The sequence below is a fragment of the Saccharicrinis fermentans DSM 9555 = JCM 21142 genome, from assembly GCF_000517085.1.
Lineage (GTDB): Bacteria > Bacteroidota > Bacteroidia > Bacteroidales > Marinilabiliaceae > Saccharicrinis > Saccharicrinis fermentans.
The window spans coordinates 700,482-815,824 of record NZ_KI912107.1 but is presented as its reverse complement, the minus strand read 5'-3'; the positions used below and the strand labels follow the sequence as shown (position 1 = coordinate 815,824).

Sequence of the window (115,343 nt, the reverse complement as noted above, 5' to 3'; positions counted from 1 at the left end):
CAATGTAAATAGATTCAATTCGCCTTGACCACTCTGCTCCTTCTCCGATAAATGAGGCTATTTTTTCAATATTCCGGGTCACTTCTTTTAGCGAAGCCAACACTGGTGTAGTTTCTCCACTTAAAATTTCAACATTGGCAAATAAGTTTCCTTTGATTTCTGAAGCATGCGACAACATTTCGCGTTCCTCTTCCAAGCCCTCCTGTTCTCCCTCCACTAACTTCATTTGATGAAGTTCGTCAAACTGAAACTTCATATAATCAAACTCTTCAGCCAACTTAGCATTCTGCGACTCCAATTCTTTCTTTCTCTTGATCAGAATATTATATCCTCTATAATCCTCTAAATACTTTTCTTTTAAAGCATCATTTTTTGCCACAGTATCCACAACATTCAGCTGAAAATCTTTTTCACCCAAGAGCAAGTTCTGATGCTGCGAATGAATATCAATCAAACGCAACGAAACACTTTTTAAAAACCCGAGGTTTACGGGAGTATCATTTACAAAAGCCCTGGACTTACCCGAAGTTAATATCTCCCTACGTATGGTGGTATCTGCATCATAATCAACATCTTCTTGTCGAAACAATTCCTCCAAACCATATCCTGACACATTAAAGACTGCTTCGATCACACTTTTTTTTCCTTTATCCTTTAAAACGGAAACATCACTACGCTGTCCTAAAACCAAGGATAATGCTCCCAAAATAATGGACTTTCCGGCTCCAGTTTCTCCGGTTATAACCGAAAAACCTTCACAAAAGTCTATCTCTACCTGATCTATTAATGCGTAATTAGAAACAAATAACGATTTTAACATAATCGATTCAATAATTATTGATTATCCAATAACGAGTTACTATATTTTGTGGCGTTGGCTGGATCTACCTCCGATAAAATTTCGATCGCTCTCCCCTTTTCCATAGAAAAAGATTCCGAAAAAATATTTATCAATTCTTCTGACTTCGCATCAAAAAATACCTGCACAGCGAAAGATCCCGGCTTACTTCTATGAACTTTTTGAAGTCTTTCAATGGCAGAAAGCACCTCCTTACGCCCAGCTTCTGGCTTATCACTCATCTTATCTAAACCCAAACGGTGATATTGATACATACATTCACGCAATGGACGATGGTATTCATTCAGATAATTTTCCACCAACCAATAACGGTTTCTGGTACTCTCATAAGAACGCCATCCCTTTTCCGATGAATTTTGCGCTTGATTAACAATGTCCTCCGCTTTCTCCATGTACTTGGTACCTCCCATTTTTGAAAAGGAATCATAATCAAAAGCCAATATTACATTGGCATAAAATGCCAAAACTCCCACTAAGTTCGAATCAAAAGAATTAGGATTGTAAATCAAAGGTTGAAACTCCACATAACTAAAATCAAAATCTTGGTCCAGATAATTAAATATAACAGAACTATACGCTGAGTTATATACTGGACGTCGAACTTGTACCTGAATGGTACCCGAGAAATCATCCACCGAACTTATCTCCTTGATATTAATCATGATACTGCATTGTATTCTTTCTTCAGGACTAAAGACATTATCGGTCCATTTTTGACCATTCATAAACTCCAGTATGGCGCTCTGCATGGTTTCAAGCACTTGCTTATTGGTTCCTTGAACGCTCGGTGAAACCACAGAAACAGAGCATTGAAGCTCTTGTGCAGAAGATACCTTTAGCAGGAAAAACATCAAGCATAATACAAAACAGTATTTCACGGGCTTATTCATTTAATTACAATAACATTATTTTATCTACAATATCCATTGCCACTTCACGCTTATTTTTTAACGTAAACTCTTCCATATTATTTCCCCCATCAATAATGGTAATTTTATTGGTATCCCCACCAAATCCGGCTCCTTCATTCTCCAATGAATTTAACACGATAAAATCAAGATTTTTAGCGGCCAACTTTTTAGCGGCATTCTCTTTGGCATTTTCAGTTTCCAAGGCAAACCCCACCAAAAATTGACCATCTTTCTTCATGCTTCCCAACTGCTTTGCAATATCTGTGGTAGCTTTTAGAGAGAGTACCATCTCCTCGGCACTGCTTTTAATCTTCTGTGCTGCTTGTGTTTCAGGGGTATAATCGGCCACTGCTGCCGACAAGATAGCACCTTCACATTCGGGATAATACTTCACACAGGCATCACTCATTTCTTGTGCTGAGGTAACCGACACCACATTCACCCTTGGGTGTTCGGCACGTAGCGATACAGGACCAGACACCAAGGTAACACAGGCACCTCGCTCGGCCAAAACCTCCGCAATATGATACCCCATTTTACCACTTGAAAAATTTCCAATATATCTTACCGGATCAATTTTTTCATAGGTAGGACCCGCATTAACCAATATCTTACGTCCCCAAAGTGGTCCTTTCTGGTCTGTTGCCCTTCTCTGAAAATAAACATCTAACTTTTCTACAATGCTTTCCGGTTCAGCCATTCTGCCTTTACCGCTCAAACCACTAGCCAGTTCACCCGTTTCAGCTTCAATGATATGAACACCATCTTGTTGCAAGATAGTCATATTCCTCTGATTTGCAGGATGCAGATACATATCCAAGTCCATAGTAGGCGCCACAAAAACCGGGCACCTGGCAGACAAATATGTAGTAACCAACAAATTATCAGCAATAGCATGTGCCATTTTACCCATAGTGTTGGCAGTAGCCGGTGCAATAACCATGGCATCTGCCCACAACCCCAAATCTACATGGCTATTCCAATCGCCATTTTCAGGATTATAAAAATCAACCATGATGGGATTTTTAGATAAGGTGGCCAAGGTAAGTGGAGTAATAAATTCCTTTGCCTTGGCGGTCATCACTACCTTTACTTCAGCCCCCTGTTTTACCAGAAGCCTGGTCAACAAAGCGGCTTTATAAGCTGCGATACCGGCCGACACACCCAATATGATTTTTTTGTCCTTTAATATCATAATACCCGTAAATAAAAAAAGATAAAAGAAATATGCAAAACCTCCTTTATCTTTTTATTCTTTATAAAAGTATCAACTACTAATAATCACCATTAATGGTCATGCTTAATTTCACAAAAACTAAACATCTTTATCAGCGTTGCGGTAATACACTTTTTTTTCTACAAATTCCTGTGTAGCAATGGAAGATGGTTTAGGTAACCTTTCGTAGAATCTTGAAATTTCAATCTGCTCACGATTTTCAAATACCTCTTCCAAATTATCAGTATAGGAGGCAAATTCCTGAAGCTTTTTGTTCAACTCCTCTTTCATCTCCACGCTAATTTGGTTCGCTCTTTTGGCAATTACATTTACCGACTCGTACACATTTCCTGTATCCTCAGAAAGTTTCTGAGTGTTCCATGTGATTGTGGTGCCCGGAGCATTTGTTTTTTTATAATCCATGATGAATTTATAATTTTCTATTTCTAATTTGTTTCTTCAAAATTTATACTCTTAGAGGCTGCGTTATAAATCTTAACCGCCTTTTTCATATAATCGCTCTCTGGAAATTCATTAATAAACGAAAAATATTCGTCAATAGCATCCCTCATTCGCTCTTCCTTCTTTGCCTCTACACTATTTTCTGCTTGAATATATTTCGCTTCCAATATAAGAAATGACAACTCTTCTCTATATTTAGTATCCGGGAAATCCTTTAAACTATTTTGGGCAGCTATCACGGCCGATAGATAATTATTGCCCATATAATTTCCTAAATCAAAATACAATTTAGCACTCAAATAAGACTTATACACCAACTTATCTCTTAGTTCATCCATAAGTCTATTGGCCTCCTCCACACGAGAACTAGATGGATACAGATTAACAAACAACTGAAACTCATTGATCGCATTATAGGTATCCGTTTGATCTAATCTGGGCTTGGGCGAGAGCATATAATAACAATACGCACTCATAAACTGACATTCCTCATTACGTTCACTGGAGGGGAAGGTTTTTACAAACTGGCGATAATAATGTCCGGCCATAATAAAATCACTCAAACCATATAAACAACTTGCATAGGTATAATTTATGGTTTCTGATTTATCGGTCCCTCTATAAACACTTTGTAATTCATTCAACAAGGTAGCCGAGCGCATAAAATCCTCCTGCTCATAGTACTCCATAGCCTTAGAATATTTAAGCTCGTAATCGGTACTTTTCAGCACCTTTTGGTACTGGCTACAACTAAATAAAAGTGGGATAATGAATACTACAACAAGAATTTGTCTCATTAATGCATTGATGTTTTATATGAATAAAATTTTATAACCAACTGAAAATAAACGAAGTAAGAAACTTTTACGTAAAAAAACTCCATATCTCTTAATATATAACAACGTGCAAAGATAATCTTTTAATACCAAATAAAAAACAATTGGTAGCTGAACAACATATTTATATTTCCATATTTTCATATTAATTAGGTATCTCGATTATCAAAAAATATTACCTTTGCCCCTTTAAATTCATAAAAGATATACAACGTGGATATTTTTGATAAGATAAAAAAGACCATGGGGCCTTTGGGTCAGTATGGTAAAGCTGCGCATGGTTATTATATTTTCCCGAAACTGGAAGGTGAAGTCGGAGCGAAAATGAAATTCCGTGGTAAGGAAGTACTTACCTGGAGTCTCAATAACTATTTAGGTTTAGCTAACCACCCCGAAGTTCGAAAAGCAGATGCTGATGCTGCTGTTGAATACGGTTTGGCATATCCCATGGGGGCACGTGCAATGTCGGGTCACACCAGCATACACGAAGAACTAGAGTCTAATCTTGCTGAGTTTGTAGGGAAAGAAGATTCTTACCTGCTGAATTTTGGCTACCAGGGAATGGTGTCCATCATTGACACTTTATGTACACGAAATGATGTGATTGTTTACGATTCTGAATCACATGCCTGTATCATGGATGGCGTTTTCTTACATAAAGCAAAAGGAGGAAAAAGTTTTGTCTTTCCTCACAATGATATTGCGCGTTGCGAAAAGATGTTGGCCACAGCAACCAAGAGAGCAAACGAATCAGGCGGTGGTATTCTGGTAATTACCGAAGGAGTTTTTGGTATGGCCGGAGACTTGGGGGCTTTGGACAAAATAGTTGCCTTAAAAGAAAAGTTCGACTTCCGTTTACTCGTTGATGACGCACACGGATTTGGTACAATGGGTAAAACCGGTGCTGGTACGCCAGAGCATTTTGGTGTAATTGATGGGGTGGATGTATATTTCAGTACTTTTGCTAAATCAATGGCTGGCATTGGAGCTTTTGTGGCTGGAGAAGAAGAAATTGTAAATTATCTTCGCTATAATATGCGTTCACAAATATTTGCAAAATCTCTTCCTATGCCAATGGTAATAGGTGCTTTAAAAAGACTGGAACTATTAAAAAACAGACCCGAGCTTAAAGATAACCTTTGGAAAATTGTGAATGCCTTACAAAAAGGGTTAAGAGCGGATGGATTTGATTTAGGCAATACTGAATCTCCGGTAACTCCCGTATTCTTAAATGGTACCGTTCCTGAAGCTACTCAATTGACCATGGATTTGAGAGAGAACTATAATATATTCTGTTCTATTGTGGTTTACCCTGTAATACCAAAAGATCAGTTGATGTTAAGAATTATACCAACTGCTGTGCATACGCTTGAAGATGTTGAATACACCATAAAAGCTTTTGCTGAAGTGAAAGAAAAATTGGTTGCCGGTAAATACCAAAGCGATAAAATTGCGAATATCTTATAATAACTATATAATAAAAAAAGAGGCTGTCTCATATGAGGCAGCCTCTTTTTTTTGATCCCGCATCAAATTTAGACCTAAGTTAATGCCTGGTTCTATATCTAGCATCAGCTAGTGAGACATAAATATCTATTTAGACCAAGCCATTCATAAAAAATATGCTGCACCTCAACTGTTCCCTGGGCTCTTTCATTGTAACATTATACGACTCTGTAAGCCCAAGAAAACTACTATTCATCATATATATACTAATATTGTTTTTCTAACATATACTCTGGCAAATAGTGCTGAAAGATATCACTCATAGACTTACCTTGCTGGGCCATGGCAAAAGCTCCAACGTTACAAATACCTTGGCCAACCCCCATACCAGCACCATTTAATTCAAGAGTTGGCTCCTCTTCTTCTAGGTTTACTTCAACCACAAATGACCTACTTGGCAAATCCAATAACACCATCAAATAATCCAAATCATCTTGCTTCAAAACAACCTCACAAGCATCTCCCCCTACCAAAACCGCTTTGACAATTCCTGAGGCTCCCCGCTCTACTATTTCCATGGTTTGGAAATTACCTATATTGATATCAAACTTATTTCGGAGCAAAGCATTAAAATAAACAATTTCCACATTGCGTTTCCACCTGTATGCTTCTGATAAATCAATTTTGCTTCCCCAGGTAAGATCTTCCATTGCAGACACAGCATCCACATTACAATAACTATGGGAGGCACTATAGATCCATTGCTCCATATGATCGTTAATGGACAAGTCTATATTATTAAATAGTTCGGCATCAAAAACGCTCGCCAAGCCAGCGTCGGCGTTCTCAGTTATCCCTCCACAGCAAAGTGTTTGTGGAATATAACTCACTGAATCATGATATACCAAAGCCATACCTTTGGTCCCCTTAACGGCATCATGCGCCTGATGATTACATACCTTAGAAACCCCGCTATAGTTCTCTATCAGCTTTTGTGGTCTAAAATCAAATATACTACAGTAATCAGACTCTTTAAAAACAGAAGTGGTCACTCTCTTATGATCAGACATAGCCAAGGCAATAGAAGAGCTTCTAAGTGTAACAGCCTGAACCTTCAAATATTCTATCTGCGTACTTTTCGGGAAGCGATTACAAAGTATGCTTGTTACAAAACTTTCAATATCCACCTCATTAACAATTACTATCTCTTCCTTCTTGCGCTGAAGTAGTATATTTCCTTTGAACATCTGCTCACTAAATCTACTTCCTCGATGGTCTGATCCCAACAAGAAACCCGTGTGTTCAACAGATACAGGAGTTAAACAAACATCTTCTGAAGACATGATAATTTCAATATCATCTTCCAGCAAAATTTTGTTATCATAAATAGATGCACACCATGCACCAGACAATCTTCTTTGCGACTCTCCTACAAAATAGTCACCCTTCATTTTTAGCGCTATCTTGGATCCGCAAAATATTTCTACATCAATATTCTTCTTAGTAAACATTGTTATTTAAAAACCAAGCACATAAAACCCATCACCACAAAACAACCTTGTGTCGGACCAAAATAAAAATTGATTCATCTCTTATAAACCTATCGGGTTCGAAGGCTCAGGAATCTCATCTTTTCTCTCCTCTCGATGATAATTTATAACAAGACCAATACAACTCCTTTGTTCATGAAATTTTTCGGGGTTCTCGGCTGTTATCTCTAGAATAACCCGTTTAGTAGAACCAAAACTAATATTAATTTCATCCGTAAAATTATCATCTCCATTGTCCCAAAAAACATTTCCGTTTTCATAATCCAATACTTTCAAACGAAAATCTCCCAAACTATCATACTTACAAATATTAATATGATATGCCGTGCTACCATAAAACACGTGAATTATTTTAAGCTTTTGTGTGGGGTTCATCTTATACGTTCGAGCCATGGCCTTTTTATTATAAAGCTCATCTACAGGCGGACAAAGCTTAAGAACATCAGCGCATGACTGAGCTTGGGTATTCCTTGCAATGGCAGATAACAGTAAAACTGCAAGTAAAACCCTTGAAGTAAAGTTTATCATATTATTAATGTGTTTAAAATTCATTCTTTATTATCTCATGGAACTTACCCAAAATCACAACGATTCTCTGATCTAAAAAAATCACCCAACAAGTTCCACATATATCAGGTTACAACAACCCTTATCCGGCAAGAAAAAACCTTACCATTAAAGTTACTAAACTTACGCATACCGACGCATAAAGTTTCTTTTTTATTAAACCAAACCCAAAGGACAAAAATAAACAGGCCCAGCACACTAGCAATCAAGGCACTATAATCTTAAAACATAACAAACCCGCACATCAAATAATAGAATACTTTCTTACATTCCCATTCATTTTTTGTTTAACGCACCTCCATATTCATCATATCTCAAAACTTATTTCTTTTCAAATGAATATAAACAGCCACATAAAACACCAAAGCAAAAATGGCCAATATAAACAAATTGTATACCCATGTCTTAACCAATATATTCCCTATTCTTTTTTGGGGCGCATAATAATGAGACCGACCAATAGCACTATCCGAAACATAATACCCAGGCTGAAATTTTCTGATCATATCTCCATCCTCGTATACATATTTTACATAGTCGTTGGCCTTTAGCATAAAATCAGATAGTTTTTGGTTAAAATAATCCTTTTTAACAATATGTCCCTGTCTGGCACTTCGCTGTTCTTCAACTTTATCGTACAAATGACTCATATTAAGTCGCAGCCACTTTTTCACTTTAGATATAAGCTGTTGTAATTCAACAACATTTCCTTGTTCTACATGTATCTTTAAAATCTGCTTCTCAACCTCTGGAAACTGAAACATAAGTTCTCGCAACATCATTTCAAGCTCACCTTTCACTTCCTTATCCCTATGAAAATCAGCCAATAAAGTTTCAATCTTCGGAATAAAAAAGTTGGCATGGTAACTCATTTTGCTTTGTTTAACCAACAAGTCGGTCAGCCCCTCGTCGTACTTATTTTCGGTAAACTGTAAAACAACAAGCGACTCATATGCCCATCTGGAAATATTCATATTGGCATAAACAGGCACATATTTTTTCGAGGCCAAGGAATGATGAATCTTATCAAAATCTAATATGGCACCAGCCAATAAAATCTGAGGAATTAACAAAAAGGGTATGGTAATATAAATAGATAAAATAGACTTAAATTTAGCGGATATATAAAGGCCTAACATACTAGAAGAAAAAGCTGTTAACCACAGCACCAGCATATATTGCCAATATAAACCTTTGATTTCCAATATAGAATTACCGACTAAAACATATAAAGAAATTTGCACAGCATTTACCACAGCCACATAAACTACTTTTGAATTCAAATAGGACGAAGGACTTAGACTAAGAAAAGCCTCACGTTTGATCACCTTCAAATCTCTAAATATCTCGCCAGAGCTTAAGATTAAGCCCAAAAAAAGAGAAACCACTACACTTATAAACAAGTATACCGGCAGGTTGTCATTATCCATAAAACGATATTCATGTGTTTCTAGGTTCGTCGACTTTAAGAAGAATGCCATCATAAGAGCCAACAAGGGCGAACCCAGAAATATCATAGCCAGATATTGAGTATCGGATTTTCTGATTTGAATATTACGTTTTAAATATATTCCAAATTGTTTTATTCTATTGGGAATAGTAGTTAGCGAGGCGGCCAGCTCATTAAATTCCATACCAATATCTTCTTGAACTTCTTTGGTAAATAAACGATGCCATTGGGTACTGTCATACACTCGATCTCCGGTTGGTGTCCCCTCCGCCGTAAGCTTTTTATACTCGAGGAGGTTAATTACCTGTTCTGGGTTGCACTGGCCAAATTTCAAACTATCATCATTAATAGAATCCACAAACCCCAGTTGCTTTTTAAAATATGATGATGCAGAAAATGGGTTGCCATAAAAGGCAGCATATCCGTTCTCATCAAGTATCAATAGCTTATCAAACAGCATAAACAAATCGGAAGGTGGTTGGTGTATATTGATAATCACAATATTCCCCATACCAGCAATTTGTTTAAGTAATTTAATCACCAGCAAGGCATCCGACGAAGACAGACCAGATGTAGGTTCATCCACAAAAAGCACATCAGGCCGCCGTATCAGCTCCAGCGCTATATTCAACCTCTTTCTTTGTCCCCCACTTATGACCTTATCCAAGGGACTTCCAACCCGCAAATCCTTGATATTTAACAATCCAAAATCCAGCAATGTTTTTAGTACCAACTCCTCAATATCCTTTTCTGACAGGTCATCCCGGCATAATTGAGCGCCAAACTTAAGATTCTGAAAAACGGTCAATTCTTCGATCAATAAATCTTCCTGTGGCACATACCCCAGGTGACGCTTTAACTTATCGAGATTTTCATGCAAATTATGACCATTCAAATACACATGCCCACTATTAGGCTTTGCAATACCACTTAATACATTAAATAAAGTTGTTTTTCCAGTACCACTCCGGCCCATAACAGCCATTAATTGTCGTGATTTCACTTTAAACGACAATTTTTTGACGCCCAGGTTTGTACCCTTAAAAGTCTTCTCTACATCCTGAGCGACCAGTTCTAAACGGTCTATATCTTCCTTGCAAAAATCGGTATACAAATCTGCAAAATAAATGGGTGTCATTTCATTTGCTTCAATTACTCCACCCAATGCAAACTGGTATACTCTTTCAGGAAATAGTATTTGCTTGTTAAGATGTAATTCTTGCGAGCCACTATACCGAATCAGAAAAGAAGAAATAGACGGAACATACAAGGCTACGATCTTCCCTTTTATATCCTTCTTATCATACATTCGAAAGGATTTTAATTTGACCCGACTAAAATTTCCGATGACAAATAAAGATTTAGAATTTTTCTCCAAAGCCAAGTCATCACTCATAAAATGAGCAACACTCTCTATCCGGCTTTCATCCAGATTAAATGTATCGGACACTATTTTTAAGCGCTCTTTTAACTGGGTAACATATTCTTTACTCTCCGAAACCTTCTCTGTATCAATCACATAGTTCAAAAGAACAATATAAAACTCTACTTTTTGATTTTTTGAAAGGTCATCATTTAAAAAGTTCAGATGCTTTTTTAGAGCTATGCCATGCACATGCGCATCTGTTTGCTCCTCTAGTTGAGTGGCATATTCTTTATAATAATCAAGCATTTCCATTCTTACCCTTTGGGCAAAACGCGAACCCATGTATTGATCCAGATATGAATAGTTCAGCATTTCGTGTGCCTGGTTCTTATAGCTTATAAAAAGTCCAAACAGTTCCACAACATTTTTTAATGTGTCGTATTTAAAATATTGCTCCATATCTAATAATTACCTTTGTATTTCCTTACTATCCAACAACCTAAATTCTGTTCTAACATTGACAGCTTTACTTTCTCTATTATACGTACCATCCGCATTTTTATTAGGTTGAATGGGGTAAAGTCCACCATACCCCACAGCCTTCAATCTATTAGCATCCACTCCTTTACTTACCAAATATTTAACAACGGCCTTGGCCCTTTGTCCAGATAGTCTTTGGTTATATTTTGCATTTCCTTTCCCCTCGGTATGGGAACCCACTTCCACCAATATATCTTTGTATTCGTTCATTAATTTCAATAGACCTCCATCCAAACGCGCTTTATCACGATTGCTCAGCTTCGTACTATTACCATCTTTAAAAACACCTTCCAGTAAAACAGGTATGGTATCCATTGTTGGTAATACCATATCATTTAAATCCTTCACTACACTAGAAGAAGACAGTCCCAAGGTATTAAATGATATCGCTTTATCCATCGCTCGTCTATCATCAATCTCCATTACATAACGCATATCAACAGGTGTCAGAAATTCAAACTCACCATACGCATTTGTCTGTACGCTATTGATATAGATCAAATTCGTACTATCCTTTTGTATATATATATTAATTTTAGCATCATTGAGTTTACCTGGAACCTTTGAAACAAGTTCCAGCAATCCCTTCTGATCATCTATTTCATTTAACTTCATCTCATTTCCCCAAAGCACCCCTGTCACCTTCACTTTTTCTGACATAGCTGATTTCCATGCATACACATCATCACAACATGTTTCGTGGGTTAAATATTCACCTCCTGGTCTGTTTGATGTAATAAAACCCTTATCTCCCATTTGGTTTTCTGAATAATACAAATCATCATAATTTGAATTTACAGGATACCCTAAATTAACAGGCTCATCCCAGTTTACCAGGTCACCCTGCGCATAAAACACATCCATTCCACCAAAGACCGGCAAACCATCCGAACTAAAATACATTCGATGCTTAAGTCGATCATAAAAAGGAGTGGCCTCACTACCTGATGTATTTAAATAAATCCCTCCATTTACTGGTTTCTGGTATGTTTGTTGAACCAAGTCGTAGATCGTATACCAGATATCAGTTTCTCCATAACCTCCAGGCCGATCCGAAACAAAATAAACAACCTCTAAATTAGGATCATAACAGGTTCCTACAGCAGGCTCCGTACTTGAATAGTTATCCACATTAATTTCATCCGGTAGTTTCTGCGGCTCTGTCCATTGACGATTCACTCTATGGGTAACATATAAATGACAAACCATTTTATTCTTCCAGTTGGGATTACATTGGGTAAAATAAAAACGATTTCCATCTATAGAAAACACGCCATCCCCCGTATCATATAGATCCGAATTATAGAATGGCAATTCAGGTTCTGCCCCTCCCCTCCAACCCGTGCTGTCTTTATGGGCATAATAAAATCTTCTTTTAGGCAAAGAGCTTTCTTCATCAACATATCTTAAGGTATCCATATTGCTAGATGAATAAACAAAAATGGTATCGGAAATATAAAAAGGATTAAACTCTATACCTCCATGATTAATCTCTTCTCCCGGGTTCATCATCTTTTTTCGTTGTATAGAATCCTTTAAATCCACAGCCAATTGACACCCTACCTGATGGTTATCCAATAAAATTTCAAAATCAGCTGGCATCCACTTCTTCTGTCCTTTCACCTTTATTTTCTTCAACAGCTGATAAGCTTCATCATGAAAACCAAGTGATTTGGCATTAAGCGCTTTATAGTATTGTGCCAATACCGATTTTTTACCAGACCTCACACTTAGACTATCAAAAGCTTCATAAGCTTTTGCGTAATCCCTTGAATATTGATATTGATAAGCAAGTTGCCAATAATACTTTACTTTTTTCGGATACTTTTTCACCAGGTATTCGTAAAAATAAATAGCTGAATTATAGTCACCTTGATCTGCGGCACTTTTGGCAAAGCCTTTCACTTGCCATTGTTTTAAATCCTGAATCCGGTATGGTTGAGAAAGCGCATGGCTCCCAAATAAAAGTCCTGCAATAATAGCTATTAAAATCTTACGCATGGTATAGTTCTTTTCTTTAAGACAGCCCAAGGGCGTTGATAGATCAATGAAAGTTCGAGCGCATTTGAAAATACATGCTGCGTTTTTAAGCCTGACACATCTATGTCTATACTCGTCATGGCTGTCCAGTTACGATAACTAAGTCCCACCATTAATATGGCAGACTCCAACTTAGTCCCGAATCCATCTCGAATATACAGCCCCAGACTCATACTTTTAAAATCTTCATTTTTGGTATCCAGTTGCATTCCTACACTCGAACCCAATACCCATTCTGATGTTTTATTTTGCAAAGTAAAGTAAGACTGGGGTAATATATAAAACTGTTCATTCAATTGATATCGCAATGATCCATGCCAGTTGGTACGTATTTTCAATTGCGAATCTTCATCCAAAAAATAATCCTTAGGAGTATTTAAATGATAAGCTGCAAGTCCTGAAGACAGCACAAATTTTTCACCTTTAAAATTCCATAGTACGCCCATATTTACATCGAGGTAATTGGATGATTTCTCCGGAAAATTCTCAGACATGGGCAAGGATGGGTTAAAGCCACCTTTATCCCGATCGTATTGTTCAGGAAACGTTAGTTGGCTGTATGTTAAGCTACGAGAGACCCACCCAACTTGTAAACCTCCTCCTAAATATGAATTCTCAGATATACGAACCATACTGGCACCTGAAATATAAAACTTACTGGCCGGAAAAGTGCTTCCTGCACTATTATCGTAACTATACAATGCACCTATACCCATGGTACTCTTATAAAAATGAATAGATTTGTCATAAGAAACACTAATAGTACGCATGGGGTTACCAAAATATTGACCCTGCGAACGTGAATTATTCACAAAACGCCAATCGGAATCAATAACACCGGTAAGTGCAGGGTTAAGATGCAATGGCGAAGAGAAAAATTGCGAATAATGTAATGTTTGGCCAATTAAACTGCATGTAATTATATTTAAAAAGATAAAAGTTATACTATTGTAGAAAAATCTCACTGTTCCTTTTTTTTATGATAAAGTTAATTTAACTTACATGATATCAAACTAATATTTGAAAAAAACGCACATGATTCAATTATCATCTCCCTTCGTCTGGTTTCGTAACAAAGCATTACACTTTGGTTTGTTTCTTATTGCTATCATTTTCACGTTTACCAACGTGCATTCCCAGATAACTGTAAACTTTACGGCAGAAAACGAAAATGGTTGTGTTCCTACTATCATTCAGTTTCAAAACCAAAGTAACGATAACGGCAACTATACCTACTTATGGGATTTTGGCAATGGCAACACTTCCACCTCAAAAAACCCTGTATCAACCTATTCCACCCCTGGAAGCTATAGTATCAAACTCACCGTTTTTGACGGAGAACAGAGTAAAACATTAACCAAAGAAAATTACATAAATATTTACAATCCTCCTAGTGTCCAATTCACTCCAGATATTCCAAGCGACCAATGTACTCCTTACCAAGTACCCTTTAACAGCGAGGTCACACCTACCAATGACGATTATCGGTATACCTGGGATTTTGGTGATGGCGTATTTAGCGATGCTCAAAACCCCATTCACACCTATGAGCAACCTGGCATTTACAATGTAACATTAATTGTTGAAGATTTCAATGGCTGTACGGGCAAAATGACCCGAGAAAATTTGATTACTGCCAAAAGACCCACTGCAACCTTTGGCGCAGAGACAACACGATCATGTAACGGAGAGCTCTCTCCCCAATTTAAAAATGAATCATACGGTATTGGAGACCTTAAGTATAAATGGGATTTTGGCGACGAACAATATTCTACAGAACAAGCTCCTAGTCACACATACACAGGAGCAGGAAATTATGATGTAAAATTAACAGTTACAGACGATATTGGATGTTCTGATTCTATCGAGATTGATAACTTCATTTCCATCACCAATACAATAGCCTCCTTTACAACCAAGAACGATACTGTATGTCCCAATGTTTCTGTTGAATTCACCAACAATTCCACGAATAACAGAACAAACACTTGGGATTTTGGAGATGGAACAACATCGACAGAAGTAAACCCCGTACACAAATTTACCAAACCTGGCGACTATATCATTCAGTTAAGTGTAGGTAATTACGAATGCTCCGATGTTACAACAACCAAAATCCATGTTGAAGATGTGAATATAGATTTTGACATTTCTGATCCATTCAGCTGTGAAGTCCCCGTAAATATCACTTACACCCCCAAAGGTAGCAAGATGGTGTCTTACAGTTGGGACTTTGGAAATGGCATTCTATCTGAACAGGTTAATCCCACCATTACTTATAACTCCAATCAGGCATTACAAACTAACTATACCGAAAACTACTCCACTTCACTCACAGTAATCAGTGAACACGGCTGCGTTAAAAAAATCCAAAAAAACGATGTACTTACCATCACCATTCCCCAAATAAGTATCATAACAGACAATCCTACATCCGGATGTAAACCACTCGATATTCAATACTCTCACAACATCAATTATCCAACAGAATTTGACCAAATTAAGTCAACACAATGGAAAATTGATGACCAGGATATCACCACTGATGCCTCTTTTAAAAGAACATTCAATGATATCGGAAAATATAAAGTCTACCTGAATGTGGAAACTGATTTAGGATGTGCTGCTCAAGCCAGCAAAACAATATCCGTAGGAGATGTTATTGAGTTGGATTTTAAGGTACTTGACAAAAATGAATTTTGTGCCAGTGAACTTGTCATCTTTGAAGAAACAACGGTGAATCCTAAATCATATGATAATATTACTTGGGATTTTGGTGACGGAGAACAAAGCTTATTAGGCATTCCATTTCATCAATATGTAGACACCGGATACATGGACGTTGGATTAAATGTTTCCTTTAATGGCTGCGCCAGCACAGTTACAAAAAACAACATGGTTTACATAAAAGGCCCGGTACTTGATCTAACAAGAATAACAGATTGTGACTCCCCCTATGATGCAGAATTTGCCATTCAATTGAAGAATGCGGAATCTTATACCTGTGTTTTTGGTGATGGCGACTCAATTGTAAGCTCTAGTGAAACCATTCACCATGTTTATAACGAAAAAGGGTTATTTCCTGTAAGGGCATATGCCAACAACACAGAAAACGGATGTTCTTACTCCAAACAATATAATATCATTATAGCAGCACCAGAGGCGGCCTTTGATACAACAGCCTATGGACCTTGCAGTAACACAGATATATACTTTGACCCTTCAAAAAGCATTGATGCAAATGACTTTGAACACAACCAAAAAATGAATAAATATTTATGGGATTTTGGTGACGGCACATCCGAATTCACCAGCTCACAAATTAGTCATCAATACAAAAACAGTGGCAAATACAATGTTCAATTAGTCATTAGTGATATAAACCAATGTCGTGATACCATCACAAAAGAGGTAGAAATATATAAACCCACCTCAAATTTCTCATCTGATTATCTGGAAGGATGTATTCCTGTCAAGTTTAAATTTACAGACTTAACGACACACGAACTCCCCATCAACAAATGGGAATGGAACTTCGGAGATGCCCAAAGCTCAGAACTCCAAAACCCCATACATGAATACCAAAACTTTGGTGACTATAAGGTAAGCTTATCGGTCACCAACGAACGTGGATGTAGGTCCACCATCTCATTAAATAATGCCATATCGGTAGCGAATCCGGATGCCAACTTCGAAGTTTCGGATGCGGCCTCCTGCATCAATGACACATTAAAATTTTATGACACATCCCTCAGCAACGTAAATGAATTTACATGGGATTTTGGAGATGGAAACACCAGTTCCTTACGCAACCCAGAACACAGCTATCAGGCTCCTGGCAATTATGACGTTACGCTAACGATCATTGATGACCATGGCTGTACACAAGAAGAATCCAAACTAGCTTTCGTGAATATAGAAGAACCGCCCACTGCCGCTTTTACCAGTGATCAGCAAGAATCAAATTGTTACCCTTTCCCTGTATTATTTACCGATGAGAGTGTTTATTCTGATTCCGGTTTCCAAAAATGGATCTTTGGTGATAATCAAACAGGCTCATCACTGAAAACACCCCAGCACATATATTCAAAACCCGGCAATTACGATGTTTCATTGATCGCCTATTCGAACAACGGTTGCAGCGATACAATTAAAAAAGCTGACTTTATTAAAGTTGGTGGTCCATACGCCGAAATTGAACTGGCCGACACAGCATGTATACACAACAACATTTCTTTTTCGTTAAAAAATGCCCAAAATATCTCCACCATCGTCTGGGATTTCGGAGACGGTAATTCTTCAACAGACTTTACTGCTACCCATAAATACAAGCAAAAAGGGAAAATATACCCCAACCTCATATTAAAAACCAATTCAAATTTCTCATGCAACAAAATTGTATCCGACTCCATATATATCAACATGTTAGCTGCTAGATTTAACTTTGTTGACGACATCAAAAAAGGTTGTATTCCGCTCAATATTGCCATGAACAACACCTCCGAATATGCTTCTGGATATGTTTGGCAAACGGAAAACGGCATGTCCTCAACAGACAACAATGCTTCATTCACTTTTGCTTCTGATGGTGATTTTAAAGTAAAATTAATTGCGAGTGACAACTTTGGCTGTAAAGATACTGCCACCAGCACAATAACTGCATTTCCCTTACCAACCATTACTACCAGTGGTGATACCTATATTTGCAGGGGTGATAATACAGCCTTATTAGCAACAGGAGGAATGATGTATCAATGGAACAATCAGTGGAACAACGACAGCACCCTCGTTGATTCCGATACTGACAATCCCATTGCAGCTCCCTCTCAAGACACGCACTATACCGTTACCGTAACTGACACGAACAACTGCATCAATAATGCCTCACTAAAACTCACAGTGCAGCAAGTACCTACCGTTGACTTAGTAGACACAACCATTATTATCGGAGAAACGGTAAAATTAAACATAGCCAAAGACGATATTGAAACTTATTCCTGGCTAGATAATGGAACTATTTCGTGCACATCGTGTCCCGATCCAACCTTATTTCCATTAGAAACAACAAATTATTTAATCAGCATAACCGACACAAGCAACTGCTTTAACCCTGAATACCAGACAACAATAAACGTTATAAAAAAATATTCTGTAGATGTACCTACAGCATTTACCCCCAATGGGGATAACCTAAACGATATTATTCACGTAAGAGGATGGGGTATTAAAGAATTAATATATTTTAGGGTATTTAACCGCTTAGGACAGATGATTTTTGAATCAACAGATATAAACAAAGGTTGGAACGGCGATTTCAAAGGTAAACCTCAAGATTCTGACACCTATAATTACGTGGTAAAAGTAGCCACATATGAAGACAAAACATTAGAAAAGAAAGGCAGCCTAAAATTAATAAGGTAAGCACGCAAAATGGACAAAAAAGGTAAAATATTAGTTGTCGACGACAATCCGAAAAACATACAGGTCTTAGGTAATATTCTTAACGACAATAATTATGACGTTGAGGTTGCACTAGGTGGAAAAGAAGCGATCGACTGGTTAAAAGAAGATTTTTTTGACCTGATGTTACTGGACATTATGATGCCGGAAGTGAATGGCTTTGAGGTATGCCAGACCATCCGCAAAGAAAGCAAGCATAACATCATGCCCATTATTTACCTTTCGGCAAAAAACGATAAAGAAAGTACCGTTTATGGCTTCAAGGTTGGAGGACAAGATTTTATTAATAAGCCCTTTGACACTGCAGAACTATTGGCCAGGGTGAGCACACACATTGAACTTAAAAAAAGCAAGGAACAAATATTAGAAGCCAATAATCAGTTAGAGGCAAAAGTATATCAAAGAACCCTAGAACTAGAAGCTTCCAACAAAAAATTATTATCCATAACACAAACTAAGGATAAATTTTTATCTTTTATAGGCAAAGAAATCACGGCCCCCATCAACTCATTAAACAAAGCAGTAAACCTAATCAAGCATTCTGCTGAATCATCACGATTATCAGAAATGGTTAGATTATTAGAAGATTCTGTTCGAGGTCTTGATTTCATCACCAAACTGGCCAGTCAAATAACCCAGATAAACAACAAAGAAGAATTTAATTATCAGGAGTTCTATCTCAATGGAATTTTAGAACATCTATTGATTCACAGTGACGAATTAATAGAAAATAAAAACCTTGAGCTCAATTGTGACGTAGACGATTCTATAAAGATAAGCGGAAGTAAAGAACTCATTAAAAACTCGATTTCAGGAATTTTGGACACTGTACTTAAACATACCCTCGAGAATACTGTTATAAATATAAACTTGAATACCCATAACCAACAAAAAGAGTTAAGCATTTCATTTAACCCGCCCAATTGGGATTCCAATAATATTAACTCCATGCCTGAAGAAACAGTTCTATTTTTTTCGTATGCAGATATAGTAATGGATTTTCACGAAGGTTCCTTTGTCATCAAACAAGACACAAATGATACAATAACCTTTACGTGGTCGTTCCAATAAATTTAATAACAAACAAAACAAGAAATAAATTACATTCCGATGATAAAACATTTTTTTATACCAACAATTGCAGCATTTATAATCATATTTAGTAGTTGTACCGGTTGTAGTAACAACACAAAAAAAGATACTACTAAAGAAGATCCGACATTGGACTTTGAGTCTATCAGTGTAATAGATTCTATTGATGCAGTTTTTTATGCACTCCCTTCGCCCGAAGAAATTATCTCTTACGTCAAAGATAATCACGTAACTTTTGATGCAAAACTCATGCATAATTACAATGAGGCCAAATTATATACCGGTTACGAAAAGAAAGCACTTGCCTGTGGAGTTTACTTTGCTGACTTGGCATACATCTCAGCTTTCAACAAGTCGGATTTTTCTGCTGAATATATTTCTACCATCGACTATTTATTAAAAGAATTGAACATCAATCCTCAATTCACTAAAAAGCAGCAAGAAAGAATCATTAATGCATCCATGGAACCGGATTCTTTATACGCTATTTCCAGAGAGCTTTACGACACTGTCATTAGCTATCTACAAGAGTACGACGAAGGAAAAACACTGTCTCTGCTATCGGTTGGCACCTTTGTAGAAAGTCTATATTTGACAACTCGCCTTCACAATGATTTTGAAAAGCAAAAAGATGCCATCAACAGAATTGCAGAACAAAAATTATTATTCGAAGACATTGTAACCATGGCTACTACCTATGAAAAAAACCAAATCATATCTGAAATGATCGGTGACTTAAAGGTACTGGAGCAGTCTTTTAACAATCTAAACGTACATATTGGAGAAAGCGAAGCCAAAACGCAAGCAGATGGATCATTGCGCATTGAAGGCAAAAGCAAAATTACCATCACAGAAGAAAACTATTTTATATTTTCAGACAATGTACAGGACTTTAGAACCAAAATCATAAAACAATAATAAAATTACCGCAGCCAAACACCATTATTTAAACAATTCTTTAAAGTACGAATTCATTAGCACCATTACTTGCTGTTAAATTGCGTATTTTCAGGTCTTATCTAACAATATGGCATATGCTGTGAAACGGAGGTAAGTTATGAAACGAATTTTATTATTACTGGCGATCATTAGCATCATAAGCATAGGCACAAATTCGTCGCTTGCTAATGATTGTTCAAACACCTATAAAAAATGCGAATCACCAGATAAAACGTTTAAAATAAGCTCATCGTCCAGGTCTATCAAGTTACGAAAAGGGAAAAAAGCTCGTATCATCTTAAACGCATTTGCAGGTAAGGAATATTATTTTGCCACCTATGCAAAACTTAAAGTAGGTGCATTGCAATTTAAAATAGTAAGTCCCACCAATAACAAAGTATTGTATGATAACTCGGCAGAAGGACTCCGGGATTACAAAGTTTTCAAGGTTGAGAACACCCAAAAACTTTTCATTGAAGTATCGGCTCCTAACTGGAAAAGCAACAACACCTATGAATGCGCTGGATTTTTAATAGCCTATAGATAAGAAAACGTATATACATTGGATATCATGTACAGAAAGACATCGCAAGATCTGTACAAAACAGAAGAAAAAGAATACAATTACATGAATGTTTACATATGCCAGAAACTCCCCCCTCAAACAACAATGAAAATTCAGAACTTAGCTTTGAAATTTTTAATTCTTCAGAAATAGGCTATGTTGCGTTTGACACTAACGGAATTATACGTGCAGTCAACAAGCAATTATGTATATTATCTGATTTAAACAAAAGTAATCTTGTCAATAAAAATATAAACGACGTATTAAACTTTTACGATACTTCCAGCGGAGAAGGAGTTAATTTTATTACGCTCGCACAAACAGACAGTGACATTCACAAAAATGTTGTACACCCTTTTATCTTCATTTCAGAAAAAGGAGTAGAATATAAGGTGTCGGCACAAATTAATCAAACCCAAGACCCGAGCTCTGGTTTTACAGGCTACCTCCTAAGTATCGAAAATCAAAGCAATCATTATTCCGCAAATTCTGAAAATGCAGACAGGGATTATATGCTATCTTTAGCCACTAAAAACGGTAAGATAGCCATTTGGAAATATGACTTAGGTACCCAGCAATTTAAAATTGACCCTTTCTTCAAAACGATTATTGAGCACTCTGACATCGACATTCAACATTTCAACATTTCTTGGCTCATTAACTACATACATCAAGACGACAAAGAGACAGCAGAAAATGAATTTATTGATTTCACACTAGGAAAAAGTCCCAAATATGAATCTACTTTCAGAATTGTGGTAGATGGCCAAAAATATAAATGGGTACTATGTACCGGCATTTTCTCAGAATGGGATTTAGAAGGTAATCCTGTTACTATTGTTGGTTACTTTCAGGATATTACAGAAAGAAAAAACAGAGAAATAAACACACTAAAACAAGGATCCCTACTCAAGGCAACCATTGAATCTACCTTCTCCGGAATTATAGTAATTGACAACCGTAACGACATTGTACTGCATAACCAAAAGCTCTATGAGATATGGAAAATCCCTACTGACATTAAATTAACGACCAAAGCAGATTTTGAGTATTTTGTTAGAAATAAGTCAGAGGGTAATAGTGATTGTCAGAAGTTGTTATTTGGGAATGCACATTCAAATGTACAACAAGTTGTTTCTGAAATTTCATTGAACGATGGCAGATATATAGAATGCTTCTCTGGTCCGCAAATCATGGACAACAGAATTATTGGACGCATTTGGAACTTTAGAGATGTAACAGAGAGAAAACTATCTGAGATAGAATTGCAAAAAGCCAAAGAACTGGCCGAGACAGCTAATAAAACCAAAAGTTCTTTTCTGGCCAATATGAGTCATGAAATACGTACTCCATTAAATGCCATCCTAGGTTTTTCCGAAATTCTAGAAAAGAAGGTCTCCGACAAAAGTCTGCTTAACTATATCTCTTCCATTACACAAAGCGGCAAAACACTGCTTTCATTACTCAATGAGGTCCTTGACCTATCTAAAATTGAAGCAGGAAAACTTAAGTTGCAGCTGACAGAGGTAAACCTGAAACATTTAATCAACGAGATCAATAAAATATTTCAGGTTCAAGCACAAGAAAAAGGCTTGGTATTTGAAACGATTGAAAAAAGCGATATTCCAGAAACCATTTTACTGGATAGTGTTCGTCTTAAGCAAGTATTAATTAACATCATTGGCAACGCCATAAAATTTACCACTTCAGGATTTGTACAAGTAAGCTATCAAGTTAAAGCACAAGAAGACAAACTTTATAATCTTTCAATTGCAGTCTCTGATTCAGGCATAGGTATTGAGCAGGATCAAATTGAAAATATATTTAGTGATTTTAAACAGAGAGACGACCAGGATAACCGCATGTTCGAAGGAACCGGTCTGGGCTTATCCATTAGCAAAAGGCTGGTAAAACTAATGGATGGAAGTATCAATGTAAAAAGTAAGATAAACCAAGGAAGCACCTTTTCTGTTGAGATACCTAACCTTACAGTCATTAATGACACCAATGGTATCAGCGAAATAGATTTTGATGCAAGTCGTATTGACTTTCATCCTGCCAAAATCCTTTTGGTTGACGACAGAGAAATTGACCGAAAAGTTTTGAAGGAACTATTAACGGGCCATAAACTTGAAATCTTTGAAGCTGAAAATGGCAAACAAGCCATAGAAATGGTACCGGAAATTTCACCCAATTTAATACTGATGGATATCAAAATGCCTTTAATGGGAGGATTAGAAGCACTAAATATACTACGCGCCAACAATTGTTATAACCACATTCCTATTGTGGCCTTAACAGCCTCTTCAGATGCCAACGACCTCATGACCGATAAGAATAACGGCTTCAGCTATTGCATCCCCAAACCCATACAATTAAATGAGTTAATCACAGTATTATCGTGGTATCTCAAACACAACAAGAAAAAAGCCATCAAAGAATTACACTCTGACCATACACTTCCATTACCCAATGCCGAAGATATGGCAACTGTTTATGACAAGCTAAATCAATCCATCGTACCTCTCATCAAGGAGATTAACGAGTTACACTCCTCGGTTAAAATCAAACTTCTTATTAACAACTTAGAATCGTTATCACAACAAATAAAATTTGAATATTTCTCGACCATGGCCAGCGAGATATCGCTCAACTCCAACAATTTTGATATTGAAGGCATTGACAAAAACCTGGAAACATTAACAGAATACCATCAAATGATAGAAAATACTTTATCAAAAAATAATTCAACAAAGATATAATATGCAATTAAAGCTATATAAATCAACTCAATATTTGTATCTAACATATATTTAATATGAATTTATTGAGCATAAAAAAGGCGGATAGCCGTTTTTTTTATACTTTTACTTCACATTTTCTATGACATGAGTGAATATTTAATAAAACTGTTGATCCCATTTGCAGGCCTGTTGTCTTTTTTGTTGGTATTTTTATCTATTCCAACCATATTAAGAGTAGCAGAATCAAAGAATCTTTATGATGAACCTAACAAAAGAACAGCTCACAAAATAAGAGTACCTACGCTAGGTGGCTTAGCTATCTTTTTAAGTTTTTTATTTACCTATTCCTTATTTTCGGAATGGTTTAGCTTTACGCAAATACCTTTTTTGATTCCTGCCCTTTTAATTATATTTTCCATTGGGATTAAAGATGACATTATGGTAACAGCACCTATGGTAAAACTATTTGGTCAGATATTAGCTGCATTTATTGTGATTGGCTTTGGGGATCTTAGAATCACTTCTTTCCATGGAATATTCGGACTTGAACCCAATTATTTGGCCAGTTTCACCATTACACTACTTCTCTTTGTTTTTATTTTAAATGGTTTTAACCTTATTGATGGCGTGGATGGTCTGGCCTCCATAACAGGTATCATATCCATTTCTGCATTCTCTGTTTGGTTTTACATAAATGGCAACTACCATATACCCGTCTTTTCTGCAGCCTTAATAGGAGCGCTGCTGGCGTTTTCCTATTACAATGTTATATCAAAACGACAGAAGATATTTATGGGTGATACCGGATCCCTGCTACTAGGTTTTTTACTGGCAGTGGTAGCTATTAAGTTTGCAGAATTTAATGTACCTGACAATGCCATAAACTTAAAATACACCATGAGTTCGGCTCCTGCAGTGGTTTTGGGAATTCTCATTGTTCCGGTTATTGATACCTTACGCGTTTTTATCTTTAGGATTTCAAAGGGAAATTCCCCCTTTGCAGCAGACAAAAACCATATTCATCATAGAATGTTAACCCTGGGATTTACACACCTACAAACATCACTCATCATTGGTAGTGTAAATATTGTTTTTGTATTCCTGGCCATCACATTGCGTAACTTAGGTACCATATCGTTAAGCATATTACTCTTAGGTTTGGGTATTATATGTGCATATCTACCTGCATTTTTCATTCACCGAAAAAAGAAAAAAATTCTTAAACTAAAGCACAAACGAGCTTCGTAAATGGGTAATATATTTGGAGAGCTGGCTTCATTAGCAACTGCTCTATGTTGGACAGTAACCTCCCTGGCCTTTGAATCCGCCGGAAAAAAAGTCGGATCCTTATCCGTAAACTTGATTCGACTGGTTTTAGCCTTTTTTTTAATCGGTATTTTCTCTTATTTACGAAATGGTCTTTTTGTGGCCACTGACGCTTCGCTGTATGCGTGGGGGTGGCTAGCCATCAGTGGAGTCATTGGCTTTGTGATAGGCGACCTACTTCTATTCCAAGCCTTTGTGGTTATCGGCGCCCGCGTATCGATGCTCATTATGGCGCTTACACCTCCAATTGCGGCATTCTTTGGCTGGGTCATTCTTAATGAACAGATGCCCATTAGTGGACTAATAGGAATGGCCGTAACAATTATTGGTATTATTATCGTCATAATGGCCAAAGAGACCCATTCCAAAACCGTTAAAATAAAATACCCGATAAGAGGCGTATTACTGGCATTTGGCGGTGCTGTAGGACAAGGCTTAGGATTGGTATTCTCAAAACTAGGAATGAAGGATTACGATCCCTTCTTATCCACACAAATAAGAATTTTAGCCGGAATTGTAGGATTCTCTATTCTGTTCTTCGTACTAGGAAAATGGAAACATGTATTTATGGCTCTCTGCAACAAAAAAGCGATGGTGGGAATATCTATTGGATCTATTTTTGGTCCATTTTTAGGAGTATCTCTATCCTTGTTAGCCATTCAGCATACCACAACAGGTATTGCTTCAACCATCATGGCCATAGTACCGGTACTTATCATTGCCCCTGCTGTAATAATTTTCAAAGAAAAAATTACTCTCAAAGAGATATTAGGAGCTATCATCGCATTTGCCGGTGTTGTCATGTTCTTTATATTTTAAGTTTGTGCTATCTCACAGCTCCTAATATTAAGATACTGGTCACCATCACATCTTTATTTAAAAGTATACCTAGCTGTAATACCGGTCATGCGACTTCCTGCAACTGGTGTCCAAGTAAAATTACTTTCCTTTTTCCTTCTATGAAAATGGGGAACCAACACTCCAATGGTGGCGCCGATGGCAGTACCTACAAGCACATCAGAAGGAAAATGTTTCATGGCTCTCACCCTATAATACCCCACAAGGGCAGGAGGAACCAAAGCAGCACCATATAACCAGTACTTCTTATTTCCCAGTTCCGGATGGTAATCGCTATATACGGTAGCTGCAAAAAAAGCAGCCGCTGCAGAAGTGGAAGCATGTCCGCTAAAGAAAGAATTTTCAGTTTCTTTGGCCATACGTTCGTCCAAGGGCACATCATCACTATAAACAAAAGGTCGCTTTCTGTAAAAAGAAGAGGCTCCGGATACATAAACCGTATTATTAATACCATGCAATTCTACATACATCACCAAAATATCCAACCAATCGTTCCTAATTCCCTTGTCCAACCCCAAAATAACGGGTAAAGCTAAGGCTCCATTTAATAACATATCAGATGTATGATGAAAATCGTTTCTTTTGGCTGCATCCTGTTCTGCAGCCCATCTATCAAACCACCAAATATCTTTTGTATTTAATGAACTAAGCTCATTTTGCGTGAGCCCACCCTTATCTGACAAATACCTAAAACCATAGAAACTGGCGACGAACAAACCTCCTATTGCCGGAATCTCTACATATTTATTAACTCTATATACAGAATTACTATTGTTATCACTGTTCTGTGAAGTAACATTTATAGATACAACACAAGCTATTAATACTGCTGCAAAAATACTTTTCATAAGCTTGAAATGAATTCTTTTTATTGAAAACCCGACAAAAATGCTTCTTTTACATTAGTATAACAAACTTGTTTGCATATTTAATGATAAGATGGCCAACAAATAATTAAATATAAATGGATATAAATACTATACAAATGTCATACATACCATTTACACCCTTGATTTTTTCATTTTTTAATTCCTTTAAATTTTATAATTGCTTACTTTCACCATTTCATATAATACAACAAAATAAATCACATAAAACGAGCCATAGGAATAGCCACACACAAGACCTTGATTAATACGGGCGAGTTACATATGGCCTTAGAAAATAATTTATAAACATATGAAACTGGCATGGCCAGAGCAAATAATTTGACACACAGGTGAATGATTAAAATATGCGCTGGTTAGTAAAGTTTCGCTAATTTTTTAAACACATGAAACTTTCAAAGCTTTTGCTATTTGCCGCTCTAATATCGGCATTCTCCGCTTGTAAAAAGGCGAAAATAGAGAAAGAACATCCCAACATTGTTTGGATAACGTCTGAAGATAATTCCAAACACTATATGGATATGTTTGATGAACATGGTGTTCCAACCCCTAACATTGCCTCTCTAGCAGAAAACGGCGTTGTGTTCACCCATGCATTTTCAAATGCAGCTGTTTGCAGTGCCGCACGTTCAACATTAATCTCTGGGTGTTACGGCCCCAGAATGGCATCTCACTACCACCGAAAATTAGAAAAAGTACCCATGCCCCAAGGCATTGAGATGTACCCGGCTTATTTAAAAGCTGCCGGATATTATACCGGCAACAACAACAAAGAAGATTACAATATTATTAAATCAGACAGTGTATGGGACGAGTCCAGTAAAAAAGCCCACTGGCGCAACCGAAAACCAGGCCAGCCATTTTTCTACGTCCAAAATATTGGTACGACCCATGAAGGCTGCTTACACTTTTCAAAAGAAGACTTTGAAACAAAAAAAACAGAAACCGATCCTGACAAGTGTTTTGTACAACCCAATCACCCCAATACTAAACTGATGAAGTATACCAATGCTTGGTATCGGGATAAAATCATGGAAATGGATCGCCAAGTGGGCGACATACTTGCTGAACTTAAGAAAGACAGCCTACTGGAAAATACTTTCGTATTTTATTACGGCGACCATGGTGGTGTATTACCCGGCAGTAAGGGATATTTGTTCGAGACCGGATTACACGTACCTCTAGTAGTACATATCCCTAAAAAATATGAGCATCTTGTAAATATCAAACCAGGAACCAAAAACGATGGTTTTGTAAGCTTCGTTGACTTTGGAGCCACCATACTTAATCTGGCCGGTGTTGAAATACCCAAGGGAATAGATGGCAAACCATTCCTAGGTAAGAACATTTCAGAAGAAGAACTTAATAATCGAGACGAAACATTCAGTTATGCCGATAGATTCGACGAGAAATACGACATGGTAAGAGCCATCAGAAAAGGAAAATACAAATACATTCGCCATTTTGAACCTTTCAATTATGATGGACTCATGAACAACTATAGATATAAACAACTGGCATACCAACAATGGGCACAGATGCATGAAGACAAAAAACTCAACGAGATACAAGATCAATTCTTTCACACAAAACCCGCAGAAGCCTTATACGATGTTGAAGCTGATCCATTTGAAACTGTCAACTTGATAAACAACGAAAATTACAAGACTACATTATTAGAAATGCGAGAAAGACTTACTAACAAGCTCAAAAGCATGCCTGATTTATCGTTCTATCCTGAGTATTATCTTATCAAAAATGCTTTTGATAACCCTGTGGCTTTTGGACAAAAAAATAAAGCACAAATTAATAAATACATTGACATCGCAAACCTAGAACTCCTTCCTTTTAATGAAGCAAAAAGTCAATTATCCGACTTATTAAAATCTGATGACTGGCTAAGTAGATATTGGGCTTTGATTGTTTGTACAAAATTTGAAAATGAAGCCAAAGAGTTTGCTGCCCTCATTAAAAACATTGCCCAAGAAGATAAGGAATTGATGAACCGCGTTAGAGCCGCAGAATTTTTAGGCATGACCGGTATCGAAAACCCTTCAAAAGTAATGACACATGCTCTATATACATCTAAAGATAGTAATGAAGCGCTCTTAATACTAAACTCCATTGTTTTAATGAAAGACGGTAGCCACAAGTATAAATTTGATATACAACTAGACCAAATACCAACGACTACACAAGAAAACAAGATGGTACAACAGCGACTCAAATATCTGAATATAATCTCCTGAGCAATCAGCAATATTGCATGATGATATACTTTACAAGTTAATAAAAAAGCCCGGAAACTATGCTCCGGGCTTTTTATTAAAAATTAGATTCAAAACTTAATATATTTTCTGATGCACCTTTAGGGTTAAAACGAATAAGTCAATCCTGCACCAAACAATTGTTTTACCTGAACCTTAGGTCCTTTACTCTCTCCTTGGTCATCGACGTAACTTACATCATCATCGTAAAGAATATTTGTCTTAAATACTGCACTTAAAAATTTATTTACTTTCATATCAAAACCAAACTCCCAATCCACATCCACATTTTGTGCACTCTCATAATTGGAAAAAAGATCCAGGCGAGTATAGCCATTAACATTCTTAATCAAGTCTTTCTTTTGTGCCAACAGCTTAATAGAAGCACCATATTCACTTCTGGTACTTTCTCCAGCTTCCACTCCAAAAGCTCCCTCATTGGACAGAGAATCGTTTAACACAAATGTTATTTTAGAGGCAATAGGAGAAATAAACATGGAAAAGTTTTCAGAAGGCTTGTAATCCATACCCAATGAAAACTGCAAATAACCCGGAGCCATCCACTCCGAAATTTTAGTAGCCTGTACCAAAGGGTCCTTATACCCCACCGCAAATTGAGTTTTAAAATCTGCCATACCTGAATAAAACCAATGATTTCCATTTTCGTAACCCAATTTAGTAGTAAACTGGAATCTATCCTCCGATTTAGCCATTTTATAATCTCCGGTTTTGGTAATTCCATACCCCACATCCAAGGTATTATCCCAGGCCAATTTTCCTTTCTTATGATTTAAATATCCTTTAAACAAAAAAGTGGCAGCCACTGAGTTATTTCCTCCACCGGCCCAGTTAGTCAGCGAAACCTGCGAGAAGTTCAAGGAAGTAGTAGCTCCTGACTTCCAATATTGAATAGAATCATTTTTTACCTCCTGTGCCCAAGAGACCATGGTAATAAAGCATAAAAATACAATTAGAATACACTTTCTCATCTTTATCGTTTAGTTTAATTTATAATTGTTTGACTAAAAGCATCTTGTCCCAATCCAGTATACAAAAAACGAGCTTTAATCGACAAATGCAATTAAAGCCCGCGAAACTGTATAAAATATCACTTATTCCTTAAACAAATGCACATCTGTTTGTGGGAAAGGAATGGAAACACCTTGCTTGTCGAATTCTTTTTTAACATTTTCGTTCATATAAAAAAACAAACTCCAATAATCTGGCGATTTAACCCATACTCGAGTGGTAAGGTTAACAGAGCTATCCGCCAACTCTCCTACTGCTATAAACGGAGCAGGATCGGCAAGCGCCTTGCCGCTTGCATCAATTACATCGGCAATGATTTTCTTCGCTTTATCAATATCATCTCCATAACCAATACCAAAAGAAAAATCTACTCTACGTGTCGGTTCTTGTGAAAAATTAATTAAGCTACTGGTTGCTAATCCTCCGTTGGGTATATAAATATTTCTGTTATCCAAAGTCTTTAGTTTAGTCACAAAAATTTGTATCTCATCCACCACGCCAGCATAGCCTTGGGCCTCAATAAAGTCACCTTTTTTAAACGGTTTCAGTATCAACAACATAACACCCCCTGCAAAATTCTGGAGGGTACCTGAAAGAGCCATTCCAACGGCTAAACCAGCGGCTGCCAATATAGCCACAAAAGAAGTCATTTCAATACCCACCATTGTCATCACGCTGATAATCAACATAATTTTCAACAAGCTATTAAGTAGCCCAATTAAAAAAGGTTGAAGTGTTTCATCAAAACCCTTCTTTTCAAACATCTTCTTCATGACATTGGTAATCTTTCCAATGATCCAAAAACCAATAATAAGCGTTAATATTGCCAGTACGAGTTGACCTCCATACGTAATAATAACATCCTTCGATTCAGTAAAAAATTCCATTACTTTTTCCATTATCCACTAATTATTTACATTTAACAAAACTTGCTGCAAAACCACCTGTAAGACAATACAACAATGAATTTAACAATTTAAGCATGATCAATAAAGTAACTCCATATTAGCATCATGCTTAACAGCAAATAACTTACATAAATATGACAATGTCAATAGGAATTTTTTTAAAAAAAGTTCAATTCAAGGTTTACAATGAGTTTCGCAAAATCATCTCGGTTGGTATAAACTCGCGTATTTTATTTCCACTCATAATAAAATCTGCCATTTTAGTCCCTATTTTATCAAAATCAGTTGAGATAACAGTGATCCCCTCTTTTATATATTTTTTTGTAGGTGTTTCATTATATGATATAATACCTATATCGGTTCCCGTTGAGTAGTTCAACTCCTGTGCAAAATCCAATATTTTTGCCATCACCCTATCACTCACTGTAAAATACAATTCACCTCGTTGAACAACTATATCCTTCACTTTGTATATTATCTCATAATCAAAATGATGATCTACACAAAATGCTTCAAATGCACTAATGGTTTGAATAGGATGATTGGTAAATTCCGGATAAATAAAAACCAACTTCTTATATTTCTTTAATCGTTCCTGTATCAAAACCATATTGTCATAAACCGGGTCTCCAAAATCCTGTCCCAGGAACGAACATTGTTCAGGCACATTGATGCTCCAATCAATACACAACAACTTGGAAGGGTCAATTTTAGTTACGGCACTCTTTACCTTTTTATCATCAAAATTCATGATAATATAATGGCTGTATTTACCAATCGCATTTAAAACAATATCTTCAAAAACCCTGGGATTGTAATGATGAAAATGCACATCTACATTATAACTACTTGGTAAGGCGTTTCTAAAAGCACCATACAGCACTTCCTTATAAGCTTTAAAGGTATCTAAAAATAAAAATACATTTTGCGTGGCACTGGCCACATAATATCCTTTATTAGGTACCGACTCAATTAATTTACGGTTTTTAAGTTCGGTATAAGCCTTAAATACTGTATCTCTTGACAAACCGCATTCTTTGCACAACTCATTAACCGAAGGCAACATATCACCCACATCGAGCAACTTACTTTTTACCGCATCTTCGAAGGAGCGCACTAACTGCAAAAACTTTGGTACGCTTGAATTATTATTTACTTTAGGAATAAAGTTACTCATGGTTATCATTTTTTTCATTACCGGCCTAGCCATTCACATGTACCCGATGCCCCCACACCAGATAAGAGTTGTTCATTACCCCATGCGTTATTCCTTTGATTTTTTTCGTGCTTCCGAGAGAGGGATACGTTTTCCATCTTCAAAAGCAATTACAAAGCAATCTTTAATTTTCTTTTTTACTTCGGCATTTATTTTACGTATCTCATCAAAACTACTTGCTTTACCAATGGCATACTTATACATATTTCCATCCTGGTACTCAAACACATCATCAAATTTCCTATAAATAGAGGTCCCTTGTTTAATCTTCTTTTTGCTAGACGCCACTTGTATTCGATATACAATTTCTGATGATTTTTCCTCAGCAACCATCTTCTCGGCGGGCATATCCAGATTATTCTTGGCATCGAATTGTTCCTTATAAGCTCTAAAGGCACGAAAAATTCCAGAAGCCAATAAGGCTTGACCTTCATTAGACGACAAATACTTTTCCTCGTTGGAGTTACTCAAAAAACCTAATTCTACCAGAACACCGGGCATAGCCGTCTCACGCAAAACCAGAAAACCAGCTTGCTTAACACCTCTATTTCTCCGGCCCACTCTTTTACTAAATTGCTCTTGTACCAATCGAGCCAGTTCCAAACTCTGATCAAGGTAGATATTCTGATATAACTCAAATATAATGTATGATTCGGCCAGACTAGGGTCAAAATCTTCGTAGGTTGTAGTATAGTCATCTTCCAAAACAATCACCGAGTTTTCTTTTTTGGCAACCTCCAGGTTATCATCTGTCCTATGTAAGCCTAAAGCAAAAGTCTCTGTACCTGTAATCTTAGGATTACTAATATAGTTCGCGTGTATAGAAATAAATAAGTCGGCGTCTGATTTGTTAGCAATGGCCGCTCTTTCGTTCAAGGGTATAAACACATCTGTTTTACGCGTATAAACCACATCCACTTCAGGTAAATACTTCTCGATATAATTGCCTAGCTTCAACGCAACGGCCAATACAATATCTTTTTCTTTCGAATACTTACCATGCGCTCCCGGGTCCTTTCCTCCATGACCAGCATCAATCACAACTTTTTTCAGCTTTCCGGTTGATTGTGCCTTCACTCCTTCCACACAGGTCCAAAATAATATAGTAAATACGGCAATTGTCAATAACTTCATTGTCATTCCTCGTTTTATTCGCACTTTAATACTAACAGAATCGTCAAAAATAGCTTTAATTAATATATTATCACTTTAGGCCCATCAATAAATTTAGTAATTATATAAACGAATACGTATTTTTCGCTTTATTTATTCACAAAAATAATGAATGATAAAAAAAACACGCAATAAATACCGTCAAAACAATCGGGTCATGTAAGCATCCGAAAGAACGATTCTTTTAAGTTGATTGGCTGTTTTATGGTATCATTTTTGTTTCGTCTCAAACTGTTTTAACGAAAACCTTTGAAAACATTGTTAAGGTGCATCGCTTATTTTATAAAATAAACCAATGGTGTCACCAATTTTTATTTATTTTTGTGCCAATTTGAATCACAAAATCGCTATTTCATTGACTGTTACTAAACACAAACTATATCATGGCATGAAGCCATGCCTGCGGACTTCGTCAATCTTACTGACGGTCTGTTTCTTATATCAGTTATCCTTTGCCCAGAGTAATGGCGATCGGGCATTGGCTGTTCGGGATAGTATTCCTCCATCGGCCAGAGAGCTTGAGCTTGTTCAACAACCGGACAGTTTAACAGCGACTTCAGACTCCATCAAAAAGAGCCATCATAGCGAAGGCCTTGGCATTGATGCCGAAGTAAAATACACTGCCAAAGATTCTATTATATTACACAATGGAAATATTGCAAAAGGAGAATCAAGAAAAGTTTATTTATTTGGTGATGCAGAAGTTAAATACCAAGACATTACTTTAACAGCTGCCTGTATAGAACTAGATTTGGACAGCAGCTTAACCTATGCCTATGGCCTCGAAGATTCCACAGGGGTAGTTACAGGATTACCCGTTTTTACGGATCGACAGGGATCGTACGAAATGAAAACCATCAAATATAACTTTAAAAGTGAAAAAGCGCTTATTGAACATGTGGTAACTGAGCAAGGCGAAGGATATGTGGTGAGTAGTCTGGCAAAGAAATCACCCGATGATTCTTTCTCCATAAAAAACGGTCACTACAGCACCTGTGATAACCATGAGCATCCTCACTTTTACCTTAACATGACCAAGGCCAAAGTTATTCCTGGCAAAAAAATCATTACCGGCCCTGCCTATCTGGTGATTGAAGACATACCTATATATCCCATTGGTATACCTTTCGGATTTGTTCCATCCACATCCAGTTATAGCTCGGGTATTATTATGCCATCCTATGGTCAAGAACAAACCCGGGGTATTTTCTTACGTGACGGGGGATACTATTGGGCAGCCAGTGATTATTTTGATGTGGCAGTGACCGGCGACTTATATGCCAACAGCTCCTGGGGTGCACGTTTTGCTTCTAAATATAAGAAACGCTACGCATACAGTGGCAGCTTTAATTTAAACTATATTGTAAATGTAACCAGCGAAAAGGATTTACCTGATTACAGTAAATCAAAGGATTTTTCACTCACATGGTCCCATAGACAAGATACCAAGGCCAATCCATACCAGACTTTTTCTGCCAGCGTTAACTACTCCAGTAGTTCTTACGACAGAAATAACGTAAGTAGCATCATCAACGCCAACCTTTTAGCAACCAACACCAAGCGATCAAGTATATCGTACAGCCGACGATTCCCCAACGCAGGTATAAACTTCTCTGCAAACCTATTGGCATCACAAAACACCAGTGATACTACTGTTAGCTTTACATCGCCGGACTTAACACTTACCTTGAACCGCATCTTTCCTTTCAAGAGAAAAGATAAGGTCGGAAGTCAGGATGCATGGTATGAAAAACTCAGTTTGTCCTATACCGGGAATGTAAAAAATTATATTAGTGCAAAAGAATATGAAATTGGAGACAAAGCATTTCCAAGCGAATGGCAAAATGGGCTGAAGCATAGCGTTCCCGTATCTTTGAATTTAAAGATGTTAAAATATTTTACCCTAACACCATCCTTTAATTACACAGAAAGATGGTATACAAAATCCATTACAAAAGAATGGGACGAGGATTCCGAAAGCGTTGTCAATGCCGATACTACAACAGGTTTTAAAAGGGTATATGACTATAGTTATTCTGTAAGCACTTCCACTAAATTCTATGCATTCTTTACTCCCTGGAAAAAATTATTTGGAGATAAAGTAAGTAAAATCAGACATGTAATGACGCCCTCGGCCAGCTTATCATACCGACCAGATTTTGGAGAGGAAAAATATGGCTATTACGATTGGTTTGAATATTATAATCCTGATCAGGATTCTATTATCCGATATGATTATTCTCTTTACGACGGCGCCTTATATGGGACTCCAGGAAGAGGAAAGTCGGGTTCCTTGGGGCTATCACTAGGTAACACCCTTGAAATGAAGGTGAAAAGTGATCGTGACACCACCGGATTCAAGAAAATAAAAATATTAGAAGGACTTAATTTTTCAACCTCTCACAACTTTATGGCCGACTCTTTAAAATGGTCCAAAGTTAATATGAGTGGACGAACAAAAATTTTAGGAACAAGCATTAACTTCGGCGCCACCTTTGACCCTTACGCCCTGGACACCAGTGCTACAGGATCGCCCATTCGTATCAACACATCTCATTACAAAGCAACAGGTAAGCCATTACGTTTAGAATCTGCCAATCTTAACTTCGGTGTTTCAATTGGATCTGAGAAAATTAAAAAATGGCTCGAAAAACGCAGAGGAGAATCGAACCCAGAAGAAGAGGAGGAAGCGGAATTTCCAGAAGACGAAGATATGATCAACCCACTGGATAGAATCGACAAAGTAGAAGATGCTTTTGCAGACACCAGGGGTACAGATAGAGGCAGTTCACAAATTGCGGATGACGGATACACCAAATTCGAGTTTCCATGGAACTTATCTTTAAACTATAGTTTTAGAATGGTTAATGGAGATTTTGACAAGCAAAAGATGGCTTATAAACGTAAAGTTACCTCAGATATAAATCTGAATGGAGACTTCTCATTAACGCCCAAATGGAAATTCTCATTTTCATCGGGCTACAACTTCGACACCAAAGAAATATCACATACAAACCTTAGAATATCACGAGATTTACATTGCTGGGGCATGAGCTTTAACTTAGTTCCGGTTGGGGCATACAAATCATACTTTTTCTCCATTAACGTAAACTCCTCCATTCTTCAGGATTTAAAATACGAAAAACGCAGTAGTGCGAGAGACAACGCTAGCTACTATTAAGATATTAAAAACAGAAATGTATTTTCACATCGAAACACAATTCTATTGTATAAACGCTTACAAAAAAAGAAGATAAATTTAACATATAAAACTGACATGGCCAGCGCAAACAATTGGACACACAAGTGAATGATTAAAACCTGTACTGGCTAATAAAGTTTCGCTAATTTTTACTCACATGAAAAAAATTATCAACACAGAAAACGCACCTGCTGCCATTGGACCATACAGTCAAGCTGTTGAAGTAAATGGAATGTTGTATATATCCGGACAAGTCCCCATTAATCCCTCAACAGGAAAAGTTGAAGCGGAGGATATAACAGCACAAACTGAGCAAGTGATGCGTAATATCGACGCCATTTTAACGCAAGCAGGATATTCTTTTTCGGATGTCATTAAGTCAACTTGTTTATTGGCAGACATGGATGATTTTAAAGCAATGAACGAGGTCTATGGAAGATACTACAAAGAAAATCCTCCAGCCCGGGCAGCTTTTGCAGTCAAAGCACTCCCCCTCGGTGTAAAAGTAGAAATCGAAACCATTGCAGCTAAATAATAGCTGCAACTTTCTGCTCTATCTACCACAACCAGACCAAAGAAAGCAGCTATCAACAGCCACTTCAAAAATACATATAATTTAAAATAACAATAGTAACGACCATATAAATGATTGTCAGTGGCCAGCCTATTTTAAAAAAATCCTTAAAATTATAACCTCCAGGTCCGTACACCATCAAGTTGGTTTGGTAACCAATGGGAGTCAAAAAGTTAGCTGCAGCAGCAAAAGAAACCACTAAAGCAAAAGGCAAGGGATTCAGACCCAAGGTATGGGCAGCAGTCAAAGAAATAGGGAATACAATAGCCACTGCTGCCTTATTCGTAATATAAGCAGCCAATAATGTTGTAATCAGATATATACCTGTTAATACTGCTATTTTCCCCAAGGGAAAGAATATGGAGATCAAGACATCAGCCACCATATCGGCTACTCCTGTTTTAATCATTGCCGTACCTAACGCCAAGGATAAAGCAATAATAACAGCCAAGTTATAATCTATATTCTTAGGAAGATCCTTAGCACTCACCACTTTCAAAATATTAATCACAACCAACACAACCAACAGTCCCATAAAAAGAGGGATCAGATTCAATGCTGATAAAAAGATAGCCAACAGAGTGCCCCCAAATAAAGTCCATATTTTATACCGTTCAGGCTTACGCACTTCTTTCACCTTAGAAATAAGATAAAAATCGATATCATCCTGAGAACGAGACATAAAATCATCACCTGCCAAAAGAAGAATCACATCACCGGCCTTCAACTTCACCTCTTCAAGCTTACCAATAACACGCTCTCCATTACGATGCATTGCCAGGAGCACAGAATCATATTTACCCCTGAAATTAACTTCCTTAACCTGTTTAGAGATGAGTGATGAATTGTGTGAGATAACAATCTCAACAACATCTGCTCTCTTGAGTTTACTCATCATTCCTACCGTAGGCAAAGTAAGTCCACTCCCATCCGACAATAAATTCGCTATTTCCTCTGACTCTCCGGCAAATCGTAATAAGTCACCTGCTTCCAGCACAAAATCCTTATCAAAAACCTGTAAGGTATACTTACCTCTCATCACTTCGGCCAAAAACAATCCTCGTTCATTTGAAAAACCACATTCCTCCACTGTCTTACCGATTAGCTTAGAGGATTTTCGGACCACAGCTTCCACCATATATTTACGTTCAGATTCAGTAATTTCCTGATTAAGAGGATTTCTATCAGGCAATAATTTATGCGCAAAAAAGAAAAGATATAAAAAACCAATAATCAACATTGGAAAACCTACCCAAAAGAAATCGAACATATGCAAGGGTTCCATATCCGGAAAAATGGTTTGATCAATGACCATCCCATTAACAATTAAATTGGTTGAGGTACCTATCAAAGTCACACAACCTCCAAGAATAGCAGCATATGACAAAGGCAGAAGAAGTTTCGATGGGGAAATATTATTACGCTTGCTCCAATTATGCACATAAGGCATCATCACGGCTACCAAGGGAGTGTTGTTCAGAAAGGCAGAAAAACCACCTATCCAAAACATAATACGCGACAAGAACCCCCTATACCCACTGGTTCTGGGAAAGATTCTGCTAAAAAATATTTCAATAACAGATATTTGCCGTATGGCATCGCCTAACAATAACAGCATCATGATGACTGCAATTTGCTCATTGGCAAAACCTGCCAATATCTCACTAGGCGTTAAAACACCAAAAAAACCCAATACCATTACTGCTACAAAAAAAGTAAAAGCAGCTCCTAAAAGCTCTTTATATAGCGATATTAAGATAAATACTAGGACGACAAATACAATGATTACATCAAAATGCTGCATAAGGAATTAAAAATTTCTCCAATGACCCACAAAAATAGAAAATTCCTTACAAATGTATGTCTCTATACAAGCTAATTTGTCCACAAGTACAAAGTATTAGTATATTGGCTGTTTTTCAAAGAATATATATATACAAAAAACAACCGCTTGAAGAATAAATTTACCTGTTGATAGCACAAATTAGCCAGTACCCCGAAAAATTAATATTTTTATGCTTAAAAATAAAAAAGTGGTCAAAAAAAATATAAATATCTACATTGTACTAATCCACACCTTATTTTGGCTCCTGTTATTTTCCAGCCCATTATTGTTCATTTTCGACTTTAATTTGGCGATGGTACCTATCAAACAGTTTGCCATCATAAACACACTTATAATCAGTATTTTTTATATAAATTTTTCAGGACTTGTCCCTCTATTTCTTTTTAAGAAAAGATTTTTTTTATATTTCGCATCACTTGTCATCCTATTGGCATTCGTTTTATTTTTCATCAAATCCATAGGAGTCAATCCTCTTACAGGTAATCACACAATACTGCTTGAATCATTCAACACCATAAATGAGAAAGAGCATACACACACCTATCTGCATATAAACGAAAGAGGAAACATATTTTTAGTAATTGCATTGGCATTGATCGGAATCGGTACAAGCATCAAGGTAACCGCCAGTTGGCTAAATAATGAAAAAGAAAAAAACGAGATTAAAAAAGAAAAATTAAACGCTGAATTATCCTACCTTAAATCACAGATAGATCCGCATTTTTTCTTTAACACACTCAACAATATTTACTCTCTGGCACAATTAAAGTCAGACAAAACACCGCAAATTATATTAAAACTATCGGAGCTAATGCGTTATAATATATATGAAGCGAATAAAGAAAAGGTATTTTTAAAGGATGAGATCAACTACGTCCAAAATTTTATAGATTTACAGCGAATACGACTGGCCAAAAGTGTTGACATTGATTATTACGTAAGAGGAAAGATAGGTGACAAAAAAATAGAACCGCTCATTTTTTTACCTTTTATAGAAAATGCCTTTAAACATGGCATCGATTATACCAATAGTTGTTCCATCGATATTGAAATATCTATTGAAGAACAGGAAATAACCTTGCTGGTAATTAACAGTACACTTAGTCGTAAAGAAAAAATAGCCCAACAATCGGGTTTTGGATTAAGAAACATAAAGAAGAGACTGGAACTTTTGTATAAAAATCAATATACATTAGACATCAGCGAAAATGAAAATAAATTCATGGTAAAACTAACATTATATTTAAATGACCATTAACTGTATTATAGTTGACGATGAACCTTTAGCCCAGGATTTAATAGAAAACTATGTTTCTAAAATTCCGTTCTTAATATTAAAGGCCAAATGCAGCTCTGCATTTGAAGCCTTTGACTGTCTGCGCAAATACGATATAAACCTGGTATTTTTAGACATTCACATGCCCAACGTAACGGGTCTTGATTTCATCAAAAGTATTGAGACGAAACCCATGTTTATATTTACAACAGCATACTCAGAACATGCCATTGAAGCATTTGACCTGAATGCGATAGATTACTTGGTTAAACCCATCCCTTTCGACCGTTTTTTAAAGGCGGCCAACAAAGCTATTAACTACCATTCTCTCAAAAACCAAAGCTCCTTGGCAGAAGCTACAGCCAAATTAGAAGTACAAAAGCAAGATTATTTTTTCATCAAAGTAGACTATAAAGAGCGAAAAATAAATTTTGCAGACATTTTGTACATTGAAGGACTCAAAGATTACATAAAAATTCACCTGATGAGCTCCTCCAAACCCATTGTAACACACAACTCCCTCAAAAACATATTACTTACCATACAAGACCATGGCTTTGTGCGCGTGCACAAATCGTTTATTGTTTCTATTCATCACATAAAATCAATCACTAAAAACCGAATTGTTATAAACGACCAGTGGATTCCAATTGGGGAAATATACAAAGAAGAGTTCTTAAATAAAATCAAGTAAATAAAGCAAACAACTAAAAATAAGCTCACTACCCTCATTTTCTATCGGCCTTTATATGCAAGCCCACAAGGAGTGATTCCCCCTAATACATTTTAATTACAGTAAAATTAAGTGATGCCTTTAAACGAAAACTCTGTGAATAATTATTAATTGTTGTTAACAATGATCTTTCCAGAAAAAAAAGGCTATACATAAAAAAAATTCAAATACTTTTCTTGGTGCGAAGAGCCATAAAACACGACAAAAATCAGGTTTTTCCGAACTTTAAAGCAAATATCTTTAAAGGCAGTGTAATATTAAAGAAAAATTTCTTTATTACAAAAAAGCATGTTATAAAATAGGTATAATACCTACCAAATAAAGGTTGCAAACAAGTAGTAATATATTAATTTTGTGTCAAAATAATTCAGTAATAACCGTAGCAAACCAAAAACATGTCAAAGAAATTATTGATACGAGACCTAACACTCAGAGATGGTCAGCAGTCGTTATTTGCAACCAGAATGCGACAAGAGCAAATTGATCGCGTTTTACCTTTTTACAAGGATGCGAACTTTTATGCAATGGAAGTTTGGGGTGGAGCCGTACCAGACTCTGTAATGCGTTACTTAAACGAGAACCCATGGACACGTCTTCAGTCCATCAAAAAAGCCGTAGGAGACGTCAGCAAGCTTACTGCACTTTCACGCGGAAGAAACTTATTTGGATATACGCCATATACCAATGACATCATTGATGGTTTTTGTAAAAATGCAATTAGTTCTGGGTTAGGTATTATGCGTATTTTTGATGCGCTCAACGATATCAACAATGTAAAATCCACCATTAAATATGTAAAAGAACACGGTGGTATTGCAGACTGTGCTGTTTGTTACACCATTGATCCAGATTACAAGACTGCTTCAACTTCACAAGACGAAAAATCACTACCTAAGCCAGTATTTACAGACGAATATTTTGTAAACAAGGCCAAAGAACTTGAGAAGTTAGGAGCTGATATGATCACGATCAAAGATATGAGTGGTTTAATTCCTCCAATGCGCGTTACAAAATTAGTGAGTGAGTTCAAAAAAGCGGTTCAAGTACCTGTTGATTTTCACACACACTGTACGCCAGGCTATGGACTAGCAGCTGTATTATCTGCTATCATAGCAGGTGCTGATGTGGTAGATACTAACATCTGGAACTTTGCTGGTGGACCAGCTGCTCCTGCCATTGAATTAATATACCTATTCACAAAAAAATTAGGTATTGAAATGGATGTAAACATGGAAGCGGTTGCTAAAATCAACAAAGAATTATATAATATACGCCAAGAATTAGCGGATGTGGACGCTGGTAAAAACTACCCAAATCCATTTAATCCTCTCACAGACACACTTCCTGCAGAAATTGAAGCCGAATTTGACAAGGCGATTAAAAATGCCAAAGAAGGTGATGAACAAGAATTAGTACGTTCTTGCCATGCCATTGAAGCTTATTTTAATTTCCCTAAACCAAATGAATTGGTTAAAAATGCGCAGATACCTGGAGGAATGTATACCAACATGGTTGCACAGTTGAAGGCTCTTAAATCAGAAGATATTCTGGAAGACGCCATGAAACTGATTCCTCAAGTACGTTTAGACGCAGGTTTACCTCCATTGGTAACTCCCACTAGTCAGATCGTAGGTGCTCAGGCAGTAAACTGTGCCATGGACACTAAAAAAGGAAGTGCGATGTATACCAACGTATCTAACCAGTTTATTAGTCTGGTTAAAGGTGAGTATGGTGAAACACCTATTCCTGTGGATCCAGACTTCCGTGAAAAAATATGTGGACACAAAGATGAACGTCCGTTTGATACTTCTACTTATAAAATGCAGCCAAACCCTGTATTAGATGAATTTGGAGGCGTTAAACTAGCCGAAAACGAAGAAGAAGTGTTATTGCTTGAATTATTCCCAATGGTAGCCAAAAACTACCTGAAAGGTGTTAAGAAAGCTGCATGGGAAGCCAAACAAGCCAACAATCCAGCAACAAAAGAAGCTAGCTCTGAAGCTCCCAAAGCAGTAAAAAAAGTAAGCGGTAAAAAAATTACTGTTCCAATGCCAGGCAGAATTTTACAATATCTTGTAAAACCAGGTGACAAAGTAGAAAAAGATCAGCCAATAGCTATTTTAGAAGCTATGAAAATGGAAAATAGTATTACATCCAATTATGCTGGCTATGTAAATTCTCTGCTTGTAGACGAAGGTGAAACTGTCGCAGCCGACACTGCCATTATGGATATCGTAAGCGAACCTGTAACTCCATCTGCCACTTCTACTACTCCAAATGAAACAGCGAAAGCTGCACAAAAAGCAACAAGACCTGCGAAATCGATTACTGTTCCGATGCCTGGTAAAGTTCTACAATATCTTGTAAAACAAGGTGACAAAATCGAGAAAGATCAGCCTGTTGCCATATTGGAAGCTATGAAGATGGAAAACAGCATCACCTCAAACTATGCTGGATATGTAAACTCTCTAATAGTAGAAGAAGGCGAGACCGTTGCTGCTGACACTGCCATTATGAATGTTGTGGATCAGCCTGTGTCCCCTGCTACCAGTACAGAAAAAGCGGCCCCTAAAGCAGCTCCTAAAGCTACAGGTCCAACAAAAGCGGTTACAGTGCCAATGCCAGGCAAAATCCTTGATATACAAGTAAAACCAGGCGATCAGGTAAACAAAGGTCAAGTTGTTGTTATTCTTGAGGCCATGAAAATGGAAAACAGTATTTCATCTGACTTTGCCGGTACGGTTAACGAAATATTTGTTGAAGTGGGTGATACTGTTGCTGCAGACACCAAAGTACTTGACTTAGTTCAGGGTTAATATACGAATTAATTTATAAGGTAAAGCCACTGCCCATTTGTTTGGTCAGTGGCTTTTTTATGATAACTCGCATTCATATACAGTACAGGATAAGAACTTGAAGTTAAGGATGTTGATGTTAAATTTTGAAGACAAATACAAGTAAAACATAGAAGTTCCCAACAATAAAAATCCATATTCAAGATCTCTCACCTAAAGGATATTTTCCATTTTAAGCGATCTACTTAGCATTTTTGCAAGATAAAAGTTACGAATGCCTTTTTATATGATTATATTTTTCTTTCAATGGTCATACGAAACTCGCCATAATTAATCATCCCCCCGTGTGTGAATCCATTCCCATGGCTCGTTTCAGATCGACCAACTCAACTTTATATAAAAGAGTAGATCTTCCTGGCACTTTATCATCATCGCCCACTAAACCATGTGCCCTATGTGGAGGCATAATAAAAGTTGCCTTAGCTCCCTTACGCAGCAATAAGATCCCTTCCTCTAAACCAGACTCAACACCTCCTTGACCAACCTTAAAAGATTTATAACCCAATGAATCTGACGAATAACAATGCGTTCCATCCAATAGGGAAACATCATAGGCAATTTTAACCACGTCCCCTTTCTGTACCAACTCACCTTCCCCCATCTCTTCAATTTGATACCAAAGGCCAGTCTGAGTTTCCAACATATGATAATCGTTTCTTTCCACGTATTCTTTAATGGCCGAAGCGTCCTGTTCCACCATATATCTATTCACCGAGATAAGCTCCTCAGCAGTTACTTTACGTTTTAATGGTTTATCACTACTTTGCAACTTACATCCACCCATAATAAGTAACGACAGAGCAACAATACTTACGCTTTTATAATTCATTTTTTTTAAATTTCTCATAAAACACAGGTAGTTCAGTTTTAAACTTATCAACAGTTAACTCCAAAGATAATACAGACTCTCCTCCTGCTGCATTACGGTGACCACCTCCAGAGAAATGAGACTCAGAAAACAGATTCACAGGAAAATCGCCTCTTGAACGGAAGGAACATTTTACCTTCCCTTCTTTTTCCATAAAAAAAGCAGAGACATTGATTCCTGCAATACCCAAGGGGTAATTTACAAAACCTTCGGTGTCCCCCGGCTGAAAATCATAGGCTTCCAGTTCTTTACTACTCAAACACATATAAGCTGCTTCTTGTTCAGGCATCAAAACCAATTTACTACCTAAAACATGCCCCAATAATTTCATCCTTGAAAAAGAATTACTATGAAAAACCAACTGATGAATTTTATCTTTGTCAATATTCTTTTCCAACAAACCAGCAACCATTCGATAGGTCTCTGGATTAGATGAATTATAACTCAAAGACCCGGTATCTGTCATAATACCTGTATAAAAACATTCTGCTGCACAACTGTCTACAAAATCATTCCACCCCAAGCTACTAAGTGTTTGGTAGGCTAATTCGCAGGTAGATGATGACGAAGGAACCGAGATCATGACTTCCGCGATTGGGTCAGGGTATGGATGATGATCAATCATAATTTTGGACACATCCAGTTTTCTTATTTCCTCTTCCAGCTTCCCCGTGCGTTTCAAGCAATTAAAATCAACAAACACAAGCAGATCTGCATCATGCAATATTTCTATTGCCTCTTGTGGCTTTTCTTCGAAATTAACAGCCTCATCCGCACCCTTCATCCAGGACAAAAATTTAGGATAGGCGGACGGTGAAACCACATGCACCTTTTTGCCTATATTTTTCAATACATGGAAAATACCCAAAGAGGACCCCATGGCATCACCATCCGGATTCAAATGTGGTATAATAACAATATGCGCAGCATTTTGAATGGTCGTCTTTAAAGAAGACGTATCTATAGTATCTATCATATTCATATTTTCTAGCTTCAAAGATAAATAATACTATCTGATAACAATATAAAGTCCGCGGTATTCTATCAAACCACCCGCTATGATTTTTTAACCAATACATCCTAACGTACAAATTAGATCAAAAATAAGCTCCATCGAATTTTGTCTAACTACAAATTATTACTAATATTAAATGCCAATAGGTGGTTAATGAACTTCTATTAGTCAAATGGGCGTAACCATCAAGCATATACCTTAACAACTTTTTATATCAATCATTAAAAAAGAAGCTATGGCAGGAAATAAAACACTTACAATCATCAAACCCTACGCAGTAAAAAACGGAAATCTAGGAGCTATCTTGCACAAAATTGAAGAATCAGGTTACCGATTTGCAGCCATAAAAACATTAAAGCTTGACAAACACGAAGCTGAAGCATTCTACCAAGAACATAAAGGCAAACCTTTTTTTGATGATTTAACTGATTTTATGTCGTCCGGACCTATTACCGCAGCTATTTTGGAGAAAGAAAATGCGGTTGCTGATTTTCGTTTTTTGATTGGAGCAACCGATCCCAATAACGCAAAAGAAGGTACCATACGTAAGATGTTTGCAACAAGCAAAACGCAAAATGCAATTCACGGTTCAGATAGTGACGAAAGTGCAGACCGAGAATGTGATTTTTTCTTTAGTAAACGCGAAAGATTATAGTAATACAAAAGCAATACAAGACAAAGGTAATGCTAAGGGAATATCAGACCATAGCATGCGCCTAATTAGTGGCTGCAAGAAAACGACCGTTTTTTCAGTCTTTGATAAGAAACGAACATGAATTTTAGCATTCTAAAATACACACAGAAGAATGATTAAAATTCATCGGGAGTTCCATATGACCATTGAAAGACAAATTATAATCATATGAAAGCTTCAAAGACAAGGCTTTCGATATTTTTGAAACCAAGGAGTTTACTGATTGTAAATGACTGTTTCAAAAATGAGAATAACGCAGTATTTGGAGTTTTCTTGCAAAGACTAATTACCTATACTTGTATGCATCCTTCCCGGCTATTTTATATATTAGATAAGGAACAGGCTCTTATGGAAATTTACATAAGAACCTGTTCAAAGATGCCTTCAGCTAAAAAATAAACCATATTATAAAAGATCAATCATTACAAACATATTTGCTTCAAACAAATACCCCTCTTTTATATTGCCCCCTATTCGTCCCCATCCACAATATACCCATACAAACCAACGTGCTTACACCCCACACGTTAAAATCTTATAATTTCACACGCCATACCCTCATTTTTTAATTTTATAAATTAAAATTATTACATTCACTGCTTTTAAAAACGCCCTTGCAATGTCAGATACAAATTCTAATCATGAATTACAACAGCTTGAATGTTTAAAAAAGCATCATTTATCTGTGTTTAACCATATGAAAACAGGTTACATGCAGGTGAAGATCATTAAGAATGTCAATGCAACCAATTTTTATTACATTTTTGAGCTCAATGAGTATATTTATTCCATTTTTGATTCTTCGTCGCAACTAAAAGGGAACATGCTAAATGAGGCGCTACCAAAACTAACCACTGAAATTGGCCCCTTAGTTGACCACGTGATTGAATCAAACACAGATGAAAGCATACAAATTCACCTACCGCATATCAATAAGTACGTGAACGTACAGCTACTCTCCTCTGGTGATAACTTTGTAACACTATTATTTCACGACATCACCCTACAACTGTTAGCTGAGCAAAAGATCAGGGAGCAAACAGAAGAAATACAAGCACAAAACGAAGAGATTCAGGCGCAAAACGAGGAACTCACTGCTACCAACGAGCAACTTTCGGAGAGTTTTGATTACATATATGAAACCAACCTAAAACTAATACAAAAAGAAAAAGAACTCAAAGAAAGTAATCAATTACTCCACATGGTACTTGATCATATACCAGCCCGTGTTTTCTGGAAGAATACCCAATCGAAATACATCGGCTGTAACATTAACTTTGCCAAAGATGCAGGAAGAAGTTCTTATAAGGAAGTAATAGGTAGATACGATCATGAGCTATTTAGAAAAGAGATAGGGAAAAAATATCAGAAAGATGATAAAGCAGTGATGGTTTCTGGCGAGGCTAAACTAAATTATGAAGAACCTCAGATACTAAATAATGGAACAACCAGATGGGTTAGAACCAACAAAATACCCCTTACCGAAGATTCGGGAAAGGTGATTGGGGTTTTGGGAACTTATGAAGATATTACTGAACTAAAGGAAGTCGAAAAAGAACTACTTATTGCCAAAGAAAAGGCCGAAGAATCAGACCGATTAAAAAGTGCTTTCCTGGCCAACATGAGCCACGAGATCAGAACTCCCATGAATGGTATAATTGGATTTAGCGAACTACTAAACAATCCGGACCTAAATGAAAAAGACAGAGCTCATTACACCCGTATTATAAATAATAGTGGCAAACAATTACTAGAAATTGTAAACGATATAATCGATATCTCTAAAATAGAAGCCGGTCAAATCGAACTAAGAAAAACGAATGTTTATATCTTGGAATTGATTCATAAAATTGTTGAATTATACGAAGGCGAAGCAAAAGAGAAACAGATTAACATTCTCATAAATCCCCAATTTGATTGCGAAAACTACGCTATCCATCAAGATTACACCAAATTATTTCAGATATTGGGCAACTTGGTTTCCAATGCCATTAAGTTTACAGAAAAAGGAAATATTACCATTAGCTGTCTATTAAAAAATAGAAAACTGATTGTGCGCGTTTCTGATACCGGCATTGGCATTCCTCAAAATATGCATCACACAATATTTGAGCGATTTAGCCAGGGAGACCAACAAATGAGTAACAAAACCAAGGGTACGGGATTGGGATTGGCTATTTGCAAAGGTTTATTAGAGATAATGGGTGGAGAGATATCTTTGGAATCAGCTATTCAGAAAGGCTCTACCTTTACCATTGAATTACCTCTCAATGAATAGCATTATTTATTTTAAGACTGACATAACATCGGAAGGCCAAAGATCTCATAAAGCGTTAAAAGCAAAAAAAACGCATTAGAAAGTATATTACCAAGCTTTAATACATTTTCCTGCTTTAAACAATAAACCTCCCGGCGAAAAGGACATGTAATTTTACAAAGCGGCTGCTTTTAGAATCCTTTTCGGAAACTTAGTAATAGGTCGAATGCAGATATCCTTTGCATAACACTCTGCGCCTTCAGATTGTATCTGAATTTGCCCAGCAACCAATTTATCTCCGTCCTTTGACGTGCCATCTGTCAAGGCTAAAACAACCACTCCATTGGTTACATGTATGGCCTTATCTCCTATTACATATAAATCAACACGTGTCCATTGTCCATGCGGACTCTCAGCATCAAAAGATCGTTTCCCATTTTTTTGAATACGATCAGAAGTAGGATCCCAACGTTTCTGCTCATTTACTCTAACTTTGGCCTTGGTTCCGGCCAATGTAAACAAATCACCAAAATCTCTTTCTTGAATTTGAAATTCCAGACAGGATTTCCAAACATTCCAAAAGGCTCCATGTTCTCCATGGCAGTGATACAACAAACCACAATCTCTTTGTTTATCAATACGAGGCTCATATTTATTTTCTCCCCACTTAAAAAGCATGGTAAGATGATAGTTGGAATATGATTTAAGAGAAGTAAGCCCGCCAAAAGTCTGTCCTGAGATATGCAAAACATGCTCTCCATTGTCATCTGTACGAACGGTAAATAAATTGAATGGATCACCTAAACCCACTGCTTGCTTATTTTCACCATTGGACTCTTGTTGATAACCTTCGGGCAGATTCTTGATTGATTTATGGGGAACACCCGTCCACACCTCCCAGCTTGTAAGGTCTTTATCCAATAGAACTTTCCAGTCTTTAGATTTAACTTTATTAGCCGGATATTTTACTTTAGGTGTTTTTTGAGCCCTTAAGTTACCTGCTGTAATTACGGCAAAAACCAACAGTAATATTTTTACTTTCATATGATTAAATTTATCTTTCAAAGGCCGTATGGAACCTGCCAGGATCCATCATTCCCTACAAAAAGCATTGTTCTTCACGGTTAATATATGAAAAAACATCCACTTATCAATCCTATTTCCATGACTAACCAACTCTTTTCATACTAAACACAACTGCATGGCTCCTTCTATCTAGTGGCTGCAAGAAAACCAATGTTTTTTCTGTCTTTGATAAAAAAGCTTCAAAGAGAAACCAACTTGGATCGGACCAATTACATCGGCAAGTTGACCCCAACACACAAGAACCTCCCCAAAACCTCATGTTTGAATAATCTAATTTTCTATCAAATCACCAATAATAAAAGTACGCTCCAGCTCCAGATACTCCAAATAATATTTATCCTGCAATTTATTTTTTAGTTTTTCTGCGTTAGTCTGTCGGTCTTTGTATACATCTTTCGCTTCGCCTTTTTTTCTGGGCAGTAAGAGCTTGCTCTCTTCCAATTCTGATGCTATCTTTTTTCCAAAATAAAAATCCACAAATACCTTATCAGGAACGGTCCACTCCATTACATTGCCATCCTTATCGCAAGAATAGAATCCGTTACCCTGACGGTTCCATACCACATCCAATACAGGAGCTTCATGTGCTTCATAAACATGAATCCGCTCACCTGTAGCAATATTAAACAATCCGATGGTATGATCATACGAGGCCATTAAAAGAAACTTACCATTAGGATTAACTGCTATGGAACTAATAGGAAGACTATGCCCCAAGTACATTTTAATAGCTTGACCAGACTCCATATCCCATAGACGAGCATTCCCATCATGAGAAGCCGAAATAATATGCTTATTATTATTTACAAATTCAACGCAAGAAACAGGTCTTGAATGTGCCAGTAATAAATGCTTTCTTTTATCCGCTTGCAAGTTCCACACTTCAATAGACGTATCCAGAGCTCCGGTAACCACCCATTTATGATCATTACTTATCGCCACTGCTATCATATTTTTTTTGTGACCAGTCTCCACCTCTTTCACTGCTTTTAATTGCGAGGCCTCCCAATAACAATACTTTTTATTGTAGGAAGAGGCTACAAAATAGTTTTCATCGGGCGTAATACTCCATGAAGTCATATTGATTAGGGTACCCGTATATATCTTATCAGGCTTTTCGTCACCTATTTTCCATACTTTTACGCTTCGGTCTCCAATGGTATAAAAAACGTCTTCCTCCTTTGAAAATTTCACATCAATAACCGGCTGATAATGCGCTTCAACTTCAAATACTACTTTTTTACTGTTCAAATCATAAACAGACGCCGATTTATTTTCAGCACCCAGTAGCAACATGGTATTAGCTTCATTAACATCAATGGCATTCACCCTACCGTTCCCTTTTTTTAGGAGCTGAACAAAATACTCATCTTCCTGTGCCCAAACTGTTTGTACAGCACACAAAAAAACACATGCTAAAATAAAATATTTCATAGGTTAATATTTTTCTTTCAAAGGTCATATAGAGCGCTTCGCAGCAAATCATCCTCCCAAGTTAGAACAATGCTCTTAGGGCTCATTTTACCTATTTCATCAAATTTTCAAATAAGTTCTTTCCCATCGGCTCCATATAACAATCAAGCCAAACCCACTTACTTCACAGAAACACCATAAAAGAAGATATCTCATTGCCCAAAATAAAGATGCTTAACATCAGTACAACCAGACAATAATAATATTATCTCACTTGGAGTTCATGTAGTTTACTATAAGTACCTCCTTGTGCCAATAATTCCTCATGGCTTCCTTTTTCCACAATTTCTCCCTCACTAAAAACACATATCAAATCCGCATTACGAACCGTTGAAAGTCTATGTGCTATAACTATTGAAGTTCGGGAATTCATTAAATTCTCCAAGGCTTCTTGCACCATCTTTTCCGATTCCGTATCCAAGGCGGATGTAGCCTCATCTAAAATAAGTATATCGGGATTTTTTAACACAGCACGGGCAATACTAATACGCTGTCGTTGGCCACCAGAAAGCTTACCTCCCCTATCCCCGACCAAAGTTTGATAGCCATGTTCGCTAGCTGAAATAAAATCATGGGCATTGGCCACCTTAGCAGCTTTTTCCACTTGTTCGCGGCTTGCATTTCTTACCCCAAAAGCGATATTATTAAAAAAGGTATCATTAAACAAAATGGCTTCCTGATTCACGTTGCCCATTAGCCCTCGCAGGTCATGCACTCTCATATCGCGAATATCGACCCCGTCAATGGTAATACTTCCCTCCTGAATATCATGAAAACGGGGTAACAAGTCAACAAAGGTAGTTTTTCCTGATCCTGACTGTCCTACTAGGGCAACCATTTTACCTTTTTCAATAGATAAAGATACATTTTTAAGAACCCGATGTTCATTATAGCCAAAACTCACGTTCTTATACTCAATAATATTTCGGAACGATTTTACCTTTTTAGCTCCATCCTGCTCCAATATTTTATTATCTGCCAATAAGATTTTGTCGATACGCTCCATGGCAGCCAATCCTTTCTGTATATTAAAAAAGGCAGTAGAAAACTGCTTGGCAGGATTAATAATTTGATAAAATATACCCAAATAAGCTATAAAAGAGGCTCCATCGAAAGTAGAATTTTCACTGGTAGCAATATAAGAACCAAACCAAACCAGTACAACCACCACAATGGTACCCAGGAACTCACTAAGAGGATGCGCCATCACATATCGTCTACGCACCTTATCCATAATTCTTTTATAATCCTCGGCTTCCTTTTCGAAGCGCTCCATCATTCTGTCTTCCGCATTAAAAGCCTTTACAATACGCAGGCCACCAATCGTTTCCTCAATGGTTCCCAAAATACTACCCATCAACGATTGAGACACCCTGGATTTTGTTTTAAGAGACTTACCTGTTTTACCAATCACCCAACCGGCAATAGGCAACATAACAAATACAAAAAGAGTCAATTGAAAACTAATACTAAGCATAAAACCCACCGACACTAAGATGATGATCGGATTCTTTATCAGCATATCCAGCGAAGACATAATAGAATTCTCTACTTCCGTTACATCACCTGTAGCCCTAGCCATCACATCTCCTTTTTTTTCATCAGAATAAAAACCCAAAGGCAAAGCAATTAGTTTAGCAAAAATTTGCATACGCATATCTTTCACCACCCCATTGCGTATGGACACAGTCTGGTGTGAAGCCAGGTAAGAAAAGCTCACTTTTAAAAATGTAGCAAAAAGCAATAACACCCCCACCAATGGCATCACTGCCATAATACCATATTCATTTTTGAACTGTGTCACGAAATAGTAAAAATTATTCACCACGGCATCTTGTGTAAGCTCCCAGGCAACAAGCTCACTCACTTCCTTTGTTTTATCAAAAAGAACTTGAAATATAGGAATGGAAAATAACATGGCTATACTTCCAAAAACAGAATGCAGCACATTAAATACAAAACTCAACACCAAATGGCGTTTATAGGGAGGAATAAATCGTCGTAAAACCTTAAAAAAATCTTTCATTCTTGAATTTGTACATTAAAAAAGTCAGCTGCTAAAGTAACTTTAACGTAGCTGACTTCAAAAAATATTGTGTACTCGTGCTTACATTCCTGTGTAAGATTGAGGTGTGATAGCTCTAAGTTCTTCCTTGATTTCATCCGAAACATCGAGGGTTGTTATAAACTCTGCAATGGTTTTTGCATTGATTCCTTCGTTGGTACGCGTCAATGCCTTTAATGCCTCATAAGGATTAGGGTAGGCCTCCCGTCGCAAGATAGTCTGAATAGCTTCAGCCACCACTGCCCAATTTTTTTCCAGATCATTGGCAATGGCATCTTTGTTGAGCAATAACTTACCCAACCCTTTTTGCAAGGACTTAATGGCAATAACAGTATGAGCAATAGGCACCCCTACGTTTCGCAACACTGTAGAATCAGTCAGATCGCGCTGCAAACGGCTCACAGGTAACTTAGCCGCCAAATGTTCATAAACAGAATTGGCAATACCCAAATTACCTTCAGCATTTTCAAAATCAATAGGATTAACCTTATGTGGCATAGCACTTGAGCCCACCTCTCCTTTTTTGATTTTTTGTTTAAAATATTCCATCATAATGTAGGTCCAAAAATCTCTGGAAAGATCTATCATTATGGTATTAATACGTTTCAAGTTATCAAATATAGCAGCCAGATTATCGTAGTTAGATATTTGGGTAGTATACTGCTCTCTGTCTAATTTTAAAATATCATTTACAAAATGATTTCCAAAATCAATCCAATTAATATTTGGATAGGCCACTTTATGTGCATTAAAATTTCCTGTTGCTCCACCAAACTTAGCCGAACAAGGAATACCTTTTAACAAAGATAATTGCTTTTGTAAACGCTGTACAAACACCATCATCTCCTTTCCAAGACGAGTAGGTGAAGCAGGCTGTCCATGAGTCTTGGCCAACATCGGAATCTCTTTCCAGTCCTCGGCCAATTCAGCCAATTGATCGATTAACTCTTCCAACAAAGGATAATAATAATCATTTACAGCATCTCTTAAAGAATAAGGAATAGCTGTATTATTAATGTCCTGCGAGGTTAAACCAAAATGAATAAACTCTTTGTACTGCTCCAGCTTAAGCACATCAAACTTTTCCTTGATAAAGTACTCTACAGCTTTAACGTCATGGTTGGTAACACATTCTATTTCTTTAATTCGCTCCGCATCCTCCAATTGAAATTCCTTATAAATATTTCGTAAATTCTCATATAGGCTTTTATCAAAATCAGCCAACTGCGGTAGTGGTTGTTCGCACAGTGCAATGAAATATTCTATTTCAACCAGCACTCTATACCTAATTAATGCATATTCTGAGAAATATAGTGCTAAACCATCAACTTTACTTCTATATCTTCCGTCGACAGGAGAAATTGCCGTTAATAACTGTATGTCCATCATCAATATTTATAATTTTAAGCTGCAAAATTAGCAAAATTTGTCGAAAGGAAAATTAGAACTTTTTCATATGTTTATAATTTGTTTCTTAATGGTCATATGGAACTCGCCGTGATAATCATTCACCTGTGTGTGAATCCATTCCCATGGCTCGTTTCATATGATGAAAAGATAGCAAAACTTCACTAAGTTCTGCAAATTTTATCATCTACCGGTGCATCCCATTATATACACTGGTCATGCCCGTTATCAGTTATACCAACAGACCATTAAAATTACTTATTTGAAGCAAATATCTTTATGACGAAGCATTTTGTTAGATCATATTCTTTGATAATTTTGTAAAAAACAAAAAATAATATAATGACTTTTAAAAAAGGATTCACACTAGGGATAAAGAGTTACTCAAGGGCATTCGTATTCATTAGAAAGCACCGATTAACATGGTACCTGCTGTTTCCTCTATTGTTAAACATTCTATTACTGGTTATTGGATATACCTCAACCGTAAACCTAAGCACCAGGTGGTTCGTTTATGTAACCGATTGGATAAACATGGACAGCTGGGAATTTTGGGGATCTGGTTTCTTAAGTTCAGTGGTAGAGTTCTTCATGTTTATCATGGTTCGCATCATGTTCTTTCTAATGTTTGCCTACATTGGAGGCTATTTAGTCATTATCTTATTATCTCCAGTATACGCGTTTCTTTCCGAAAAAGTAGAAAGCATTTTAACCGGAGAAGATTTCCCCTTTGAGTTTCAGCAGTTTTTAAAAGACATATGGCGAGGTATTAGATTGGCACTACGCAACTTAGCTATTGAGTTAATTTTGACCGTAGTGTTATTCGTTCTTAGTTTCGTTCCCGTGGTAGGTTTCTTTACAGGGATTACTTTGTTTTTTGTTTCCGCCTATTTTTATGGGTTCTCTTTTATCGACTATTCCTTAGAACGCAAAAAAATGAATATCACAGAAAGCGTATCCTTCGTAAAAACCAATAAAGGATTGGCCTTGGGCAACGGCACTATTTTCTCGCTGGCTCTACTTATTCCGTTTCTTGGCGTTCTCATTTCAAGTTTTGTATCTATTATCAGTGTAACAGCCGCCACCATAGCAACTACAGAGGCAATGATAAGAGAAGATTTAAAGGCATCTTAAATAAAAAGCGATGATTATTCTTACATTGTTGTTAAAATAATTACTTTTAATTCTACTTTAACAGATTAAAATGATCACTGAAAAAACGATAATTTAGTATTGTTTTTCTTTCGTAATAAACAGTAAATTAGTATATTGCAATTGAAACAAAGAACAAAACTCAAGTTTGCAATGGGTAACGGGCGAAAAACTTAAAAAAATATACGAATAATGGTAAAACACTGCTAGCGGTCAACAACCGACTTGAAGTGTATTTATCTGAATTTCAGCACCATTTTAAAAATAGAACAAAATCCAACTTCGACAAAGCTACTCAATACGTCGAAGGTCTAGCTTTAAGCGATTTGAAAAACATCGAACGCATCACTGAGACATTAAACGCAGACTACCATAAGATGCAGCATTTTATCACCGAATCCAATTGGGATGCAAGAGCTGTCATCGACCAAATAGCAAATCAGGTAGACCAATCACTCCCAAACCAAAAATTAAAAGGATTACTCATAGACGAAAGCGGATGGGTGAAAAAAGGTGACAAAAGCATTGGTGTTGATCACCAGTATTGCGGGAACGTTGGGAAGACTGCAAACTCGCAGGTTGCAGTTTTTGGTTGCTTGTGCACGGACAAATATGCAGCGTTGGTCGACACGAGACTGTACCTTCCAAGGTCATGGTGTACTAACAACGCCAGGTGTGAAACTGCTGGCATCCCCAAAGAGGACAGGGTTTTCAAGACAAAACCGGAGCTGGCTACAGATATTGTGAAGCACCAACTGGAAATGGGTATCGAGTTCGATTACGTTGGGGGGGATGGACTTTATGGCAATGACCTTGCGTTTACCCGTTCGGTTGAGGATATGGGTTTGGTGTACATGCTTGACATTCATAGCGATCAAAAAATCCACCTTGAAAAACCAGAACTACATATTCCAGAGCGAAAGAGCAATCGTGGGCGCCCACCCAAAAGGCCGAAGGCAAGCACCCCATCGGTAAACGCTAACGAATATATAGAAACGCTTACAAACAAGGACTGGAAAAAGCTTGACATTCGTGATTCTGCCAAGGGAAAGCTGAAGGGATTGTTCCATTTTAAGACAGTTTACATTTGGGATAAGGTTCAGAACATTGTTGAGAAACGGTTGCTGGTCATTTCGAAAAGAAAGACAAAGCAGGGAGTAGAAATAAAATATTCGTTCACTAACGCAGAACTTGCTCAATACACGCATCAGGCGCTGGCATACATGCAGGCACAACGCTTTTTCATTGAGCATAGCTTCAAAGAGCAAAAACAGATAGTAGGCTTGGATCAGTTCCAAACCCGCAAATGGCTGTCATGGCATCACCAAGTAGCCCTCAACTTAATGGTGGGCAGCTTTATGCTGAAAGAAAAACTATTGAATCAAGACGAAGTCCCATTGTTGTCGGCAAGAGACATTATGGATTTTATGGTATACAAATTTTATCGTGAAATGACCGATGAACGGATGCTGGAAAAACTGCAGCAGCGACATGAAAAGCGACAGCGTGACATAGACCTCTGTTATTCAAAGCAATAAATCTGTTAAAGTAGAATTAATTGAATAAACTAAATTGAATTTTAGATGAAACAACTTATCTCTATTATAGTATTATTTCTCATCGTAACCACCTCTTTTGCACAAAAGGATACCCTCCAGGATCAAGCTATTGTGTACAAGTTCGATATCAAGCGAGAAATTGGCAGCACCTCCTGGATATATACCCAATTTGCCTTTGAAGAAGCCAATAAAGTAAATGCAGATGTCATCCTTCTTCATCTGAACACCTATGGTGGACAAGTCGTATTTGCCGATTCCATTCGAACAAAAATATTAAACAGTAAAATTCCTGTTCATGTTTTTATAGATAACAATGCTGCTTCTGCAGGAGCGCTCATTTCAATAGCATGCGATAGTATTTACATGCGTCCCGGTGCCAATATAGGAGCTGCTACTGTGGTCAATCAGTCAGGAGAAAAAATGCCCGACAAATACCAAAGCTACATGCGATCTACCATTCGTGCCACCGCCGAGGCACACGGCAAAGACACTATTATTAACGGTACAGACACTGCCTATGTTTGGAAGAGAGATCCTCATATTGCCGAAGCTATGGTAGACGAAAGCATCTACATTGAGGGAATTATAGATACCGGAAAAATACTCACTTTCACCACGCTAGAAGCCATAGAAAATGGTTTTTGCGAAGGAAAAGCAGAAAGTATCAATGAAGTCATTGAAAAACTTGGATATCGCGAATATCAAATTATTACATACAAGCCCACCTTTTATGATGGACTGAAAGGATTTTTAACCAACCCTATCCTTCATGGCATATTAATATTGGTCATTATTGGAGGCTTATATTTTGAGCTACAATCTCCTGGCATAGGCTTTCCTTTGCTCGCTTCGGCCATTGCAGCCATTCTTTATTTTGCCCCATTATATATAGACGGACTGGCAGCCAATTGGGAAATTATATTATTTGTGATCGGGATCGTTCTTATTGCATTGGAAATATTTGTGATACCCGGTTTTGGAATTGCTGGTATTTCTGGAATAATACTGGTCTTTACGGGACTTACCTTAAGCTTGGTAGACAATGTGGTATTTGATTTTTCCAATGTACCTACCAATGAATTATTTATGTCGCTCATCATCGTGTCGGCTGGAACATTCTTAGCCTTTATTGTAGCCATCCCCTTAAGCCAAAAACTCTTTACAAGCGGGCCTTTAGCAAAGGTAGCCTTACTAATTTCACAGGATATGGATTTAGGTTATATAGGAGTAGATACAGAACCCAAACACCTGATTGGTGCCGTTGGTCTTGCCCAAACGACCTTACGTCCTTCGGGCAAAGTACTGATAAATGATGAGACATATGATGCTGTGGCAGAAATAGGTATGGTAGACAAAGGGGAAAAAATCAAAGTAATAAGATATGCATCAGGCCAATTATACGTTGTTAAAAACCGATAAATCCATATTACAATATTGAAAAAAAACATGAAAAAAAATCTTTAAAAACAGAACTTTTTAACGTAGATTCGAGTAAAAATAATACAAGCTAACTAATTTTAAATTTGTAATACCAACATATACCATATCAAATATTAGGAGGATTGATTATGAAATCGAGAAAAGTAGAAACCAGAAAATCAAAAGTTTCTTCACATGAAGATTTTGAAGAAAAAAAAGGGAATCGTCCAAATCCTGTTAACAGAAACAAGACTACTAAAATACAAGAAGAGTTAGCCGATGACTTCGGTGAAATCCTAGGAGAAGGATTTCATGGTTTTGACGATGATTATTACTTTGATGAAGAAGATTTGTATTAGACACATCATGGCGTCAAAAAAAACAGAAGATTAACCGCCGGTATTAACTATTGAAATGGAGAATTCTACATTCTTAAAATTCATGTACCGGAGGATGATAACATTCGTCTCTCAAGGACTCATTTCTAATTCAAGTCCTTTCTGTTTCTTTGTTCGTCTATACGAACATTGGAACAATATATTCAATACGCTTAATATTCCATATTATTCACATTCAAATATTTTCAACATAGGAAATACCCCTATTGGCTCAACATATCATGTTGAGCTGCTTACTTTAAATAATATTTTACAATTGTTTTTTTATAAACCGGCTGCACCCGGCCCCAATATACAATGGGTGAATAGTGAAATTTAGTAGCTTAAACATTATGAAATCAAAACAGAATTTTAGTAAGAAGAGCAATAAGCGCTCAGCTTATCATGAATTTGATGACAGAAAAGGTTTAAAACCGGTTAAATCTAAATCTGGGAAAGTAAGTAAAAAAATCTCCATATATGATGCTATGGATGATGATTTTGACAATCTTGATTTTGACAATTCAGATTTTTATATAGATCAAGATTATGTATTGGAAGATGATGACGATGAATACTAAAAGGAGCAAGTATGTGTTCCTATTAAATTCATCGCTTATACGCAATTTGTCAACAAGCTCTACACAGAGCTTGTTGTAACATAATTTTTAGGATAAGCTCTACCTCCAAACATACACTAAACAAGAACTCTCATAAACTTAAACACCTACTTCATGGTATCTAAAACATGAGGTAATATGATCATTGACAGCCCCAATAGCCTGAAGATAAGCATAACAGATTGTTGTACCCACAAACTTAAACCCATCCTTTTTTAACTGCTTACTCATTTTATCTGACACGGGTGATGTGGGAGGAATATCATCTTCGGTAGACCAAGCATTTTTTATCACTTTAAAATCTGTAAATTGCCAAATATATTTATCAAAAGAGCCATATTTCTTTTTAATATGCAAGTAAGTTTCAGCATTATGCACTGTTGCGTTAATTTTTAACCGATTCCGAATAATATGAGCATTATTGAGAAGCTCAAAAATTTTCTCCTCATTGTAATTGACTATTTTAGCAGCATCAAAATCATCAAATGCCAAGCGGAATGCTTCCCGTTTATTCAGTATGGTTGACCAACTCAAACCTGCCTGAAATGATTCCAAAACAAGAAATTCGAATAATTTATCATCATCATGCAAAGGCATCCCCCATTCCTTATCATGGTATGATCTATACAAATCAGAACCTTCACACCAGCTGCATCTCTTTTTCATTACTATTTTATTAACGTAAAATCATTTCGAATATAATTGCACCTACACGGAAAACACTACGGCAACAAACAAAAGCGCAACAACTATTTAATCAAAAAATCCATCATCTTCTCATTTTCGAGAAACACTTCAAAACGATCTCCAATATTTACCTTTCCAACACCTGCCGGAGTACCAGTATAAATCAAGTCTCCAATTTTAAGAGTAAAAAATTTAGATACATAAGCAATAATATCATCCACCTTAAACAACATATCACCCGTATATCCTTTTTGCCGTTCTTCACCATTAATCAATAAGGAAAAATTCAGATTTTGAACATCCTTAAAGCGATGTTTCGATATAAAGTTTTTAGAGATACCTGCCGAATGATCAAAAGCCTTGGCACGCTCCCACGGTAGTCCTTTGCTTTTTAATTTACTTTGCAAATCGCGTGCAGTAAAATCAATCCCCATACCAATCTCCTCATAATATCTATGTGCAAACTGAGGCGCAATACTCTTTCCCAGTCGATTGATCTTAACTACCATCTCAGTTTCGTAATGAAACTCTTCAGCAAAGTCGGGTACAAAAAAAGGATCATTATTTCGCAACAAAGCGGTATCCGGCTTTAAAAATATGACAGGTTCTTCAGGGACTTCATTCCCCAGTTCCTTGGCGTGGTTCACATAATTACGTCCAATACAAATTATCTTCATTACTTATTAAATGCCCTTAGTTTAATATTTGTAATTACCTTTTTGGTGTACAATGGAAAATCACCTTGCATAATCCAACCATAATAACCCGGATCAGAATCTAAAACGTCCTTCACTTTTCTGCCCTTATGTTTTCCAAAGTTAATACACTCATCTCCATCTTCATCAAACACCAAACGCCCTGCAAAATCGGCATGTTTATTATACGAAGAAAACTCGGCTAAATAATCGATGTCATTTTTTAAATCGGGGTACTTATCCAATTGAGCCTTTAATACTTCATAAGTAGCTCTTGTATCAGCCTCTGCACTATGGGCATCTTTCAAATCTTTTTCGCAATAAAACTTATAAGCCGCCTCGAGAGTCCGTTTTTCCTTTTTATGAAAAATAGTCTGCACATCCACAAACTTTCTCTTTTTCATTTCTATATCAACACCGGCACGTATAAATTCCTCTGCTAACAAGGGAATATCAAATTTATTGGAATTATATCCTCCCAAGTCACAGCCTTCGATAAACTTAGCCACTTTTCTGGCTACTTCTTTAAATGTTGGACTATCCTTTACATCCTCGTCATAGAAACCATGTATTTCGGATGTTTTTTTAGGGATATGCATTTCAGGATTTATCACATACCGTTGTGTTTCTTCAGAACCATCCAAATTAATTTTAATGGCGGCAAATTCAACAATTCTATCTGTTGCAACATTTATTCCGGTAGTTTCAAGATCTAGGAATACGATGGGATTCTTTAAATTAAGCTTCATTTTATTAATAAAAAATAACTACTAAGTATTAAGCAACACACTAATAAAAACATTCCTTACCCAATACCAGCAATAAATATATAAATTTTACAATTATCGAAAACATGAATATCTGCAAGTAAGCACTACAATCATTTATTATTTATGATTGGTCACAAAAATAAGGTAAATGTAGATGAATACAACTTTTACCCAAACATTTATACATAAAACTGGCAGAATAAAACTACCATACTGAAACACAACAAAAAACAAGGGGCTTCTCCTAAAAAAGAAAAGCCCCTTGTTAACTTACGAAGTACTTTTACAAAGACAACAACAACAAATCGAATGGAGAATCAATGATTACTTTACCTTCTTTAACTTTCGCTTTTACACCCGAATAGTAATCTGTTATCACTGTGCCATTTTCAAAAACATCTCCCACAGGAATCTCTTTTTTTCCCGGAGTCAAATCAAGACCAACCACCACCTTATTCACATAGTCTCCTTTGGTATATTCTCTTTTAAAAACGTATGGCTCTGCACTTATTTGCGTATGCACACCGGCTCCAATAGATGGATTAGCAGCCCTAAATCTACCCAGCTTCTGATAATGACTTAACAAGTCCTGTGTTGCCACCTCATTTACAACTGTATTGGCCGCTATGTCATCCCAGTTCATAAAAGAGCGTAAAGTAGCATCACCCATCGTTCCTTTCACGATGAGAGGGCGGTTCGTTTCATCACCATAATATATTTGCGCAGCACCTGGACTTAACAATAAACAATTAGCCCCTTTATAGGCCATCTTCCGTTCTCTGTCAAAGGAGTGACTATCGTCATGAGAAGCCAAATAATGCAATAACGACTTACCCTTCAACTCATTATTTAATATTCTAGAGTATTTAGAAAACACAAATTCATAATCCTTTCGGGCATCGCCTTTAAATTCAAAATTAATCAATGCATCCATCCCATTGGCGAAGTAATCCACTTGAACCCCACCATTATCAAACATCCGCCCACTCGAAGCACCATAGTTATACACCTCTCCAACGGTATAAAACTCATTGTCATCCAATACCTTATCAGGATTAGCTGCTTTCCAGTCTGAAAAAGCACGTTTAGCCACTTCATATAACTCGGCCCAAATGGATTCCTCAGTATGTTTTGCGGTATCAATTCTAAAGCCATCCACACCATATTTTCGCACAAAATCCGTCAACCACTTCATAATATAAAAACGCGGTGCTCTAGGATAACCTGTTTCTGCAAAAAAGGCATTTAATTCCTCCATTTCTTCTTCCAGACGTCCTTCCTTAGTCCACTTCTCTATTAACATATCCGGCAGATTCACCTCTTGGTTGCTCTCCGTTTTAATATCAGGTAAATTTTTCACCAGCGTACAGTGAACTGTAGACTCATAGGACTCGTAACTACAAGTCGGCTTAGTTCGAACCCACTGATCACCATACAAAGGGTCTTTATCTGTAACCGGCCCTGTATGATTAACCACCACATCCATCACTATCCTTATGCCACGCTTATGGGCTTCATCTACTAATTCTGCAAACTCTTGTTCTGTACCCCAATTAGGATCAATACGGGTCCAGTCCTTCGCCCAATAACCATGATAGCCATAAGTATTACCTGTACCTTCGTCAACACTGCCATGTATTTGTTCGGCAATGGGTGAAAACCAAAGAGCATTCACTCCCAGATCATTGAAATAGCCCGCTTTTATTTTTTGAATAATGCCTCTAAAATCACCGCCCATAAAACCACGTAAAAGACCGGTCTTTTTATCCCTCTCAAAATGAATATCATTGGACCTATCTCCATTGTTAAAGCGGTCAGTTAATAAAAAGTATACATTGGCATTCTCCCATACAAACGGAGCTTCCACTTGTTCTGCCTGTTCCTTTTGTGAACAGGCAATCATTGATAGAACACTCAGTACTATCAGTATATTTCTTGTAATCATGGATGATAATTTTGGTTTATTTACTCAAAGATAATAATATCCCACTCCCTCCAAAACCACTACACATCTACCATACATGCACTTATAACGAGATCCTCATATTTCAACCGTTTGCGATAAACAGTATTTTTTTTAAAAAAAATCACGAATCACGTGCGATGTTCAAATACATCCGTCATCTATCCGTCCAAAATGAATTAATCACCCGACAATTTGGAATTACGACAATTGTCGTATATATTTGTACGACAATTGTCGTAATAAATAATACAAGATGGAAAAAATAGCACCTACCACAGCAGAGCTGGAAGTTTTAAATATTTTATGGAAAAAAGAACCCCTAACCGTAAAACAAATACACGACGCTATTTGCAAAACAAAAGCAGTTGGCTACACCACTACTTTAAAAATTATGCAGAAGATGACTACCAAAGGATTATTAAGAAGAGAACCTAATGGTAAAAGTCATTTATATTACAGCAATTACGAAAAAGAAGAAACCAGAGGGCGGTTGTTGGATCGCTTTATCGACTCAGCATTTGGTGGATCTGCCAGTTCATTAGTGATGCAGTTACTAGGCAATAAAAAAACGTCGAAACAAGAAATGGAAGAGATTATGCAAATCATAGAACATATGGAAAACGAAACCCCCTCAAAATAAAACCAGGATCACATTCCAAAAATAAATGACCACTTAATCTGATTTATCATGTATTCAATGCAAAGCATATTTTCACCAGTTATCACGGAAGCGCTTGGATGGACGATTATTCATGCCCTTTGGCAAGGAATTATAATTTTATCAGCACTACTAATTCTATTGTCCATATTAAATCGTCGAAGTGCACAAGTAAGGTATTTCATATCCTTCACTGCACTAGTGACCCTATTAGGCTGGTCAATTTCGACTTTTGCAAATGCATACAGCTATGCACTGGAAAAACAGGAGATAAAAAGTGAGCTACTGCATAATCCTGCTTATTTTAAAAACATAACCCAATCCATTGATGAAAAAGCAACCATACCTATTAGTTCTTCAAACTACACTATAAAAATTGTAAAAATAAGAGCATGGTTTCAACGTAGTTTCCCCATCTTTTTGACCATATGGTTAATTGGTATCGGACTATTCACAGCGAGATTACTTGGAGGACTAGCCTATAATCGCAGATTAAGATCACTGCAACTACTTCCCTTTGAAGAAAAATGGATGGAAAAATTAAAAATCCTGGCCAAAACATTACACATCACAAGAGAGGTAAAAGCATATAAATCACCACACACTACTTCTCCTCTAACTCTCGGCATTTTAAAACCCATTATTTTATTTCCCATTAAATCTTTTTCTGGCTTAAGCGAAAAAGAAATAGAAGCAATCATCGCACACGAACTGGCTCATATAGTCCGTAATGACTATCTATTTAACATTATTCAAACAGTCATAGAAATACTATTTTTTTACCACCCGGCCATTTGGGTTATTTCCAAACACATAAGAACAGAAAGAGAGCATACTTGCGATGATATTGCCATAGACATTACTGGCGATGAAGTCACCTATGCCAAGGCACTCGCTCACGCTCATATATTTAGTTATCAACAAGATAATCTTTCCATGGCTTTCAGCAAAAAGAAAGGAAGTCTATTAGAAAGAATTAAACGAATTCAAAAACAAAGAGTCATGAAAACAAACTTTTCCGAAGGTCTTATTGCCGTCTGTATCATCATAAGCAGTATCTTTCTTGTATCCTTCTCTGTGGGGAATTCATTCAGCGCTCCCCTATATTCACCAGATTCAAATAGCAAAGACTCTATCCAAGCACTTGCTCCACCCCCACCTCTTGCTCCTGCAAGAGCAAAAGCAGTGCAAGACAGCATCATGGAAGAACTGGAGAAAAATATGGCATTGGCCAAAGAAAAGGAAGAGCTCTCACAAGAAATGGAACAAGCCATGGAGATCGCACTCTCAGAAAATGATCAATCGCTTTCCAGTAAAATCATGGAAGAAATAAATTTGGCTTTACAAGATATTAATTTTGAAGAAATAAAAGCCGAAATGAATGATGCACAACTAGAAATAGATCAGGCCATCCATGAAATTAAGACTGACTCCATCCAGGAGGAAATCCGAGCCGCACTAAAAGAAGCCAAGAAAGAAATCAAACAAGCAGCAAAAGAAAACAAAAAGAACATAAAAGACGCAAAAGATAGAGAAAATATTGAAGCCATCACTCAGCTATCGTTGGAGGCAGCCGAATCAGGATTAGATATTGCAAATCAAATACTTAAAAACATAGACATTGATGCCATTGTTGAAACATCATTAGAAGCAGCCAATATTGCCATTGAACTGGCGGGCGACCACATCGAAAATATCAACATAGACTCATTGATACAAACTGAATATCGACAATCCTTAGATACGATAGGAATATACAACGAGAAGGAAATACTTGAACAAGAAAAAGAAACTGCAGAACTCAAAAAAGAAATGAAAGCTTTAAAAGAAGAAATGAAGAAACTAAAAGAAGAACTAAAGCAAGAACGAAAATAAGCTCAAATAGAGTCGCTAAAATACAACCATTTAAATTCTCTGTGAGCAAGGCCTCGAAAGAACTTATTCACAGAGACTTTTTTTCTCACTTACGAAACAATCCATAAAACTACCTTACCAAACAATAGTTTTAAGTCTTTTCTACATTAAAATTCATTATAAATATTCACCAACAAAAACACCCACCCCAGAATAAGCAACAAACCGCCCAACGGAGTAACAGGCCCCAACCAACTCAATGAAATATTCCAGGTCTTTGCAAAAGCCAACAAATATATACTCACCGAAAATAAGAAGGTACCCAAAATAAAAAACCAAGCCATGCTATTTTCTACTTTTGTAGAAAAAGAAAAATAGAAACCAATCAACAACAACACCAAAGCGTGATACATTTGGTACTTAACGCCTGTTTCAAAACTTTGCAAGGTTTCTACACTCCATATCTTTTTTAGAGCATGTGCACCAAAGGCTCCGAATACAACAGATAATAAGCCATAAGATGCACCCACCAATAAAACAATTTTCTTCATAACCATTTATTCATTAGACTCTTTATAGGCATTTATAATTGTTTCAGCCTTATCAAAATCACTCTCATCAACAAATAAATCGGCATTACCGGGCAAACCAGAGCCAAACCCGGCACTCGCAGCTTCTTCAAATTCATTCTTAACCAAACACGTAATGTCGGCTTCCTCCAAAAGGGCCTTATAAATTTCTATATCCACCCTATGTCCATATATAATTCTTTTCATATGATTATAATTTGTTTTTCAATTACCATATGGAACTCGCCGGAATAATCATTCTTCTGTGTGAGAGATTACTCTCATGGCTCATTTCATATGTATAAATTTATCTTTCAACGCTTATCCGGAACTCACCGAATAGGCCATTCTAACTAAAAAAAACGTATTGACGACTCGTTTCTCTTCCGCTTCGCAATACACCAATAAAGATACCCTTTTTCTAATATTTTTAATAATATATACTAATTATTCGAGACATACAAAAATATCAAACGCTCGTTTCGTACCAATACACAGTCTGCAAAAGCAACTATTTGACAAACACTCATGGGAAGCATTCATTCAAACAAATAGCAGACAGGACTAACAATGGCATCTTTCAAAGAGCTAACCAATTAAAACATTATTACGCAACGCCATATTGGCTTCTCTTCTTGCAAAATACACTTTAATACCTTAAGTAGACGTTTTTACCATATTCCTTTGTATTTTTGCCATTATTTTATCTGTAAGCAATGCAAAAAGAGCACGCCATTAATAGTTATTTCATCCACTTTAATCAGGACATAAGTCACATTTCATTACCCGACAAATTCACATATCCATTTTATTATGAGCCCCACCCATTGTGCATCGAAGCAGCCAAACAACTACAACAACACCTGCTCACACAAAATAATTGGCACCATGATTTTGGCATAGATCACCCCGTAACAGGAACCAACATTGGAAAAATGTTTGGCGTACTGGTAGTTCAAAAAAATAATGGTCAATTGGGGTTCTTATGTGCTTTCAGTGGCAAACTGGCCAACTCCAACGACCTCCCTGGCTTTGTGCCACCCATTTACGACCTACTAAACAAAGATGGCTTCTTTAAAAAAGAAGAAGAGCAAATAAGCCATATTAATCATACCATTCAGGCCCTTGAAAACGATCACAACTATCTCAAATGTAAAACAACACTCCAAGAAGAAGCTGATCAGTCTGAACAAGAATTAAAAGCCTTCAGACAATGGATGAAAAAAGCCAAAGACGCACGCAAAGAACGCCGAAACCAAGAGAAAGAAAAGCTTGATCAAAGCAATTACGAGCAACTAAAAGAAACCCTTAAACAGGAGAGCCTTCAACAACAATATGATTACAAACAACTAAAAAAACACTGGCAAAAAAAGCACATTGAAAATGAGGAACAGCTAAAATCTTTCACCCTCAAAATTAATTCACTAAAAGAAGAAAGAAAAAAACGATCGGCTGCCTTACAGCAAAAACTCTTTGATCAATACCAATTTTTAAATAAAGATGGCGAAACCAAAGGGCTTAGTGAAATATTTGCAAACACTTCACAAAAGGTTCCTCCGGCAGGTGCTGGCGACTGTGCCGCTCCAAAATTATTTCAATTTGCCTTTGCACATCAGCTAAAACCCATTGCTATGGCAGAATTTTGGTGGGGACAAAGTCCTAAATCGGAAATTAGAAAACACAAAAACTTTTACCCCTCCTGCAAAGGCAAATGCGAACCCATATTGACCCATATGCTAAAGGGAATTAAAATGGATGATAATCCGATACAATCCCCCAAAATGCAAACTGAAGAACTGAATATTGTTTACGAAGATGATGATATATTGGTGATCAATAAGCCACCCGAATTTTTATCGGTACCGGGTAAAAATACAGAAGATTCCGTCGCTAGCAGGGTACGTCAGAAATACCCTGAAGCCACAGGACCACTTCTTGTACACCGTTTAGACATGTCTACCTCAGGACTAATTTTGGCATGCAAGAATAAGGAAGCCCATAAAATACTCCAAAAACAATTTGAAGAAAGAACCATCCAAAAAAGATATGTGGCACTACTTGATGGCATAGTTGAAAGTGATGAAGGTTTTATAGAATTACCGTTGCGTGTTGATTTATATGACCGTCCTCGCCAACTGGTATGTTATGAATACGGGAAAGCGGCCCGAACAAAGTTTAAAGTAATAGAGCGAAAAGATGGGAAAACACGCGTACACTTCTTCCCTATTACAGGCAGAACACACCAACTTAGGGTTCATGCGGCTCATCACCTAGGTTTAAACCACCCCATTGTTGGAGATGATTTATATGGCATTAAAAGTAATCGATTATATCTACATGCTGAATATCTCGAATTTAGACACCCTGTCAGTCATGAAAAAATAAAAATAAAGGCCCAAGCAAATTTTTAACATCAATGAAAACAATGAACTACCTGACCATTCAGTTATTACTATCTCCTTTGCTATGAATATCCATTCCATCACAGCTACCTCTTGAAACAAAAAATCAATTATACTCTTTGATAGGAGCTATCAAAGCCTCTTTCGTGTCTGCCATTAGGCCATGAATATCACCCTTATATTTTGAAGTATCTATGCAAGGATTAATTGTAAGATGTACTTTTCCGGGATGTACATTAAAAATCCCTCCACCATATACTTTATGCGTATCTTTGATGGTAACCGGGAGGATGGGCAGTTCTAATTCCTCAGCCATTTTAAAGGCACCACTTTTAAAGCGCCGAACAGTATTACTTCCGCTACGTGTTCCTTCAGGAAAAATAACAACAGAAGTACCATTAACTAGTTTCTCCTTGGCTTCATTGATAGAATCAAAAGCAGCTTTGGGCGAAGACCTATCTATAAAAATATGACCTACTTTAGCACTGGCAGGACCAATAAAGAAAGCGTGCCTCAATTCCTTTTTCATTATCCATCGAAAGTCAATTCCTAGAAATCCATATAAGGCAAAGATATCATAGGCACTTTGATGATTAGCCACAATCACATAAGATCGCCCTTTCTTAATATTCTCCTTCCCTGATACTTTAACACGCATCGGCGTAAAAAAAGCAACTGTTTTAGCCCACATCACTCCGCTCATACTACCTGCTGCAGGCGACACCAGTACAGCAAACAATGCTGCTCCCAACGAAAAAACGATACTGGCTATTGCAAAGACTGGAATAAAAATAATCCATTTATAAATTTGGTAAATAATTTTTCCAACAACTTTCATACTCCAACAATATCAAGATTAAAATGTACGCAATGAACTGATGTATCCTAAGCCCCTTTATTCCAGACTAGATAAAATACGTATACCTTCATCCCTATCTCGTCCACAAAAATCAGGTTCCGCTTTAAATCCTCCACATACCTTGGGGCGCTCCTTTTTACCAAATAACTCACATCTATAATCCTCAGTCAGATGTGCACATGGTGTCATGGCCGGCTTTCCTTGAGGCATTTTTGGTAAAGGAGAAGATATTGATGGGGCAATACAGCAAGCCGCACATCCAACTCTACATTCCATAATTTTTTGCTGACAAAAATAATAATTTTACATTAGGTGCTGATAGATAAAAGTAAATAGACAGTAAGTTTTAAAAAATTAAGAGCTACATGAAATTTAATATGGATTTGATTCCCGGGAAATTAATAAGACGCTACAAACGTTTTTTATCAGATATTGAACTCGAGGACGGTAGTATTGTAGTGGCACATTGCACCAATTCAGGAAGCATGAAAACATGTATTGAAGAAGGGGCTCCAGTTTACCTTTCACCTGCCAAAGATCCCAAGCGTAAGACAAAATTTACTTGGGAAATGATTTTCATACATAATCATTGGATTGGAATAAACACCAGCATCCCAAACTTATTAGTATATGAAGCCATCAGAGATCAAAAAATTGCTGGCATCAACAAATATACAGAGGTAAAAAGAGAGGTTCAATTTGGTAACAGCCGTTTTGACGTCTATGCTGAAAACGATCAGGAAAAATGTTTTATTGAAGTAAAAAACGTAACCATGAAAGTAGGCAACAAGGCACTATTTCCGGATGCAGTAACTACCAGAGGACAAAAACATCTAAAAACGTTGATGGAAGTAAAAAAAGAAGGTATGAGAGCCATTATGTTCTATGTGATTCAAAGACAAGACATCCATTCGTTTGGTGCAGCCAGTGAAATTGATCCGCACTATGCCATGGCCCTCAAAGAAGCATATGAAATGGGTGTTGAGATTTTTCCTTACATCGCGCAAGTGAGTCCCAAAGGCATTGAACTCACCCAAAAATTACCCTTTACTATCTGATCGTACGTCATCTCCTTGATAAAACGAAAGTAGACCTTTGATTTTCGAAAATGACATCCTTATTTTGAGGAAATAATAACATGTTGATTCATATGATCAGGTATTTCTGATGTCCTTTAAAATAGCGGGTCAGTGCCAAAAGTTGGGCATAAATGTTGTTTATAGTTGTCATGCAAATATTTTTGTTAATCTAAACAAGAAGAACTTTACATCAACAACACCTCTGAATTGCCTTCTGAAACTTCCGTTAATATTTTTGCTGACGGAGAAGCGTTAAAAACAAGGAGAAGACCAAGGTCTTCCCCTGAAAAATCATTATTAGCTTATTTCATAAACCATCCAAATGCCAAACAACTCTTATTTTCGCTGTGTTAACCCCAATTCTTTTGCCGATATATCACGCATTTCAACCTTACGCACTTTTCCTGTTACTGTTGTTGGAAACTCAGACACAAATTTCCAATACTTTGGAATCTTGTAGGTAGCAATTTGCCCCTTACAATATGCTTTTAGCTCATCTTCACTAACCTGCACCCCATCTTTTAGAATAATCCAGGCCATCACTTCTTCTCCATATTTTTGATCAGGAACACCAATCACTTGAACCTCTTTAATCGTTTGATGCTGATGTAAAAACTCTTCCACCTCAAAAGGTGAAATATTCTCACCCCCCCCTTATAATCATATCTTTAATTCTACCAACTATTTTAACATATCCATCCTCATCCATTTCTGCCAAATCACCAGTATGCATCCAACGCCCTTCATCAATTACAGAAGCAGTTGCTTCCGGATTATTCCAATACTTTAACATCACAGAATATCCTCGCGTACATAATTCGCCCATCGTGCCTCGGGGTACAATATTACCGCTCTGGGGGTCTATGATTTTCAGTTCAAGATGAGGATGAACTTTACCCACGGTAGCACACCTTCGATACTCATTATCATCCACAAAAGTCTGTGTACTCACAGGTGATGTTTCCGTCATACCATAACAGATTCCCACCTCCTTCATATTCATTTTTTCACGGACCGCTTTCATCGCAGATTCTGGACATGATGCTCCAGCCATTATTCCTGTGCGCAAACTTGAAAAATCAAACTCTTCAAATCGTGGATGATTCAATTCCGCAATGAACATTAAAGGAACACCATATAACGAAGTACATTTCTCATCCTGAACAGTCTGCATGACCACCTCGGGGTCAAAAGCTTCACCCGTTAGTACCATACATGCTCCGTGAGTGATACAGGCCATATTAGCCAGCACCATTCCAAAGCAATGATAAAGCGGCACTGGAATACACACCTTGTCCTTTTCTGTATATCTTAATCGTTCACCAATAAAATATCCATTGTTCAATATATTATGGTGCGATAAAGTAGCTCCCTTAGGAAAACCGGTAGTTCCAGATGTATACTGAATATTAATAGCATCGTCAAACTGAAGCTCTCGCTCTATAGATTCCAGTTGTTCTGTGGTTATTTTCTTTCCTGCTCCTAGCATGGTATTCCAATCATGATCAATAACCACAATATGTTTCAAATGTATACATTCGGCCCTTACCTCATTCAATATCTCGGTATAATTTGTTTTCCTAAACCCTTTGGACATGATCAATAGTCTAACCTCAGACTGCCTGAGGGCATACTTAAGTTCTGATGCTTTGTATGCAGGATTAATATTCACCATCACGGCACCAATGCGCGAAGTAGCAAACTGAACCAACACCCACTCAAAACGGTTGGCCGACCAAATCCCTACGCGATCGCCTCTTTTTAGCCCATAGCTTAAAATACCTTTGGCCACTTCTTCCACATCCTTCCAAAACTCTTTATAGGTAACCCTGTAATTCTGGTAAGGAACACACAAGGCTTCAGAGTCGGGATATTTTTCGACGGTTTCTTTTAGTTTTTCTGAGATAGTAACGCCCAATAAAGGTTTATCCGAAGCGCCACTTTCGTATGATAATTTTGTCACGATAAGTAATGTTTGATTTTTAAAAAGGCCATAAATGTAAGAAGGAATTTGCAATACTTGATTAAAATCATAATTTTTTTCATTATTTCATTATCTTACACTAGACACTTCCACACTCATAACAAGCAGCATAACAGACTCATCCATCACCAATAAAAACTTTACCAACAAACATTCTCATCTTCTCATAAAACAGGTTATAGAGCAAACCAATGGCTTCCAATTTTATTCTCAAAATATTTTCTAATACATTTTTCGGGTTACAACATTAACCGCAGAGTTGCAATGAACACGCCCACCAAACCACCCACAACGGCACCATTTAGTCGAATAAATTGAAGATCATTTCCTACTTTATCTTCAATCTGACTAACCAATTCTACATCGTCAAGCTTTGTCAGGCTCAGACGTACCATCTCCCCTATTTCGGGATGATACTTAACTATCAGTTCACTAATATTAAATCTTAACCATCGATCTATCTTATCCTGATTATCCTTATCTCCTTCCAACTCTAGCAATACTTTATCCATATTCTTTTCTATAAAACCTGAAATCTCCGATTCATTTTTAGTTAGTTGATGACTCAAGGACTCCCGCAAATTTGACAAAAGGTTTCGGATCATATGCTGCGCATCGGTATTATTAATAATTTTTTGTTTCCAAACGTCCATCATCTTTACCGCTTCCGGATCGCCGGAAATAAGTTGCTCAGAAAACCGCAAAACGCGATCCTCAACTTTCATACGAAGTTGATGCTTTGGATCATCTTTTGCGTGCTCTATAAAACTATTCATTGAAGTCAATATCTTATCACATATCACCTCACTGTTCATCACTCCCAATCCACCTGCAATACCCAGAAAAATCCCTTTAAACAGTCCTTCACGCTTATATTCTTGCAACTGCTTCTCCACCAAGTTGAGCATAGCCAGCCGTGTTGTATTATCAAAAATAGTTTTTTGTGCCGAGGAAAAAACCATGCGCCATAAGGGTTCATGCGCTCCTTCATGGATTGACCTTTTCATCCATGAACCAACAGGACTTGCCACATTGAGGTCTTTCATTTGCTCTCTCATAATAGATTGAATAAAACCAACCATTTCCGGAGTATCCAATTCTCGCGTCAATCTGACTAAAGTATCCTTAAAAAAGCCAACCACCCGTTTTTTATTCTTTGGAAGACGCAAAGCTTCCATTATATTTTTAACAATAGAGAATTCAGCAATCTTCTCTTTAATAATCTCGGGTGCCAGCCATTTATTCGTAACTAAATCTACCACCCCCTCAGTTAGCTTCACACGATTACGAACAATGATATTGGTATGTTTTTTCACAAAAGGAATCTTAATTTCATGAAACAAAGCACTTACAGCAAACCAATCTGCAACCCCACCAATAGTTGCCGCCTCAAAACCCGACAACAAGATATACCAATAAGGATGTAATAAAAACTCAACAGAGATCAACCATTGAACAGTTATTAATCCCAGAATAGAGATCAGTAAGGAGATAATTCCTATTTTATTTTTGTGATTACTCATTTTATTCTAACATTTTGTAACAAAAGCGATAAATGATTTATAATGTAATAAAAATTCAATTAACATTCCTACAAATACAAGAAAGGTCTTTTATTTTGTGGTTTTTTTTTGTTATATTGTAAATAAAACTTCTAAACATAAAAGTCAAAAACTCTATTTATGAAATCATTTACCTCACTCTTAACGTTAATACTAATCTTATTTCTTTCCACCAAAGTATATGCTGATAAAGCCTATATGAAATATGGGAAAATCACCCAAAAAGAAATTGACATGACGAGCTGTCCGATTGACAGTAATGCCAGTGCCGTGATGCTTGGGGCTATAGGACAGACCTATTTTAACATTGAACAAGATAAAATATTAATGCTCACCCAACGGCATATTAGAATCAAAGTATGTGGTTCAAAGTCCATTTTACTTTAATCTTCTGTCTTGGTATTTTCAAAAAACAATACCTACATTGTATTCTGAATATAGGGTTGATATTATTGATTGGTACCTCTACAAGAACTGGATCGAAGGATACCTACCCGTTACCAAAACCGAAAATAAAACGCATGAAAGATTTAGTTTTAGAGTAAGCTCTCAGATTGTAGCAGGTAAAGACAAAACACAGGGTCAATCAAGCAGGTGATATGGCTTTTCTGAATCCGAAAGTAATCAAGCAAATAACAGAAAATGTATTTAAAAGAGAAGAACGCACTTATCCGGTTGATTACAACTACCCCATTAAAGAAAATATTATCATAACAATAATACTTCCGGAGGGATATGCGGTGAATGAATTACCACAGAAATTAGCGATTTCGATGCCCAACAGAGCTGCCCGTTATAAATTCTCCGTTCATTCGCAAGAGAAAACCATTCGCTTAATCAATCAATACGAAATCAACCAAACTATTTTTCCAGAAAATGAGTATGCCGATTTAAGACAATTTAACCAAATGATTGTTGGAAAAGAAGCAGAACAAATAGTGATAACTAAGAAATAAGCGGTAAGTAAACAAAGAACAATGCATACTGCGTTTGTTGGTACACTCGCAGTATGCTCATACGACATCTCTTTCTTCAGACATAAAACTAAATAAATGCGACAATTGATCTTTCTGCTTTTCATGTGTTCATTCACATATACTGCATTAGCCAAAGAATTAAAATACCCCACTGCTTTAATTCCCGATTCGCTAAAAAAAAATGCTTACGCAGTAGTTAGAAACGAAAAATGGGAAGTCAATGTAATCTCACTATCTAAGGTGAAGATACAAATAACAAAAGCAATTACCGTTTTAAACAGTAAAGGAAAAAAGAAAGCCTGGGAGCGCTTTTCATATGACAAAAACAATAAAATTGTAGCCGTGAGTGCTCGTATGTATAATTCTCTAGGACAAGAAGTAGAAAAATGGAACCGTAAAGATTGGGAAGACATCAGCTATGATCCATATGGCACTATCTATTCAGAATCCAGGTCTATTCTATGCCTTCCCATCGAAAATGAATATCCCTATACCATTGAATATAACCTGACCATTGAAAGAGACTACACCTATGGTATAAATGGATGGTATCCCTCATGGGAAGATAATATGTCAGTTGAAAGAAGCAGTTACATACTTAGCTATTCCCCGGAAATTAAAATAAAATACAAAGAATACCATTTCAACAACCAGATAACAAAAAAAGAACAGGAAAACACGATTACCTGGACCATGAGGCACTCCACTGCCCACAAAAGCGAACCCTACAGTCCTGTAAAAAATGAATACCTGCCACATTTAAAAGTAGGACTTAAAGAATTCAAATATGATCATTATCTGGGCCATTCTGAGACATGGGAGGATTTCGGAAAGTTTAGAGTGGAATTAAACAGTCATCGCGATATCTTACCCAAAGAAAGACAAACCGAGATTGATAAAATAGCAGCAACATGCCATAACGACCTAGAAAAAGTTCAAAAGTTATACACCTACATGCAAGCACATACCCGTTATATTAATATAATAGAAGGTATTGGAGGAATACAGCCATTCCCGGCCGAAACGGTATCAAAAAACGGTTATGGCGACTGCAAAGCCTTATCAAATTATATGAAAGCCATACTAAAAAGTGTAGGTATAAAATCATATTATACAGTGGTAAAAGCAGGTAAACAAGACTATTACTTCGATCCAGAGTTTATTTCACACCAATCCAACCACGTGATACTATGCGTACCCATGCCGACCGATACTATTTGGTTAGAATGCACCAGCCAAACCATGCCATGCGGTTTCTTAGGAAGCTTTACTGACAACAGAACAGTATTACTCATTACCGAACACGGTGGTGTCCTGGCCCAAACCCCCAAGTATGGCAAAGAAGAAAACAAAATCATAAGAACTGCAAATGTAAAAATTGCACCATCAGGAGATGGCACTGCTTCTGTAACGACTATTTATAAAGGATTAGAGTACGACAACAAACATTGGTTCGCTGAAGAAGACAAAGAAGACCAACTAAAATTATTACATGATGAATGCAATATTCCAAATTTTAAAATCACCCATTTTAAAATTGATAACGTAAAAACAAGAAAGCCCAGTCTCTATGAAGAATTAAACCTAACACTCCCCAGCTACGCATCCAAAAGTGGAAGTAGGTTATTTTTACCGTTAAAGCTGATAAAAAAAAGGAATTACGTACCTCCCAAGCTTCAGAATAGAGCACTAGACATTGTAGTAAAAAAAGAATACTGCAATTTAGACACCATCAGCTACTCCATCCCAGAAAACTATGCCATAGAAATAATTCCAGAAGCATATACTATAAACAGTAAATTTGGACAGTACAAATGCGCAACAAAAATAAAAGGCAATAAAATCATATATTCCAGATATATGGAAATGAATAGCGGCAAATATCCCGCCGAAGAATATGACAGCTTTATCGATTTCTTCGAACAAATTAAAAAGAACGATCAGCCAATAGCTATCCTGAAACAAGTAGTACAGTAAGTATACAAAAAACAAAAACACCTAAATTCAAATTTAGATGTTTTTGTTTTTCACGATCACTTATAAATTATATAAGTAAGACTAGAACCTTTTTCCGCTATTATAGTAGAATTACTCAATAGCTTGCAATTTCTCCATTAATCTGATTCTTTCTCTGTGTACTAAAACGATTCCCACTAAAACTGCAATGATACCAAATAAGCTCATAAGTATTAATCTTTTAAAGTGAACAACTAGAAAAACTTCTCCCCAAAAGTATTAATTTTTTATTACAATTGTGAAAAATTGTAAATTTTTTTACATTTTTTGACTATTGCACAAATATGTTCTACAATAGACATACCCCCATTCCTCTCTTCAAATTAAAATATACATATGCAAAAACAAGCATCCTCTACTCCTTTTCATAAGATGAAACATCCGATTTTAATCAACTCATTAATAAGCACCTTCACACTTACATTCCAACACCCTATTAACACACGACCTCCCCTTACTGCATCTCTTTCATTGGAGCTATTTCAGAGCAGACTAGAAAGTTCAGGTACGCAACCCATGCTCTACCACAAACCAAAGCTATCCTATGCCATCAAACACTTATGAACTTTTTTCATTAGCTTTGAAAAGAGAATAAAAACAGACTTCAAATACCCTGAAAAATGGAACAAGATAAATTACAACTACTAATGAAAATGTTCACTCGTCATATGGGTGAACCCGTGGAATCATTACATATGTTACCTTCATCAGGATCGTACCGCGAATATGTTCGTTTTGAAGGAGGAGGTAAATCAGCCTTAGGTGCGTTTAACGCTGATAAAAAAGAAAATAATGCCTTCATTGGATTTTCGGAACACTTTTACACCTTAGGATTAAAAGTACCCCATATATACGAATACGACACAGACAATAATGTATACCTATTAGAAGACTTGGGCAATACTACCTTATTTGAATTTTTGCAGAAAAACAGAACCGAAGATGAGTTTCCTGAATCATTGATAGAAATATATAAAAAGACCATAGAAGAATTGGTTGTATTTCAGTTAAAGGGTAGTGAGGGACTAGATTTTAATCTATGTTACCCCCGAAAAGCTTTTGACCGACAGTCGATGCAATGGGATTTGCACTATTTCAAATACTACTTTTTAAAGTTGGCTCAAATACCTTTTGATGAACAAAAATTAGAAGAAGACTTTCAATGTTTAATGGATTTTTTATTGCTAGCCGAGCATGACTATTTTTTATATCGCGATTTTCAGTCGCGTAATATCATGATAAAAGAAGGTGAACCTTATTTCATTGACTATCAAGGCGGACGCAAAGGAGCATTACAATACGACCTAGCCTCTCTTTTGTATGATGGCAAAGCAGACATACCTGCAGCCGTAAGAAATATGTTATATGAGCATTATATTCAAACATTACAAAAGCACAAAGAAGTAGATACAAGAACATTTAAAAATCATTTTACAGCATACGTATACATCAGAATTATGCAGGCCATGGGTGCCTATGGTTTTAGAGGATTTTATGAAAAAAAGGAACATTTTTTAAAAAGTATTCCTTTTGCCCTCAAAAACATCACCTATCTTTTATCTAACCATCCCCTACCCATAGACATACCTGAATTAAACAAAGTATTAGAGGCATTAACACATAACGAAAAGTTATCAAAAATAAATGCTCTCACAGTAACCATCAATAGCTTTTCATACAAGAGAGGTATTCCCTATGACATGAGCGGCAATGGAGGAGGCTTTGTTTTTGATTGCAGAGCCATTCATAATCCAGGACGATATGAGGCATACAAACATATCACTGGAAAAGATAAACCAGTCATTCAATTCTTTGAAAATGAACCTGAAATGAAAGACTTCCTGGATGGCATCTATCCTTTGGTTTCCAAATCTATTGAAAAATATATTTCCAGAAATTTTAAACATTTAATGGTTAATTTTGGTTGTACTGGAGGACAACACAGATCGGTATACTGTGCAGAAAGATTAGCAGAATATATCAAAAGAAAATACCCGGTTACCGTTCATCTGCGACATGTAGAACAAGAAATAAAAAAAGGTTAAAACCATGGGAAATAAGAAATGTAAAGATGCTAACAAAAACAATGTAGACACCAAAGATCACAAGGGGCACAAATATAAATGCAAAAAATGCAACTCCACCGCAAACAAAGAAAAAAAACTTTGTAAACCTGTGAAAGTCTAAAATCTCACCATTCTTTACAATAACCTGCAAAGATGATACTGAACCTTCAATATCAAGCAAATACATCACCTTTCATTGCTTACATTAAGCAATGCATGTGTATAATACCGATGCAAGGAGTGTCCTATTCTACACTCGCTATATATTTTGGTATTAAAATTTATTATTTTTGTATAAACATCACCCTCTCGAACCATTAATAGATGAACGCACTCATTTTCGCTGCCGGCCTAGGTACACGTTTGGCACACATAACCAAGAACAAACCCAAAGCATTGGTTGAAGTAGCAGGTAAGCCCATGCTGCAACATGCCATTGAAAAATTGGCAGAGGTAGGTGTCCATAAAATCGTGATCAATGTGCATCATCATTCCCATGTTATTAAGGATTTTATATCATCCTTAAGATATACGAACGTTGAACTTTTAATATCGGACGAGAGTGATGAATTACTGGAGACAGGTGGTGGCTTACTGAAAGCTGCTCCCCTGTTTACTCCCCAAAAAGACATTATTCTTTACAATGCAGATGTTTTAACAGGGGCAGACCTAAATAAAATGGTTGCTTATCACCACCAAATGGGTGGTATGGCGAGTTTAATGGTAAAAAAACGTTCAAGCTCCAGGCAATTATTATTCGACAAAGACAAGCGATTATCGGGATGGGAAAACATTACTAGCGGAGAACAACGTATCACACGTAAACAAACAAGCTACAACACATACGCATTTTCTGGTATCCACATCATCCATCCCCAGTTACTAAAACAATTGGGCACCCCCCGAAAATTTTCAATCATAGAAGGATACTTGGATGTATCCAGCCAAAGGGCCATTTACGCTTGGACAGATTGGGACGATTATTGGTTTGATATTGGCACCCCCGAAAAATTAGAAGTGGCCAATGAGTATCTAAATAAAAAACAATTAGACTAACATAACAATAAGATGACAAAGACTGAAAATCAAAAAGACTTGAGTTACTTCCAGCGTTTCTTCAAAGGTATTACCGGAGGAAGCGCACTTTTAATGATAGCCACATTTGCAGCCGTTGTTTGGGCCAATGTAGATCATCATTTATACGAACACACCTGGCACGATGTTTTATCCATTGATGTAAATATGTTTCATTTAAAAATGAGCTGGCATCACTGGATCAACGATGGATTAATGGCCATCTTCTTTTTTGTGGTAGGACTGGAAATAAAACGCGAATTTTTAGCAGGAGAACTAAGCTCTTTTAAACAAGCCTCCTTACCTATTTTTGCGGCCATTGGAGGTATGATTGTACCAGTTATCTTTTTCTTTTCATTTGGGTTGGAAGGCGACGCTAACAGTGGCTGGGGTATTCCCATGGCCACAGATATTGCCTTTTCATTAGGAATACTAGGTATGTTAGGGAAACGGGTTCCCCTTAGCTTAAAAGTATTTTTAACCGCCTTAGCCATTGTTGATGATCTGGGTGCAGTTTTAGTAATCGCCTTATTTTACGGAGGAGAACTTCAATGGACGTATTTGATTATAGCAGCCGCACTTTTAGGTGTTTTGGCCATTGCCAATATGCGAAACATTCAGGATTTACGTCTATACACATTCTTAGGTTTTGTCATCTGGTACTTATTTATAATATCGGGGGTTGACGGACCCGGATCGGGGCTTCATGCCACTATAGCGGGGGTACTAATAGCCTTTACAATTCCAGCAAAACCTAAAGTACATATCAATCATTTTCTACCCCAGGTGAACCATGGTTTAAATCATTTTGGAAAGGTTGCTAAAAACACACATGAGATGGTTTTAACAGACGAACAGATGCATGCGGTAGACGAAATAGAATATGCCGTTAAAAAGGTTAGAAGTCCACTACAATACATCGAACATCAATTTCATGGATTTATCAGTGTATTTGTTCTTCCGGTCTTTGCATTAGCCAATGCAGGTGTTGTATTAAGTGCTGGCAACGATGGAGCGCAGGTATTTGGTCTGGTTTCTTTTGCCATAGCCTTCAGTTTAGTTTTTGGAAAAGTGATTGGTATTACATTCTTTTCTTGGTTAGCTGTGCGCTTGGGTTTCTCTGTAAAACCCAAAGGTTCATCCTGGCTATCGTTTGCGGGATTAGGTCTTCTTGGAGGTATTGGTTTTACCATGTCAATATTCATTGCCAGTTTGGCCTATACCCATTCGGCAGAGATATTGAACCAAGCTAAAATTGGCATCTTTCTTGGATCGATAGTAGCCGGTGTTGGAGGCTTTCTCCTACTGAAATACTCCTTAAAAAGAGACGAAACTGTTTTAAAACGAGGCGAAAAAGTCAAATAATATAAAACAAAAAAAAGGTGCTGATTGAGCACCTTTTTTTTGTAATTTCTTTACATTAGTTATACGCATGTACCTCCTTATTTCCTATTAAGATATCCTTTGCGAATTCTAATATGGTTGTGTCATCCAATTCTACGATTCCCCCATCAGGTCCTGGTTCAATATGAATACCTACGCTCCGGCCCCTCTCATAATTTTTTCCTCCAAAATAATTTCGTACGGTTTCAACATTCAAGTCTAATTCTTCCGCAATTGTTCTCATGCTGCCATCTGGCAAACTGTCTTTAAGCTTTCTTAGCTGATTGAAAGTGATTGTGGTGCTCATAAGCCATATCTTTTAAAATTCGAAGTGTCTTAAATATAGGCATTTAATTTGAAATTAAAAACTAATATTATGCAACAAGCAAGCACGAAACCTCAATAAGTAGCATTTCACTTGCCCAACAGCGCACCACCCCACAAAAAAATAAACATCAATGTAATAATACTTTTGATACAATCAACACACATACAAAAGTCAATAGACCCACAAATACAATTTGCATGACATGCGCACGATCAAACTGTTCTGCAATACCACGAGCTAAACCCTTCCTATTAAAATAGGTTAAGCGAACAAACTTGGGCAAAAACCTTCCATATAATTTATAAACGACATACCCTAAAGAAGCTCCTAAAATATAGCCGCCCAAAATATCTCCTGGAAAATGAACCCCCAGATAAATTCGGGAATACCCCACAACAAAGGACCATGACAAGATAAAAATGGAATAATATCTATTTTTAAATACCAGGGAGCTGAACACGGCCAATCCCATCGTATTAGCGGCATGCGAAGACACAAAGCCAAAACTTCCTCCCCGATAACCAAACACGGTTTTTACAATGCCTTTTAAATCCGGGTGATGTGTAGGACGAAATCGTTGTATACCATGTTTAAGAATATCGGTAGATATCCAATCACAGGCAAATACCAAAACTACAACGGCCAACAAGGTAATCCAACTTTGCCATTTCTGTCCTTTAACGATCGCATAAACAATCATAATATACAAGGGCACCCAAATAAGTGTACTTGATATAGTCCAAAATGCGAAATCCCAGAAATCAGAATGATAATAATTCAATAGCAGCAATAAATTACTGTCTAGCTGCAAAAGTGTCTCCATAAAAAATGTGTTTTATTCGGCTTTAAATCTAATTCTTTTTTAAAACTAATTAATTCGTTTCAGCCATATTTTTAATCGATGATAAAAGCGCACCAAATATCCGCTTTGTTTTATAGCTTTGTATAATTAAATACCATACGTAACAATGAGCAAAAAGATTCTTTTTCTTATCAATCCAGTCTCAGGAATTGGAAAACAAAGGACTATTGAGAAATATATCGAGTCGGAGCTGAATAAAAATATCCTAAGCGTAGACATTGCTTACACCAAGTTTAAAGGACATGCCCGAGAGCTTACCGGGAACGCAGTAGGTCAATACGATGCAATTGTAGCAGTAGGAGGAGATGGGACAGTTAATGAAGTAGCTTCAAAGCTAGTCGGGACACAAACAGCATTGGCCATCATACCAACGGGCTCAGGTAACGGATTAGCACGATTTATGCAGATCCCCATGCGCATTCATAAGGCCATTCAGAGTTTAAATTTTTTTCGTGAAAAAAAAATTGACACAATGAGGGTCAATCAATACTGCTCCGTTAACGTGGCTGGTATTGGTTTTGATGCACACATCAGCCATAATTTTGAAGGAAAAAAACTAAGAGGCCCTTTGGGATATTTACAACTTATTACAACCGAGTTTGCAGGGTATCAATCAGACACATATACATTAAAAATAGATGGTAAAGAATATCGAAGGAAGGCATTTTTGATTAGTTTTGCCAATTCATCACAGTATGGCAACAACATACATATTGCTCCCAATGCTAAAATTGACGATGGGTTAATAGATGTAAGCATTATTCGTGACTTCCCAAAGTTTAATGCCCCAGCTATGATATTCAGCCTATTGGATAAGTCTATCAACAAAAATGACAATGACGAAATAGTACGAGCTAAAAGGGTTGATATAATCCACCCCACAGAATTAAAAGCCCATATTGACGGGGAGCCAGTATCACTGGGTAATAAAGCTACCATAGAAATAAATCCCCTATCACTAAAGGTAATTATTCCTCCCGATCACCTAATAGAGAACTCCATACTGGACCCAATAAAAGAAATAATACCTAACATACAGGAATCATTAAACCTGGAAAATATTTGGAAATTGAAGTTAATGGAGGGCTTAAGCCTAAAAAAAGTAACCAAGTGACTTCTTTTGAAGCCATTAATTCATAGAAGCAACAAAAAAGGAGAGCCATTGGGCTCTCCTTTTTTGTTGCTATAATATAGTATTTTATTTTTTATTCTTTTTCTTTTGCGACTGTTGTTGCAACTGTTGTTTTTTCTGCATTTCCTCTAGTCTTGCCTGAAAACCAGATTTCTTTTTAGGTTTCTTTTGATTGGCATTTAACTTGGCCAAAATAGCTTCCTCATCAACGAATCTTCTGATTAAAATAGTTTGAAGAATCGTAATAAGTGTAGATATAAAGTAATAATAACTCAAACCAGAAGCATAGTTATTAAAGAACACCATAAACATAACAGGCATCATATACATCATACCTTTCATACCAGGCATTTGACTAGTTGATTGTGTCATTTCCTGGTTCATCTTGGTGTATACAATATTGGTAATCGACATCAACAAACAGAACAAACTAACATGGTCTCCATAAAAAGGAATTGTAAAAGGCATATTCCAAATAGAATCATAACTTGATAGGTCTGTTGCCCACAAAAAGCTCTCATGCCTTAATTCGATAGAAGCAGGAAAAAACCGGAACATCGCAAACAAAATGGGCATCTGCAGCACCATAGGCAAACAACCACCCAAGGGGCTCACACCTGCTTTACTGTATAAGGCCATGGTAGCCTTTTGGCGTTCCATTGCTTTATCGGCCGGTATCTTCTCATTGATGGCATCAATTTGCGGCTTCAACACCCGCATCTTAGCCGTTGACATATACGACTTATATGTTAAAGGGAATAACACCAACTTAATAATCAAAGTCAATAGTAAAATGATCAAACCATAACTAGCAATACCCCCCTCTAACCAGTTAAAGATAGGAATAATGGCATATCTATTGATCCATCCAAAGATACCCCATCCTAAAGGAACAATTTCTTTAAGGTCTAAATCTTTAAATTTCTTCAGTGTCTTGTACTTATTAGGACCAAAATAAAACTGAAAAGCTTTTGTATTCAGTGCACCGCCATCATGAGGTATAATCAATGAAGCTGTGTTGGTACTCAAAACAGGAGTATTATCTTCTTCGGGATAAACATTCACATCCACTTTACCACCAGAAAATCTATCTTTGGCGATCAGGATAGACGAGAAAAACTGATCTTTGAACGCAATCCATTTTACAGGTGTTCTAAAGTCCTCACTTCCTGATTTACCTGAAATATCGTCAACCACATCCAAATCGTATTTAAAATACACACCAGAATATTGTATTTCAAATTTCCTTCCTTTTTCCTGCGCTATCACGTCCATTTTCCAATCCAGATCAAAACCTCCACGGTTAGACTGAATAACATCATCCATATTATTTTGGACAATATTGAAATCTAACAAATAAGAATTGGAAGAAAGCTTATATTCAAAAGCCATAAACTGGTCATCACCCACACTTAATTTAAACCTCAAGGTAGAATCATTACTGGCCGCTTCATCAATAGAATAGAAAAGGTGATTGGTATTAAGGATACGGTTATTGTGAAAAAAATTAAAACCAAATTGATTTTTATCTCCGTCAAAAAGCACCAATGCTTTTTCCTCAAAATTGGTATATTCTTTCAGTTGTACCGAATAAACTTTTGCACCCCGACTTGAGAACGTAACTTTAATACGTTCATTCTCCAAGGTATAAAACTTATTTTCACCCTTAACAGCATCCGCAAAAAGACCATATTTATCGGCCAATTGTTGTTGCGTTGTGCTATCGTCAACAGTTACAGACGCTACCTCATTTTCGACCACCATATTACTGGATTCAAGGGCTGCTTCTTTAGCTGCTACGGCTTCAACTTTTGCAATCGAGTCCTGATATCTTTTTTGTGCTTCTATTTCTTCTGCACTGGGTTTATTAAGCCACCAAAACGCCCCTAAAATAGCGGCGATTAGTATCATACCCGTAACGGAATTTTTATCCATTTTTAATATTATTTCTTATATTAATTTTTGTGTAGTTTTATTTACTGATAGCAGCATTTATAAACGACATAAATATCGGATGTGGTTTTAAAACTGTACTGCTGTATTCAGGGTGAAACTGCACACCCACAAACCATTTCAACTCTGGCACCTCAACAATTTCAGCCAATCCTGTTTCCGGGTTACAACCAGTAGCCATCATTCCGTTTTGTTCGAACCGTTCCAGATAGTCATTATTAAATTCATAACGATGTCTATGACGCTCATGGGTAGTTTTTCCTTTGTATGCTTCGTAAGATTTACTACCCTCTTTTAGTGTACATTCATAGGCTCCCAAGCGCATCGTACCCCCCATGTCGGTGACATTCTTTTGATCTTCCATCAGGTCAATCACGGGATAAGGAGATAGGTGATCCATCTCTGTTGAATTTGCTTTTCCCAGATGAATCACGTTACGTGCAAATTCAATGACAGCACATTGCATTCCTAAACAGATACCAAGAAACACCATGTTATTTTCGCGTGCATATTTAACCGCTTCCAGTTTACCTTCAATACCTCTATTTCCAAATCCGGGGGCCACCAGAACAGCGTCCAGTCCGCTCAACTTCTCCGCCACATTTTCGCCATTTATGGATTCCGAATGAATCAATTTCACTTCGGCTTTACGGTCATGATAAGTACTAGCGTGAATAAGCGCCTCAATGATAGACTTGTAAGCATCCGGAAGTTCAACATATTTACCTACCAAACCGATGATCACTTTTTCTTCAGCACCTTTCATTTTGGCCAAAAAATGCTTCCACCTTTTCAGGTCCGGCTTTTTACTCACAGGAAGTTCTAATTTTTCAAGACAGATTTCATCCAGTCCTTCCTCCTGCATTTTAACCGGCACCTCATAAATAGTAGATACATCAATGGATTGAATAACAGCACGAGGGTTCACATTACAGAACAAGGCTACTTTTTTACGAATATCAGATCCTAGATTATGCTCAGTGCGCAGCACCAGCACATCAGGTTGTACCCCAGCTTCCAACAAGGTCTTTACAGAATGTTGAGTGGGTTTGGTTTTCAGTTCACCAGAAGCATTTAAGTAAGGCACCAAAGTTAAGTGAATCACCAAAGCTCTATTACCCAATTCCCATTTCAGCTGACGTACTGCTTCCACATAGGGCAATGACTCAATATCACCAACCGTACCACCAATTTCGGTAATTACCACATCAAATTTGTGTTTGGTACCCAAAAGCTTGATATTACGTTTAATTTCATCTGTAATATGAGGAATAATCTGAACTGTTTTACCAAGATAATCACCTTTACGCTCCTTGTTAATCACATTTTGGTAAATCCTTCCGGTAGTTACATTATTGGCCTGAGAAGTAGGAACATTCAAAAAACGTTCGTAGTGCCCCAAATCTAAATCAGTCTCTGCTCCATCCTCAGTCACATAGCATTCGCCATGCTCATATGGGTTTAACGTTCCCGGATCCACATTTAAATACGGGTCTAACTTTTGAATGGTAACTTTGTATCCTCTTGATTGTAGCAGCTTGGCCAACGAAGCTGAAATAATTCCTTTACCTAACGACGAGGCAACCCCTCCTGTTACAAAAATATATCTTGTATCCGGCACTGTATCAATAATTTAAATTAAAACTAAAATTCTTACCTAAAATTAAGCAACAAAGGTAAAAATTAATGGGTAAATAAAAAGGAACTAACAGGCTGTATATTTGACTTAGGTATGATAACTGCTCGTAATATTGAAGCAAAAAAGTGCCTTAACTTCATAAAACAGCACCTATGTGATATCCATATATCACGTAAGAACAGGACATACAAAAGTATGGTAAAAAGCCTCTAACTAACCATGCCTTTACCATGTCCCATGGGGTTTTTAGATAAAACGCCCAATTCTTTACCTCCTTTAAGTAAGGACATATTTACATCACTTACTCCATTTTTAAAATATCTTTTTTCTCCATCAATAACCTTGTATGGTAATAAGCCGTTTTTTTCCCAGCTATAGCGTTCCGACTGACTGTATTGTCCCATTTTTTCCTTCAGCTGTCCCACCACAACATCTTCCATTAAACTAAAATCCTGTTCTATACTTTTGGCTTTTTGCTCTAAAGAATCAGCCTTCTTCCATTCTTTGGATGCAGGAACATTCTTATCTTTTACTTCTCTCGCCCACTTCTTTAGCTTAATAAAATCACCGGTTTCCAGCCATATATCGGCTTGCTTCCATTTAATTTTCTTTTTATTTTTCTTATTGGTTATCACTACCAAAATAGCCATCAATAAGACAATTGGAATAACAATTAAAAATGTAGTTAAGTCTAACATAGCATGTAATCTAAAAAGATAACAAAATTACCTCAATGAATAAAGGCATTACGATTTTTGGTAAAAGTAATACTCCAATAAGGTAAGCTCCAATCATCTCCTCAAAATTAACATTAAAATAACCTTATCTTAACATTAGAAGAGCTGTTTGATTCACCTATTGCAAGTTCAATTTACTTAAAAATAACACAAACCGATTCTTGGTTGGTTTTACTGATTCCACTTACCGCATAATAGTATTTATGGGGATCTGTAAAACGATTAACAAAGCCTTTAATACTATTTGTTCCTGTTACTCTTACAATATTTGCCGCATTTTCGATATTTGCTGCTTTATTTCTTTTAAATTTATAAATCACAAAATAAGCATTGTTCTCGCCGGCATCCCAAGTCAAGCTTATTCTATCATCAACCACCTCAATACGGGCATTTTTAGGTGCTTCAGGCAAAACCTGTGCCACCCGCATATTCACAGGAGGTAAAGCGTAATATTTAAACAGCCTTCTCTTTATCTTCTCCTTCACCTTCAAAGGGTTATTTCTAAGATAGTTGGCGCTAAAAAACATACTTCCTCCGATATTAGGAATGGATCTGTTTAATTTAATTTGCCGCATAATTTCTTTGGATGATCGCCAGGCTTTTACATTTGACTTTTTATCTAATTTATACAAAGCTTGTCCGGTATACAACAGGCATCCATAGGCATTCTTACTCCACCAATCTGTAATGATGGCATAATCGGCCACTTCTTTACCAATATGCCAATATATCTGGGGGCTTACATAATCGATCCAACCATTTCTTTCCCACTTTAAAATATCAGCATATAAATCATCATAATTGGTTTGTCCAGCTCGTGTAGCAGATCCGGTGGGATCTTTAGATTGGTTCCTCCACACACCAAAGGGAGAAATACCAAACTCCACGTGGGGCTTTATTTGTTTTATGGTATCATGCAACTGTTGAATTATTAAATCAACGTTATCCCTCCGCCAATCGTCCTTTTGTTCTTTGTTGTATCCGCGAGGGTACATCTCAAATGCATTCTGATCAGGAAAATCTTTTCCTGCAATACGGTATGGATAAAAGTAATCATCAAAATGGATGGCATCCACATCATACCTTCGTACAATATCTGCCACAACGGAAGTTACATGCCCACGTGTTTCCGGAAGGCCTGGATTAAAATAACGCTTTTTCCCATAAGTCACGAACCACTCTGGATGCAAACGTGTAGGGTGGTTTTCAGATACAGAACTACGTGCCGTATCAAACACAGCCCTGTATGGATTTAACCAAACGTGAATGTCCAAACCTCGCTTTTTACACGCCTCAATTGTAAATTGAAGAGGATCATAATATGGATCTGGAGCCTTACCTTGCACACCTTCTAGCCATTGGGACCATGGCTCTATTGACGATGGATACAAGGCGTCACTTGCTGGGCGAATCTGGAAGACAACAGTATTCATCCTATACTGCTTTGCCAGATCCAGTAGTTCAATCATTTCTCTTTGTTGTATCTCCGCAGAAAGACCTGGTTTAGAAGGCCAGTCAATATTGGCTACTGAGGCTATCCACACAGCACGCATCTCTCTTTTGGGGGCGTCTATTGCTTGTAGCTCAATAGCTAGAAAAAAGATCACTGTTAATAAAATATACTTTCTCATAGAACTCAATATGTATACTTCATACAAACATAACAAAAGCAATCATTAGTACCATTACATCAGCCTGCATAAAAACATTGTTTTGTACTCAATAAGTTTTATATTTGAAAAAAGGATTGTCTAAAATAAAACATAAGTGCGACAGCTATAACAATTGTTATTCATGTATCACCTACCACTTATCGAATAAAGTTGTAAATCTCGCTCAAAAAAACGGACAGTCCTCATACTCACATGCAGGAGCTGACTCAGACACTACTCATTTCATCGGTAACTATTTATCAGCGCAATGATTGAACCTATTATATATATTTCATATTGTATGAATGATTTTATAGAACAAGCAGAAAACATTACCTCTCTTGAAAAAGAAGTCAGAGAAGAACTAGCCGAACTTCTTAAGAAAAGAACTTTTAAAAAAGGTGAGATGGTTAATCACAAAGGGAAAATTTCTCGTCATCTCTATTTTGTTGAAAAAGGACTCTTGAAACATTATTATTACCACAATGGAAATCAATATATCCTAAGATTCTTTTGCGATCATCGTTTTGTAACCATATCTGATAGTTTTCTGAGCAATATACCTGCAAAATATTCAACCATAGCACTGGAAGATTCTACCCTCATATATCTAGAATATGACAAGATGGAATACCTTTGTTCAAAATATCACTCCTTCGAACGATTTATTAGAATTGTCATTTCCAATATGGCCATTATGTCCATTGAACGTTTAAAAACCATGCTTCATGAAAATGCGACAGAAAGATATGATAAATTCATTCTGGAATATGGCCATCTACAACAACGTATCAGTTTGGGAGATACAGCTAGCTTCCTAGGCATTTCACAAGTCTCCCTGAGTCGCATTCGTTCCAGAAAGTGATTTTTTAACATATGTAAAAAATAATACCAATCCCTTGATGTAACTTTGATATCAATATATAAAAATGGTATTATGAATAATATAGGATTAAAATCAGAGTACACTGAAGAAGTATCAGGAAAATTAAATGCTTATTTAAGCAGTTTACAAATCTCGTATATGAACGTTCGTGGATTTCACTGGAACATCGTAGGCAAACAGTTCTTTGTTCTTCATGCAAAGTTCGAAGAGATATACAACCAACTGAACGAAATGGCCGACGAGGTAGCTGAACGTATTTTAATTTTGGGTGGAAAACCACTACACTCTTTTAGTGAGTATCTTAAAATTTCAGAAATCAACGAACAAACAAATGTAAGTTCAGCTGAAGATACTGTTAAATATCTACTTCAGGACACAAAGAAACTCCTTGCCATTGAACGTGAAATACTTTCATTCTCTTCGGAACATGGAGACGAAGGAACTGTGTCTATGTTGTCCGGATACATTGAAGAGCAAGAAAAAATGATATGGATGTTAAACGCAGCATTAAAATAAACTATTATGGCATGTGTAAACGGTGTAAAACCACGCAAAAAAAAGATTGCAACGGAAGAATTAGATGTAAATAATCAAATAAATAAGGAGAGAAAAATGATGAGTGCAACTATGGTAAGACAAGAAATGCCTGCATTTGAAATGGAGGCATACGATGCCAAAACAGGTCATTTCACAAGCGTATCCAGCAAAGACTATAAAGATAAGTGGACTGTTGTTTGTTTTTATCCCGCAGATTTCACATTTGTATGTCCAACAGAAATAGCCGCTATGAATGCTCATTATGACGAGTTTCAGGAGCTGGGAGTAGAGCTATTACCTGTTTCTGTTGACTCTAAATTTTCTCATAAGCGATTTATTGAAACAGAACCTATCCTGAAGGGCTTAAAATTAACCTTGGGAGCTGACACCACATTAGAAGTAAGTCGTGCCTTTGGTGTACTCATTGAAGAAGAAGGTGTGGCCCTAAGAGGAAGATTTCTTTTTAACCCAGATGGTGTTTGTGTAGCTCAGGAAGTACAAGCCGACTCGGTTGGTAGAAATGTAAAAGAATTTCTCAGACAGATCAAAGCTTGGCAACATGCCAGTAAAACAGGAGAAGTTTGTCCAGCAGGATGGAGACCGGGAAAAAAGACCCTACCTGTTCAAACAGACATGGAAAAAATGACTGGTAAAGTAGGCGATTATATTACTCTGGACGAAATTTTAAGTTAAACCATTGGTAATAAATACAATACCAACAATAAAAAAGGGTGTAGATTTGTTATCCACACCCTTTCTCTGTTATATATTACTTATTGCTCTACTTCATCCAAAACAGGGGTTCTTTTCTCATCCATTCGTCTCATGGCATTCACTTCATAAACCCTTTTTAGCTGCCAAAGAGGGCGTTCCAATTCACCTTCCCATTCCCATAATAACTTAAACATCTCACGCACTTTTTCCGGATACTTATAAGCCAGGTTATTACTTTCCGATTCATCTTTAGCGATATTATAGAGTTCTGCGGGTCTATCGGGATAACGAAGTAATTTCCAATCACCTTTTCTCACGACCCCTCTATTTTCTTTTTTCCAAAACAATAGCTCATGAGGTTCCGACTTATTTTTACCCGTAACATAGGGAAGTAAATCCACGCCGTCCAATCCTTTTATTTGCGAAGCATCACCACCTGCCACATTTACAAAAGTGGGCAGCAGATCCAGAAGACTTACAGGATCATCGAAACGGGAACCTGGTTTAATAACTTCAGGGAGCTTCATAAGAAAAGGAACTCTGATACCACCTTCCAAATGGTTCGATTTACATCCACTTAAGGGGTAATTGCATGTCAAGGAGCCATCAGGTCCTCCGTTATCATTGGCAAAAACAACCAAGGTATTCTTTTCCAGCCCCAATTCTTTCAATTTATCCAATATTTGCCCACAAGCACGATCCAGAGCGATCGTCATGGCTGCTAATATCTTTCGTTTTCCTGTTAGACCTTCAACTTGCGCCAAATCTTCTTTTGTGGCTTGAAGTGGAGTATGCACAGCATTAAACGACATATACATAAAAAAAGGTCTCTTCTGGTTTCTCTCAATAAAGTCACAAGCCTCATCCGCTAAGTCATAGGTAAGATACTTATCCGGTTCCTGATAATTTTCAAAACCTCTTTCTAACCTATCCTCTAACCTATTGATAGCTTGTTTTTGCGTTAAAGGTAAAAAGCTGCGTGACCCTCCTCTAAAACCATAGAACTCATCAAATCCTCTTTTTAAAGGATGGTACTTATCTGCATTTCCCAAATGCCATTTACCAAGAACAATAGACTGATACCCCAATGGATTCAGGTAATCGGCGATGGTTTTAAGATGCAATGGCAAGCCCATTTCATCAGCCAACAGCTTGGAAGAAGCGCTCATATAACCTGGAACATTGTTTTCCTCAATGCCAAAACGTTGTTGGTACATTCCTGTCAGCAAACCTGCTCTAGAGGGGCCACAAACAGCAGCTGTTGTATAAGCTTGTTTAAACAGAACTCCCTCCGAAGCCAACTGATCCAGATTAGGCGTCTTGATGGTTTGACTACCTTGGAAACCAAAATCATGGTAGCCTGCATCATCTGCAAAAAGAAAAACAATATTCTTTTTTTGTGCAGATACATTCAAACACAATGCCCCTATCAATCCAATAAGAACAGAAGTCATCATTTTTTTTTTAAATCGTTTATACTTTTTCATGCTGAATAAATTTGTTTATGCTAAAGTAAAACTGTTTACAAGCTATAACGGGGGGGATATGATCTTTTCAAAGGTATTTATTACATGTATAAAAAATGTAGATAGTTATCAATTCACTCTACTTAACAGTATTAGTAGTAAAAAAGACCTCACGTCCCTGATCTAAAATCAAATCATCCCCCACCAGTTCAATGACCCCCTTCAATTTAATATTATTACAGGAAGCCCCTATTTTAAACTCATATTTACCGGCTTCCACCATCCACCTTTTGTTTACATATTGCGCCAGTTGTTGAGGAGATACCTTAAAAGTAAGTGTTCGCTCTTCACCGGCCTGTAAAAAGACCCTTTGAAAACCCTTTAGTAAGATCGGCTTCATAAGGGACTTAGGATTTTTAGGTGACACATATAGTTGTGCCACCTCTGCCCCATCCATGTTTCCTGTATTTCTTATAGTACACGAAACCGTAAAACGATCATCGGTAATCCTGGTCTTCTTTTTCATTTTAAAATTTCCATATGTATATTGTGTATACGATAAACCAAAACCAAACGGATATTGAATTAACTCCTTGTTTTCACCATCCTGATAGTTGATCTCCTGACTATTTTCTGTTCTTGGATAGGACACACACAGCTTACCCGAAGGATTTACCTTACCTAAAAGAATATCAGCCACAGCATTACCTCCCTCCTCGCCAGGAAACCATCCTTGCACAATAGCCGCACACCGATCAGAGAAAGTGCTAATCACTTGTTGCCGTCCACTCAAAATAACCAGAACAACCGGCTTACCCGTTTCTATTAATTTCTCAACAAAGGCTTCTTGTTCTCCGGGTAAACGAATACCATTTCGCCATCTCCCTTCTCCATTTAAATAAAGGTTCTCTCCCATCACTGCAATGATCACATCACTTTCCTTGGCAATTTTCAATGCATTTTGCAAGTTAGGTTGTGGCGTATCAGCTACAGTAAGGAGCTTCAGTTTTTCGATGCGACTATCACCAAATCCGCTCTTATCAATCTTGGCCTCCAAGGCAGCACTCCAATCACATCCTCGTTCATGTAACAACTGAACGTCATTACCCAGTTTATTCTCCAGTCCTTCTTTAACACTTACTAGTTTCGGATTATTAACATCAAAAGCCGATTGTTTCCAAAAAGCGCGCATACCCTGATAAGTATAGTCCCCCAACAGACCATGCACCGTAGCAGCATTCGGTCCCACCAGTGCTATTTTTTTAAGCTCTTTTTTTATGGGAAGAATACCATTATTTTTCAGGAGCACGATAGACTGGCAAGCTGTTTCGTAGGCCAGTTTTCTATTTTCCGGTGGGTCAAAATCAAGGGGGCCATCCTTCCCTATCTCCGGATTCTCGTCCAACAATCCTAATTTAGCTTTCATTATCAATGAGCGTTTTACAGCCGCATCAATCACCTTCTCGGTAACCAAGCCTTGCTCCAATGCCTCTTTTAGCTTAGGAAACATAGTAGGAGAAGATAATTCCACATCCATACCTGCATTTATAGCTAGTGCTGCAGCCATGGTACTATCCTTAGCCACCTTGTACTTTTTATATAACAAATTAATAGCCCCATAATCACTAACCACCAATCCATCAAAACCGGCATCCCTTCGTAAAATCTGATCTAACATAGTCGGATTAGCCGCCACTGGCAATGCTTTATACACTCCATAAGAAGGCATAACACTTTTGGCTCCCCCCACTTTAAAGCATGCCTCATGGGGCATCAGGTATTCTTCATACAAAACTTTTTCAGAATTATTTTGTGTACCATAACCGGCAAAATGCTTTACAGTAGCTGCAACACCTGTTTTAAAGTCCTCACCTTGCAAACCTTGAACAAAAGCCACTCCCATCCGCGATGTCAGATAAGCGTCTTCACCATAACTTTCCTGATGACGATTCCAATGGGCAGAACGACTTAAATCAAGCATGGGTGATAAGGCAAAAGTAGCTCCGGCGGCCCGCATGTTTCTTGCGGTTGATGCGGTATTCTTTTCCACCAAGTCAGGGTTCCAGGTACAGCCCACACCTATTTGCTGAGGAAAAGTAGTAGCCCCCAATGTAGCAAAACCGGTAATCGCTTCTTCATGAAAAATAGCTGGTATTTTCATCCGGGTTTCAGTCATCAGATAATGTTGTACTTCTCGCACCATATCCCTTAATTCTTCGGGCTTCAACTCCTGACCTGAAGAGAACTGACAAAAGTGTCCGATACCAAAGGGAATGTGCGTCCTACATTTCTCAAGAGATATTTTTCCATCTTCCATAATATCCCGTAAACGCGTTCCCATTATCTGGGCCAATTTTTCATCCATACTCATATCGGCCATGATTGCATCAACCTTACTGTCAATTTCAGGAGTGGCAAATGGAGTATTTTGTCCTTGAAGAACAAAACTCAACAATAAAAAAGTAAATATGAGGACAATAGTATTTTGCATATGTATAAATTTTAATTCCGATTCACTCAGGTAGGTCTTTCTTGTGTACTTTCAATAATCTTACTCAATTCGAATTGATATCTGCTGCGCATCTACCCCCTTTGTTCGAACTGTTAAACGAACAATATCAGAGGTCGTATTAGATTGAATGATAGCCATACACCTACCCAGATGAGTGACTATTCTATTGGTCTGATAGTCCTGGGTACTTTTGTTCCATCCATTATCAACACCTAACAAACGGCCATTCCCTTCCATTTCGAACACAACCTCTTGCTCCTGTGTTTTTACAGGAACACCATCCTTATCCACCAATTGAACAACGACATGACTCACATCATAGCCATCTGCCTGCAACAATGTTTTATCAACATCTACAGAAATATCAGCCAATTCAGCAGCAGTTTTAAGTGCGGTGATTATTTCCTTACCATTAGAAACAGCTCTTGCCTCCAATATCCCCGCCTGATAAGGAACTGCCCATCGCATTATCTGATCTTGACTATCGGATACACGAAGGCTTCCTAACGATTGACCATTTAGAAACAATTCAGCCTCTGGCAAATTAGAGACTACCTCCACGATTACAGTTTCCTCATCCTTATAATTCCAATGATCAACCGACAGTGCATTGTTCCAATTAAGTGCTTTTTTAGATTTAGGGACTACTTTACCCTCTTGGTCCACCGTAAATTCAGAATCTTTTTCGGCATGCGTCTGAATGGCCAAAAAGGGTTCATCAGTCCATATACTTTTAAAGTGATTCCATCCTGCTTTTTTAAAGCCTGCTAAGTCCAGCATATCACCAGACCAAGCCTTTTGTGGCCACTTTAGATTAGACTCTCCCAGATAATCAATACCTGTCCACATATACATACTAAATACCATTGGATTTTCTACGACTGACTTCCATTCGCTCAGATAACCGGAGTTTTCAGAACCTGTAAACAACATATTTGGATAATGTTTTTTACACCAATCATACTGCTTAATCTGATAACTAAAGCCAACCACATCCAAAGCATCGGCATATCCTGTTGCACAACTGGCCACAGGAATAATCAGGTTAGCTGTAACCGGACGTGTAGTATCCATATCTTTAACCCATTTGGATAACCGATGAGCTGTTTGAGCCAAGTTGTATTTTCTTTTGGGCAAAGACTCATAACGAGCCTTCATCTCTTGCGGTGTCAAGTGAGGAATTTTATTCCAGTACCCCCCCTTTACCTCGGGATCCCAAAGTCCACTTATATATTTATAATCAGGATATGTCCATTCTATTTCATTTCCTATGCTCCATTGAAATACCGATGGGTGATTACGATCTCTTTGCATTGTTCTCTTCAAATCACTTTCGCCCCATTTTTGAAAGTGCTCAGTATAGCCTCTAGTTCGATAAAGCACTTCACGTTCATTCAGATTAAAGCGTTTATCTTTGGGGTTATCCATCTCATCAAAAATCTCATTTTGGACTAAAAAGCCCATTTCATCGCACAGATCCAAAAACTCATCAGAGAAAGGATTATGAGATGTACGAATAGCATTCACACCTGCCTCTTTGAGCAGTTTAAGACGACGTTGCCAAACGCCTTTAGGGACAGCGGCCCCCACCAATCCGCCATCATGATGCAGGCAAACACCTTTTACATACGTTGACTTACCATTGAGAAAAAAGCCTTTATCCTTATCAAAGCGGAGACTTCGAATACCAAATGGAGTACTATATTGATCCAGCTTTTTACCACCAACAACAATAGTACTAACAGCCTTGTACATATAAGGATGCTCAGGATCCCATAATTGAGGATGACGCAACTCCAATTGCTGTTTAAAAACTTCAGCCGTATCACTTCCCAGGTTCAGTTTATCTTCAACCTGCGCTATCTGCTTACCCGAGGCATCAAAAATAACCGTACGTAAACTAAATGAGTACGCTTGAGTCCTTTCGTTCTCCACGGTGATTTCGATATTCAACTTTGCCTCGTTATCTGTAATTTCAGGAGTGGTTACAAAGGTACCCCAAATAGGAATATGTAACTTATCAAGGGTAACCAGCTTTACCTTACGATAGATACCACTTCCCGTATACCATCTGCTATCGGCAAATCGCGAATGATCAACATACACAGTTAAAACATTAGGCTCTCCCACTTCATTTAAAGCATCCGTCAAATTAAAAAACACAGGTGAATAACCATAAGGATTTTCTCCCAGAAATTTACCATTCAACCAAAATTTGGCATTGTTGTAAACCCCATCAAACAAAACGAAAGTGCTCTTATCATTTTTTGCACTTGTTGTTGTAAAGTGTTTTTGATACACACCTACCCCGCCGGGAAGGTACCCCACGCACCCTTCCAGAGTAGAATCAAAAGAAGCTTCAATGCTCCAATCATGTGGCAGACGTACATCACGCCAACCAGCATCCTCTAAAGGTACATCTTTGAGAGAATTAGTATCGTTTAGCAACTGGAATTTCCATCCAAAATTAAAATCCGTCTCTCGTTCAAAATCATGGAGCGCTGAAGGCTGACAAGCAAATAGCAGACTTACAAAACCAAGCAGCAGGGAATAAATACTATATTTTTGAACCATTCGCTTCATAAAAGTCATTTATCAGTTTATAGCTTATTATTTCAGGCCACCATATTCCGTTCCTCGGATGGCTTCAAATTCGGCCATCAGTTTATTCAACATCTTAGGATTAGATTCTGCCAAATTATTTTTTTGCATCACATCCTCCTTCAGGTTATACAGCTGAAATTCTGGAGCGATAGCCGTTTCAACACCTGAATGCCAGCTCATTGGGCTTCCTTTATAAGCAGGAATCATGGCCCAATTACCCTTTCTATATGCGGTTTTTCCATTGGCTTCAACAACCAGATTTTTTCTTCCTTTTTTTCGCTTACCCATGAGAACAGCCAACATGTCCTTACTATCATTCACTTCAGCTTGCACGCCAACTAACTTTGCCAAAGAAGCCAAAAGATCAATCTGACAAACCATTGCATCCGAAACACCCGGCTTAATTCGCCCTTTCCAGTAAGTTATGAAAGGAACCCGTGTACCAGCTTCAAACATACTATATTTACCGCCCCTAAAAGGGCCTGTTGGCCTATGCTTACCTAGTTTTTCCACGGCATCATCATAATACCCATCATTCAACACCGGGCCATTATCGCTAGAAAAAACAACCAAAGTATTCTCCAGAACACCTTCTTCCTCAAGGGTTTTCATAAATTCACCAATACACCAATCCGCCTCTATAATAACATCTCCCCGTGGTCCCATTCCCGACTTACCTACAAAACGAGGATGAGGAGTACGGGGCACATGAGGTTGCTGCAATGCATAGTATAAAAAGAAAGGGCTATCCTTATGACTTTTAACGTAACTTTTTACTTTCGACAAAAAATGATCTGCTATATCAACATCACTCCATCGGGCAGCTTCTCCACCTTTCATAAAGCCCATCCTTGGAATTCCATTAACGATACTATTGTTATGCCCATGGTGCCATTTCATGGTTGTTAATTCAGGGTTATCCTTACCGGTTGGTTCTCCTTCAAAATTTTTCTCATAACTAACGTAAATAGGATCATTAGGATCCAAACCATCAATATATCCATTATCAATATAAACAGTAGGAGTACGATCCTGTGTAGCCGCTAATATATAAGCCTCATCAAAACCCACCTCATTAGGTCCCGGGGTGATATGTCCATTCCAATCCACATTACCATCCCCTAAGCCCAGATGCCATTTACCTATCACAGCCGTTTGATAACCAGCTCTTTTTAACATTTTAGGCAATGTTTCTTGTTGAGTAGAGATAATCAAGGGTGCTGAACCCGGAAGAATCTTGGCTTTGGCATTTCGCCAAGGGTATATTCCTGTCAACAAGCCATATCTACTAGGAGTACAGGTAGAAGATGTAGCGTAACCTTGTGTAAACTTAAGCCCTCCATTGGCTAATGCATCAATATTTGGTGTTTCAATTTCGGTTGCCCCATAGGCACTTAAATCACCATAACCCAGATCATCCAGATAAATAACAATTACATTAGGCTTCGTGGGATCTGCAGCTTTTACACTTGTCCCCACCATTATCATTACTGCAATGAACAGTGTTGTTAAAATATTTTTCATTTTCATTACTATTTAAATTCTATTTATTTCAATCATTCTTAAAACCAAAGACATTATTTTTTTTCTAATCCTCTAATCACGTAGATCGCATCAGCTTGATTACGCCAAGGTCGCCAATCCCAAAATCCATACTTATGCTTAAACTCCACTTTTTCTTCCGGTGTAAACTCCCCCGTTAAAGTATTAAACCACTGACAAGTAGCCGAATCATAATTAAACTCATTATCCAACTGATTTTTAATATCGGCATGATGCACTTCTTTCGGAACATATAGCAATATCATACCATCTTTATAATTGGTTAAATTATAAGATCTTGAATTAAATTTTGTAACAGGTTCAAAGTTTTCATAGTTTACCTGATTGAACAGAGACCGCATATATTTAAAATATTCAAAATGGGGTTTTTTAACATCTGATCCCTGCTCAAAGGGATTATGAATAATAGCATTCCACGATGTACCCTGCCAATAATAAGTAGTATAAACACCAGCAAAAAGGCAGAGGTAATTCCTCCTTAAACAATATTCGGCGTTGGAATATCCACCCGGAAAGATAGCGTAAGGTGATTCTTCGTAACCTCCATGTTCGATATTAAAAACCGGCTTATCAGGAAATTCCTTATAAGCCTTTAACATCAGGTCATACAAGTCAAGCTTCCAATTTTGAATTGAAATAAAATCGACCCATTCCTTGTGATTTTTACAAAAGCCAAAATCATGCACTGTGAGTAATCTGCCATAGGCATCAAGCGCACGGGTCATTTGAGCTCTTTCAATCAGATGTTCCACGATATTTTTATTTTGGGCAAATGCAATTTTTGAGGCAGCTTCTTTTGAAACATCCCATACGATATTCGGAAAGGCCTGGTAGCGTTCAATAACATGCTTATAATACATATCATCAGCTTCGGATCCCAGTGCTGGCCATGACACTCTTTTGTTCCAAACATAAATCATTAAATGACTTACTATATCATAATCATGCATCTTAGAAATAACCCGGTCTAAATGCTTAAAAAAATCAATATTCAATGAACTATAGTCAGGATGCTCATTGGATCCTAAAAAAGGAAATATATCTTCCCTACAACCATAATTGTGTTGAGGATTCTTTTTCAAACCTTCATCTTTCACCCAATCTAGATCTAAGCCATAAGCATACACATTCATCACAATCTGATTGTACCCATTTGCTTTTATCAAGGATAATAAATGTGTTGTTTTAGCTAAATCTTCTTGAGGATAGTCTAATGCAAACAACCAGTCACACTCAAATGCCAGATTAAAATAATGCGTCCCGTCCTCGTGGAAAAAATCCCGAGGTTTTTCCTTGTTCAAAACAATACCGCCATGACGCCCCGTCTTTTTATTCTCTGTCACTATGATCTTTCCAGCAATACCATTTAAACCTTTTATATCTGATTCAATCGCAAAATGTTTGTCGCCTATCTCTGCACTGGAATATCTGAAAACCCATTCGTTGTTTCCATTATAAAACAATGGTATACGTTGTTCTTTTTGTCCTCCCTCAACACGGGCAAAAACTTCTTTCAAAAACGGCTTCTCAACTTTACGCTTCACTTTATACACCAAATCATTTACTTCCCATTGAGAAGTGACAATAGGGTTATTGGACGATGGCGATTTCCATACCTTTATTTGTCCATAACCTATCGGCACCCATACAACACATAAAACTACTGTGCTTACTACTCTACTTACTATATCACAAAACTTCATCATTAATAATAATCTATGGCAGTTGTAAAAATAATCGACACATGCATTTCGTTTAGACGAAAGGACTATTCAAAAACTGAACACGGGCTTAAATATAAAGGGAAGTAATTAGAAGCATGGGTGCTATTTTCGAATATATAATGATCGCAGGGTGTAAATATCACGAATAAGGGGGGATTTTGAAAAAAATATAAAATAATGATACTGATCAATAAAATAGTTCTTTGATGCTTCTATCACACATGCTCTGATTAGTATTTTGATTATTTTTTTTTGAGACAAGATCAACCAACGCTAGTGCCAGATGATATTCATGTTCTTCGGATCGGAATTTTGCCTCCGGCTTCTTTCAGATTATACCTCACGGTAAGCACCCTTGCCATTGGCTAATGGTTGGCTACTACAAACCCCCATAATGAACTTGCATCATCTAGTTATTTACCATGCACGGCACACCAAAAAAAAAGGAGTTATTGACAACAATAACTCCTTTTCAAATTAGCTTGAATTAGCTTTTAGATGCGCTTCATCATATTTTCAACTTCTTTAATCTGGTCAGTCAACATTTTTCGAGTATCCAGCTTTTTGGTTTCCTTTATATAATAAGTGGCCAACTTTTTATTTCTTCGAGACAGGTAATAGCCTGCCAGGTTCAACTTCGCCATAGCTTGATCTGTCTTCATTCTAAGCCCTGTTGAAAGCGCCTTCTTCAACAACTTTTCTGCTTTGGTTCCACGCTGCCCTTTTTGTGCTTCTGTTAAACCCGAAAGAAAGTAAAAATATGCTTCCTGACCTTTGATCATCCATTCAGGATGCTTCACTTTATCCAAAATCACAGCTGCTTTAGCAAACTTATTTTTACGGACAAAATAAAACGCCCAAAGGTTCATCTCATTTTTAAAATGAAACAAAACGAACAGGGCACACAAAATAGAGGCAATAACACCCCATGTTACAAAACCGTTCACAAAAAGCAGCACGGACACTGCACACAACACAACAGCAACAATCAATCGAATATATTTTCCTATCATAACCTATTTGAAATTTTTAAGCTACAAAACAAAGGAATTTTTATTACAAAACAAGTAAACACGACTCGTGTTTTTAATATTTTCTAGCACCAAACCATGATAACACTCCCCAATTCAACCATAACTAGTCTTTGCAAAAAAACTCCAAATACTGCGTTATTCTCATTTTTGAAACAGTCATTTACAATCAGTAAACTCCTTGGTTTCAACAATATCGAAAGCCTTGTCTTTGAAGCTTTCATATGTTTATAATTTATTTCTTAATGGTCATATGGAACTCGCCGTGATAATCATTCACCTGTGTGAGAGATCACTCTCATGGCTCGTTTCATATGATTATAATTTGTCTTTCAATGGTCATATGGAACTCCCGATGAATTTTAATCATTCTTCTGTGTGTATTTTAGAATGCTAAAATTCATGTTCGTTTCTTATCAAAGACTGAAAAAAACAGTCGTTTTCTTGCAGCCACTAACTACCACCTATATACTTGTATAAGTAATTTTGTAAGGTTAATGCTGCGAATCCTTTCCTTGGATCATACTTATAATGCACCATTCTCTACTAACTCAATCATCAATACACTCGAATTCAAGATATCAGTTTTGGTTCCATTCTCTGGTCTGATATCCGCCCATAGGGTATACTCAGTCTCAGCGGCCAACTGCACATCTACCTTAAGATCAACTATTAAGTTCGCATAACCTGTGTAGGCCTTGTACTTAGCACTGGCAACCTTCTTCCCTTCAGCATCCTTTAAAACAAAATGAATATCCCGATTTTCATTTGCTTTATAACAAAAAGGGATCTTCAAAACATTTCCTTGGGGTAATTCCATTGAAGCACTTTCAAATTCGATATCTTCATAATACAGTCCTATTTCAGTTTCAGGTGCTACCTGGCTCATATGAGGATCTTTAACATCTACCAATTTATACCCTCTCACCCAATCATAATAAACCACATTCTTAGTTGGGTCAGCCAACTCTTCATCGGTAGGTAATTCTATCCAAGGAAAAGGATAAGTTTCACACACCAATCGCATAAACATAGGCTGATCAAAAGGTTTATCGCTAATCTTATGATAGAATTTCTGATACTTTGGTGCTCCATTGTCATAATAATAGCTGGCCATGGTTTCATCGTGCCACCATCCACCGTACACATGAAAATCATCAGAGGCGAGCTGCCTGTCTTCAAATTTCACTTGAGGGGCCCTATAGTCATGTTTTTCCTCCTTACAATCTGTATACCAATAGTGTGAATTAGAATGCATGCCATGGGCAAAATAGCTACCATTAAAATCTCCGCGACGACCAATACATTCCTGAATATCCCATTCTAAGCCATATTTATCACAACCATTGGGTCCTTTAAAACTCTTAGTGGATGAAAACCAAAAAGTTGTAGACATGGTAGTTGCAGCAGCTTTTACACGACACTCATAGTATCCAAGAAACACCGATTTTTTAGAAACAACAGCTCCTCCTTTAATATAAAAGGAAATATCTTTTCCATAAGCATGAATAACAGTATCACGTAACATCCTCTCTCCTTTAATTTGAAGAAAACCATCTTTTACAGAAATCTGCGATGGCATAAATAATCCCGGCGCTCTTCCTCGCCAAGTAGGATGATGATCTAACCATCGAGTCGTATCCAAGACGGTTCCATTAAATTCATCTGAAAAATCAGGATTCATGACCCATCGTTTACCGAGTGGTGGCTTAGGAGGATCGGCAAATAACAGATGACTAATGGTCATCCATAAAAAGAATACAAATATCTTGTTCATATGTTTATATTTTTCATTCAAAAATCATATGGAACTCGCCAGAAATAATCATCACTTTGTTTGACCATTTATTTACAGTGGCAGCTATTATAATTCACATTAGATTTTACAACTCATTTTTAGGGTTTAATCAAGCATTCGCACATAGGTATAATATACCCCATAATGTTCATTTCCTTCTATAAAATCGTTCACCAACAAAGTCTTACCTTTTTTAAGGCTTACCTTAAAAGCCACCTCCTCATCATCCGGTCTAATTTGTTTTTCCAAAATTTGGTTGGCAATTTTTATTCTGACTTTACTTGGACAAATCGTTTTATATTCAAATAAACCTTTGGGATTCTCCTTCGGTACACCAAGCACTGGTCCAGGACATTCTTTAGGCCAGCGTCTACAAGAAATCATATAATCGCCATCTTTTTCAATTTTCAAGGCATGCATATCATTGGTATTTTTTATTCCGGCTGCCACCTGCTCACACTTCCAAATACCTTTATCCTCACCTATGGCATGTTGAATCGTCAGTTTTATTTCTCTTTGTTTGTGATTACCTATCACATAAACAGGAAGTTCGTTATATGCTACATTTAATTTACTTGTGGCTACAAATCTGGCATTCTTAGTTAATAATTCCCTAACTATTGCTGGATACCGATCTGCCAAATTGCACTTTTGCTTGGGATCTTCAACTATATCATACAGCTCCGTCCCATTTATCAAACGCCAATTATTCTGCATATTACAGGCATTTACAACATCTTCCGGTTGGCGCCAATCCTGACGATGATGTACAAAAACGGCTCTGTTAGATAGCTTTTTATTTTCATCCACCAGCACAGAAGAAACATCAATACCATCCAACTTTTTTGTTTGGGGTAAACGAAGCTTACATAAGCTAGCCAATGTTGGTAACAAATCAACATGACTAGCCAGTTCATTAATATCTTTACCTCCACCTATCCTACCATTGGGCCATTGAATAAAAAAAGGCACCCGATGTCCCCCTTCCAGCTTACTGCCTTTGATACCTCGATACCCCTTATTGTAACCGAATTTACCATCATTACTATAACCATAACGAGTACCATTATCACTCATAAATATAAGGATCGTATTATCAAGCATATCCTTGTCTTCCAGAAACTGATAAAATCGGCCAAAGTTCTCATCAATATTTGCAATCATTCCGTACAAATTGGCATCTATAATTTTATCCCCTTCTAAATGCTGATATGGTTCAGCATATTTTTCTGCTACAATCAAAGGATCATGTGGTGCATTGGTTGGCAAATAAATAAAAAAGGGCTTATCCTTGTTTTTATCAATAAACTTCATGGTTTCACGAAACCATATATCGGTGCAATATCCATTAAATGGTCGTGGTACATTATTTACATAATACACATCATCAAAATAGCTATTACCCCAATAGTCCGACAGTTCCCCCACCCCTCCGGCTAAATGATGGATCGCCATATCGAACCCACAATCAGAAGGACGAACCGGATAATTATCACCCAAATGCCATTTTCCAAACATAGCCGTTCTATAGTCATTTTGCTTAAAAATGTCAGCCATTGTAACAGCATTTTCAGGCAAGACATCTCTTCCTTTAAAGGTAGCCCAAACACCATTATTGATGGGGTATTGACCTGTCATAATAGCACCTCTTGTGGGAGCACAAAGTGGACTCACATGAAAATCAGTCATACGAACTGCCTTATCATAGAAAGCATCTATATGAGGTGTCTTTAACCAAGGGTTACCCTGACATCCTAAATCACCTATTCCTAAATCATCTGTAAGTATGAGAATAACATTGGGAGGTTTTTTATTGGATGAACCCTTTGTTCCCGCAATCATGATACTTGGAATAAATATCATTGCGAGTACTAATAATATGTATTTTTTCATATGCTTAAAAAATAGCAAAACTTCACTAACCAGTACATTTTCTATCTGCCCTCTTATTTACCCTGGCCATGCCAGTTTTATATGATTAAAAATTCGGGTACGATGATAATACGGCATAAAAGTACATCTTATACAAAAAAACATAGCCCCACACTCCCTCATAAAAAACTAGACATATGGCCATCTTAAGTAACTCTGGACAGTCGGTTGCCAGACGGACAATTATTTTATCTTTAGTTTATAGTCATGTGCCCCGGGTGCAAAGTTACTATAGAATACCTCGGTACCTGTTGCTTTCATACCTTTACCCCAATTTACCTCAGCCCTATTATCTCCCAAAACAATATTGATCAGTTTATCTTTCATCTTCATAGCGATTTTTTCATACTTCTTATCATATGCCAGGTTATTTACTTCATGGGGATCCGCAGGTATATGATACAATGCAGCATCCAACTCTTGATAAGAAGCTCTACGTGCCCATTGCATATTATCACCACGCTTTTTATCTGGACGACTTTGTATGGAGAACACATAATCTTTTGTACGGATAAAAGCACGAGGGCCTGTAACTGCATGACTTTCTCCCACAACGTAATCACGTTTAGGAGCTTTGCCTGCTGCTATCTGAGCCATATCCATTCCATCCAGATATTTAAAATCCTCTTTTTTTATATTTGCGCCAGCCGCACTCAAAATAGTAGGCGCTATATCCACAAATTCGGCATAGTCCCTTATTACTTTACCTGCCGGGAAAGACTTTTTATCAGAAGAAACAATAACAATAGGATTATGGCTATCCACATCCCATGGCGTAAACTTCGAATAAGCTCCGTGCTCATTCAACTTCCATCCATGGTCGCCGTTTACATAAACAATCATCCACGGCTGCTTTTTACTTTCACTATATTTAATAAAAGCATCTACCGATTGGCCCACCAAGTGATCACCATAGGCACAAAAGGCATAATAATCCTGAACCATCTGTTGCTTCTCTTCCGCTGTAAAATCATTTGAATAGGCATTGTTTACTTGTCTTTTTAATTGGGCAGGCATTTTGGCCCATTCACTTTTAGTCAGTTCAGGAACTTTATATGTATACTGTTGAAAACGATTACGATATTCCTCTGGCGGCAATACCGGGGTATGCGGAAAATCATACCCTATGTGGCAAAACAAGGGTTTTGTAGGATCCACACCCTTAAATGAAACAGACCCTAATTTAAAATCTTCATTTTCATGATGTAAAAAATCAATCCAAGCAGAAGTGTAGTATCCATCCCTGGTTTTTCCGGCAGGTCTGGGACTCACACCTCCTAGAATTCCATCACTAAAAACAGTCTCTGGCTTTTTAGGGGTATGCTTGCGCAACAAGTCAAGTTGATCATAAATCTCTTGAGCCATTCCAGCGAACTGGGGATTTTGTGTTTCGAGGGTTTTATCAAAGAAATGATATTTACCATCTTCCGTCTTTAGGTACTTAATGTTCCTAAATGGTTTTACTAATGGCTGACCATCGATTTCTTTTAATAAAGATAGTTTACCCCACTCCGCTAATCCCTCATTTGCTAAAGTCTTGAAATCAATATCTGTTTGATACATATGAGGCGCAACGGCTTTTCCATCCTTAATGGTTCTTAAACGAACACCCAACTTACCAATATGTAATGTTTGATAGCCCAGTTTCTCCATTTGAGCTGGCAGGTGTGGATAAGAATTCTCTGTATTATCATTATGATATTCAAACTCATAAACTCCAGAACGAAAAGGATAACGTCCATAATGCATTGATGCTCTTGAGGGGGCACAGCCCTGAGCCTGGCAATAAGCATTCACAAAGGTGGTTCCCATCTGCGTTAGTCGGTCAATACTGGGCGATTCTACATAACCTAAACCACTCATCTCATCACCGGTAAGCATTTTATTAAACGCCCGTACTGCATCATAACGATGATCATCTGTAAGTATCCAAAGAACATTGGGCTGTTGTTGAGCAAACACTCCTCTAAATAGCATGAAGAAAAATATCATTGTCATTAAAAATATTTTATTCGTACGTTTCATAACTGATTGTTTATTTTAAACTTCAAATCTTCTGAACAAATACGAAGTAACAACAATTGACAATCTTTCCTGTCCAATAATATATGCATAATAAGGGGAGAAAAAAATATACGCACGGGCTTATTAACTATCAATATGTTACACAAACACCGTGCAGTAATTCATCTGATAGCACAATGATTATAAATGACAAAGAGACATTTGTAGAGTAAAAATATAGTCTTTAATCACACTTCAGTACAGTAAAAACACAAAGAAATATTTCATAGACACACAAAAAAAGGCTGCCCATATTAACATGAACAGCCTTGGATTTATTTAAAAGTAATTAGGCTCAATTTAATTGATAGCACCTTACCCAATCAATATCCATTGAAATAGGAAGCTTATCCGCATCAGGAATATCAGTAAAATGTGTACTAAAAGATATGTACATAGGCATTTGCGGTATATTTTCGTTTTGCGTATGAACCGTCACTCCATTGATCTTCCATTCCATTTTATTTTTTGTCCACTCCAAGGTATAGATATAAAAGTTTTCAGAAGAACCTGGTATTTTCAAATCCTGAACTCGTTGGGAGATATTACCTTCCTTACCCCAAAAGTATCCAGCCTCAATTTTATTACCTTCCTGCTCAGGAGTTTTCAAAATATTAATTTGCGGCGACATCTGTTCCGACAACAAAATAAAACTATGAATAGCTGGTGTGGTATGACTAAATTTAACCTTGGCCTCAAACTTGCCATACTGCTGTCTAAAGCTTTGTCCGGTATTAATAATACCAGATGAAAACTGAAAATCAGTTGGTATAAATCCAATTTTAGGATCCCATATTTTACCCTTACAAGCTTCATTTTTAGAAACAATCCTGGCGCAACTATCACGCAGTTCAATATTTTCTTTTTTAAAGAACTGTTTTTCGTTGGCCTGAACATAATTATCATTCATTAATATCTTACCCCAATAATAGCCTGTAATCCACTTTTTATCATCTAATGAGGTTCCATCAAAGTTATCTTCAAAGGTAAGAGCCCACTTATCCAAATGTTTAAACGGACAATTTTTCTTTGTTTTCAAAAACCAAATTACATCATCGCTTTTTTGCAAAGCCTTATATTCTTCCTGTAACTGATATTCCGAAGACCGCTTAAAGCGATTTTTATCGTTCATATCAGTTTTTATTTGATTAAATTCCGCAGATTCTACGTAGTCCTTCAGACTCAAATACGTTTGTATCTCAGCAGATTTCTTCAACTCCTCAGCTTCATTAACCTTATCTTTTCGTAACAATTTATGATAACGTTTTACGTTGTTAGAACGTTTATACTCTTTGTACTTTTTAAATTGTTGAAAAGCTTCGGTATGTTTAAATCGTTCCTTTTTAATCTTAAGAACCTTTTGCTTAAACTCACCGGAGTGAACCAGCTTGTCTAATTCAAAATACCGAATGATAGATGCTGATTTTTCGAGTTGATGATATCTCTCCTGTTCTTTTCTTAAATGATTATATTCATTTTCGTATTTTTCAGTACTAGGGAATGTGCTCCCAAACAGTCTACTAAAAATATTCGCCATGTTGATTTTCAATTAGTTTCTTTTTAACATCAGTATTGTACGATGGATCCTTAAAATGGTTATTAAAAAATCGAAATAATTATGATCATTCAAAATATTGCTTAAAAAAACAGGACTCTATTTCTTGAATTGCGCAGTTTTTCTTTACATCTTCTTCTGATGTATAAAACATCGACACAAGCATTAAAAATATATTGCGAATTAAAATTGCTGCCAATCAAGTCGCCAACTAGCTTGTTTTACATACTCTAATTTTATCGTTCAATGATCAAATGGAACCCACCAAATTAATCATCCTTCTGTGAGTGAAGCTATTCTCTTGGTTCGCTTAATTCACCATAGCGATACTATACCTCATCCTAACAAGTTCGTGGTGGATGGCACATTTAATTCTCATGACAAATTTCAATACCTCATCCGGATGTAAAAGAGGCAAGGGTATAAAGAATACTTCACAAGAGACAAGATTCAGAAGTGTATCACGTCATCGAAAATCTTTTTTTATTTTTTTATTTAGAAGGGTTGTATGAAAAATATTTTTTTATACTTTTGCAAGCGCAATGCGAAAATAGCTCAGTTGGTAGAGCACGACCTTGCCAAGGTCGGGGTCGCGGGTTCGAGTCCCGTTTTTCGCTCACAGAAAAAAGAGTGATACATGTCGCTCTTTTTTCATTTCAGCCCAGATGGTGAAATTGGTAGACACGCTGCCTTGAGGGGGCATTTACTTAAATTTAGTTACAATGAGCTGCTAAAGCTGATTAATACTGAGTTTTTAAAGAACGTGAGGTAAAAATACAGAATTTATTCGGAAACAATTCGGAAACATTCTGTAAAATGATATTTTTGAAATACAATTGCCCTGGTGGCGGAATTGGTAGACGCGTCGGCTTGAGGGGCCGGTGATCGCAAGATCGTGAAAGTTCGAGTCTTTTCCAGGGCACTAAAAAAAACTCCCGATTGATTTATTCAGTCGGAAGTTTTTTGTTTAATCCAAAAGGTACTTTTAATTGATTTATCTTGACATATTAATAAAATTTGATTCACAAATAATATTACTTTCTTTCTTATTATATAACATTAAATATTGTTTCATTTTATAATTAATTGGAAATACAGCTTTTCCAGTTTTAGACTGTTTTATTAATTCCAGTGGTATTGAATCGAATGCAGCGTTAACAATTATTGAATCATAAGGAGCATTCTCTATTAGGCCATTGAAGCCATTTTTCCGTATCAATTTCACATTTTTTATTTTATATTTCTCTAGGTTACCTTTTGCTATTTGGTATGCATTTTCGTTAATTTCCACAGAAAAAACATTTTTCACGATATTGCTCAATATTGCAGTCTGAAATCCAGACCCTGCACCAATTTCAAGCACGGAATCAGTTTCTTTAAGATTTAATGCTTTCAGAACTCTAGCTATTATAATTGGATTAGTGACTGTTAAATTTTGATGAAATGGTATCGAGTTCAAACTGTATATCATCTCTAAACTATAATCAATAGGAACAAAGTCATGTCTTTTAATTTTTATGAAAGATTCAATTATATTCTTATTTATTAATCCTTCATTGCTAATTTCGTTTACTAATTGCTCATTATATATGTTTAGTTTATTCCTATCCATCCTACTAAGGTTAAGCGAGTTCCTTTTGTGATTTTTTGAACCTCATGAAATAATTCTGATGAAAAAATAATTAGATCACCTCTATTCTTACAAAGGCTTAGTCCAACACAATAGTTAGACCCTTGATTTAATTCTGCATGTAATACTAATTTGCCACCTTCAAAGTCATTATTTAATAATACAACGAACGTGAAACATCTATTTGACACTTTAGGATTGTTAATATTTGGTTGTTCGGACTTGTCTTGGTGTAGTTTGAAATACCCACCTGTCGGGTATTTTATTATTTGCCAATCAATAATCTTTAAATATGGATCTGGACTAAGCTTAGAAACTTCAGCCATTATAGTATCGGTAATCTGAGAAGGTAATGAATCTAATCTATAAGATAAAGATTTTCGTTCTTCAGGACTAAACACCTTTTTATTATTATCATAAACCTCGGAGAAAGCAAATAAAGAATTTTCAATACTAGAGTAAATACTACTCAAATCACCTTCAGAAAAGAGGTTTTGATTAGAATAAATTACTTTTCTATTTGGTAGTTCTATTAATGACATTAGCTGATGATTGATTCAATTTTTTTCTTGACGTCTTTAATTTGTGAGGAGTTATTAATCTCAAAATCTGTTATTTTGTGGACAACATTTATTGAACTAAGAATGCTTTCAAGATTTCTATTTATTTCTTCCATCAGAGTCATAAAAGATAATTTGATAAGTGTGTTATTAATTTTACCTTGTTTAAAATCTGTGAATTTTTGAATTAAGTTACTCCCCCTATAAATAATATCTAAACCAGCCTCATAAAAAGTAATTTCTCCTCTATTTAGTACTCTATTATATGATATTTCAGGTTGGTTTTTTATATAAATAACTAAATTAGGTTTTGGAAAATGGCGGACAACTTCTGATGCTAGTTCTGTTTCACCCCCCCTTGCTACTACACTTGCATAAGAACTATATATATATCGATCCCATAAAAAGATATAATCTGTATGGTCTTTGATTTCATTTAGGAGGGAAAGTGTGTGAGAGGCATGAATTGCTAGAAGTATGTCTGGAGTCATTTTGCCAGAAAGGTTATATACATTAGCAATATCTCTTATTTTCTGGTTCTTAAACCAATTAATAATTTTCACATTTCTATCTCCAAGAAATTCGGAGACCATATTAATAAGAGATGATTTTCCTGAACCATCTATTCCTTCAAATACTATATGGTAATTCAATTGGAATTAAATTATTGGATTTATATAAAAACTTAACTAAACTCGCAAGGTCAGAAATATTCGCATTTTTGTTATCACGTAACAGTTGTCTTAAATCAACAGTTATTTCCGAACTTGTTCTACATTTCTTTAACTTGCCATGAGAGCTGATATAATGAGCATACATCCCAGTATCGCATGGATACATACTACATTTCGAACATATAGGAAAATATAATGTATTCTCTTTCTTTTTGTCAAGTAAACGTACTTCATGTCCGTTCTTTTTATAAGAGTACTCTATAACACCATTAGTAGTATTATTTAGGTTTGAATGCTCATAACCATTACTGCATAAGTACTCATGAATATATTCAAGATCAACGTAGGTGTTCCTATAATCCTTGAAACTATCTTCGCCTGTATCAAAAACAGATTGAATCTTCAGAATGCAATTATTTTCTTTTGAAAATTTGACAAGTTTATCAACAGAAGAAATATTGGAATTTATATTCTTTGCAATTACACAATTCAACCTGTATGAATAACCATTTAAATTGCATTGTTCAATGAAATTCGGAACACTTTTATGCGAAGCATTTCGACCTATAAATAAGGCAGATTTTGATTCTAATGTATCACAACTAACCACAAACTCTATCCTTTTCATATCTCTTTCGTCTATCTTAAAATCTCTCCAATAAGTACCATTTGTGTTAATTTTAAGGGTACATTTTGTTTGATGCAATATGCTTGTTATTATTTGTCCAAGATCGCTTCTTAAATATGGTTCTCCACCTGTTAGGTTTATCTGATTACAACCTAATAATTCGAAAATTTTACAAATGGTAACTATTTCCTCGATAGAAATTAACTTTGCATTTCTAATTTGTTCTATCAATCCATCGCCTCCTGGTCTACAGTAAACACATTTATAATTGCATTTTTCAATTAATGCAATTCTTATTTTGGATAAAAAAAAGTAATCAGTTATCATATCAATTATAAAATCATAATGTCTTTTGTAAAAATGTTCATTGCCACTT

General features: G+C 36.9%; 90 protein-coding genes and 2 tRNA genes (2 of these 92 cut by a window edge). 38 read left to right on the top strand and 54 right to left on the bottom strand.

All coding sequences use genetic code 11. The features are described from left to right. The 5 genes from recN to CYTFE_RS0103475 form a co-directional block, all read right to left on the bottom strand. Nucleotides 1–820: the 5' portion of a DNA repair protein RecN gene (gene recN, locus CYTFE_RS0103495; RefSeq protein WP_027470680.1), read on the bottom strand. 842 nt of this gene lie to the left of the window's left edge; 820 of the gene's 1,662 nt are visible here — the first part of the coding sequence; its start codon is at nt 818–820; its stop codon lies off the left edge, out of view. Nucleotides 821–834: 14 nt separating this feature from the next. Next, on the bottom strand, nt 835–1,737 hold the full coding sequence (gene porD, locus CYTFE_RS0103490; protein WP_235208000.1) for a type IX secretion system protein PorD: 903 nt from the start codon (nt 1,735–1,737) through the stop codon (nt 835–837). A 16-nt stretch (nt 1,738–1,753) separates the two neighbouring features. Next, complete coding sequence (gene coaBC, locus CYTFE_RS0103485; protein ID WP_244880308.1) at nt 1,754–2,965, bottom strand: bifunctional phosphopantothenoylcysteine decarboxylase/phosphopantothenate--cysteine ligase CoaBC; 1,212 nt, start codon at nt 2,963–2,965, stop codon at nt 1,754–1,756. 120 nt (nt 2,966–3,085) lie between these two features. Further along, the gene (locus CYTFE_RS0103480; RefSeq protein WP_027470677.1) at nt 3,086–3,409 is read right to left on the bottom strand and encodes a DNA-directed RNA polymerase subunit omega; all 324 of its coding nucleotides are present in this window, start codon (nt 3,407–3,409) and stop codon (nt 3,086–3,088) included. Between the two features lie 23 nt (nt 3,410–3,432). Continuing rightward, nucleotides 3,433–4,245, bottom strand: coding sequence for an outer membrane protein assembly factor BamD (locus tag CYTFE_RS0103475; RefSeq protein WP_027470676.1), 813 nt, complete (start codon nt 4,243–4,245; stop codon nt 3,433–3,435). A gap of 252 nt (nt 4,246–4,497) precedes the next feature. On the opposite strand from CYTFE_RS0103475, the gene CYTFE_RS0103470 reads away from it, so the two are divergent. After that, entirely contained in the window at nt 4,498–5,751 is a 1,254-nt protein-coding gene (locus CYTFE_RS0103470) for an aminotransferase class I/II-fold pyridoxal phosphate-dependent enzyme (RefSeq protein ID WP_027470675.1), read from the top strand. A gap of 245 nt (nt 5,752–5,996) precedes the next feature. On the opposite strand, the gene CYTFE_RS0103465 is transcribed toward CYTFE_RS0103470, so the two are convergent. From CYTFE_RS0103465 to CYTFE_RS0103445, 5 genes are all read right to left on the bottom strand, one after another. Then, nucleotides 5,997–7,241 (bottom strand): SpoIID/LytB domain-containing protein, encoded by a 1,245-nt coding sequence (locus tag CYTFE_RS0103465; RefSeq protein ID WP_027470674.1) that lies wholly within the window; start codon nt 7,239–7,241, stop codon nt 5,997–5,999. Nucleotides 7,242–7,322: 81 nt separating this feature from the next. Further along, nucleotides 7,323–7,808: a hypothetical protein gene (locus tag CYTFE_RS0103460; protein WP_044262541.1), complete on the bottom strand. Its 486-nt coding sequence runs from the start codon at nt 7,806–7,808 to the stop codon at nt 7,323–7,325. Nucleotides 7,809–8,161: 353 nt separating this feature from the next. Beyond that, nucleotides 8,162–11,122 (bottom strand): ATP-binding cassette domain-containing protein, encoded by a 2,961-nt coding sequence (locus CYTFE_RS0103455; RefSeq protein ID WP_027470672.1) that lies wholly within the window; start codon nt 11,120–11,122, stop codon nt 8,162–8,164. A 9-nt stretch (nt 11,123–11,131) separates the two neighbouring features. Continuing rightward, the gene (locus CYTFE_RS0103450; RefSeq protein WP_027470671.1) at nt 11,132–13,204 is read right to left on the bottom strand and encodes an OmpA family protein; all 2,073 of its coding nucleotides are present in this window, start codon (nt 13,202–13,204) and stop codon (nt 11,132–11,134) included. Further along, nucleotides 13,189–14,208 carry a PorP/SprF family type IX secretion system membrane protein gene (locus CYTFE_RS0103445; RefSeq protein ID WP_044262539.1) on the bottom strand — a complete coding sequence of 340 codons (1,020 nt, stop codon included), beginning with the start codon at nt 14,206–14,208 and terminating at the stop codon, nt 13,189–13,191. Before CYTFE_RS0103445 ends, CYTFE_RS0103450 begins: the two co-directional genes overlap by 16 nt. 70 nt (nt 14,209–14,278) lie before the next feature. Between CYTFE_RS0103445 and CYTFE_RS0103440 the strand changes: the two genes are divergently transcribed. The 7 genes from CYTFE_RS0103440 (at nt 14,279) to CYTFE_RS0103410 (ending at nt 26,188) form a co-directional block, all read left to right on the top strand. After that, complete coding sequence (locus tag CYTFE_RS0103440) at nt 14,279–18,664, top strand: T9SS C-terminal target domain-containing protein (protein WP_027470669.1); 4,386 nt, start codon at nt 14,279–14,281, stop codon at nt 18,662–18,664. Between the two features lie 9 nt (nt 18,665–18,673). Then, nucleotides 18,674–19,774, top strand: a complete 1,101-nt coding sequence (locus CYTFE_RS28320) for an ATP-binding response regulator (RefSeq protein ID WP_052342965.1) — start codon at nt 18,674–18,676, stop codon at nt 19,772–19,774. Between the two features lie 39 nt (nt 19,775–19,813). Beyond that, the gene (locus CYTFE_RS0103430) at nt 19,814–20,713 is read left to right on the top strand and encodes a hypothetical protein (RefSeq protein WP_027470668.1); all 900 of its coding nucleotides are present in this window, start codon (nt 19,814–19,816) and stop codon (nt 20,711–20,713) included. A gap of 139 nt (nt 20,714–20,852) precedes the next feature. Continuing rightward, nucleotides 20,853–21,281 carry a hypothetical protein gene (locus tag CYTFE_RS0103425; protein WP_027470667.1) on the top strand — a complete coding sequence of 143 codons (429 nt, stop codon included), beginning with the start codon at nt 20,853–20,855 and terminating at the stop codon, nt 21,279–21,281. Between the two features lie 95 nt (nt 21,282–21,376). Next, the gene (locus tag CYTFE_RS28315; RefSeq protein WP_027470666.1) at nt 21,377–24,061 is read left to right on the top strand and encodes a PAS domain-containing hybrid sensor histidine kinase/response regulator; all 2,685 of its coding nucleotides are present in this window, start codon (nt 21,377–21,379) and stop codon (nt 24,059–24,061) included. A gap of 126 nt (nt 24,062–24,187) precedes the next feature. Next, nucleotides 24,188–25,291 carry a glycosyltransferase family 4 protein gene (locus CYTFE_RS0103415; protein ID WP_027470665.1) on the top strand — a complete coding sequence of 368 codons (1,104 nt, stop codon included), beginning with the start codon at nt 24,188–24,190 and terminating at the stop codon, nt 25,289–25,291. Then, nucleotides 25,292–26,188, top strand: a complete 897-nt coding sequence (locus tag CYTFE_RS0103410) for a DMT family transporter (RefSeq protein ID WP_027470664.1) — start codon at nt 25,292–25,294, stop codon at nt 26,186–26,188. It abuts the gene before it with no gap. A 53-nt stretch (nt 26,189–26,241) separates the two neighbouring features. Here CYTFE_RS0103410 and CYTFE_RS28310 read toward each other — a convergent pair whose 3' ends face one another. Continuing rightward, nucleotides 26,242–27,075, bottom strand: coding sequence for a phosphatase PAP2 family protein (locus CYTFE_RS28310; RefSeq protein ID WP_027470663.1), 834 nt, complete (start codon nt 27,073–27,075; stop codon nt 26,242–26,244). Nucleotides 27,076–27,500: 425 nt separating this feature from the next. On the opposite strand from CYTFE_RS28310, the gene CYTFE_RS0103400 reads away from it, so the two are divergent. Further along, nucleotides 27,501–29,363: a sulfatase family protein gene (locus CYTFE_RS0103400; protein ID WP_027470662.1), complete on the top strand. Its 1,863-nt coding sequence runs from the start codon at nt 27,501–27,503 to the stop codon at nt 29,361–29,363. A gap of 125 nt (nt 29,364–29,488) precedes the next feature. On the opposite strand, the gene CYTFE_RS0103395 is transcribed toward CYTFE_RS0103400, so the two are convergent. The 4 genes from CYTFE_RS0103395 to CYTFE_RS0103380 all read right to left on the bottom strand — a co-directional run bounded on the left by CYTFE_RS0103395 (nt 29,489) and on the right by CYTFE_RS0103380 (nt 33,668). Further along, nucleotides 29,489–30,370: a DUF3078 domain-containing protein gene (locus CYTFE_RS0103395; RefSeq protein ID WP_027470661.1), complete on the bottom strand. Its 882-nt coding sequence runs from the start codon at nt 30,368–30,370 to the stop codon at nt 29,489–29,491. 123 nt (nt 30,371–30,493) lie between these two features. After that, a complete protein-coding gene (locus CYTFE_RS0103390; protein ID WP_027470660.1) occupies nt 30,494–31,309 on the bottom strand; it encodes a mechanosensitive ion channel family protein in 816 nt (271 codons plus the stop codon). A 190-nt stretch (nt 31,310–31,499) separates the two neighbouring features. Beyond that, on the bottom strand, nt 31,500–32,495 hold the full coding sequence (locus CYTFE_RS0103385) for a GntR family transcriptional regulator (protein WP_161636224.1): 996 nt from the start codon (nt 32,493–32,495) through the stop codon (nt 31,500–31,502). Between the two features lie 87 nt (nt 32,496–32,582). Further along, nucleotides 32,583–33,668, bottom strand: coding sequence for an N-acetylmuramoyl-L-alanine amidase family protein (locus tag CYTFE_RS0103380; protein WP_044262538.1), 1,086 nt, complete (start codon nt 33,666–33,668; stop codon nt 32,583–32,585). 370 nt (nt 33,669–34,038) lie between these two features. On the opposite strand from CYTFE_RS0103380, the gene CYTFE_RS24800 reads away from it, so the two are divergent. Continuing rightward, on the top strand, nt 34,039–36,888 hold the full coding sequence (locus tag CYTFE_RS24800; protein WP_154665615.1) for a putative LPS assembly protein LptD: 2,850 nt from the start codon (nt 34,039–34,041) through the stop codon (nt 36,886–36,888). A gap of 178 nt (nt 36,889–37,066) precedes the next feature. Beyond that, nucleotides 37,067–37,444 carry a RidA family protein gene (locus CYTFE_RS0103370; RefSeq protein WP_027470657.1) on the top strand — a complete coding sequence of 126 codons (378 nt, stop codon included), beginning with the start codon at nt 37,067–37,069 and terminating at the stop codon, nt 37,442–37,444. A 64-nt stretch (nt 37,445–37,508) separates the two neighbouring features. Here the strand turns inward: CYTFE_RS0103370 and CYTFE_RS0103365 are convergent, their stop codons facing one another. After that, nucleotides 37,509–39,287 carry an SLC13 family permease gene (locus CYTFE_RS0103365; protein WP_027470656.1) on the bottom strand — a complete coding sequence of 593 codons (1,779 nt, stop codon included), beginning with the start codon at nt 39,285–39,287 and terminating at the stop codon, nt 37,509–37,511. A 469-nt stretch (nt 39,288–39,756) separates the two neighbouring features. On the opposite strand from CYTFE_RS0103365, the gene CYTFE_RS24795 reads away from it, so the two are divergent. The 3 genes from CYTFE_RS24795 (at nt 39,757) to CYTFE_RS24790 (ending at nt 44,154) form a co-directional block, all read left to right on the top strand. After that, complete coding sequence (locus CYTFE_RS24795; RefSeq protein ID WP_052522101.1) at nt 39,757–40,587, top strand: sensor histidine kinase; 831 nt, start codon at nt 39,757–39,759, stop codon at nt 40,585–40,587. Beyond that, nucleotides 40,577–41,299: a LytR/AlgR family response regulator transcription factor gene (locus CYTFE_RS0103355; protein WP_027470655.1), complete on the top strand. Its 723-nt coding sequence runs from the start codon at nt 40,577–40,579 to the stop codon at nt 41,297–41,299. Before CYTFE_RS24795 ends, CYTFE_RS0103355 begins: the two co-directional genes overlap by 11 nt. A 434-nt stretch (nt 41,300–41,733) precedes the next feature. Continuing rightward, the gene (locus CYTFE_RS24790) at nt 41,734–44,154 is read left to right on the top strand and encodes a biotin/lipoyl-containing protein (RefSeq protein ID WP_081735900.1); all 2,421 of its coding nucleotides are present in this window, start codon (nt 41,734–41,736) and stop codon (nt 44,152–44,154) included. Nucleotides 44,155–44,467: 313 nt separating this feature from the next. Here CYTFE_RS24790 and CYTFE_RS24785 read toward each other — a convergent pair whose 3' ends face one another. Both CYTFE_RS24785 and CYTFE_RS0103340 read right to left on the bottom strand, forming a co-directional pair. Beyond that, nucleotides 44,468–45,022: an FKBP-type peptidyl-prolyl cis-trans isomerase gene (locus tag CYTFE_RS24785; protein WP_244880307.1), complete on the bottom strand. Its 555-nt coding sequence runs from the start codon at nt 45,020–45,022 to the stop codon at nt 44,468–44,470. Further along, nucleotides 45,012–46,037, bottom strand: coding sequence for a DHH family phosphoesterase (locus tag CYTFE_RS0103340; RefSeq protein WP_044212271.1), 1,026 nt, complete (start codon nt 46,035–46,037; stop codon nt 45,012–45,014). Before CYTFE_RS0103340 ends, CYTFE_RS24785 begins: the two co-directional genes overlap by 11 nt. 274 nt (nt 46,038–46,311) lie before the next feature. Here CYTFE_RS0103340 and ndk point away from each other — a divergent pair, with 274 nt between their 5' ends. Further along, on the top strand, nt 46,312–46,731 hold the full coding sequence (gene ndk, locus CYTFE_RS0103335) for a nucleoside-diphosphate kinase (protein ID WP_027470653.1): 420 nt from the start codon (nt 46,312–46,314) through the stop codon (nt 46,729–46,731). A gap of 658 nt (nt 46,732–47,389) precedes the next feature. Then, nucleotides 47,390–49,048, top strand: a complete 1,659-nt coding sequence (locus tag CYTFE_RS28305) for an ATP-binding protein (RefSeq protein ID WP_027470652.1) — start codon at nt 47,390–47,392, stop codon at nt 49,046–49,048. Between the two features lie 153 nt (nt 49,049–49,201). On the opposite strand, the gene CYTFE_RS24775 is transcribed toward CYTFE_RS28305, so the two are convergent. The 4 genes from CYTFE_RS24775 to purB all read right to left on the bottom strand — a co-directional run bounded on the left by CYTFE_RS24775 (nt 49,202) and on the right by purB (nt 55,040). Next, nucleotides 49,202–50,071, bottom strand: coding sequence for a 3-keto-disaccharide hydrolase (locus CYTFE_RS24775; protein ID WP_052342963.1), 870 nt, complete (start codon nt 50,069–50,071; stop codon nt 49,202–49,204). 312 nt (nt 50,072–50,383) lie between these two features. Then, nucleotides 50,384–51,547, bottom strand: a complete 1,164-nt coding sequence (locus tag CYTFE_RS0103320; RefSeq protein ID WP_027470651.1) for a WD40 repeat domain-containing protein — start codon at nt 51,545–51,547, stop codon at nt 50,384–50,386. Nucleotides 51,548–51,791: 244 nt separating this feature from the next. After that, nucleotides 51,792–53,612: an ABC transporter ATP-binding protein gene (locus CYTFE_RS0103315; RefSeq protein ID WP_027470650.1), complete on the bottom strand. Its 1,821-nt coding sequence runs from the start codon at nt 53,610–53,612 to the stop codon at nt 51,792–51,794. 81 nt (nt 53,613–53,693) lie between these two features. Further along, complete coding sequence (gene purB / locus CYTFE_RS0103310) at nt 53,694–55,040, bottom strand: adenylosuccinate lyase (RefSeq protein WP_027470649.1); 1,347 nt, start codon at nt 55,038–55,040, stop codon at nt 53,694–53,696. Between the two features lie 360 nt (nt 55,041–55,400). Between purB and CYTFE_RS0103305 the strand changes: the two genes are divergently transcribed. The 5 genes from CYTFE_RS0103305 to CYTFE_RS0103285 all read left to right on the top strand — a co-directional run bounded on the left by CYTFE_RS0103305 (nt 55,401) and on the right by CYTFE_RS0103285 (nt 60,146). Next, entirely contained in the window at nt 55,401–56,192 is a 792-nt protein-coding gene (locus CYTFE_RS0103305) for an EI24 domain-containing protein (RefSeq protein WP_044214294.1), read from the top strand. A gap of 248 nt (nt 56,193–56,440) precedes the next feature. Continuing rightward, entirely contained in the window at nt 56,441–57,748 is a 1,308-nt protein-coding gene (locus CYTFE_RS0103300; RefSeq protein ID WP_027470370.1) for an IS701 family transposase, read from the top strand. A 45-nt stretch (nt 57,749–57,793) separates the two neighbouring features. Next, the gene (locus CYTFE_RS0103295) at nt 57,794–59,188 is read left to right on the top strand and encodes an NfeD family protein (protein WP_027470647.1); all 1,395 of its coding nucleotides are present in this window, start codon (nt 57,794–57,796) and stop codon (nt 59,186–59,188) included. A gap of 149 nt (nt 59,189–59,337) precedes the next feature. Further along, complete coding sequence (locus CYTFE_RS0103290) at nt 59,338–59,547, top strand: hypothetical protein (protein WP_027470646.1); 210 nt, start codon at nt 59,338–59,340, stop codon at nt 59,545–59,547. Between the two features lie 371 nt (nt 59,548–59,918). After that, on the top strand, nt 59,919–60,146 hold the full coding sequence (locus CYTFE_RS0103285) for a hypothetical protein (RefSeq protein WP_027470645.1): 228 nt from the start codon (nt 59,919–59,921) through the stop codon (nt 60,144–60,146). A gap of 138 nt (nt 60,147–60,284) precedes the next feature. Here the strand turns inward: CYTFE_RS0103285 and CYTFE_RS0103280 are convergent, their stop codons facing one another. The 4 genes from CYTFE_RS0103280 to CYTFE_RS0103265 all read right to left on the bottom strand — a co-directional run bounded on the left by CYTFE_RS0103280 (nt 60,285) and on the right by CYTFE_RS0103265 (nt 64,282). Then, a complete protein-coding gene (locus CYTFE_RS0103280; RefSeq protein ID WP_027470644.1) occupies nt 60,285–60,851 on the bottom strand; it encodes a DNA-3-methyladenine glycosylase I in 567 nt (188 codons plus the stop codon). An 83-nt stretch (nt 60,852–60,934) separates the two neighbouring features. Further along, complete coding sequence (locus tag CYTFE_RS0103275) at nt 60,935–61,549, bottom strand: fumarylacetoacetate hydrolase family protein (protein WP_027470643.1); 615 nt, start codon at nt 61,547–61,549, stop codon at nt 60,935–60,937. Next, the gene (locus tag CYTFE_RS0103270; RefSeq protein WP_027470642.1) at nt 61,549–62,316 is read right to left on the bottom strand and encodes a 3'-5' exonuclease; all 768 of its coding nucleotides are present in this window, start codon (nt 62,314–62,316) and stop codon (nt 61,549–61,551) included. The genes CYTFE_RS0103275 and CYTFE_RS0103270 overlap by 1 nt, the downstream gene beginning before the upstream one ends. Before the next feature lie 304 nt (nt 62,317–62,620). Next, nucleotides 62,621–64,282, bottom strand: coding sequence for an alpha-amylase family glycosyl hydrolase (locus CYTFE_RS0103265; protein ID WP_027470641.1), 1,662 nt, complete (start codon nt 64,280–64,282; stop codon nt 62,621–62,623). Nucleotides 64,283–64,556: 274 nt separating this feature from the next. Between CYTFE_RS0103265 and CYTFE_RS0103260 the strand changes: the two genes are divergently transcribed. Both CYTFE_RS0103260 and CYTFE_RS0103255 read left to right on the top strand, forming a co-directional pair. Continuing rightward, a complete protein-coding gene (locus CYTFE_RS0103260; protein WP_044213732.1) occupies nt 64,557–64,943 on the top strand; it encodes a BlaI/MecI/CopY family transcriptional regulator in 387 nt (128 codons plus the stop codon). 48 nt (nt 64,944–64,991) lie between these two features. Next, on the top strand, nt 64,992–66,836 hold the full coding sequence (locus tag CYTFE_RS0103255) for a M56 family metallopeptidase (RefSeq protein ID WP_081735899.1): 1,845 nt from the start codon (nt 64,992–64,994) through the stop codon (nt 66,834–66,836). A gap of 146 nt (nt 66,837–66,982) precedes the next feature. Here the strand turns inward: CYTFE_RS0103255 and CYTFE_RS0103250 are convergent, their stop codons facing one another. Beyond that, complete coding sequence (locus tag CYTFE_RS0103250) at nt 66,983–67,366, bottom strand: DUF423 domain-containing protein (protein WP_027470638.1); 384 nt, start codon at nt 67,364–67,366, stop codon at nt 66,983–66,985. A gap of 6 nt (nt 67,367–67,372) precedes the next feature. Then, complete coding sequence (locus CYTFE_RS24765) at nt 67,373–67,591, bottom strand: putative signal transducing protein (protein WP_044213729.1); 219 nt, start codon at nt 67,589–67,591, stop codon at nt 67,373–67,375. A gap of 509 nt (nt 67,592–68,100) precedes the next feature. Between CYTFE_RS24765 and CYTFE_RS0103240 the strand changes: the two genes are divergently transcribed. After that, nucleotides 68,101–69,795 carry an RluA family pseudouridine synthase gene (locus tag CYTFE_RS0103240; RefSeq protein ID WP_044213728.1) on the top strand — a complete coding sequence of 565 codons (1,695 nt, stop codon included), beginning with the start codon at nt 68,101–68,103 and terminating at the stop codon, nt 69,793–69,795. Between the two features lie 97 nt (nt 69,796–69,892). On the opposite strand, the gene CYTFE_RS0103235 is transcribed toward CYTFE_RS0103240, so the two are convergent. Both CYTFE_RS0103235 and CYTFE_RS0103230 read right to left on the bottom strand, forming a co-directional pair. After that, on the bottom strand, nt 69,893–70,624 hold the full coding sequence (locus CYTFE_RS0103235; RefSeq protein ID WP_027470636.1) for a lysophospholipid acyltransferase family protein: 732 nt from the start codon (nt 70,622–70,624) through the stop codon (nt 69,893–69,895). A 57-nt stretch (nt 70,625–70,681) separates the two neighbouring features. Then, nucleotides 70,682–70,921, bottom strand: coding sequence for a YkgJ family cysteine cluster protein (locus CYTFE_RS0103230; RefSeq protein ID WP_027470635.1), 240 nt, complete (start codon nt 70,919–70,921; stop codon nt 70,682–70,684). Between the two features lie 89 nt (nt 70,922–71,010). Between CYTFE_RS0103230 and sfsA the strand changes: the two genes are divergently transcribed. Further along, a complete protein-coding gene (gene sfsA / locus CYTFE_RS0103225) occupies nt 71,011–71,703 on the top strand; it encodes a DNA/RNA nuclease SfsA (protein ID WP_027470634.1) in 693 nt (230 codons plus the stop codon). Between the two features lie 357 nt (nt 71,704–72,060). On the opposite strand, the gene CYTFE_RS30610 is transcribed toward sfsA, so the two are convergent. From CYTFE_RS30610 to CYTFE_RS0103215, 3 genes are all read right to left on the bottom strand, one after another. Continuing rightward, on the bottom strand, nt 72,061–72,348 hold the full coding sequence (locus tag CYTFE_RS30610) for an AMP-binding enzyme (RefSeq protein WP_200871383.1): 288 nt from the start codon (nt 72,346–72,348) through the stop codon (nt 72,061–72,063). 19 nt (nt 72,349–72,367) lie between these two features. Continuing rightward, on the bottom strand, nt 72,368–73,687 hold the full coding sequence (locus tag CYTFE_RS24760; protein ID WP_200871382.1) for an AMP-binding protein: 1,320 nt from the start codon (nt 73,685–73,687) through the stop codon (nt 72,368–72,370). A gap of 260 nt (nt 73,688–73,947) precedes the next feature. Then, nucleotides 73,948–75,231 carry a DUF445 domain-containing protein gene (locus CYTFE_RS0103215; RefSeq protein WP_027470633.1) on the bottom strand — a complete coding sequence of 428 codons (1,284 nt, stop codon included), beginning with the start codon at nt 75,229–75,231 and terminating at the stop codon, nt 73,948–73,950. Nucleotides 75,232–75,390: 159 nt separating this feature from the next. Between CYTFE_RS0103215 and CYTFE_RS24755 the strand changes: the two genes are divergently transcribed. The 7 genes from CYTFE_RS24755 to nhaA all read left to right on the top strand — a co-directional run bounded on the left by CYTFE_RS24755 (nt 75,391) and on the right by nhaA (nt 82,768). Continuing rightward, nucleotides 75,391–75,657 (top strand): hypothetical protein, encoded by a 267-nt coding sequence (locus CYTFE_RS24755; RefSeq protein WP_044262531.1) that lies wholly within the window; start codon nt 75,391–75,393, stop codon nt 75,655–75,657. Between the two features lie 212 nt (nt 75,658–75,869). Further along, nucleotides 75,870–76,226 carry a hypothetical protein gene (locus CYTFE_RS0103200; RefSeq protein ID WP_027470631.1) on the top strand — a complete coding sequence of 119 codons (357 nt, stop codon included), beginning with the start codon at nt 75,870–75,872 and terminating at the stop codon, nt 76,224–76,226. Nucleotides 76,227–76,322: 96 nt separating this feature from the next. After that, nucleotides 76,323–78,224 (top strand): transglutaminase-like domain-containing protein, encoded by a 1,902-nt coding sequence (locus tag CYTFE_RS0103195; RefSeq protein WP_081735898.1) that lies wholly within the window; start codon nt 76,323–76,325, stop codon nt 78,222–78,224. A 375-nt stretch (nt 78,225–78,599) separates the two neighbouring features. Beyond that, nucleotides 78,600–78,827 carry a hypothetical protein gene (locus CYTFE_RS29795; protein ID WP_152541815.1) on the top strand — a complete coding sequence of 76 codons (228 nt, stop codon included), beginning with the start codon at nt 78,600–78,602 and terminating at the stop codon, nt 78,825–78,827. Nucleotides 78,828–78,883: 56 nt separating this feature from the next. Further along, on the top strand, nt 78,884–80,308 hold the full coding sequence (locus tag CYTFE_RS0103190; protein ID WP_027470629.1) for a RapZ C-terminal domain-containing protein: 1,425 nt from the start codon (nt 78,884–78,886) through the stop codon (nt 80,306–80,308). Nucleotides 80,309–80,653: 345 nt separating this feature from the next. Beyond that, nucleotides 80,654–81,385 carry a nucleotidyltransferase family protein gene (locus CYTFE_RS0103180; RefSeq protein ID WP_027470627.1) on the top strand — a complete coding sequence of 244 codons (732 nt, stop codon included), beginning with the start codon at nt 80,654–80,656 and terminating at the stop codon, nt 81,383–81,385. Nucleotides 81,386–81,397: 12 nt separating this feature from the next. Continuing rightward, nucleotides 81,398–82,768, top strand: a complete 1,371-nt coding sequence (gene nhaA, locus CYTFE_RS0103175; RefSeq protein ID WP_044213725.1) for a Na+/H+ antiporter NhaA — start codon at nt 81,398–81,400, stop codon at nt 82,766–82,768. A 55-nt stretch (nt 82,769–82,823) separates the two neighbouring features. Here the strand turns inward: nhaA and CYTFE_RS0103170 are convergent, their stop codons facing one another. Both CYTFE_RS0103170 and CYTFE_RS0103165 read right to left on the bottom strand, forming a co-directional pair. Beyond that, nucleotides 82,824–83,093: a hypothetical protein gene (locus CYTFE_RS0103170; RefSeq protein WP_027470625.1), complete on the bottom strand. Its 270-nt coding sequence runs from the start codon at nt 83,091–83,093 to the stop codon at nt 82,824–82,826. Nucleotides 83,094–83,241: 148 nt separating this feature from the next. Continuing rightward, nucleotides 83,242–83,937 (bottom strand): phosphatase PAP2 family protein, encoded by a 696-nt coding sequence (locus CYTFE_RS0103165; protein WP_027470624.1) that lies wholly within the window; start codon nt 83,935–83,937, stop codon nt 83,242–83,244. A gap of 145 nt (nt 83,938–84,082) precedes the next feature. Between CYTFE_RS0103165 and CYTFE_RS24745 the strand changes: the two genes are divergently transcribed. Continuing rightward, nucleotides 84,083–85,090, top strand: a complete 1,008-nt coding sequence (locus tag CYTFE_RS24745) for a diacylglycerol/lipid kinase family protein (RefSeq protein ID WP_081735897.1) — start codon at nt 84,083–84,085, stop codon at nt 85,088–85,090. Nucleotides 85,091–85,174: 84 nt separating this feature from the next. Here the strand turns inward: CYTFE_RS24745 and yidC are convergent, their stop codons facing one another. The 4 genes from yidC to CYTFE_RS0103140 form a co-directional block, all read right to left on the bottom strand. Next, complete coding sequence (gene yidC, locus CYTFE_RS0103155; RefSeq protein WP_027470623.1) at nt 85,175–87,043, bottom strand: membrane protein insertase YidC; 1,869 nt, start codon at nt 87,041–87,043, stop codon at nt 85,175–85,177. A 37-nt stretch (nt 87,044–87,080) separates the two neighbouring features. After that, on the bottom strand, nt 87,081–88,682 hold the full coding sequence (locus CYTFE_RS0103150) for a CTP synthase (protein WP_027470622.1): 1,602 nt from the start codon (nt 88,680–88,682) through the stop codon (nt 87,081–87,083). Nucleotides 88,683–88,909: 227 nt separating this feature from the next. Beyond that, entirely contained in the window at nt 88,910–89,398 is a 489-nt protein-coding gene (locus CYTFE_RS0103145; protein ID WP_027470621.1) for a hypothetical protein, read from the bottom strand. Between the two features lie 173 nt (nt 89,399–89,571). Next, nucleotides 89,572–91,068 (bottom strand): glycoside hydrolase family 10 protein, encoded by a 1,497-nt coding sequence (locus CYTFE_RS0103140; protein WP_027470620.1) that lies wholly within the window; start codon nt 91,066–91,068, stop codon nt 89,572–89,574. Nucleotides 91,069–91,390: 322 nt separating this feature from the next. On the opposite strand from CYTFE_RS0103140, the gene CYTFE_RS0103135 reads away from it, so the two are divergent. The 3 genes from CYTFE_RS0103135 to CYTFE_RS0103125 all read left to right on the top strand — a co-directional run bounded on the left by CYTFE_RS0103135 (nt 91,391) and on the right by CYTFE_RS0103125 (nt 93,205). Beyond that, on the top strand, nt 91,391–91,954 hold the full coding sequence (locus CYTFE_RS0103135; RefSeq protein WP_052342962.1) for a Crp/Fnr family transcriptional regulator: 564 nt from the start codon (nt 91,391–91,393) through the stop codon (nt 91,952–91,954). A gap of 72 nt (nt 91,955–92,026) precedes the next feature. Then, nucleotides 92,027–92,491 carry a Dps family protein gene (locus tag CYTFE_RS0103130; protein WP_027470618.1) on the top strand — a complete coding sequence of 155 codons (465 nt, stop codon included), beginning with the start codon at nt 92,027–92,029 and terminating at the stop codon, nt 92,489–92,491. 6 nt (nt 92,492–92,497) lie between these two features. Continuing rightward, nucleotides 92,498–93,205 (top strand): peroxiredoxin, encoded by a 708-nt coding sequence (locus tag CYTFE_RS0103125; protein WP_027470617.1) that lies wholly within the window; start codon nt 92,498–92,500, stop codon nt 93,203–93,205. 80 nt (nt 93,206–93,285) lie between these two features. On the opposite strand, the gene CYTFE_RS0103120 is transcribed toward CYTFE_RS0103125, so the two are convergent. From CYTFE_RS0103120 to CYTFE_RS0103075, 10 genes are all read right to left on the bottom strand, one after another. After that, nucleotides 93,286–94,713: a sulfatase gene (locus CYTFE_RS0103120; RefSeq protein ID WP_027470616.1), complete on the bottom strand. Its 1,428-nt coding sequence runs from the start codon at nt 94,711–94,713 to the stop codon at nt 93,286–93,288. Nucleotides 94,714–94,831: 118 nt separating this feature from the next. Continuing rightward, nucleotides 94,832–97,183: a glycoside hydrolase family 3 N-terminal domain-containing protein gene (locus tag CYTFE_RS0103115; protein ID WP_027470615.1), complete on the bottom strand. Its 2,352-nt coding sequence runs from the start codon at nt 97,181–97,183 to the stop codon at nt 94,832–94,834. A 60-nt stretch (nt 97,184–97,243) separates the two neighbouring features. Next, on the bottom strand, nt 97,244–99,787 hold the full coding sequence (locus CYTFE_RS0103110) for a glycoside hydrolase family 2 TIM barrel-domain containing protein (protein ID WP_027470614.1): 2,544 nt from the start codon (nt 99,785–99,787) through the stop codon (nt 97,244–97,246). A gap of 27 nt (nt 99,788–99,814) precedes the next feature. Next, nucleotides 99,815–101,332: a sulfatase family protein gene (locus CYTFE_RS0103105; protein ID WP_200871379.1), complete on the bottom strand. Its 1,518-nt coding sequence runs from the start codon at nt 101,330–101,332 to the stop codon at nt 99,815–99,817. A 53-nt stretch (nt 101,333–101,385) separates the two neighbouring features. Continuing rightward, nucleotides 101,386–103,077, bottom strand: a complete 1,692-nt coding sequence (locus tag CYTFE_RS0103100) for an apiosidase-like domain-containing protein (RefSeq protein WP_200871378.1) — start codon at nt 103,075–103,077, stop codon at nt 101,386–101,388. 512 nt (nt 103,078–103,589) lie between these two features. After that, the gene (locus CYTFE_RS0103095; RefSeq protein ID WP_027470611.1) at nt 103,590–104,108 is read right to left on the bottom strand and encodes a hypothetical protein; all 519 of its coding nucleotides are present in this window, start codon (nt 104,106–104,108) and stop codon (nt 103,590–103,592) included. Between the two features lie 544 nt (nt 104,109–104,652). Then, a complete protein-coding gene (locus CYTFE_RS24740) occupies nt 104,653–105,903 on the bottom strand; it encodes a LamG domain-containing protein (protein WP_052342961.1) in 1,251 nt (416 codons plus the stop codon). Nucleotides 105,904–106,029: 126 nt separating this feature from the next. Further along, a complete protein-coding gene (locus CYTFE_RS0103085) occupies nt 106,030–107,817 on the bottom strand; it encodes an arylsulfatase (protein ID WP_027470610.1) in 1,788 nt (595 codons plus the stop codon). A 222-nt stretch (nt 107,818–108,039) separates the two neighbouring features. Then, nucleotides 108,040–109,854: a sulfatase-like hydrolase/transferase gene (locus tag CYTFE_RS0103080; protein WP_211238146.1), complete on the bottom strand. Its 1,815-nt coding sequence runs from the start codon at nt 109,852–109,854 to the stop codon at nt 108,040–108,042. 361 nt (nt 109,855–110,215) lie between these two features. Next, nucleotides 110,216–111,457 (bottom strand): glycoside hydrolase family 16 protein, encoded by a 1,242-nt coding sequence (locus tag CYTFE_RS0103075; RefSeq protein ID WP_027470608.1) that lies wholly within the window; start codon nt 111,455–111,457, stop codon nt 110,216–110,218. Between the two features lie 562 nt (nt 111,458–112,019). Between CYTFE_RS0103075 and CYTFE_RS0103070 the strand changes: the two genes are divergently transcribed. Together CYTFE_RS0103070 and CYTFE_RS0103065 are read left to right on the top strand one after the other, a co-directional pair. Beyond that, a tRNA-Gly gene (locus CYTFE_RS0103070) sits at nt 112,020–112,092 on the top strand. 221 nt (nt 112,093–112,313) lie between these two features. Further along, nucleotides 112,314–112,397 (top strand) — tRNA-Leu (locus CYTFE_RS0103065). Nucleotides 112,398–112,469: 72 nt separating this feature from the next. Here the strand turns inward: CYTFE_RS0103065 and CYTFE_RS24735 are convergent. The 5 genes in view from CYTFE_RS24735 to CYTFE_RS0103040 are tightly spaced (at most 5 nt apart) and all read right to left on the bottom strand, a layout consistent with a single transcriptional unit that may run on beyond the window. Beyond that, complete coding sequence (locus CYTFE_RS24735) at nt 112,470–113,087, bottom strand: protein-L-isoaspartate O-methyltransferase family protein (protein WP_052342960.1); 618 nt, start codon at nt 113,085–113,087, stop codon at nt 112,470–112,472. After that, nucleotides 113,069–113,647 (bottom strand): 2OG-Fe(II) oxygenase, encoded by a 579-nt coding sequence (locus CYTFE_RS0103055; RefSeq protein ID WP_027470607.1) that lies wholly within the window; start codon nt 113,645–113,647, stop codon nt 113,069–113,071. The genes CYTFE_RS24735 and CYTFE_RS0103055 overlap by 19 nt, the downstream gene beginning before the upstream one ends. Next, on the bottom strand, nt 113,647–114,318 hold the full coding sequence (locus CYTFE_RS0103050; protein WP_027470606.1) for a dTMP kinase: 672 nt from the start codon (nt 114,316–114,318) through the stop codon (nt 113,647–113,649). Before CYTFE_RS0103050 ends, CYTFE_RS0103055 begins: the two co-directional genes overlap by 1 nt. Continuing rightward, nucleotides 114,296–115,294 carry a radical SAM protein gene (locus CYTFE_RS0103045; RefSeq protein WP_027470605.1) on the bottom strand — a complete coding sequence of 333 codons (999 nt, stop codon included), beginning with the start codon at nt 115,292–115,294 and terminating at the stop codon, nt 114,296–114,298. Before CYTFE_RS0103045 ends, CYTFE_RS0103050 begins: the two co-directional genes overlap by 23 nt. Nucleotides 115,295–115,299: 5 nt before the next feature. After that, nucleotides 115,300–115,343: the final stretch of a hypothetical protein gene (locus tag CYTFE_RS0103040; RefSeq protein ID WP_027470604.1), read on the bottom strand. Its footprint extends 739 nt past the window's final position; the window shows 44 of its 783 coding nt (coding positions 740–783); its start codon lies beyond the right edge, outside the window; the stop codon is at nt 115,300–115,302.

Bases quoted from the DNA above. Each gene is read 5' to 3' on its own strand.
- coaBC (WP_244880308.1), bottom strand. From the start codon at position 2,965: ATGATATTAAAGGACAAAAAAATCATATTGGGTGTGTCGGCCGGTATC.
- CYTFE_RS0103480 (WP_027470677.1), bottom strand. From the start codon at position 3,409: ATGGATTATAAAAAAACAAATGCTCCGGGCACCACAATCACATGGAAC.
- CYTFE_RS0103475 (WP_027470676.1), bottom strand. From the start codon at position 4,245: ATGAGACAAATTCTTGTTGTAGTATTCATTATCCCACTTTTATTTAGT.
- CYTFE_RS0103465 (WP_027470674.1), bottom strand. From the start codon at position 7,241: ATGTTTACTAAGAAGAATATTGATGTAGAAATATTTTGCGGATCCAAG.
- CYTFE_RS0103460 (WP_044262541.1), bottom strand. From the start codon at position 7,808: ATGATAAACTTTACTTCAAGGGTTTTACTTGCAGTTTTACTGTTATCT.
- CYTFE_RS0103455 (WP_027470672.1), bottom strand. From the start codon at position 11,122: ATGGAGCAATATTTTAAATACGACACATTAAAAAATGTTGTGGAACTG.
- CYTFE_RS0103450 (WP_027470671.1), bottom strand. From the start codon at position 13,204: ATGCGTAAGATTTTAATAGCTATTATTGCAGGACTTTTATTTGGGAGC.
- CYTFE_RS0103440 (WP_027470669.1), top strand. From the start codon at position 14,279: ATGATTCAATTATCATCTCCCTTCGTCTGGTTTCGTAACAAAGCATTA.
- CYTFE_RS28320 (WP_052342965.1), top strand. From the start codon at position 18,674: ATGGACAAAAAAGGTAAAATATTAGTTGTCGACGACAATCCGAAAAAC.
- CYTFE_RS0103430 (WP_027470668.1), top strand. From the start codon at position 19,814: ATGATAAAACATTTTTTTATACCAACAATTGCAGCATTTATAATCATA.
- CYTFE_RS0103425 (WP_027470667.1), top strand. From the start codon at position 20,853: ATGAAACGAATTTTATTATTACTGGCGATCATTAGCATCATAAGCATA.
- CYTFE_RS28315 (WP_027470666.1), top strand. From the start codon at position 21,377: ATGCCAGAAACTCCCCCCTCAAACAACAATGAAAATTCAGAACTTAGC.
- CYTFE_RS0103415 (WP_027470665.1), top strand. From the start codon at position 24,188: ATGAGTGAATATTTAATAAAACTGTTGATCCCATTTGCAGGCCTGTTG.
- CYTFE_RS0103410 (WP_027470664.1), top strand. From the start codon at position 25,292: ATGGGTAATATATTTGGAGAGCTGGCTTCATTAGCAACTGCTCTATGT.
- CYTFE_RS28310 (WP_027470663.1), bottom strand. From the start codon at position 27,075: ATGAAAAGTATTTTTGCAGCAGTATTAATAGCTTGTGTTGTATCTATA.
- CYTFE_RS0103400 (WP_027470662.1), top strand. From the start codon at position 27,501: ATGAAACTTTCAAAGCTTTTGCTATTTGCCGCTCTAATATCGGCATTC.
- CYTFE_RS0103395 (WP_027470661.1), bottom strand. From the start codon at position 30,370: ATGAGAAAGTGTATTCTAATTGTATTTTTATGCTTTATTACCATGGTC.
- CYTFE_RS0103390 (WP_027470660.1), bottom strand. From the start codon at position 31,309: ATGGAAAAAGTAATGGAATTTTTTACTGAATCGAAGGATGTTATTATT.
- CYTFE_RS0103385 (WP_161636224.1), bottom strand. From the start codon at position 32,495: ATGAGTAACTTTATTCCTAAAGTAAATAATAATTCAAGCGTACCAAAG.
- CYTFE_RS0103380 (WP_044262538.1), bottom strand. From the start codon at position 33,668: ATGAAGTTATTGACAATTGCCGTATTTACTATATTATTTTGGACCTGT.
- CYTFE_RS0103370 (WP_027470657.1), top strand. From the start codon at position 37,067: ATGAAAAAAATTATCAACACAGAAAACGCACCTGCTGCCATTGGACCA.
- CYTFE_RS0103365 (WP_027470656.1), bottom strand. From the start codon at position 39,287: ATGCAGCATTTTGATGTAATCATTGTATTTGTCGTCCTAGTATTTATC.
- CYTFE_RS0103355 (WP_027470655.1), top strand. From the start codon at position 40,577: ATGACCATTAACTGTATTATAGTTGACGATGAACCTTTAGCCCAGGAT.
- CYTFE_RS24790 (WP_081735900.1), top strand. From the start codon at position 41,734: ATGTCAAAGAAATTATTGATACGAGACCTAACACTCAGAGATGGTCAG.
- CYTFE_RS24785 (WP_244880307.1), bottom strand. From the start codon at position 45,022: ATGAATTATAAAAGCGTAAGTATTGTTGCTCTGTCGTTACTTATTATG.
- CYTFE_RS0103340 (WP_044212271.1), bottom strand. From the start codon at position 46,037: ATGATAGATACTATAGATACGTCTTCTTTAAAGACGACCATTCAAAAT.
- ndk (WP_027470653.1), top strand. From the start codon at position 46,312: ATGGCAGGAAATAAAACACTTACAATCATCAAACCCTACGCAGTAAAA.
- CYTFE_RS28305 (WP_027470652.1), top strand. From the start codon at position 47,390: ATGTCAGATACAAATTCTAATCATGAATTACAACAGCTTGAATGTTTA.
- CYTFE_RS24775 (WP_052342963.1), bottom strand. From the start codon at position 50,071: ATGAAAGTAAAAATATTACTGTTGGTTTTTGCCGTAATTACAGCAGGT.
- CYTFE_RS0103320 (WP_027470651.1), bottom strand. From the start codon at position 51,547: ATGAAATATTTTATTTTAGCATGTGTTTTTTTGTGTGCTGTACAAACA.
- CYTFE_RS0103315 (WP_027470650.1), bottom strand. From the start codon at position 53,612: ATGAAAGATTTTTTTAAGGTTTTACGACGATTTATTCCTCCCTATAAA.
- purB (WP_027470649.1), bottom strand. From the start codon at position 55,040: ATGATGGACATACAGTTATTAACGGCAATTTCTCCTGTCGACGGAAGA.
- CYTFE_RS0103305 (WP_044214294.1), top strand. From the start codon at position 55,401: ATGACTTTTAAAAAAGGATTCACACTAGGGATAAAGAGTTACTCAAGG.
- CYTFE_RS0103295 (WP_027470647.1), top strand. From the start codon at position 57,794: ATGAAACAACTTATCTCTATTATAGTATTATTTCTCATCGTAACCACC.
- CYTFE_RS0103290 (WP_027470646.1), top strand. From the start codon at position 59,338: ATGAAATCGAGAAAAGTAGAAACCAGAAAATCAAAAGTTTCTTCACAT.
- CYTFE_RS0103285 (WP_027470645.1), top strand. From the start codon at position 59,919: ATGAAATCAAAACAGAATTTTAGTAAGAAGAGCAATAAGCGCTCAGCT.
- CYTFE_RS0103280 (WP_027470644.1), bottom strand. From the start codon at position 60,851: ATGAAAAAGAGATGCAGCTGGTGTGAAGGTTCTGATTTGTATAGATCA.
- CYTFE_RS0103275 (WP_027470643.1), bottom strand. From the start codon at position 61,549: ATGAAGATAATTTGTATTGGACGTAATTATGTGAACCACGCCAAGGAA.
- CYTFE_RS0103270 (WP_027470642.1), bottom strand. From the start codon at position 62,316: ATGAAGCTTAATTTAAAGAATCCCATCGTATTCCTAGATCTTGAAACT.
- CYTFE_RS0103265 (WP_027470641.1), bottom strand. From the start codon at position 64,282: ATGATTACAAGAAATATACTGATAGTACTGAGTGTTCTATCAATGATT.
- CYTFE_RS0103260 (WP_044213732.1), top strand. From the start codon at position 64,557: ATGGAAAAAATAGCACCTACCACAGCAGAGCTGGAAGTTTTAAATATT.
- CYTFE_RS0103255 (WP_081735899.1), top strand. From the start codon at position 64,992: ATGTATTCAATGCAAAGCATATTTTCACCAGTTATCACGGAAGCGCTT.
- CYTFE_RS0103250 (WP_027470638.1), bottom strand. From the start codon at position 67,366: ATGAAGAAAATTGTTTTATTGGTGGGTGCATCTTATGGCTTATTATCT.
- CYTFE_RS24765 (WP_044213729.1), bottom strand. From the start codon at position 67,591: ATGAAAAGAATTATATATGGACATAGGGTGGATATAGAAATTTATAAG.
- CYTFE_RS0103240 (WP_044213728.1), top strand. From the start codon at position 68,101: ATGCAAAAAGAGCACGCCATTAATAGTTATTTCATCCACTTTAATCAG.
- CYTFE_RS0103235 (WP_027470636.1), bottom strand. From the start codon at position 70,624: ATGAAAGTTGTTGGAAAAATTATTTACCAAATTTATAAATGGATTATT.
- CYTFE_RS0103230 (WP_027470635.1), bottom strand. From the start codon at position 70,921: ATGGAATGTAGAGTTGGATGTGCGGCTTGCTGTATTGCCCCATCAATA.
- sfsA (WP_027470634.1), top strand. From the start codon at position 71,011: ATGAAATTTAATATGGATTTGATTCCCGGGAAATTAATAAGACGCTAC.
- CYTFE_RS0103215 (WP_027470633.1), bottom strand. From the start codon at position 75,231: ATGAGTAATCACAAAAATAAAATAGGAATTATCTCCTTACTGATCTCT.
- CYTFE_RS24755 (WP_044262531.1), top strand. From the start codon at position 75,391: ATGAAATCATTTACCTCACTCTTAACGTTAATACTAATCTTATTTCTT.
- CYTFE_RS0103200 (WP_027470631.1), top strand. From the start codon at position 75,870: ATGGCTTTTCTGAATCCGAAAGTAATCAAGCAAATAACAGAAAATGTA.
- CYTFE_RS0103195 (WP_081735898.1), top strand. From the start codon at position 76,323: ATGCGACAATTGATCTTTCTGCTTTTCATGTGTTCATTCACATATACT.
- CYTFE_RS29795 (WP_152541815.1), top strand. From the start codon at position 78,600: ATGCAAAAACAAGCATCCTCTACTCCTTTTCATAAGATGAAACATCCG.
- CYTFE_RS0103190 (WP_027470629.1), top strand. From the start codon at position 78,884: ATGGAACAAGATAAATTACAACTACTAATGAAAATGTTCACTCGTCAT.
- CYTFE_RS0103180 (WP_027470627.1), top strand. From the start codon at position 80,654: ATGAACGCACTCATTTTCGCTGCCGGCCTAGGTACACGTTTGGCACAC.
- nhaA (WP_044213725.1), top strand. From the start codon at position 81,398: ATGACAAAGACTGAAAATCAAAAAGACTTGAGTTACTTCCAGCGTTTC.
- CYTFE_RS0103170 (WP_027470625.1), bottom strand. From the start codon at position 83,093: ATGAGCACCACAATCACTTTCAATCAGCTAAGAAAGCTTAAAGACAGT.
- CYTFE_RS0103165 (WP_027470624.1), bottom strand. From the start codon at position 83,937: ATGGAGACACTTTTGCAGCTAGACAGTAATTTATTGCTGCTATTGAAT.
- CYTFE_RS24745 (WP_081735897.1), top strand. From the start codon at position 84,083: ATGAGCAAAAAGATTCTTTTTCTTATCAATCCAGTCTCAGGAATTGGA.
- yidC (WP_027470623.1), bottom strand. From the start codon at position 87,043: ATGGATAAAAATTCCGTTACGGGTATGATACTAATCGCCGCTATTTTA.
- CYTFE_RS0103145 (WP_027470621.1), bottom strand. From the start codon at position 89,398: ATGTTAGACTTAACTACATTTTTAATTGTTATTCCAATTGTCTTATTG.
- CYTFE_RS0103140 (WP_027470620.1), bottom strand. From the start codon at position 91,068: ATGAGAAAGTATATTTTATTAACAGTGATCTTTTTTCTAGCTATTGAG.
- CYTFE_RS0103135 (WP_052342962.1), top strand. From the start codon at position 91,391: ATGAATGATTTTATAGAACAAGCAGAAAACATTACCTCTCTTGAAAAA.
- CYTFE_RS0103130 (WP_027470618.1), top strand. From the start codon at position 92,027: ATGAATAATATAGGATTAAAATCAGAGTACACTGAAGAAGTATCAGGA.
- CYTFE_RS0103125 (WP_027470617.1), top strand. From the start codon at position 92,498: ATGGCATGTGTAAACGGTGTAAAACCACGCAAAAAAAAGATTGCAACG.
- CYTFE_RS0103120 (WP_027470616.1), bottom strand. From the start codon at position 94,713: ATGAAAAAGTATAAACGATTTAAAAAAAAAATGATGACTTCTGTTCTT.
- CYTFE_RS0103115 (WP_027470615.1), bottom strand. From the start codon at position 97,183: ATGCAAAATACTATTGTCCTCATATTTACTTTTTTATTGTTGAGTTTT.
- CYTFE_RS0103110 (WP_027470614.1), bottom strand. From the start codon at position 99,787: ATGAAGCGAATGGTTCAAAAATATAGTATTTATTCCCTGCTGCTTGGT.
- CYTFE_RS0103105 (WP_200871379.1), bottom strand. From the start codon at position 101,332: ATGAAAAATATTTTAACAACACTGTTCATTGCAGTAATGATAATGGTG.
- CYTFE_RS0103100 (WP_200871378.1), bottom strand. From the start codon at position 103,077: ATGATGAAGTTTTGTGATATAGTAAGTAGAGTAGTAAGCACAGTAGTT.
- CYTFE_RS0103095 (WP_027470611.1), bottom strand. From the start codon at position 104,108: ATGATAGGAAAATATATTCGATTGATTGTTGCTGTTGTGTTGTGTGCA.
- CYTFE_RS24740 (WP_052342961.1), bottom strand. From the start codon at position 105,903: ATGAACAAGATATTTGTATTCTTTTTATGGATGACCATTAGTCATCTG.
- CYTFE_RS0103085 (WP_027470610.1), bottom strand. From the start codon at position 107,817: ATGAAAAAATACATATTATTAGTACTCGCAATGATATTTATTCCAAGT.
- CYTFE_RS0103080 (WP_211238146.1), bottom strand. From the start codon at position 109,854: ATGACAATGATATTTTTCTTCATGCTATTTAGAGGAGTGTTTGCTCAA.
- CYTFE_RS0103075 (WP_027470608.1), bottom strand. From the start codon at position 111,457: ATGGCGAATATTTTTAGTAGACTGTTTGGGAGCACATTCCCTAGTACT.
- CYTFE_RS24735 (WP_052342960.1), bottom strand. From the start codon at position 113,087: ATGGATAGGAATAAACTAAACATATATAATGAGCAATTAGTAAACGAA.
- CYTFE_RS0103055 (WP_027470607.1), bottom strand. From the start codon at position 113,647: ATGTCATTAATAGAACTACCAAATAGAAAAGTAATTTATTCTAATCAA.
- CYTFE_RS0103045 (WP_027470605.1), bottom strand. From the start codon at position 115,294: ATGATAACTGATTACTTTTTTTTATCCAAAATAAGAATTGCATTAATT.